General features: G+C 72.3%; 103 protein-coding genes and 1 riboswitch (2 of these 104 cut by a window edge). Of the genes, 49 read left to right on the forward strand and 54 right to left on the reverse strand.

Annotation, left to right across the window (positions count from 1 at the left end):
- Both Mam01_RS23345 and Mam01_RS23350 read left to right on the forward strand, forming a co-directional pair.
- On the forward strand, positions 1-572 hold the 3' portion of the coding sequence (locus Mam01_RS23345) for a lysophospholipid acyltransferase family protein (protein WP_150934510.1). The gene continues 52 nt to the left of window position 1, outside the view; the window shows 572 of its 624 coding nt (coding positions 53-624); its start codon lies off the left edge, out of view; its stop codon occupies positions 570-572.
- Positions 573-638: 66 nt separating this feature from the next.
- A complete protein-coding gene (locus Mam01_RS23350) occupies positions 639-2,258 on the forward strand; it encodes a penicillin-binding transpeptidase domain-containing protein (protein ID WP_204287353.1) in 1,620 nt (539 codons plus the stop codon).
- A 26-nt stretch (positions 2,259-2,284) separates the two neighbouring features.
- Here Mam01_RS23350 and Mam01_RS23355 read toward each other — a convergent pair whose 3' ends face one another.
- Entirely contained in the window at positions 2,285-2,566 is a 282-nt protein-coding gene (locus Mam01_RS23355) for a DUF3040 domain-containing protein (RefSeq protein ID WP_204287354.1), read from the reverse strand.
- 162 nt (positions 2,567-2,728) lie between these two features.
- Between Mam01_RS23355 and Mam01_RS23360 the strand changes: the two genes are divergently transcribed.
- The 7 genes from Mam01_RS23360 (at position 2,729) to Mam01_RS23390 (ending at position 9,354) form a co-directional block, all read left to right on the forward strand.
- Positions 2,729-3,457: a class I SAM-dependent methyltransferase gene (locus Mam01_RS23360; protein WP_204287355.1), complete on the forward strand. Its 729-nt coding sequence runs from the start codon at positions 2,729-2,731 to the stop codon at positions 3,455-3,457.
- 120 nt (positions 3,458-3,577) lie between these two features.
- Complete coding sequence (locus tag Mam01_RS23365) at positions 3,578-4,921, forward strand: glycosyltransferase family 4 protein (RefSeq protein WP_239101540.1); 1,344 nt, start codon at positions 3,578-3,580, stop codon at positions 4,919-4,921.
- A gap of 236 nt (positions 4,922-5,157) precedes the next feature.
- Positions 5,158-6,156 (forward strand): ABC transporter ATP-binding protein, encoded by a 999-nt coding sequence (locus Mam01_RS23370; protein WP_239101541.1) that lies wholly within the window; start codon positions 5,158-5,160, stop codon positions 6,154-6,156.
- Positions 6,156-6,881, forward strand: coding sequence for an ABC transporter permease (locus tag Mam01_RS23375; protein ID WP_204287356.1), 726 nt, complete (start codon positions 6,156-6,158; stop codon positions 6,879-6,881). Before Mam01_RS23370 ends, Mam01_RS23375 begins: the two co-directional genes overlap by 1 nt.
- Before the next feature lie 23 nt (positions 6,882-6,904).
- Positions 6,905-8,080, forward strand: a complete 1,176-nt coding sequence (locus Mam01_RS23380) for a sensor histidine kinase (RefSeq protein ID WP_204287357.1) — start codon at positions 6,905-6,907, stop codon at positions 8,078-8,080.
- Positions 8,077-8,682, forward strand: a complete 606-nt coding sequence (locus Mam01_RS23385; RefSeq protein ID WP_150934218.1) for a response regulator transcription factor — start codon at positions 8,077-8,079, stop codon at positions 8,680-8,682. Before Mam01_RS23380 ends, Mam01_RS23385 begins: the two co-directional genes overlap by 4 nt.
- Positions 8,683-8,712: 30 nt before the next feature.
- Positions 8,713-9,354 (forward strand): CGNR zinc finger domain-containing protein, encoded by a 642-nt coding sequence (locus Mam01_RS23390; RefSeq protein WP_239101542.1) that lies wholly within the window; start codon positions 8,713-8,715, stop codon positions 9,352-9,354.
- An 11-nt stretch (positions 9,355-9,365) separates the two neighbouring features.
- On the opposite strand, the gene Mam01_RS23395 is transcribed toward Mam01_RS23390, so the two are convergent.
- A complete protein-coding gene (locus tag Mam01_RS23395) occupies positions 9,366-10,181 on the reverse strand; it encodes a GDSL-type esterase/lipase family protein (protein ID WP_204287358.1) in 816 nt (271 codons plus the stop codon).
- 165 nt (positions 10,182-10,346) lie between these two features.
- Between Mam01_RS23395 and Mam01_RS23400 the strand changes: the two genes are divergently transcribed.
- Entirely contained in the window at positions 10,347-11,576 is a 1,230-nt protein-coding gene (locus Mam01_RS23400; protein WP_239101552.1) for an isochorismate synthase, read from the forward strand.
- A 34-nt stretch (positions 11,577-11,610) separates the two neighbouring features.
- Here the strand turns inward: Mam01_RS23400 and Mam01_RS23405 are convergent, their stop codons facing one another.
- The 8 genes from Mam01_RS23405 to menB form a co-directional block, all read right to left on the reverse strand.
- The gene (locus Mam01_RS23405) at positions 11,611-12,258 is read right to left on the reverse strand and encodes an IMPACT family protein (RefSeq protein ID WP_204287359.1); all 648 of its coding nucleotides are present in this window, start codon (positions 12,256-12,258) and stop codon (positions 11,611-11,613) included.
- 115 nt (positions 12,259-12,373) lie between these two features.
- Positions 12,374-12,574, reverse strand: coding sequence for a hypothetical protein (locus tag Mam01_RS23410; RefSeq protein WP_204287360.1), 201 nt, complete (start codon positions 12,572-12,574; stop codon positions 12,374-12,376).
- Positions 12,571-14,604, reverse strand: a complete 2,034-nt coding sequence (locus Mam01_RS23415) for an HNH endonuclease signature motif containing protein (protein ID WP_204287361.1) — start codon at positions 14,602-14,604, stop codon at positions 12,571-12,573. Before Mam01_RS23415 ends, Mam01_RS23410 begins: the two co-directional genes overlap by 4 nt.
- Positions 14,605-15,498: 894 nt before the next feature.
- Positions 15,499-15,831: a YnfA family protein gene (locus Mam01_RS23420; RefSeq protein ID WP_204287362.1), complete on the reverse strand. Its 333-nt coding sequence runs from the start codon at positions 15,829-15,831 to the stop codon at positions 15,499-15,501.
- Between the two features lie 122 nt (positions 15,832-15,953).
- Positions 15,954-17,120, reverse strand: coding sequence for an SGNH/GDSL hydrolase family protein (locus Mam01_RS23425; RefSeq protein ID WP_204287363.1), 1,167 nt, complete (start codon positions 17,118-17,120; stop codon positions 15,954-15,956).
- 439 nt (positions 17,121-17,559) lie between these two features.
- The gene (locus tag Mam01_RS23430) at positions 17,560-18,201 is read right to left on the reverse strand and encodes a DedA family protein (protein ID WP_150934226.1); all 642 of its coding nucleotides are present in this window, start codon (positions 18,199-18,201) and stop codon (positions 17,560-17,562) included.
- A 128-nt stretch (positions 18,202-18,329) separates the two neighbouring features.
- On the reverse strand, positions 18,330-19,979 hold the full coding sequence (gene menD, locus Mam01_RS23435; protein ID WP_204287364.1) for a 2-succinyl-5-enolpyruvyl-6-hydroxy-3-cyclohexene-1-carboxylic-acid synthase: 1,650 nt from the start codon (positions 19,977-19,979) through the stop codon (positions 18,330-18,332).
- A gap of 115 nt (positions 19,980-20,094) precedes the next feature.
- Positions 20,095-20,925 (reverse strand): 1,4-dihydroxy-2-naphthoyl-CoA synthase, encoded by an 831-nt coding sequence (gene menB / locus Mam01_RS23440; protein ID WP_150934228.1) that lies wholly within the window; start codon positions 20,923-20,925, stop codon positions 20,095-20,097.
- Between the two features lie 111 nt (positions 20,926-21,036).
- Here menB and Mam01_RS23445 point away from each other — a divergent pair, with 111 nt between their 5' ends.
- From Mam01_RS23445 to Mam01_RS23455, 3 genes are all read left to right on the forward strand, one after another.
- On the forward strand, positions 21,037-22,221 hold the full coding sequence (locus Mam01_RS23445; RefSeq protein WP_204287365.1) for an AMP-binding protein: 1,185 nt from the start codon (positions 21,037-21,039) through the stop codon (positions 22,219-22,221).
- A gap of 72 nt (positions 22,222-22,293) precedes the next feature.
- Positions 22,294-22,614 carry a hypothetical protein gene (locus tag Mam01_RS23450; protein WP_204287366.1) on the forward strand — a complete coding sequence of 107 codons (321 nt, stop codon included), beginning with the start codon at positions 22,294-22,296 and terminating at the stop codon, positions 22,612-22,614.
- A gap of 180 nt (positions 22,615-22,794) precedes the next feature.
- A complete protein-coding gene (locus tag Mam01_RS23455) occupies positions 22,795-24,207 on the forward strand; it encodes an RNA polymerase sigma factor (RefSeq protein WP_204287367.1) in 1,413 nt (470 codons plus the stop codon).
- Between the two features lie 89 nt (positions 24,208-24,296).
- Here the strand turns inward: Mam01_RS23455 and Mam01_RS23460 are convergent, their stop codons facing one another.
- The gene (locus tag Mam01_RS23460) at positions 24,297-24,749 is read right to left on the reverse strand and encodes a hypothetical protein (RefSeq protein WP_204287368.1); all 453 of its coding nucleotides are present in this window, start codon (positions 24,747-24,749) and stop codon (positions 24,297-24,299) included.
- Positions 24,750-24,873: 124 nt separating this feature from the next.
- Here Mam01_RS23460 and Mam01_RS23465 point away from each other — a divergent pair, with 124 nt between their 5' ends.
- Both Mam01_RS23465 and Mam01_RS23470 read left to right on the forward strand, forming a co-directional pair.
- The gene (locus Mam01_RS23465) at positions 24,874-25,473 is read left to right on the forward strand and encodes a TetR/AcrR family transcriptional regulator C-terminal domain-containing protein (RefSeq protein WP_307820106.1); all 600 of its coding nucleotides are present in this window, start codon (positions 24,874-24,876) and stop codon (positions 25,471-25,473) included.
- A 297-nt stretch (positions 25,474-25,770) separates the two neighbouring features.
- Positions 25,771-25,971, forward strand: a complete 201-nt coding sequence (locus tag Mam01_RS23470; protein ID WP_111698608.1) for a DUF5999 family protein — start codon at positions 25,771-25,773, stop codon at positions 25,969-25,971.
- Here the strand turns inward: Mam01_RS23470 and Mam01_RS23475 are convergent.
- Entirely contained in the window at positions 25,958-26,596 is a 639-nt protein-coding gene (locus Mam01_RS23475; RefSeq protein WP_150934233.1) for an alpha/beta hydrolase family protein, read from the reverse strand. The two genes, Mam01_RS23470 and Mam01_RS23475, sit on opposite strands and share 14 nt — an antisense overlap.
- Positions 26,597-26,688: 92 nt before the next feature.
- On the opposite strand from Mam01_RS23475, the gene Mam01_RS23480 reads away from it, so the two are divergent.
- The gene (locus Mam01_RS23480; protein ID WP_204287369.1) at positions 26,689-27,096 is read left to right on the forward strand and encodes a hypothetical protein; all 408 of its coding nucleotides are present in this window, start codon (positions 26,689-26,691) and stop codon (positions 27,094-27,096) included.
- An 18-nt stretch (positions 27,097-27,114) separates the two neighbouring features.
- On the opposite strand, the gene Mam01_RS23485 is transcribed toward Mam01_RS23480, so the two are convergent.
- The 15 genes from Mam01_RS23485 to Mam01_RS23555 form a co-directional block, all read right to left on the reverse strand.
- On the reverse strand, positions 27,115-27,651 hold the full coding sequence (locus Mam01_RS23485) for a hypothetical protein (RefSeq protein ID WP_204287370.1): 537 nt from the start codon (positions 27,649-27,651) through the stop codon (positions 27,115-27,117).
- A 92-nt stretch (positions 27,652-27,743) separates the two neighbouring features.
- Positions 27,744-30,569 (reverse strand): aminomethyl-transferring glycine dehydrogenase, encoded by a 2,826-nt coding sequence (gene gcvP / locus Mam01_RS23490; RefSeq protein WP_204287371.1) that lies wholly within the window; start codon positions 30,567-30,569, stop codon positions 27,744-27,746.
- Positions 30,570-30,749: 180 nt separating this feature from the next.
- A riboswitch (glycine riboswitch) is annotated at positions 30,750-30,842 on the reverse strand.
- A 45-nt stretch (positions 30,843-30,887) separates the two neighbouring features.
- Entirely contained in the window at positions 30,888-31,505 is a 618-nt protein-coding gene (locus Mam01_RS23495; RefSeq protein ID WP_150934237.1) for a MerR family transcriptional regulator, read from the reverse strand.
- 155 nt (positions 31,506-31,660) lie between these two features.
- Positions 31,661-32,131: a bifunctional nuclease family protein gene (locus tag Mam01_RS23500; RefSeq protein ID WP_111698626.1), complete on the reverse strand. Its 471-nt coding sequence runs from the start codon at positions 32,129-32,131 to the stop codon at positions 31,661-31,663.
- Positions 32,132-32,229: 98 nt separating this feature from the next.
- Positions 32,230-32,886: a transcriptional regulator FtsR gene (ftsR, locus tag Mam01_RS23505; RefSeq protein ID WP_204287373.1), complete on the reverse strand. Its 657-nt coding sequence runs from the start codon at positions 32,884-32,886 to the stop codon at positions 32,230-32,232.
- A gap of 19 nt (positions 32,887-32,905) precedes the next feature.
- Complete coding sequence (locus tag Mam01_RS23510) at positions 32,906-33,409, reverse strand: FHA domain-containing protein (RefSeq protein ID WP_111698632.1); 504 nt, start codon at positions 33,407-33,409, stop codon at positions 32,906-32,908.
- A 240-nt stretch (positions 33,410-33,649) separates the two neighbouring features.
- Positions 33,650-36,154 (reverse strand): mannose-1-phosphate guanyltransferase, encoded by a 2,505-nt coding sequence (locus Mam01_RS23515; RefSeq protein WP_204287374.1) that lies wholly within the window; start codon positions 36,152-36,154, stop codon positions 33,650-33,652.
- A 3-nt stretch (positions 36,155-36,157) separates the two neighbouring features.
- Positions 36,158-36,724, reverse strand: a complete 567-nt coding sequence (gene clsA / locus Mam01_RS23520) for a cardiolipin synthase ClsA (RefSeq protein ID WP_204287375.1) — start codon at positions 36,722-36,724, stop codon at positions 36,158-36,160.
- A 10-nt stretch (positions 36,725-36,734) separates the two neighbouring features.
- Complete coding sequence (locus tag Mam01_RS23525; RefSeq protein ID WP_204287376.1) at positions 36,735-38,909, reverse strand: peptidase domain-containing ABC transporter; 2,175 nt, start codon at positions 38,907-38,909, stop codon at positions 36,735-36,737.
- Positions 38,906-39,082 (reverse strand): hypothetical protein, encoded by a 177-nt coding sequence (locus Mam01_RS23530; protein WP_204287377.1) that lies wholly within the window; start codon positions 39,080-39,082, stop codon positions 38,906-38,908. Before Mam01_RS23530 ends, Mam01_RS23525 begins: the two co-directional genes overlap by 4 nt.
- Positions 39,079-40,050 carry a TIGR04500 family putative peptide maturation system protein gene (locus tag Mam01_RS23535; RefSeq protein WP_204287378.1) on the reverse strand — a complete coding sequence of 324 codons (972 nt, stop codon included), beginning with the start codon at positions 40,048-40,050 and terminating at the stop codon, positions 39,079-39,081. Before Mam01_RS23535 ends, Mam01_RS23530 begins: the two co-directional genes overlap by 4 nt.
- On the reverse strand, positions 40,031-41,047 hold the full coding sequence (locus Mam01_RS23540; protein WP_204287379.1) for an MvdC/MvdD family ATP grasp protein: 1,017 nt from the start codon (positions 41,045-41,047) through the stop codon (positions 40,031-40,033). The genes Mam01_RS23535 and Mam01_RS23540 overlap by 20 nt, the downstream gene beginning before the upstream one ends.
- A gap of 96 nt (positions 41,048-41,143) precedes the next feature.
- Positions 41,144-41,296 carry a hypothetical protein gene (locus tag Mam01_RS23545; protein ID WP_204287380.1) on the reverse strand — a complete coding sequence of 51 codons (153 nt, stop codon included), beginning with the start codon at positions 41,294-41,296 and terminating at the stop codon, positions 41,144-41,146.
- A 150-nt stretch (positions 41,297-41,446) separates the two neighbouring features.
- Positions 41,447-42,136, reverse strand: a complete 690-nt coding sequence (locus Mam01_RS23550) for a response regulator (protein ID WP_204287381.1) — start codon at positions 42,134-42,136, stop codon at positions 41,447-41,449.
- Positions 42,133-43,788, reverse strand: coding sequence for a sensor histidine kinase (locus tag Mam01_RS23555; protein WP_204287382.1), 1,656 nt, complete (start codon positions 43,786-43,788; stop codon positions 42,133-42,135). The genes Mam01_RS23550 and Mam01_RS23555 overlap by 4 nt, the downstream gene beginning before the upstream one ends.
- Positions 43,789-43,940: 152 nt before the next feature.
- Here Mam01_RS23555 and Mam01_RS23560 point away from each other — a divergent pair, with 152 nt between their 5' ends.
- Together Mam01_RS23560 and Mam01_RS23565 are read left to right on the forward strand one after the other, a co-directional pair.
- Positions 43,941-44,546 carry a class I SAM-dependent methyltransferase gene (locus Mam01_RS23560; RefSeq protein WP_204287383.1) on the forward strand — a complete coding sequence of 202 codons (606 nt, stop codon included), beginning with the start codon at positions 43,941-43,943 and terminating at the stop codon, positions 44,544-44,546.
- 18 nt (positions 44,547-44,564) lie between these two features.
- Positions 44,565-45,746, forward strand: coding sequence for an acyl-CoA dehydrogenase family protein (locus Mam01_RS23565; RefSeq protein ID WP_204287384.1), 1,182 nt, complete (start codon positions 44,565-44,567; stop codon positions 45,744-45,746).
- Positions 45,747-45,761: 15 nt separating this feature from the next.
- Here Mam01_RS23565 and Mam01_RS23570 read toward each other — a convergent pair whose 3' ends face one another.
- Positions 45,762-46,682, reverse strand: a complete 921-nt coding sequence (locus Mam01_RS23570) for an alpha/beta hydrolase (RefSeq protein WP_204287385.1) — start codon at positions 46,680-46,682, stop codon at positions 45,762-45,764.
- A 13-nt stretch (positions 46,683-46,695) separates the two neighbouring features.
- Positions 46,696-47,397, reverse strand: a complete 702-nt coding sequence (locus Mam01_RS23575; protein WP_204287386.1) for a gamma-glutamyl-gamma-aminobutyrate hydrolase family protein — start codon at positions 47,395-47,397, stop codon at positions 46,696-46,698.
- Between the two features lie 338 nt (positions 47,398-47,735).
- On the opposite strand from Mam01_RS23575, the gene Mam01_RS23580 reads away from it, so the two are divergent.
- Together Mam01_RS23580 and Mam01_RS23585 are read left to right on the forward strand one after the other, a co-directional pair.
- Positions 47,736-48,932 carry an FAD-binding oxidoreductase gene (locus Mam01_RS23580; RefSeq protein ID WP_204287387.1) on the forward strand — a complete coding sequence of 399 codons (1,197 nt, stop codon included), beginning with the start codon at positions 47,736-47,738 and terminating at the stop codon, positions 48,930-48,932.
- 24 nt (positions 48,933-48,956) lie between these two features.
- On the forward strand, positions 48,957-50,033 hold the full coding sequence (locus Mam01_RS23585) for a WD40/YVTN/BNR-like repeat-containing protein (protein WP_204287388.1): 1,077 nt from the start codon (positions 48,957-48,959) through the stop codon (positions 50,031-50,033).
- 30 nt (positions 50,034-50,063) lie between these two features.
- Here Mam01_RS23585 and thyX read toward each other — a convergent pair whose 3' ends face one another.
- Positions 50,064-50,846, reverse strand: coding sequence for an FAD-dependent thymidylate synthase (gene thyX / locus Mam01_RS23590; RefSeq protein ID WP_204287389.1), 783 nt, complete (start codon positions 50,844-50,846; stop codon positions 50,064-50,066).
- A 905-nt stretch (positions 50,847-51,751) separates the two neighbouring features.
- Here thyX and Mam01_RS23595 point away from each other — a divergent pair.
- Entirely contained in the window at positions 51,752-53,815 is a 2,064-nt protein-coding gene (locus tag Mam01_RS23595; RefSeq protein ID WP_204287390.1) for a cellulose binding domain-containing protein, read from the forward strand.
- 314 nt (positions 53,816-54,129) lie between these two features.
- Here the strand turns inward: Mam01_RS23595 and Mam01_RS23600 are convergent, their stop codons facing one another.
- Both Mam01_RS23600 and Mam01_RS23605 read right to left on the reverse strand, forming a co-directional pair.
- The gene (locus tag Mam01_RS23600) at positions 54,130-55,302 is read right to left on the reverse strand and encodes an amidohydrolase family protein (protein ID WP_239101543.1); all 1,173 of its coding nucleotides are present in this window, start codon (positions 55,300-55,302) and stop codon (positions 54,130-54,132) included.
- Positions 55,303-55,367: 65 nt separating this feature from the next.
- On the reverse strand, positions 55,368-57,536 hold the full coding sequence (locus Mam01_RS23605) for an anthranilate synthase component I (RefSeq protein WP_204287391.1): 2,169 nt from the start codon (positions 57,534-57,536) through the stop codon (positions 55,368-55,370).
- Positions 57,537-57,766: 230 nt separating this feature from the next.
- Here Mam01_RS23605 and Mam01_RS23610 point away from each other — a divergent pair, with 230 nt between their 5' ends.
- The 4 genes from Mam01_RS23610 (at position 57,767) to Mam01_RS23625 (ending at position 62,925) form a co-directional block, all read left to right on the forward strand.
- Positions 57,767-59,449: a CocE/NonD family hydrolase gene (locus Mam01_RS23610; protein ID WP_204287392.1), complete on the forward strand. Its 1,683-nt coding sequence runs from the start codon at positions 57,767-57,769 to the stop codon at positions 59,447-59,449.
- A 221-nt stretch (positions 59,450-59,670) separates the two neighbouring features.
- The gene (locus Mam01_RS23615; RefSeq protein WP_191910144.1) at positions 59,671-59,904 is read left to right on the forward strand and encodes a DUF3311 domain-containing protein; all 234 of its coding nucleotides are present in this window, start codon (positions 59,671-59,673) and stop codon (positions 59,902-59,904) included.
- Positions 59,901-61,493 (forward strand): monocarboxylate uptake permease MctP, encoded by a 1,593-nt coding sequence (mctP, locus tag Mam01_RS23620; protein WP_204287393.1) that lies wholly within the window; start codon positions 59,901-59,903, stop codon positions 61,491-61,493. Before Mam01_RS23615 ends, mctP begins: the two co-directional genes overlap by 4 nt.
- A gap of 127 nt (positions 61,494-61,620) precedes the next feature.
- Positions 61,621-62,925 (forward strand): amidohydrolase family protein, encoded by a 1,305-nt coding sequence (locus Mam01_RS23625; RefSeq protein ID WP_204287394.1) that lies wholly within the window; start codon positions 61,621-61,623, stop codon positions 62,923-62,925.
- 104 nt (positions 62,926-63,029) lie between these two features.
- Here the strand turns inward: Mam01_RS23625 and Mam01_RS23630 are convergent, their stop codons facing one another.
- Positions 63,030-63,932: a hypothetical protein gene (locus Mam01_RS23630; RefSeq protein ID WP_204287395.1), complete on the reverse strand. Its 903-nt coding sequence runs from the start codon at positions 63,930-63,932 to the stop codon at positions 63,030-63,032.
- Positions 63,933-64,692: 760 nt separating this feature from the next.
- Here Mam01_RS23630 and Mam01_RS23635 point away from each other — a divergent pair.
- The 6 genes from Mam01_RS23635 to Mam01_RS23660 all read left to right on the forward strand — a co-directional run bounded on the left by Mam01_RS23635 (position 64,693) and on the right by Mam01_RS23660 (position 75,781).
- Positions 64,693-67,026, forward strand: coding sequence for a beta-L-arabinofuranosidase domain-containing protein (locus Mam01_RS23635; protein WP_204287396.1), 2,334 nt, complete (start codon positions 64,693-64,695; stop codon positions 67,024-67,026).
- Positions 67,027-67,166: 140 nt separating this feature from the next.
- The gene (locus tag Mam01_RS23640; RefSeq protein ID WP_204287397.1) at positions 67,167-70,493 is read left to right on the forward strand and encodes an ATP-binding protein; all 3,327 of its coding nucleotides are present in this window, start codon (positions 67,167-67,169) and stop codon (positions 70,491-70,493) included.
- A gap of 66 nt (positions 70,494-70,559) precedes the next feature.
- Positions 70,560-71,216: a hemerythrin domain-containing protein gene (locus tag Mam01_RS23645; protein WP_204287398.1), complete on the forward strand. Its 657-nt coding sequence runs from the start codon at positions 70,560-70,562 to the stop codon at positions 71,214-71,216.
- Positions 71,217-71,261: 45 nt separating this feature from the next.
- Positions 71,262-74,588, forward strand: coding sequence for an ATP-binding protein (locus Mam01_RS23650; protein ID WP_204287399.1), 3,327 nt, complete (start codon positions 71,262-71,264; stop codon positions 74,586-74,588).
- Between the two features lie 93 nt (positions 74,589-74,681).
- Positions 74,682-75,311 (forward strand): hemerythrin domain-containing protein, encoded by a 630-nt coding sequence (locus Mam01_RS23655; protein WP_239101545.1) that lies wholly within the window; start codon positions 74,682-74,684, stop codon positions 75,309-75,311.
- 5 nt (positions 75,312-75,316) lie between these two features.
- Complete coding sequence (locus tag Mam01_RS23660; protein WP_204287400.1) at positions 75,317-75,781, forward strand: nitroreductase/quinone reductase family protein; 465 nt, start codon at positions 75,317-75,319, stop codon at positions 75,779-75,781.
- A 67-nt stretch (positions 75,782-75,848) separates the two neighbouring features.
- Here the strand turns inward: Mam01_RS23660 and Mam01_RS23665 are convergent, their stop codons facing one another.
- Positions 75,849-77,687, reverse strand: a complete 1,839-nt coding sequence (locus Mam01_RS23665) for an MFS transporter (protein ID WP_239101546.1) — start codon at positions 77,685-77,687, stop codon at positions 75,849-75,851.
- A gap of 143 nt (positions 77,688-77,830) precedes the next feature.
- On the reverse strand, positions 77,831-78,418 hold the full coding sequence (locus Mam01_RS23670) for a TetR family transcriptional regulator (RefSeq protein ID WP_204287401.1): 588 nt from the start codon (positions 78,416-78,418) through the stop codon (positions 77,831-77,833).
- A gap of 154 nt (positions 78,419-78,572) precedes the next feature.
- On the opposite strand from Mam01_RS23670, the gene Mam01_RS23675 reads away from it, so the two are divergent.
- Positions 78,573-80,084, forward strand: a complete 1,512-nt coding sequence (locus Mam01_RS23675) for a serine/threonine-protein kinase (protein WP_204287402.1) — start codon at positions 78,573-78,575, stop codon at positions 80,082-80,084.
- A gap of 199 nt (positions 80,085-80,283) precedes the next feature.
- Here Mam01_RS23675 and Mam01_RS23680 read toward each other — a convergent pair whose 3' ends face one another.
- The 7 genes from Mam01_RS23680 to Mam01_RS23710 all read right to left on the reverse strand — a co-directional run bounded on the left by Mam01_RS23680 (position 80,284) and on the right by Mam01_RS23710 (position 85,292).
- Entirely contained in the window at positions 80,284-81,870 is a 1,587-nt protein-coding gene (locus Mam01_RS23680) for a WS/DGAT/MGAT family O-acyltransferase (RefSeq protein WP_204287403.1), read from the reverse strand.
- A 129-nt stretch (positions 81,871-81,999) separates the two neighbouring features.
- On the reverse strand, positions 82,000-82,185 hold the full coding sequence (locus Mam01_RS23685) for a hypothetical protein (protein WP_204287404.1): 186 nt from the start codon (positions 82,183-82,185) through the stop codon (positions 82,000-82,002).
- Between the two features lie 29 nt (positions 82,186-82,214).
- Positions 82,215-82,706, reverse strand: coding sequence for a mercuric ion transporter MerT (gene merT, locus Mam01_RS23690; RefSeq protein WP_204287405.1), 492 nt, complete (start codon positions 82,704-82,706; stop codon positions 82,215-82,217).
- A gap of 3 nt (positions 82,707-82,709) precedes the next feature.
- A complete protein-coding gene (locus Mam01_RS23695; protein ID WP_239101547.1) occupies positions 82,710-83,171 on the reverse strand; it encodes a MerR family transcriptional regulator in 462 nt (153 codons plus the stop codon).
- Positions 83,168-83,545: a hypothetical protein gene (locus Mam01_RS23700; RefSeq protein ID WP_204287406.1), complete on the reverse strand. Its 378-nt coding sequence runs from the start codon at positions 83,543-83,545 to the stop codon at positions 83,168-83,170. Before Mam01_RS23700 ends, Mam01_RS23695 begins: the two co-directional genes overlap by 4 nt.
- Positions 83,546-83,758: 213 nt before the next feature.
- The gene (locus Mam01_RS23705; RefSeq protein WP_204287407.1) at positions 83,759-84,034 is read right to left on the reverse strand and encodes a hypothetical protein; all 276 of its coding nucleotides are present in this window, start codon (positions 84,032-84,034) and stop codon (positions 83,759-83,761) included.
- Between the two features lie 109 nt (positions 84,035-84,143).
- Positions 84,144-85,292: a hypothetical protein gene (locus Mam01_RS23710; protein ID WP_204287408.1), complete on the reverse strand. Its 1,149-nt coding sequence runs from the start codon at positions 85,290-85,292 to the stop codon at positions 84,144-84,146.
- Between the two features lie 509 nt (positions 85,293-85,801).
- Between Mam01_RS23710 and Mam01_RS23715 the strand changes: the two genes are divergently transcribed.
- A complete protein-coding gene (locus Mam01_RS23715; protein ID WP_275409068.1) occupies positions 85,802-88,060 on the forward strand; it encodes a glycoside hydrolase family 3 N-terminal domain-containing protein in 2,259 nt (752 codons plus the stop codon).
- A gap of 123 nt (positions 88,061-88,183) precedes the next feature.
- Here the strand turns inward: Mam01_RS23715 and Mam01_RS23720 are convergent, their stop codons facing one another.
- The 4 genes from Mam01_RS23720 to Mam01_RS23735 all read right to left on the reverse strand — a co-directional run bounded on the left by Mam01_RS23720 (position 88,184) and on the right by Mam01_RS23735 (position 90,442).
- Entirely contained in the window at positions 88,184-88,600 is a 417-nt protein-coding gene (locus tag Mam01_RS23720; RefSeq protein ID WP_191910145.1) for a DUF3592 domain-containing protein, read from the reverse strand.
- A 91-nt stretch (positions 88,601-88,691) separates the two neighbouring features.
- Positions 88,692-89,105, reverse strand: a complete 414-nt coding sequence (locus Mam01_RS23725) for a PH domain-containing protein (protein ID WP_204287409.1) — start codon at positions 89,103-89,105, stop codon at positions 88,692-88,694.
- Between the two features lie 231 nt (positions 89,106-89,336).
- Positions 89,337-89,900 carry a DUF5709 domain-containing protein gene (locus tag Mam01_RS23730; RefSeq protein ID WP_204287410.1) on the reverse strand — a complete coding sequence of 188 codons (564 nt, stop codon included), beginning with the start codon at positions 89,898-89,900 and terminating at the stop codon, positions 89,337-89,339.
- Positions 89,901-89,950: 50 nt separating this feature from the next.
- Positions 89,951-90,442: a metallophosphoesterase family protein gene (locus tag Mam01_RS23735; protein ID WP_204287411.1), complete on the reverse strand. Its 492-nt coding sequence runs from the start codon at positions 90,440-90,442 to the stop codon at positions 89,951-89,953.
- Positions 90,443-90,570: 128 nt separating this feature from the next.
- On the opposite strand from Mam01_RS23735, the gene Mam01_RS23740 reads away from it, so the two are divergent.
- Positions 90,571-90,711: a hypothetical protein gene (locus Mam01_RS23740; RefSeq protein ID WP_204287412.1), complete on the forward strand. Its 141-nt coding sequence runs from the start codon at positions 90,571-90,573 to the stop codon at positions 90,709-90,711.
- A 150-nt stretch (positions 90,712-90,861) separates the two neighbouring features.
- On the opposite strand, the gene Mam01_RS23745 is transcribed toward Mam01_RS23740, so the two are convergent.
- Both Mam01_RS23745 and Mam01_RS23750 read right to left on the reverse strand, forming a co-directional pair.
- Entirely contained in the window at positions 90,862-91,281 is a 420-nt protein-coding gene (locus Mam01_RS23745) for a hypothetical protein (RefSeq protein WP_204287413.1), read from the reverse strand.
- 128 nt (positions 91,282-91,409) lie between these two features.
- Positions 91,410-92,363, reverse strand: coding sequence for a Ppx/GppA family phosphatase (locus Mam01_RS23750; protein WP_204287414.1), 954 nt, complete (start codon positions 92,361-92,363; stop codon positions 91,410-91,412).
- Between the two features lie 141 nt (positions 92,364-92,504).
- Here Mam01_RS23750 and Mam01_RS23755 point away from each other — a divergent pair, with 141 nt between their 5' ends.
- The 3 genes from Mam01_RS23755 to Mam01_RS23765 all read left to right on the forward strand — a co-directional run bounded on the left by Mam01_RS23755 (position 92,505) and on the right by Mam01_RS23765 (position 97,232).
- Entirely contained in the window at positions 92,505-94,253 is a 1,749-nt protein-coding gene (locus Mam01_RS23755) for a RecQ family ATP-dependent DNA helicase (protein WP_204287415.1), read from the forward strand.
- A gap of 146 nt (positions 94,254-94,399) precedes the next feature.
- Positions 94,400-94,672 (forward strand): hypothetical protein, encoded by a 273-nt coding sequence (locus tag Mam01_RS23760; RefSeq protein ID WP_204287416.1) that lies wholly within the window; start codon positions 94,400-94,402, stop codon positions 94,670-94,672.
- Between the two features lie 124 nt (positions 94,673-94,796).
- The gene (locus Mam01_RS23765) at positions 94,797-97,232 is read left to right on the forward strand and encodes a Tex family protein (RefSeq protein ID WP_204287417.1); all 2,436 of its coding nucleotides are present in this window, start codon (positions 94,797-94,799) and stop codon (positions 97,230-97,232) included.
- Between the two features lie 466 nt (positions 97,233-97,698).
- On the opposite strand, the gene Mam01_RS23770 is transcribed toward Mam01_RS23765, so the two are convergent.
- Positions 97,699-98,880 carry an allantoate amidohydrolase gene (locus Mam01_RS23770; protein ID WP_204287455.1) on the reverse strand — a complete coding sequence of 394 codons (1,182 nt, stop codon included), beginning with the start codon at positions 98,878-98,880 and terminating at the stop codon, positions 97,699-97,701.
- 70 nt (positions 98,881-98,950) lie between these two features.
- The gene (hutU, locus tag Mam01_RS23775; RefSeq protein ID WP_275409069.1) at positions 98,951-100,777 is read right to left on the reverse strand and encodes a urocanate hydratase; all 1,827 of its coding nucleotides are present in this window, start codon (positions 100,775-100,777) and stop codon (positions 98,951-98,953) included.
- A 198-nt stretch (positions 100,778-100,975) separates the two neighbouring features.
- Between hutU and Mam01_RS23780 the strand changes: the two genes are divergently transcribed.
- Positions 100,976-102,100 carry an MBL fold metallo-hydrolase gene (locus tag Mam01_RS23780; protein ID WP_204287418.1) on the forward strand — a complete coding sequence of 375 codons (1,125 nt, stop codon included), beginning with the start codon at positions 100,976-100,978 and terminating at the stop codon, positions 102,098-102,100.
- 102 nt (positions 102,101-102,202) lie between these two features.
- Here Mam01_RS23780 and Mam01_RS23785 read toward each other — a convergent pair whose 3' ends face one another.
- Positions 102,203-102,577: an STAS domain-containing protein gene (locus tag Mam01_RS23785; protein ID WP_204287419.1), complete on the reverse strand. Its 375-nt coding sequence runs from the start codon at positions 102,575-102,577 to the stop codon at positions 102,203-102,205.
- A gap of 141 nt (positions 102,578-102,718) precedes the next feature.
- On the opposite strand from Mam01_RS23785, the gene Mam01_RS23790 reads away from it, so the two are divergent.
- The 3 genes from Mam01_RS23790 (at position 102,719) to Mam01_RS23800 (ending at position 105,168) form a co-directional block, all read left to right on the forward strand.
- Positions 102,719-103,090, forward strand: coding sequence for a hypothetical protein (locus tag Mam01_RS23790; protein WP_204287420.1), 372 nt, complete (start codon positions 102,719-102,721; stop codon positions 103,088-103,090).
- A 93-nt stretch (positions 103,091-103,183) separates the two neighbouring features.
- Positions 103,184-103,858 (forward strand): DUF6766 family protein, encoded by a 675-nt coding sequence (locus Mam01_RS23795; RefSeq protein WP_204287421.1) that lies wholly within the window; start codon positions 103,184-103,186, stop codon positions 103,856-103,858.
- A gap of 110 nt (positions 103,859-103,968) precedes the next feature.
- Positions 103,969-105,168, forward strand: coding sequence for a hypothetical protein (locus tag Mam01_RS23800; protein WP_204287422.1), 1,200 nt, complete (start codon positions 103,969-103,971; stop codon positions 105,166-105,168).
- A gap of 52 nt (positions 105,169-105,220) precedes the next feature.
- Here Mam01_RS23800 and Mam01_RS23805 read toward each other — a convergent pair whose 3' ends face one another.
- Positions 105,221-105,805: a hemerythrin domain-containing protein gene (locus tag Mam01_RS23805; RefSeq protein ID WP_239101548.1), complete on the reverse strand. Its 585-nt coding sequence runs from the start codon at positions 105,803-105,805 to the stop codon at positions 105,221-105,223.
- A gap of 154 nt (positions 105,806-105,959) precedes the next feature.
- The gene (locus tag Mam01_RS37400) at positions 105,960-107,300 is read right to left on the reverse strand and encodes a cellulose-binding domain-containing protein (protein ID WP_204287423.1); all 1,341 of its coding nucleotides are present in this window, start codon (positions 107,298-107,300) and stop codon (positions 105,960-105,962) included.
- Positions 107,301-107,828: 528 nt separating this feature from the next.
- On the opposite strand from Mam01_RS37400, the gene Mam01_RS23815 reads away from it, so the two are divergent.
- The 3 genes from Mam01_RS23815 (at position 107,829) to Mam01_RS37405 (ending at position 110,077) form a co-directional block, all read left to right on the forward strand.
- Positions 107,829-108,857: an ROK family protein gene (locus Mam01_RS23815; RefSeq protein ID WP_150934285.1), complete on the forward strand. Its 1,029-nt coding sequence runs from the start codon at positions 107,829-107,831 to the stop codon at positions 108,855-108,857.
- 224 nt (positions 108,858-109,081) lie between these two features.
- The gene (locus Mam01_RS23820; protein ID WP_204287424.1) at positions 109,082-109,732 is read left to right on the forward strand and encodes a hypothetical protein; all 651 of its coding nucleotides are present in this window, start codon (positions 109,082-109,084) and stop codon (positions 109,730-109,732) included.
- 219 nt (positions 109,733-109,951) lie between these two features.
- Complete coding sequence (locus Mam01_RS37405; protein ID WP_263641835.1) at positions 109,952-110,077, forward strand: hypothetical protein; 126 nt, start codon at positions 109,952-109,954, stop codon at positions 110,075-110,077.
- 416 nt (positions 110,078-110,493) lie between these two features.
- Here Mam01_RS37405 and Mam01_RS23825 read toward each other — a convergent pair whose 3' ends face one another.
- Positions 110,494-110,688 (reverse strand): CsbD family protein, encoded by a 195-nt coding sequence (locus Mam01_RS23825; RefSeq protein WP_150934287.1) that lies wholly within the window; start codon positions 110,686-110,688, stop codon positions 110,494-110,496.
- 169 nt (positions 110,689-110,857) lie between these two features.
- On the opposite strand from Mam01_RS23825, the gene Mam01_RS23830 reads away from it, so the two are divergent.
- From Mam01_RS23830 to Mam01_RS23850, 5 genes are all read left to right on the forward strand, one after another.
- Positions 110,858-111,313, forward strand: a complete 456-nt coding sequence (locus tag Mam01_RS23830) for an SPW repeat protein (RefSeq protein WP_204287425.1) — start codon at positions 110,858-110,860, stop codon at positions 111,311-111,313.
- 185 nt (positions 111,314-111,498) lie between these two features.
- A complete protein-coding gene (locus Mam01_RS23835) occupies positions 111,499-112,491 on the forward strand; it encodes a glutathione S-transferase family protein (protein WP_204287426.1) in 993 nt (330 codons plus the stop codon).
- Positions 112,492-112,731: 240 nt separating this feature from the next.
- The gene (locus Mam01_RS23840; RefSeq protein ID WP_204287427.1) at positions 112,732-113,646 is read left to right on the forward strand and encodes a TerC family protein; all 915 of its coding nucleotides are present in this window, start codon (positions 112,732-112,734) and stop codon (positions 113,644-113,646) included.
- 77 nt (positions 113,647-113,723) lie between these two features.
- Positions 113,724-114,551, forward strand: coding sequence for a metallophosphoesterase family protein (locus Mam01_RS23845; protein WP_204287428.1), 828 nt, complete (start codon positions 113,724-113,726; stop codon positions 114,549-114,551).
- Positions 114,548-114,907, forward strand: the 5' portion of a protein-coding gene (locus Mam01_RS23850) for a 4'-phosphopantetheinyl transferase family protein (protein WP_204287429.1). 288 nt of this gene lie beyond the right edge of the window; only the first 360 of its 648 coding nucleotides appear in the window; the start codon lies at positions 114,548-114,550; its stop codon lies off the right edge, out of view. The genes Mam01_RS23845 and Mam01_RS23850 overlap by 4 nt, the downstream gene beginning before the upstream one ends.

The raw sequence follows: 114,907 nt of genomic DNA on the forward strand, positions 1-114,907 counted from the left end.
ACGGGCCCGCCATCCTGGCCTCCAACCACCTTTCCGTGCTCGACTCGTTCTTCATGCCGGCGCTGGTGCCCCGCATGGTGCGCTTCGTGGCCAAGAAGGAGTACTTCACCGGCAACCGCCTCGCGGCCGAGTGGATGCGGGCGATGGGGGCCGTGGAGATCGACCGTGAGAACGTCACCGCCGCCCAGGACATGCTCGACGCCGCCGTGGAGGTCCTCAAGGCCGGCGAGCTGTTCGGCATCTACCCCGAGGGCACCCGCTCCCCCGACGGCCGCCTCTATCGCGGCAAGATCGGCGTCGCCTGGCTCTCGCTGACCACCGGCGCGCCGATCGTGCCCGTGGCCATGCTGGGCACCGACAAGGTCCTGCCGCCCGGCGCGTCGGTGCCGCGCCTGCGCCGCATCGGCGTGCGGTTCGGTGAGCCGATGACCTTCACCGGCGACCCCGGCAGCGCCCGGGACCGGCGGCGGGTGACCGACGAGGTCATGGCCGCGATCCAGCGCCTGTCCGGCCAGGAGTACGTGCCCCGGTACGGCGCGAGCGTCAAGGGCGCCGGCGAAACGGGGGTGTGAACAACTGATCAGGCCCCGCTAGGCTCTGGTCCCGACCAAGGGACACGGGCGTGACTGGGGGTACCTGTGCCGCGAGGACGAACTGTCGCGATCTCGGCCGCCGCGGCCGTCGTGGTGGCGGGGGGCGCCGCCGGAGGGGCCTACTACGTGCTGCACACGCGCGGCACGCCGCAGGAGACGGCGACGCGCTTCGCCTCGGCCTGGTCCCGGGGCGACCTCACGGCCATGAAGGCCGAGCTCGCCTCCCCCGCGCCCGGCTTCGACGCGGCGTACGCGGAGCTGACCAAGAACCTGGGGGCCGTCAAGGTCGCCGTACGGGACGTGCGGGCGGGCCAGGCGAAGGACGACCGGGCCACCGCGTCGTTCACCGCCACCGCGAGCCTCAAGGACGTCGGCGACTGGACCTACCAGGGCTCGCTGAGGCTCGTCGTGAAGGACCACTACTGGAAGGTCGACTGGTCGCCCGCCGCGGTCCATCCCTCCCTCGACGGGAACACGCACCTGGCGTTGAAGACGTCATGGCCGCAGCGGGCGTCGATCACCGACGCCAACGGCGACCGCATCGACGGCGGCGACGTGGGCGGCTCGGTGCAGCAGCTCGTCGGCTACCTCGACAAGGCCGGCGACGACGACCTCGGCAAGCTGGGCAGCGCGTACAAGAAGAACGACCCCGTGGGGCGCGCCGGCCTGCAGGAGACCTTCCAGAAGCAGCTCGCCGGCACCCCCACCACCGAGATCCAGGCGGTGGGACCGAGCCGGAAGACCCTGCACTCGATCAAGGGCTCCCCCGGCCGCGACCTGACGACCAGCCTCGACCTCAAGGTGCAGCACGCCGCCGCCGACGCGGTGCGCGACCTGCCGAAGCCCGCCTCACTCGTCGCCGTACGACCCTCGACGGGCGAGATCCTCGCGGTCGTCAACAACAAGGGCGGGTTCAACCGCGCGCTGGACGGCAAGTACGCCCCCGGCTCGACCTTCAAGACGATCACGGCGGCCGGGCTGCTGGCCGAGGGGCTGACCCCGTCGAGCCGGGTGACCTGCCCCAAAGAGGCCGTGGTCGGCGGCATGAAGATCCGCAACTCCGACCACGAGGCCTTCGGGTCGCTGTCGTTCCTGGACTCCTACGCCCACTCGTGCAACACCACCTTCGCCCCGCTCGCCGCCGAGAAGCTGGGGGCCGAGAAGCTGTACGACCTGGCCACCGAACTGGGGTTCAACCAGCCGCTGCGCATCGGCGTCCCGGCCACGCCCGGCAGCATGCCGAAGGCCACCAGCGACGCCGAACTGGCCGCCGAGTCGTTCGGCCAGGGCAGGATCACCGCGAGCCCGCTGGTCATGGCGACCGTGGCCGCGGCGGTCGCGGACGGCTCCTGGCGGCCGCCCACGCTGGTGCCCTCCCGCAAGCAGACCGAGGCTCCCCGGGAACTGCCCGGCGGGGTGGTGAAGGGCCTGCGCTCGATGATGCGGGCGGTGGTCAGCAAGGGCACCGCCCGCAAGGCGGGGCTGCCCTCGGGCACGGCGGGCAAGACCGGGACCGCCGAGTTCGGCACCGGGCCCACGCTCGAATCGCACGCCTGGTTCATGGGCTACCGCGGCGACCTGGCCTTCGCCGTCGTCGTGGAGGCCGGCGGCATGGGCGGCGACGTGGCCGCCCCGGTCGCCGCGCACTTCCTCAAGGCCCTGTAGTCGGTAAGGCCCTGTAGCCGGTTTCGTCACACGGGGAACGCGGCGGCGTCGTGCCGCAGGGCCATGACCAGCAGGGTCGCGATCAGCGTGGCGATGAGCAGCCAGCTCACGGCGATGATCAGCGTGGAGCGGCCCGGCCGGCGGCGGGCGGCGCCCCGCCCCTCCCGGCCCCGCCCCGCGCGGTGGCCGGCACGCTGACTGGCACGGTGGTTGAACGACTCGAGCCTCGCCGCCAGCTTCGGGTCCTCGTCCGTGAGGTGCCGCTCGATCATCGCCAGCATCCGCTCTTCGTCCTGCGACCAGGCCATCGCGCAACACTCCCAGAACGCAAGGTATGTGCCGACGTTGTCCCCAACGATGAAGATCGTTAGCCGTTTCCAGGACCGCGATTTACGATGAGTTGCCAATAGGGGTTCGGCGTACGGGCGGCCCCGCGGCGTTTCGTCCGGGTGACGCTACGATCGCCCGGCATGGGGCACGACCTGCACGCTCTCAACGACTTGAACGACGCGAACGACTTGAACGACCTGGACGCCGAGGCGTTCGTCCGCGCGCACACCAGGCCGGCGGCCGTGCCGTACGTGCCGGAGATCCGGCTGCGCCTGGCCGTCGACGACGGCACTCACGGCACTCACGGCGCTCACGGCGCTCACGGCGAGGAGCACGCCGAGCTGTACGAGATCTGGGAACGGGCCGGGGGGCTGCCCTTCTGGGCGTACCCCTGGGCCGGCGGGCAGGCGCTCGCGCGCCACGTGCTCGATCACCCGGAGACCGTGCACGGCCGGACCGTGCTCGACCTCGCCACCGGGTCGGGGCTGGTCGCCGTGGCCGCCGCGCTGGCCGGCGCCGCCCTGGTCGTGGCCAACGACGTCGACCCGTACGCGCTGGCGGCCGTGCGGCTCAACGCCGCCGCCAACGGCGTCGCCGTACGGGTCCTCGGCGGCGACCTGCTCGACGGCGCGCCGGACGAGGAGGTCGTGCTCGCCGGAGACGTCTTCTACGAAAGGCCCCTGGCCCTGCGGGTCGCCCCCTTCCTGTCCAGGGCATCGGGGGTGGTCCTCACCGGGGTGCCCGACCGGGCCTGCTCCTACCTGCCGGACGGCGTGTTCGAGCCGGTGGGCGTGCACGAGCTGCTCACCCTCCTGGAGGATGCACCCCGGAAGCGGACGACGATATATCGGCTTTCCGGCCGACATTGAAGTAAGTGACCCACATCACAGCAACAGATGAACTGCCGATGACGTCATAGGGAAGGGGATCTTCACCGACACGGACGGGGCGTGATTGTGGTTTCTCTACGCAGAATCGGGGCCAGGGTGGTGGTCAGGGCTCTGGAGGCCCGTGACCGGCGTCGTGCGAGGTCGGCGCCGCCGCCCGACGGTCGCGAGATCCGCATCCTGCTGCTGCACGCCAACGGCATGGGCGGCACGGTCCGGACGGTCTTCAACCTGGCCGGGCACCTGGCCCGCACGCATGACGTCGAGATCGTCAGCGTCGTGCGGGAGCGTGAGGAGCCCTCCTTCCCCGTCCCGCCCGGGGTGCGCGTCCGCTATCTCGACGACCGCCTGCCGCGCCGTAAGGGCCTGCTGTCCCGCTTCCCCAGCAGGCTCGTGCCGAAGGACGAGGCGGCCTACCACTGGTTCACCCTGCGCACCGACCTCAAACTGGTCCGCTACATCCGGTCCCGCCGTCGCGGCATCGTCATCGGCACCCGGCCGGGCCTGAACCTGATCGCCGCGCGCTTCGCGCCCCCGGAGATCATCACCGTCGCCCAGGAGCACGGGAACCTGTCCTCGCACCAGCCGCTGGTGCGCAGCCAGATCGTCCGCCGGTACGGCAGGCACGACGCGGTGGTCACTCTGACGCAGGCCGATCTGCGTACCTACGAGCGGTCCTTCGACAAGGCCCGCAGGGAGCGCCCGGCCGTGCTGGCCCAGGTGCCCAACGCGACGCCCCGCCTCGGGGGCGGCGTCTCGCCGCTCACCGCCAAGACCGTGGTCACCGTGGGCCGCCTGACCTGGGGTAAGGGCTACGACCTGCTCATTCGCGCGTGGGCGCACGTCGCCGAGAGGCACCCGGACTGGACGCTGCGGATCTACGGCGGCGGTCCCCGGATGGAGAAGCTCCAGGCGGCGATCGACAAGCGCGGCCTGACGGAGCGGGTGTTCCTCGAAGGCCCGGCCGACGACGTCGGCGCGGTCCTCGCGGACGCCTCGATGTTCGTGCTGAGCTCCCGCCACGAGGGCATGCCGATGGTCATCCTGGAGGCGATGAGCAAGGGTGTGCCGGTCGTCAGCTACGACTGCCCCACCGGCCCGAAGGAGATGATCAGCCACGGCCGCGACGGGCTGCTGGTGAAGCCGCAGAAGATCCACGCGATGGCCGACGCCATCAGCACCCTCATCGAGGACGAGGACCTGCGCCGCGAGATGGGCGCCAACGCCCTGACCACCGCCGCCCGCTACGACCTCGACGTCATCGGCGCCCGGTGGGAGAACCTGCTCTCCGGTCTCGTCGAACGCAGGCGTGCCCTCGGGGGGCCATCCCAGGATCCGTCCGAGGAGCTGTCCGAGGAGCTGTCCGAGGAGCTGTCTGACGATCCGTCCGACGAGGCGGAGCCGGATCTCCCGGCGTCGTCGGTCATGTCACGGCCGGGCCCGTAACCGTGGCCGCAACGGCGCCGAGGATATCTGGCTGGCCATGACATGACCGGGTTCCCGGGCGAAGCCGCCGGCGAGTGAGGCGGGACCGAACAGGTCGAGCTGCGGCTGTGCCGGTTGGCGGTTTTGGCATTCGAGCCGCGCCCTTTACAACGTAGATTTCCGTAGGACTTTTGTCCTGCCCGAGGCCGGATCGATCGCTCTGTTCGCGGGGGCGCCGTGCTTCTACCGTTTTCGACGTGGACACCGACATCCCCGACCCCACTGGCTCCCCCGCAGTGTCCCTGACCACTACGACGAAGAGCTTCGGCCCCGTACGGGCCGTCGACGGGCTCACGCTCACCGTGCCCCGCGGCCAGACCCTGGCTCTCCTCGGCCCCAACGGCGCCGGCAAGTCGACGGCCATCGCGCTCCTGCTCGGGCTGATACCTCCCGACTCCGGGCAGGCCGCGCTGTTCGGCCTGGCCCCCGAGCGGGCCGTACGGCGGGGGCGTGTTGGCGCGATGACGCAGGAGGGCGGCCTGGTCCAGCGGGTCACGGTCCGCGAACTGCTGTCCTTCGTGTCCGGCACCTACCCCGCTCCCCTCCCCCTCGACGAGGTGGTCGCGCTCGCGCGGATCGGCGACCTGCTCGGCCGCCGGGTCGACCGGCTGTCCGGCGGCCAGGCCCAGCGCGTGCGGTTCGCGATGGCGGTGTGCGGCGATCCGGACCTCGTCGTCCTCGACGAGCCCACCGCCGCCCTCGACGTGGAGGCCCGGCGGGAGTTCTGGACCGGCCTGCGCGGGCTCGCCGACCAGGGCAAGACCATCCTGTTCTCCACGCACTATCTGGAGGAGGCCGACGAGCAGGCCGACCGGATCGTGGTGCTCGGCCACGGCCGCGTGATCGCCGACGGCACCAGCGCGGAGATCAAGCGCGCGGCGGCGCTGACCACGGTCCGCGTGACCGTCGACGGCGACGCCTCCTGGCTCGCCACCCTGCCCGGCGTGCGCCACATGGAGATCCGGGCCGGCCGGGCCCACCTGCGCAGCGGCGACTCCGACGCCACCGTCATGGCCCTCGCCCGCGCGGGAGCCGTACGCGACCTGGAGGTCGTCCCGGCCGACCTGGAGGACGCCTTCGTCGCCCTGACGAGCACAGTTCCAGCCACAGTTCCAGCCACAGTTCCAGCCACAGTTCCAGCCACAGTTCCAGCCACAGCCCCGACTACCGCCCCGACCGGCAAGGAGAACGCGTGATGTGGGGATATGTCCGGCTCGAACTGACCAGGACCCTCCGCGACGGCGGCTATGTCATATTCGCTGTTGTGATGCCGGTCGTCATGTACGTCATCTTCACCAACCTCGGCCTGGCCCCCGGCGACCGGCACGACGCCGCGATCTACGTGATGGTCAGCATGGCGGCGTACGGCGCGCTCGGCGGCGCGTTCAACAACGGCAGCGGCATCGCCGAGGACCGCGCGACCGGATGGCTGCGTCAGTTACGGCTCACGCCGCTGACCCCCGTGCAGGTCGTCACGGGGAAGGTGCTGACCGGGGTCGTCGGCGTCGTGCCGAGCATCGCGGCCGTGCTGCTGGCCGGCGTGCTGGTCAACCACGTCACGCTCCCGCCGCAGCGGTGGCTGGCGATCATCGTGCTGCTGTGGGCCGGGACCGTGCCGTTCTCCCTGCTCGGCCTCGGTAACGGCTACCGCCTGTCCGGCCAGACGGCGGCGGTGGCCAACGTCGCGACCATGCTGACCCTGTCCATCGTCGGCGGCCTGTGGATACCGGCGGAGACGTTCCCCTCCTGGCTGCGCGCGATCGCCGACTGGACGCCGTCGAACAGCTACGCGGGCCTGTCCTGGCGGGTCGCGTTCGGCGACGCCCCCACCCTCCGGCAGGCCGCGATCCTTGTGGCGTGGCTGCTCGTCTTCGCCGCCTACGCGATGTACGGCTACCGCCGCGCCGGGCGCCGGGCCTGACCCCCTGTACCCTGGCGATCTCCATGACAACCGAACGCCCCATGACGACCGAACGCGACATCTGGCTCGACCCGCTGCGGGAGGGCGAGCGCGGCCCCGACGCCAAGGGGCTGTTCATCTGGGTGCTCCTGACGGCGGGACCCGTGTGGGACATCGCGCACGGCCGGTCTCACCCGCTCTGGCTGGCGTGGCCGGCGGCGGTGGCCGCGGCCGGGCTGTACCTCCTCACCGCCCACCACGCCTTCGCCGACCGGCGGCGGGCCCTGCCGTCGCTGGGGCTGCTGGCGGCCGTCGTCCTCGCGGCGACCGCCGGGTTCGGCGACAACTGGCTGTACCTGGTCGTCATGCTCGCCACCGCCACCGGGATCGCCGTGCAGGGCCGGGTCCTGCCGCTGCTGCTGCTCGCGGAGTGCGCCGCCGCCCTGCTGCTGGCCGTACGCGGCGGAGCCGGCCTCACCGACGCGGCCCCGCTGGTCTGGGGCACGTTCACCGCCGGCCTCATCCCGGCGATAATCATCAGGCTCTGGGCGGCCATCCACGAGCTCAAGGCCACCCGGGAGGAGCTGGCCCGGACCGCCGTGACCGAGGAGCGGCTGCGTTTCTCCCGCGACCTGCACGACCTGCTCGGCCACACCCTCTCAGTGATGGTCGTCAAGGCCGAAGCCGTACGCCGGCTGACGCGGGTCGACGCGGAGGCGGCCACCGCGCAGGCCGCCGACATCGAGCGGATCGGGCGGGAGGCGCTGGCGGAGGTGCGGGCGGCCGTCACCGGCTACCGCGGCAGGGGCCTTTCGGCCGAGCTCGACGCCGCCCGGGCCGTCCTCGCCGACGCCGGCATCGGCGCCGTGGTCCGCACCTGCCCGGTGCGGGCGGCTCCGGAGATCGACGCACTGCTCGGCTGGGCCGTACGCGAGGGCGTCACCAACGTCGTACGGCACAGCGGCGCGGCGGCCTGCGACATCGACCTGGCCGAGGGCGGCGGCCGTCTGCTGCTGGAGATCCGCGACGACGGCCCGGCGCGGGAGAAGACCCCTGGGCACGGCAACGAGCACGGCAACGGGCTGACGGGGCTGCGCGAGCGGGTGCGGGCCGTGGGCGGCAGCCTGGAGATCGCCGCGCCGCCGGGCGGAGGCTTCCTGCTCCGGGTGGCGGTGCCGTACGACAAGCTCGTGCCGTACGACAAGGAGGAGCAGGCGTGATCAGGGTGCTGCTGGCCGAGGACCAGGGCATGATGCGCGGCGCGCTGGCCCTGCTCCTCGGCCTGGAGGACGACATCGAGGTCGTCGCCCAGGTGGGCCGCGGCGACGAGGTGGTGGACGCCGCCCTCCGCGCCCGGCCCGACGTCGCCCTGCTCGACATCGAGATGCCGGGCCGCGGCGGCCTGGAGACCGCCGCCGACCTGCGCGAACGCCTGCCCGGCTGCGCCGTGCTCATCCTCACCACCTTCGGGCGGCCCGGATACCTGCGCCGGGCGATGGAAGCCGGGGCGCGGGGGTTCCTGGTCAAGGACGGGCCGGTCGAGGAACTCGCCGACGCCGTCCGCCGGGTCCTGCGGGGCGATCTGGTCATCGACCCCGCCCTCGCGGCCGCCGCGCTCAGCACCGGCCCGAGCCCGCTGACCGACCGCGAGCGCGACGTCCTCGCCGCGGCGGCGGACGGCTCGACCATCGCCGACATCGCCGCGCGGCTCCACCTGTCGGAGAGCACCGTACGCAACTATCTCTCGTCGTCGATCGGCAAGACCGGCACCAGGAACCGGATCGAGGCGGCCCGCCTGGCCCGCCACAACGGCTGGCTGTAGCCCGTAGCGGTAACCAGTGATAATGGTTACGTGAGCCTGACGCTACACGCCCGTGACGGGACCACCTTCCGGTTCGATCCGGGCGCGCTCTGCCTGGAGTTCCTCATGAGCGGAGGCGTGGGGGTCTACGCCTGCTACGAGTCGCTTCACGAGCCGGCCGACCTCGCCCGCTGGACCGCTTTGTCCCGGCTCGGCCTGGACCAGGTGGACACGACCATGGACGACCTGGCCCGGGCGAAGGCCCTGCGCACCGCCCTGTGGGGGCTCGCCGCCGACCGGGCGCACGGCCGTACGCCACGGCAGGCCGACGTCGACGCGGTGAACGAGGCGGCCGCGGCGGCCCCGCTGGTGCCCGTCATGACCGTGCCCGTCATGACCGTGCCCGTCATGACCGGGGACGCCATGACCGGGGACGCCATGACCATGGACGGGCGGAAATCCTGGGCTCCCGCGGCCACCGGCCGTCAGGTGGTGGCGACCGTCGCGCGGGACGCGATCGACCTGTTCACCGGGCCCTTCGCCGCGCGGGTGCGCGAGTGCGCCGCGGACGGCTGCCCCCTCGTCTTCGTCGACACCTCCCGCCCCGGCAGCCGGCGCTGGTGCTCGATGGAGCGGTGCGGCAACCGGCACAAGGTGCGCGCGCACCGCTCCCGCGACGTCCCAGCGGGGTGATGACATGACTGTCAGGCGTCGGTGTCGCGGAAGAAGCCGGCATCGTAGGTGACCTTCGCGAGGGCCCGCTGCCCGTCGGCGTTGGGATGGAAGTAGTCCCAGCCGCTGACCTGCTTGAGTGTGAACGGGTAGGAGAAGACCGCTCCCCCGTCGTAGCGGCAGGCCGGACCGTACAGGGCACACACCTCCCTGAGCTGCTCGTTGTAGTCCATCACCCGCTCGCGCACCCGGTCGCGCCTGGCCACGTCCTTCTTCGCCGTCGACCGGGGATTGGCCAGCATCGCCTGGCAGATGTGGCCGACCGCCCAGAAGGTCCGCGCCCACCCGTTGCCCTTGCCGATGCGCCACAGGCGCTCGATGTCGGGGATGCTGGCCACGAAGACCCGCGCGCCGGTCGGCCGGAGCACGGCGAAGGCCTCTTCGATGTGCTGCCGGAACACCGGCACCGGCGTCATCTCCTTCTCCGAGCCGACGCAGGCGTCCTGCGCGCCGATGAGGACGGTGACGTAGTCGGCCTTCTCCCGCACGGCCTGCCGGGCCTGCCCGGCGAGGGCGGCGCTGGTCGAGCCGGGGACCGCGAAGTTGAGGTTGTGCCCCTTGATGGCGTGTTCCGAGGCGAGCAGGCGAAGGTAGTGGCTGTCCACCTTGGGGTTGTCGCCCGACGACCAGGAGCGTGACCTGCAGGCGACGTACCAGCCGCAGGCGTTGAACCCCGCGCTGATCGAGTCGCCGAGCGCGGCCATCACGGTGGGCGACGTGCCTGCGTGGGCGGCGGCAGGCACGAGCAGGACGGACGCGGCCAGGACAGGCGCGATCTTCTTGAGCATGTACACCTCCGGAAGATCAACGGTAGGGATTTCTTGGAGGTGCGCTCTATCGCTTTCAGGGAAGGCGGGCCTTCCGTGACCGATTTCCTATCGCGGCTTGACAGAGTGGGCTCAAGCGGCATGCGGGGGCCTCTTGTCGAACATGTTCAGATCGTGCGTAGAGTGATTCGGGTGAGTGTCGCCCTTATCCAGCCCCTGGTGGTTCGCACGGTCGCGGTGAGCGACCCCGACGATCTCCTGGCGCGCCTGCCCGGCGCCGCGCCGTACGCGTGGATCAGGAACGGCGAGGGACTCGTGGGCTGGGGGGAGGCGGCGCGTGCGATGGTGCCTCCCGGCCCCGGACGGTTCGACTGGGCCCGCGGCTGGCTCTCCTCGCTGTTCACCGGCGCGCTCATCCGGGACGAGGTCGGCATGCCGGGCTCGGGCCCGGTGGCCTTCGGCTCCTTCACGTTCGACGCCGACGCCCCGGGGACCGTCCTGGTCGTCCCCCGCGTGGTGCTCGCCCGGCGGGACGGCCGCGCCTGGCTCACCACGATCGGCGACAACGCGTTCGACCTGGCCCGCCCTCCGGTGGAGCCCGGCCGCATCCGGTACGGCGACGGCACGCTGACGGCGCCCCAGTGGGAGCACCGGGTCGCGCGAGCGGTACGCCGCATCAGGGACGGCGGCCTCGACAAGGTGGTGCTCGCCCGTGACCTGACGGCCGTCGCCGACCGGGAGATCGACATCCGCGTGCTGCTCGGGCGGCTCGCCCAAAGCTACCCCGAGTGCTACACGTTCTCCGTGGACGGCCTGGTCGGCGCGACCCCCGAACTGCTGGTCCGGCACACCGGCCAGGCGGTGGAGTCACTGGTCCTGGCCGGCACCACGCCGCGCGGGTCGGGCCCGGCCGACGACGCCGCCCGCGCCGCCGCCCTGTACGCGTCGAAGAAGGACCGGCACGAGCACGCCTGCGCGGTCGCCTCGGTCCGTGAGGCCCTGGCCCCCCTGTGCTCGGCGTTGCACGTGCCCGAGGAGCCGGAACTGCTCGTGCTGCCCAACGTGCAGCACCTGGCGAGCCGGGTCACCGGGCGGCTGTCCGACGGCGCGTCGGTGCTCGACGTGGTCGCCGCCATGCACCCCACGGCCGCCGTCGGCGGGACGCCCACCGGCACCGCCCTCGGTCTGATCCGCGAACTGGAGGGCATGGACCGCGGGGGCTACTCCGGCCCGGTCGGCTGGATCGACGCCCACGGCGACGGCGAGTGGGGCATCGCCCTGCGCTGCGCGTACATCTCCGGCAGGCACGCGCGGCTGTTCGCCGGCTGCGGCATCATGGCCGGATCCGACCCGGCCACCGAACTCGCCGAGGCGCAGGCCAAGCTCCGCGTCATGCAGTACGCCCTGGAGGGGTGAGAGCCGCAGGGCCTCAGTTCGGCTCAGTGCGGCCTCAGCGGGCCAGGTGGACGGTCTCTCCGAGGGCCGTCTCGGCCCGCCCGGCGGTGACCGCCGCGACCCACTCCCCGAAGGCGGACAGCCGGTCCTCGGCGACCGCCACCTCGAAGGCCACCCGCGCGCCGTGGCCGTCCCCGTCGTCGACGCTGTAGTCGACACCGCGCACCGCGTACGGCGAGGAGCGCAGATCGCTCTCCAGCCGCCCGGCCTGGGCGTGACCGACCGACACGGTCACAACCGCCGCGGGGACCATCTCGACGACCTCCGCCCTGTCAAGAGTCTCCCCCACGGCCCCGCCGTACGCGCGGGCGAGACCGCCGGCGCCCAGCAGCACCCCGCCGAAGTAGCGGGTGACGACCGCCACCACATCCGCGAATCCGCGCCGGGTGAGCATCTCCAGCATCGGCGTACCCGCCGTGCCGCCCGGCTCACCGTCGTCGTCCGCCCGGCGTACCCCTCCGCCGCCGATCACGTACGCCGTGCAGTTGTGGCTGGCGTCGGCGTACAGCCTCCTACGCCCCGCGACGAACTCGCGTGCCGCCTCCTCCGTGGCCACCGGAGCCAAGGCGCAGATGAAGCGCGAGCGGCGGATCTCGGTTTCATGCTCGACGACGTTTCCGATCGTCCGGTACGGCGCTGTCACGATGTCAGTCTATTGAGCACCCTCCTTTACGAAGTAAGGCAATACCGTTTCACGCTTCCACGACCACGAGGGAGTGGATGTAGGTCCACCCCGGCGGCAACAGGGCATCCCTCCATCAGCAGACCGGGCCCACCGCCACCCAGGTCAGCACCCAGGTCAGCACCCAGATCGGCACCCAGATCGGCACCGGCAGGCCCGTCTGCCGCTTCACGGTTCGCTGTAGCCGGAGGTGTTCGCGGCACTCCCCTCCCACCGCGCCGACCATCGGCCCAAATCGGCTGGCCTCCCGCAGTCCCTGGCCCTTCTGATGGCTCATCCGCGTCTCCGGGTGGTGCGGGGGTTGCGGTAGATGAAGGCCCAGCGGTCGTCGCCGATGTTGCGGCGGGTGTAGCGGGTGGGGTGGCGGTAGCGGTCACGGTTGTGGAACTGGCACGCCGGTCCCAGCAGCTTCAAGTCGGTCAGTCCGCCGCTGCACCAGTCGTCGGCGTGGTCGATCTGGCACATCGTCGCGGGCAGGGGGCAGCCGTCCACCCAGCAGGTGGCGTACCGGGCGAAGATCGCCCGGCGCTGGGCGGGCGTGGCCAGGCGGACCTTACGGCCCATGTCCAGCACCTGCCCTGCGGCGTTCATGACGATCCTCACCAGAGTGCTGGTGCGAGCCAGCCGGTGCACGCTGGAGACGGGCAGCAGATGCCCGGTCGCCAGGATCAGCCCCGGCAACCCCCGCAACCACACCCCCGGCGGACCATTCACCCCCACCCCCGGCGAACTGTTCCCCGGCGGCGCATCCGCTCCAACCCCCGCCCAGGCCCCACCACCAAGCCAGGGCTCACCCCCCGGCCAGGCGTCGTCGCCGTATTCCGCACCCGGCGGCGCATCGGCTCCCACACCCGCCCAGGCGTCACCTCCCGACCAGGCATCGTCTCCCGGCCAGGCACCACCGCCACATTCCGTGCCCGGCGGCGAATCGGCTCCCACACCCGCCCAGGCGTCACCTCCCGGCCAGGCACCACCGCCCGCCCAGGGGTTGTCGCCGCCGTGTTCCGCACCCGGCGGAGCCTCGTGCTCCGGTGGAGGATCAGGGGCATGCGCCTGCTGCCGGGGTGCCTGCTGCGACCGCCCCGCTCGGTGTCTGTGGTGCCCTCGCTCGATCCACTTTGCTTGAGTGCCGGGGTCGGCGTCGGCGTCGGCGTCGGCGTCGCCGGAGTCGCCGGCGTGGCCCTGCTGGATGTCATCGCCGTCGCGCAGGTCGCCGCGCTCGTGGCTCTCGGTCGGGTCGACGTGCGGCCAGGCGGCAGCCGGACCGTTCGTGGGTGAGCTACCGGCGGCTGCGCGGCCGGTGGCGGGCTCCTGTCCGTCAGCGCCCGCACCTGCGGCGGCAGAGGAGGCGCCAGGGAAGGCGGCAGGGGACGCGTCGTCTCCTGCAAAAGGCGCAACGGCCGAGCCACCGTCCTCGCCGGCAGAGCGATCACCGCCCGCCGGGGGCACTGTGACTGTGTGCTCGGGGCTGACGGTCGATGGCCGGGTGCCAGGCTCCGCACCCGTTGACTCTTCGCCGACGAACTCCTCAGCGGTGGGCTCTCTGTCGTCCGAGGGCGTGCCGCTCGGGGGGTCGTCGGGGAGGGACTCGGCGTTGACCAGCACCAGAAGCTCGGTCGCGATCTTGTTCTCGAGGAACGCGATCAACGCATCGGCGTTCCGCACACTCAGCGTGCGGTCATCCCCCTCCGCCTTCGGCTTCGCGTAGACAGCCAGCAGCTGCTGCAACCGCGCGGCGGCCTCCACCGGCAGGTAGAACTCCCCCTCCACACCGCCGCTCCTGCGCCGACGAACCCGGAAGAACCGGCGGTCGAAGTCCGCCTGCTCATCCTTCTCATGCCCGTCGGGGTCCAGCACCGCCCGCAGATACCGCCCCGCCTTGGCCACCTCCGCCGCACCCGCCGACCCCGCCAACTCCAGCAAGATCCCCTCAGCCGTCTTCGCCTGGTCGTCAGTCAACCCGGAAGTGGCCGTGCAGATCACCTCCACGATCCCCTCAGGCAAGCTGCCCTCCGCGAACAGGCGGCGCACCTCGTGCAGGCGGACCAGCTCCACGCTCATCGTCAGCAACCGGCCCGCTCCCGCAGGGGTCATCCCCCCGGCGCTACGCAACCACAACTTGGTGGAGGCATGCCCATGGCTCTTCGCCTCCCCGGCCCGATGCACCCGGCCCACCCGGGCGGCCAACGCGCTGGTGATCCGGTCGCGGGCCGACAACAACTCCTCGGCCTCCGCAAGGCACACCTCCGCCGCCTCGGGAACTGGAACGAGCGCCACCGCCCGTGCCGCCTCGACAACCGCTGCCACCGCCACCCACGACGACGATCCCGCGCCGGAAGCACCACCGAAGGCATCAGCAGAGGCAGCCCCAGAAGGAGCACCTGCGGCATCACCGGGAACATCGCTGGAAGCACCCTTGGGAGCACTACCAGGAGCACGCCGAGCGCAGCCGGGAGTGCCACCAGGGGCGCTCTGGGCCGCGCTTCTCCGGGGTCCGGCGTCGCGGTGCTCGGCGGCGGCATCGTCGGCGTCGGCCGCATCCTGAGCGTCGGCCGCATCCTGAGCGTCGGCCGCATCCTGAGCGTGGGCGGCACCGTGGGCGTGGGCGGCACCATGGGCGCCATCGGCTGGGTTCGCCGGGAACTCGTCGGCAGCTCTCGCGGTCGAAGTACCGCTATTCGCGGCAATGGGGTTTGCACTCGCGCCGGCCTGGAGGCGAGCGCCGGCCTGGAGGCGAGCGCCGGCCTGGGAGCGATCGTGATCAACAGGGTGATCCGGCACGCCGGCAGGTGTCGCGGTGGAAGTGCCGCCACTCGCGGCTATTGGGTTCGCGCTCGCGCCGTCCTGGAAGCGAGCGTGGTCCGGCACGCCAGCAGGCTGAGGACAGAAGGATTCGGCAGGGCTGGGATTCGGGGCAAGCGAGCCATCCGAGGACCAGAGGGGCGGGCCGTCGATGATTCTGGCCCACCAGGGATCAGCCGGAGGACGAGGCGATGGCACGTCGAACGCCGGAGACTCCATCTGCCCCTCCTCCCACAGCACCTACACTTCGAACACTTGACCTAATCCTTTCATCGCCACCTACATAGCGCAAGGCAGCCAAGTGATTACCTGGCGTCACAGGAAGTAAAGGGGCGGGCGCCTTCGAGGGAGGCTTCGTTTCCGGCATCACGGCCGCGAGGCTGAAGGAGAGACGCTCGCTCAGCCGCGCGGGGCGTACATGATGACCGCCACTCCGACCAGGCAGATGGCCGCACCGGCGAGGTCCCACCGGTCGGGGCGGAAGCCGTCCATCACCACGCCCCACAGGAGCGAGCCGGCGACGAACACCCCGCCGTACGCGGCGAGGATGCGGCCGAAGTGCGCGTCCGGCTGGAACGTGGCGGCGAACCCGTAGGCGGCCAGCGCGAGGATCCCGGCGGCGATCCAGGCGGCCCCCCGATGCTCCCGCCAGCCCTGCCACACCAGCCACGCTCCGCCGATCTCGAATACGGCCGCGAGGACGAACAACACCAGAGAACGGACGATCGTCATGACCGGTAGTGCAGCACATCTGCGGCACACCCGACGCCGCGCCCCTGTCGAGGACCCGGAAGGGCGCCGCCAAGCCGGGTGGCGGGCGGCGGACGCCTCCGCCACCCGGCTTGGCGGGAGTGTCACCAGCGCAGCGGGAGGGTGGCGATGAAGTCGCCGAGCCGCTGCGAGATGATCTTGTGGTCGTGGGCCGAGGGGTGCCAGTCGCAGCCGCCGTAGTCGAGGTCCGTGTTGTCGTAGTACCAGTAGCGGACCCGGTCGTCGCCCCTCTTGTTGCGGTCCTGGACGATCTGCCGCGCCGCGTCGGCGAACGCCGTCGTGTTGGACATGTACGTGGCGCTGACCACGATCACCGCCTTCTTACCGTACCGGGACCGGAGCTTGTCGATGAAGCCGTGGTAGGCGCTCTTGTACGCGGCGACCAGGGTCTCCGGCGTCCACGGCTCGCCCGGGTTGATGGCGGTGGAGAAGTCGTTGATGCCGAGGCCGATCACGATCAGCTGCGGGTGCCAGGTGCCCGGGTTCTTCCAGACGTCGCCCGGCACGCCGATCAGGGCCCGGTCGTAGTAGGTGCGGTAGTCGGTGCCCGGCTCGATCCCGTTGTAGTTGCGCACCACGCCGCGCCCGGAGAAGGCGTTGATCTGGTAGTCGGCGCCGAGCCCGCGCGCGGTGAGGGCGCCGAAGCTGACGTCGGCGTTGGTGGTTCGGTCGATCTGGCCCGGGGCCGGGCAGTCGCGGGTGTCGGACATGTTGCCGTAGCCCGCCGTGTAGGAGTCGCCGATGAACTCGATCTGACGACGACGGTCGGCGGGTTTGGGCAGGATCGCGCCGCCGGGGGCGGCGACGAACCCGCCGAACTCGCCCACCGCCCACTGACCCTCGCTGCGCTTGACGAGCCGTACACCGTGCGCGCCGTTGCGGAGGTTCTTGACCCAATAGGTGGTGCGGCCGGGGGTGACCAGGGTGGCGACGGTGGCACCGTCGATCTGGACGTCGTAGTCGTTGGCGGCGTCGTTGAGCACGATCCCCACGCCGGTGCCGCGGAAGCGGCCCTCGAAGTAGACGCCCGGCCAGCTGTACCGCACGGAGCGTCCGGCGGCCTCGACCCGGCCGGCGGTGTGCGCCGTCGCCAGAGCGGCCGGAACGGCCTCCCCCGGACGCCCCGCCAGAGCCGGATCGGCCGCGGGCGGCGAGGTCGCCGCGGATGTGGCCGCATGGGCCGCCGCGGGCAGCAAGGTCGCGGTCACCGCCAGCGCGGCCAGTGCCGCGTGTACCTGAGTGCGTCGCACGGTCTTCCCTTCTCCCTGCCGGCGCGAAGGCGCCCGGGCCCGTCCGTCGGGGCCCCCGGGCGCCGGGGGGCCGGCGCTGAACGTTTCACGGACGCGGGTACGACGGCGGCGAAGGCGGCGCACGCGGCCTGGTCGCACGCGGAGGTGCCGGGGCGCGGGTGACCACGGATGACCTGGGGGGCAAGGCTCACCCTCTGCCTCGGAGCGGACGGCAGGCGGCGGGACCCGGAGACGCTCCGGGGCCGGCGCCGGGTGCAGAGTGTCCGCTCCCCCGCCGGAAGGTCAAGACCGCGGAAGGGCCCAGACTTCCGGGAAGGTCGAGAACGCGGAACGGCCGGGCCCGGTGAAAGAGCCAGGGCCGGTGAAAGAGCCAGGGCCGGTGAAAGAGCCAGGGCCGGTGAAAGAGCCAGGGCTGATGGAAGAGCCGGGGCGGCTGCCCTCAGGCGGCGGTGGCGGTCTCCGGGACGGGCTCCTCCTCGCGCGCCGCCTTGGCGGCCCTGCGCTTCAGCCACATCGTGCTGCCCAGCCCGAACAGCAGGGCGATCACCAGCCCCACCCAGGAGAAGCCCTTCAGCCACTTGTCGGCCACGACGCCGAGGTAGTAGACGGCGGCCGTGGTGCCGCCCGCCCACGCGATGCCGCCGAGGACGTTGGCGACGAGGAAGCGCCAGTAGGGCATGTGCAGGGCGCCGGCCAGGGGCCCCGCGAGGATGCGCAGCAGCGCGACGAACCGGCCGAAGAACACGGCCCACATGCCGTGGCGGTTGAAGACCTGCTCGGCCTTGGCGATGTGCGCCGGGCCGAAGTGCTTGGGGAAGCGCCGGCCCAGCCGGTCGAACAGCGGCCGCCCGCCCTTACGGCCGATCAGGTAACCGATCGAGTCGCCCACGATGGCCCCGCCACTCGCGCACAACCCGAGGACCATTGGGTCGACGACCCCTCGGGACGACAGCAGCGCGGCGCTGACCAGGACGATCTCGCCGGGCAGCGGAATGCCCAGGCTCTCCAGCCCGATGATGGCGCCCACGAGCACATAGACCCAGACGGACGGGATGGTCTGCAGCCACTCGTCGACGTGCATGTCACTCCTCAGTGCGGAAAGCTTCCCCCATTCTGCCGCCGCCCTGCCGATGCGGCATCCGCCGTGAGGACCAGAAGAGACCGTGCCGTGTGCGACCGGAGGATGATCAGGGGGCGATCGAGGGGTGATCAGTCGCGCATCGCCGCGCGTACGGCCTCGCGCATCGCGACGTGGACGGCGGCGTTGCGCGCCCGGTCCGTCCGCGCCTCCACCAGGCGCAGGCCGTCCCCCTTGAGGGCCTTGGAGAGCTCCTCCGTCTCCTGCACCACCGTGTACGGCAGGCCGCTCGCGGCGGCCAGGTAGCCGAGGTCCACGCCGTGCGGCGTGCCGAAGACCCGTTCGAACGGATCCTCCAGCGCGGCCTGCGGCAGCAGCGAGAAGATCCCGCCGCCGTCGTTGTTCACCACCACCAGGCACAGGTCGGGCCGGGGCTCGCGCGGGCCGAGGATCAGGCCGTTCTGGTCGTGCAGCAGTGTGAGGTCGCCGATCAGCGCGTACGACGGGCCGTTGTGGGCCAGTGCGGCCCCGACGGCGGTGGAGACGAGGCCGTCGATGCCCGAGGCACCCCGGTTGGCCATCAGACGGAGTCCCCTGCGGGGCCGCATGGCCTGGTCGAGGTCCCTGATCGGCATGGACGACCCGCAGAACAGCAGCGACCCGTTGGGCAGCACCTCGGCGAGGTCCCTGGCCAGCCGCGGCTCGGTCAGCCCGGAGGAGTCGAGCACCGCGTCGATCGCCTCGCGGGCCACGTGGTCGGCGTGCCGCCAGGCGCGCAGCCAGGCGTCGCCGCCCGCGGCGATCGGGATCTCCACGGCCTGCGCGACCTGGGTGGCCGACCGGGTCGGGTCGGGCCACCGGGTGAGGTCGGGGGCCACCACGATGTGCTCCTCGGCCCGGCGCAGCCACGACAGCAGCGGGCGCGACAGGCCCGGGCGGCCGAGGGTGACCACCACGTCCGGCCGGTGGGCGTCGGCGAACTCCTGGTCGCCCAGCAGGAAGTGATAGGCCGAGACGGCGTGGTCGCCGTACCGGCCGCCGCCGTTGGGCTCCGACAGCACCGGCCAGCCCGCCATGCCCGCGGCGGCGACGTAGCGGCGCACGTTGGCGGCGCCGTCGCCGACCACCAGCACGCCGCGCCGGGTCGGCGGGATGTGCAGGGCCGCCGACGGCGGCGCGACCCGCGCCCGGAACCACGAGCCGGAGGCGTCCCCGTCGAGCGACTCGCACCACGACGCGTCGCCGTCGGGGATCAGCGGTTCGCGGAAGGCCACGTTGAGGTGGACCGGCCCGGGATCCGGCGGCCCGGAGGCCCGCTGGCAGGCCCGGCAGACCAGCGACCGCCAGTAGGCGACCTGGCCGGGGCGGTCCTCGGGCACGCCGACCTCGGCGAACCAGCGCACGGCCGATCCGTACAGCTTGATCTGGTCGATCGTCTGGTTCGCGCCGGTACCGCGCAGTTCGGGCGGGCGGTCGGCGGTCAGCACGAGCAGCGGCACGCCCGACTCGGACGCCTCGATCACAGCGGGATGGAAGTTCGCCGCCGCCGTCCCCGAGGTGCAGACCAGCGCCACCGGCCGCTCGGACCGCTTGGCCAGGCCGAGCGCGACGAAGGAGGCCGAGCGCTCGTCGACGCGCACGTGCAGGCGCACCCGCGAGTCGGCGTGCGCGGCGAGCGCCAGCGGCGCGGACCGGGAGCCGGGGGCGAGCACCACGTCGGTGACCCCGCAGCGCACCAGTTCGTCGATCAGTACGGTCGCGAGCGCGGTCGCCGGGTTCACCGCCGCGCCTCCCGAACGCCCCGGTAGGCCCGGTTTGTGTCCAACCGCCCGTCTCCTCCCGTTCCCGAAGCCGTCAGCGTACGGCACACCGGGGCAAACCCCGTCACACCACGCCCTATGGGCGGCGGGGGAACTTCCCGAAGTCGGGCCTGCGCTTCTCCTTGAACGCGTCGCGGCCCTCCTGGGCCTCCTCGCTCATGTAGTAGAGGAGCGTGGCGTCGCCGGCGAACTGCTGCATGCCGGCCGCGCCGTCGGTCACCGCGTTGAGCGCGCCCTTCAGCATGCGCAGGGCGAGGGGAGACTTCTCCAGCAGCTCGCGGGCCCACTGGACGGTCTCCTCCTCCAGCCGCTCCAGGGGCACGACGGCGTTGACCAGGCCCCACTGGAGGGCGGTCTCGGCGTCGTACTGACGGCACAGGTACCAGATCTCGCGGGCCCGCTTCAGGCCCACGGTCTCGGCCAGCAGCCAGGAGCCGTACCCGCCGTCGAACGAGCCGACCTTCGGGCCGGTCTGGCCGAACCTCGCGTTGTCGGCGGCGATCGTCAGGTCGCAGCACACGTGCAGGACGTGGCCGCCGCCGATGGCGTAGCCCGCCACCATCGCGATGACCGGCTTGGGACAGCGCCGGATCTGCACCTGCAGGTCCAGGACGTTGAGCCGGCCGACGCCGTGGGTCTTGTCGTCCACGTAGCCGTCGTCGCCGCGGATCTTCTGGTCGCCGCCCGAGCAGAACGCCCTGTCGCCCGCGCCGGTGAAGATGATCACGCCGACCTCGGTGTCCTCCTGCGCCCGGTTGAAGGCGTCCCGGAGCTCGAACAGAGTCGTCGGGCGGAAGGCGTTGTGCCGCTCGGGGCGGTTGATCGTGATCTTCGCCATCCCCTCCGCGGTCTCGTAGAAGATGTCCTCGTACTCGCCCGACCGCTTCCAGTCGACCCCGCTCGTCACGCTCACTCCTTCACCGTCAGAGTTCACCAGTCGCCGGCACGCCGTCACCAGTACGCCGTCACCGGCCGGGCGGTCGCCTCCCGCCACCGCGCCGGGACTAACCTTACGACCGTGCTCAGCCGTCCAGGACACCGCCCGCGAACGCACCCGGGAGAGCGGCCGGTCCACGCCCTGGTCCTGCCGGCCGGTCCCGCCCTGTACGACGCGGTGCGGCGGGCCCTGACGGGCGACGGACCGGCCGTGCTGCCGCTCTCCCCCGACCTGCCGCGGCCCGCGCTGGAGGCCGCGCTCGCCGCGCTGCGCCCCACACACGTGGTGACCCCCGACGGCGTACGGCGTGAGCCGGGCGGCGTTCCGTCCGGCGCGGCGCTGATCATCGCGACGTCCGGCTCGACGGGCGCGCCCAAGGGCGTCGAGCTGACGGCGGAGGCGCTGCTCGCGTCGGCCCGCGCCTCGCTGGCCCGCCTCGGGGCCGGGGAGGGCGACCGCTGGCTGTGCTGCCTGCCGCCCTCGCACATCTCCGGGGCGCAGGTGCTCGTCCGGTCGCTGCTGTGCGGCGCCGAGCCGATCGTCCACCCGCGCTTCTCCCCCGCCGCGGTCGCCGCGAGCGGCGCGGACCACGTCTCCCTCGTCCCCACGCAGCTGCGGCGGATGCTCGACTCCGGGGCCGGCGTCGCGGCCTTCCGCACGATCCTGCTCGGCGGGGCCGCCGCCCCCGCCGGACTGCTGGCCGAGGCGCGCGCCGCCGGCGCCCGGATCGTCACGACGTACGGCATGAGCGAGACGAGCGGCGGATGCGTGTACGACGGCGTGCCGCTCGACGGCGTGGACGTCGCGATCGGCGGCGACGGGCGGGTGCGGATCGCGGGCCCGGTGCTGCTGTCCGGTTACCGCCTCCGCGACGAGCCGCATCTCGACGACGGCTGGTTCGTCACCTCAGACCTCGGATCCGTCGAGGACGGGCGGCTCACGGTGCTGGGCCGGGCCGACGACGTGATCAACACGGGCGGCCGGAAGGTCGTGGCCGGCGCGGTCGCCGAGGTCCTCTCCGGGCATCCGGCCGTACGGGACGTGGTCGTGGTGGGCAGGTCCGACCCGGAGTGGGGCGAGATCGTGGTGGCGGTCGTCGCCGGGAAGACCGGGGCGAAGGTCGGGCTGGACGACCTGCGGGCCTTCGCCAAGGAGCGGCTGCCCGCCTACGCGGCGCCGCGCGCGGTCGAGCTGGTGCCCCGGATTCCGCTCCTGCCGAACGGCAAACCGGATATGGTCGCACTCAGGAACCGGAACCGCGGATGACCTTCCTGCGTCATAGAAGCAGGGACGTCTACTGAGAGCGCTCGACCGGGAGCAGGGGAAGGGGGACGCCGCATGCGACCGATCCGGCTCACGCCGGCCCACAAGATGATGGCCTCCGCCGTGCTCGTGAGCCTCGTCATCCTGGGCGGTGCCTCGGTCACCGCCGCCGCGTTCGCCGCCCGGCTGGACAAGGTCGTGCAGAACGCCCCCGCCGTCAAGCTCGGCCCCGCCCCCACCGAGGATCCCGGCACCGGGGACTCCTCCGTGGTGTCCAAGGACCTCACCGACGACCCCGAGCAGGTCGGCGGCTACTGGACGCCGGAGCGTCTGGAGGACGCGAGCCCGATGCCGGTGCCCGAGCTCAGCATCGACATCGTCACGCCCAACGACTGAGGAAACGGCTCAAACGGCCCGCACGGCCGAACCGGAAGATCTGCCCTGCCGAGTCTGGGAACAAACCGGGCACGAGAGCGTTATTGATACTGGTGCGCTGAGCCGCCGGACGCCGCGCCCCGATCACAAGCATTTGAAACCCCGAATCGATCATGAACTCCGCAAGGAGGAGGTGTCTTCATGCCCCGGACCGCCGTGGCGAACTCGCACGAGCGCGAGGTGACCCCGACGACGCTCGACCGGCTCCTGGAGCGCGGCCGTACGCAGGGTCGCCTTTCCCTGTCGGAGCTGCGCGAGGCCTTCGCAGAGGCCGGCGTCAGCCCCGTCGAGGGTCGCTCCATCCTCCGCGAGCTCACCGAGGCGGGCGTGAACCTGGCCGCCGAGAACGAGCCGGGCCTCACCGCCGGCGCGCGGACGCCCGCGCAGAAGTCGACGCAGAAGTCCACGCAGACCTCCGGAGAGGCGCCCGCCAGGAAGTCGCGCCGGGCCGCCCAGGCCGCGGCCCAGGCCGCCGGGGACGCGCCCGCCCGCGGCGGCGCCGCGAAGAGGCGGACGACCAAGGCGAACGCCGACGCCACCGCCGAGGAGCCGTACGACGAGGACGTCGCCGGCGCCGAGGCGGAGGCCGAGGCGGCGGACAACGAGCCGCTCGACCTCGACGACACCTCCTCGGTCATGGGCGACTCGGTGCACACCTACCTGAAGTCGATCGGCCGCCGCACGCTGCTCACCGCCGCCCAGGAGGTGGAGCTGGCCAAGCGCATCGAGGCCGGGTTGTACGCCGAGTACAAGCTGGAGACGGCCCTGGAGAGCGGCGGCCACCTGCCCGCGCACGTCCGCGAGGACCTGGAGTGGGCCATCGAGGACGGCCGCAGGGCCAAGGACCACATGCTGGAGGCCAACCTCCGGCTGGTCGTCTCGGTGGCCAAGAAGTACACCGACCGGGGCATGGCCCTGCTCGACGTGGTGCAGGAGGGCAACCTCGGCCTGATCCGGGCGGTCGAGAAGTTCGACTACACCAAGGGCTACAAGTTCTCCACGTACGCCATGTGGTGGATCCGGCAGGCCATCCAGCGCGGCTTCGCCGACTCGGCCCGCACCATCCGGCTGCCCGTCCACGTGCTGGAGATGCTGTCGAAGCTGTCCCGCGTGGAGCGTGACATGCACCAGCGGCTGGGCCGGGAGCCCACCCCGGAGGAGCTCGCCGCCGAGCTGGACAAGACGCCCGACCAGATCGAGGAGCTGCTGCGCACCAGCCGGCAGCCGATCAGCCTCGACTCGACCATCGGCGAGGACGGCGAGACCCGCATCGGCGACCTCATCGAGGATGTCGACTCGCCCGAGGCGTCCGAGGTCGTCGACCGGCAGCTGCTGGCCGAGCAGCTCAAGGGCGTGCTCGGCAACCTGTCGCCGCGCGAGGCCAAGATCATGAGCCTGCGGTTCGGCCTGGCCGACGGCAAGCCCCACACGCTGGACGAGATCGGCAAGCACCTGGGCCTGACCCGGGAGCGGATCCGCCAGCTGGAGAAGGAGTCGCTCTCCAAGCTGCGCCACCCGAGCAACACCCGGCCCCTGCTCGACTGGGCCAGCTGAGATCCGGCCCGGCCGAGATACAGCCTGAACGACGTACGGCCCGCGCCCCTCGGGGGTGCGGGCCGTACGGCTGTCTCAGGAGCGGGCGGTCAGCCGCGGGCGGAGGCGAGGCCTCCGCGCACGTCGCGCGGGGTCAGCCGGGCGGGCTCGCCCGTACGGCCGGCGCGGGGCACCCGCGGGATGCCGCTGAGCCGGTGCGCCTCGCGCATCGTGCGCAGGCGGTTCACCTCGTCGGTCCACAGGGCGCCGTCGGGCGTCGCCCGTCCCTTGCGCCGGGCGATCCTGCTGTCGTAGGACTTCACCCCGAAGGTCGCGCGCTGTCCCGCCTCGGCGGCGCGCAGCGCCTCGGTCAGCGCGGTGTCCAGGCCCAGGGCCGCCTCGCGGAGCACGGGCAGCGGCGCCCCGGCCGCCTTCGCCTCCTGGAACCGCCGCTGCGCCACCCGGACCTTCTCCAGCACGTCGCCGAAGTTCCGCCGGATCTCCAGATCCGCGTGGTAGCGGACCTCCGCCTCCCGGCTCACCCGCGGACGGAAAAACGCCATCGTCAGCCCCTTAGGTATCCACCCTGTGCAGTCACGTCGTGCACTCGGTAGCGTACGCGGTCCACGCGAGGCCTCGCACCGCAGGGTGCGCCGCCCTTTACGAAGTAAGGAAAGCTGTGGCAGCATGATCGCCATGCCTGCCAAGCGACCACCCGTGCCGCTGTCCCGGGAACGGATCATCGACGCCGCCCTGCACATCGCCGACGGCCAGGGCCTGCGCCGGCTGACCATGCGCCGGCTGGGCGACGCCCTCCAGGTGGAGGCGATGGCGATCTACCATCACCTGCCCCGGGGCAAGGAGGCGCTGATGGACGCGCTCGCCGAGCACGTGACGACCGTACGCGTCGACCCCGCCGAGGCGCCGGGCTGGCAGGACAGGGCCCGCGCCTGGGCCAGGGCGAGCCGCGCCGCGCTGCTCGAACACCCCGGCGTGCTGTCGCTGGCCCTCACCAAGCCGCCGAAGGGCTCGGCCCTGATCGCGATCAGGGAGCAGACCGAGCAACTGGGCGAGGCCGGCGCGCGCGACCCGGAGGCGGCCGTACGGGCGCTGCGGGCGTACGTCTTCGGCAGCGTCGCGGTGGAGGTCCAGCGGTCGGGGTGGGCCGACCCGGACGCGACCGTGCGCGACGCGCGGACCGCCGAGGGCGAGCGCGACTTCGAGCACGGCCTCGACGCGCTGATCAGCGGACTAGGCGGACAACACGGCGGACGACACGGCGGCTGACACCGGAGCTGTGGCCTCCTGGTTACCGGATGGTCGGCGTGTCGAGGTTGGAGCGTTATCTCGAATGGGGCATTCTTGTGTACTAGGTCACATCAGTGTGTGTGAGGCCGCTCGGGGGGTGTGGTCGGGTCCCCAGCCCGACCGGCGGAAATGCCCCGAACGGACTATGTCATGCGGATGGGGCCGAACCGCAGACTGGAGTAGTCCGATGTGTCGTACGTCATACACGGCGCGGCGGACACCCGGCGGAACACACGAACGTAAGACGAACGATAAAGAACACGGGGAGCCCCGGCGATGTGCCCTCATGAACCGGCCTGTCCCACTGCGGACGCGAAGGACCGAGAAGCCGCCCGAACGGTAGCCTGCCACCCCGAGCAGGGCTGGAGCCTGCTCTGCAACGGCGTGGTGCTGTTCGAGGACACCGGGGAGCTGTTGCCGGACGGCGGCGTCATCGCTCCGCACCGCCCCACCGACATGGCGATCAGCGCGGCCTAGCGGAGTAGCAGGTCTCCTGCTCCAGCAGCCACGGGAGCAGCCACCGCGCCACCTCCTCGCCCACCCGGGCGGGGTTCTTCCGGAACTCGTGCCCCTCCCCCGGGAGGACCACGAGACGGGCGGCGTCCTTCTCGTCCGGCACGCCGAACGGATCCCGATCCCCGCTGACGACGAGCACAGGGGTCCCCGCCTGCCGAAGCTCCTCCGCCCGCGACCGCTCAGGTCTCCCCGGCGGGTGCAGCGGGAAGGCGAGCGCCACCACCGCCCCGGCCCCCGCCGCACGTGCCGTGCGGCAGGCGACCCGCGCGCCGTTGCTCCGCCCGCCCTGGACGAGCGGCAGGCCCGGGTGACGGGCCCGCAGCGCGGCGACGACGGCCAGCCACGCCTCGTCCTGTTTCACGGCCGATCCCGGCGCCCGGGCGCCGCGCAGCCGGAACGGCTGGACCACCCGCGCGACCGTCACCCCCGCCGGCAGCACGGCCTCCCGTACGGCGAGCAGGTCGGGGGCGTCCACCCCGCCGCCGGACCCGTGCGTCAGCACCAGCAGCAGCCGGGCGCCCGGGGCCTCGTCCACCTCCGCCAGCGCCGGACCGTGCGGAGTCTCGATCTCCACCGCGGTTCCCATGCGGCGACCGTATCGGCTCCGCCCCGGGCAGGAGGTGCGGACCCTCCGTGGGGAGGATGGCAGGCCCCGCGAATGTGGGCCAGAATGTCAGGGTGCCGGAGATCGCATCGCAACCGCCCGCCGCCGGGCAGGGCCACAGGCCGCCGCAGCAGGCGGGAACGCCGTCGACCCGGGAGGACCTGCGCGCCGTCATGGCGGCCCGCCGGGACCTCGGCCCGGAGTACGAGGACGCGCTGGTCGACTCGTTTCTCGACAAGCTCGACGTGGAGATCGCCGCGCGGGTCCGCAACGAGGTCGCCGCGCAGATCGGCCACCAGCCGATGCCCGGGAGGCGCCCGAAGGACAGCTCGGTGGGCGTGGCCCTGGGCTCGCTCGGCATCGGCATCCCGCTGACCGCGATCGCCGCGGGCGCCGCGAACGGGCCGGGGCTCCTGCTCGCCTGGGGCGGGATCGTCGCCGTCAACCTGGCGTACGCGCTGAGCCGCCGCACACACCGCTGACAGACAGGCCCCGGCCTGTCAGGCCTCGACGCTCTCCATGACCGGGCCGACGTCCCGGCCGAGGCGCAGCCGCACCTGCTCGGCGAGCGCCCGGTCGGGGTGGTCGAGGCCGTAGCGCCACACGGTCCCGGCATCCGCGTCGCGCCCCCGCAGGGGCAGCGTGCGGGCCAGCAGTTCGATCGCCAGCGCGCCGGTCTCGGCGTCCGGGCCCTCCCCGCGGCCCTCCTCCACCGCGCCGGCGAACTGGGCGCAGGCCATCTCCAGGTGCGCGATGCCGAGCAGCACGCGCAGACGCGCCCGGTCGGCCACCGCGGGCACCGACAGCGCCTCCAGCAGCACGTCGGCGGCCCGCTCCGGCTCCCCCTCGGCGAGCAGCCGCTCCGCCATCTCCTCCACGACGGCCGACAGGCCCGCCGCCGCCTCGGCGCGGTCGGGCGCCTGTTCGTCCGCGGCGAGCTCCGCGAAGATCGCCGCCGCCGCGTCGAGGTCGCCCGTCTCGGAGAGCCGGTGCGCCTGGTCGAGCCGGCCGGGCCGCCCGGGGTCGATGGCCGTCATGAGGTGGCCTCGCAGAGGTCGCAGGGACAGGAACCGTGCATCCGCGATCTTAACGAGCCCGGCCTCCGGGCGGGGCCGACATGCGCAACCGGTCAGTCCTCGTACGCCTCCAGGGGCGGGCAGGAGCAGACGAGGTTGCGGTCGCCGTACGCCTGGTCGATGCGGCGCACCGGCGGCCAGTACTTGTCGTCGCGCAGGCCGGGCACCGGGTAGGCCGCGACGGCCCGCGAGTAGGGGTGGGCCCAGTCGCCGGCGGTGAGGCACTCGGCCGTGTGCGGCGCGTTGCGCAGCGGGTTGTCGGCCTTGTCGTACTCGCCCGACGCCACCTTGGCGATCTCGCCCCGGATCGCGATCATCGCGTCGGCGAAGCGGTCGAGCTCGGCCAGGTCCTCGCTCTCGGTCGGCTCGATCATGAGCGTCCCGGCGACGGGGAACGACATCGTGGGCGCGTGGAAGCCGTAGTCGATCAGCCGCTTGGCCACGTCGTCGACGGTGACGCCGGTCTCCTTGGTGATCTGGCGCAGGTCGACGATGCACTCGTGCGCGACCAGGCCGTCCCGGCCGGTGTAGAGGACCGGGTAGTGCGGCGCGAGGCGCCGGGCCAGGTAGTTGGCCGACAGGATCGCCTGCTCGGTGGCCTGGCGGAGGCCGTCGCCGCCCATCATCCGGACGTACGCCCAGGAGATCGGCAGGATGCCCGCCGAGCCGTACGGCGCGGCCGACACGTGCGCGGGCAGGTGCTCCGCGAGGTGGGCCTTGACCGCGACCGGGCCGACGCCGGGCCCGCCGCCGCCGTGCGGGATGCAGAAGGTCTTGTGCAGGTTCAGGTGGGAGACGTCCGCCCCGAACTCGCCCAGCCGGGCCAGGCCGACCAGCGCGTTGAGGTTGGCCCCGTCCACGTAGACCTGTCCGCCGGCCTCGTGGACCCGCTCGCAGATCTCGACGATCGTCTCCTCGTACACGCCATGGGTGGACGGATACGTCACCATGATCGCGGCGAGCGAGTCGCGGTGCTTGCCGATCTTCGCGGCGAGGTCGGCGAGGTCGACGTTGCCGCTCTCGTCGCAGGCCACCACGACGACCCGCATGCCCGCCATGACGGCGCTGGCGGCGTTGGTGCCGTGGGCGGACGACGGGATGAGGCAGACGTCGCGGCCGTCCTCGCCCCGGGAGCGGTGGTAGGACCTGATCGCCAGCAGCCCGGCGAACTCGCCCTGCGAGCCGGCGTTCGGCTGGATCGACACCCGGTCGTAACCCGTGACCTCGGCCAGCCAGCCCTCCAGGGTCGCGATCAGCTCGGCGTACCCCTCGGCCTGCTCCGCCGGCGCGAACGGGTGGATCGCGGCGAACTCCGGCCAGGTGACCGGCTCCATCTCGGTGGTCGCGTTGAGCTTCATCGTGCAGGAGCCCAGCGGGATCATCGAGCGGTCGAGCGCGACGTCCCTGTCCTGCAGCCGCCGCAGGTAGCGCAGCATGGCCGTCTCGGAGCGGTGGGAGTGGAAGACCGGGTGGGCGAGGAAGCCGGAGGTCCGCTGCAGGCCCGCGGGGATCGCGTCGGAGGTCGCCCGGTCGAGGTCCTCGACCACGGTCCCCGGCACGCCGAACGCCTCCCAGACGGCCCGCAGGTGGGCGACGACGGTCTTCTCGTCGCAGGCCACCCCGACGTGGTCGGCGTCCGCCAGGCGGAGGTTGACGCCCCGCTCGGCGGCGGCGGCCACGACCCGCTCCGCCCGGCCCGGCACGCGGGCGAGCACGGTGTCGAAGAACTCGTCGTGGACGATCTCCACGCCCCCCTCGCGCAGCCCGGCGGCGAGGACGGCCGCGTGCCGGTGCGCCCGCTGGGCGATCCTCCGGAGGCCGTCGGGGCCGTGGTAGACGGCGTACATCGAGGCCATGACGGCGAGCAGGACCTGCGCGGTGCAGATGTTGCTGGTGGCCCTCTCCCGCCGGATGTGCTGCTCGCGGGTCTGCAGGGCCAGCCGGTAGGCCGTACGGCCGTCGGCGTCCACCGAGACGCCGACCAGGCGGCCCGGCATCTGCCGCTGCAGGCCCTCGCGGACCGCCATGTAGGCCGCGTGGGGGCCGCCGTAGCCCAGCGGGACGCCGAAGCGCTGGGAGGAGCCGACGGCGATGTCGGCGCCCTGCTCGCCCGGGGGCTCCAGCAGGGTCAGCGCCAGCAGGTCGGCCGACGCGACGAGCAGCGCGCCGGCGGCGTGCGCCCGCTCGGCCAGCGCCCGGAACGACGCCACGCGGCCGCTCGCGCCCGGATACTGGACGAGGACCCCGAAGCACTCGGGCAGGTCGCCCGCGAGGTCCGACTCCACCAGCGTGATGCCGAGCGGCTCCGCGCGGGTCGCCAGCACGGCCTTGGTCTGCGGCAGCGCGTCGGCGTCGACCACGAAGACGTCCGCCTTGACCTTGCTCGCGCGCCGCGCCAGCGTCATGGCCTCGGCCGCGGCGGTCGCCTCGTCCAGCAGGGACGCGCCCGCGACGTCGAGGCCGGTGAGGTCCGACACGACCGTCTGGAAGTTCAGCAGGGCCTCCAGCCGCCCCTGCGAGATCTCCGGCTGGTACGGCGTGTACGCGGTGTACCAGCCCGGGTTCTCCAGCACGTTGCGGAGGACGACCCCCGGAGTGATCGTGTCGTGGTACCCCAGGCCGATCATGGGGGTCAGCACCCGGTTGCGGGCGGCGATCGCGCGCAGATCGGCCAGCGCCTCGGCCTCCCCCGCCGCCTCGGGCAGGTTCAGCGGGGTCCGCGTGCGGATCGCCTCGGGCACGGCCACGGCGAGCAGGTCGGCCGTCGACTCGTAGCCGACGACCTCCAGCATCCGGGCGCGGTCGTCGTCGGAAGGACCGATGTGACGGGTCGCGAAAGGCGGGGCGGAAAGATCCTCAAGCGTCGAGCGGTCGGTCATGACAGGGGCCTCCTGGGCGGGTCGAGACCTGCGGCGACCGCCTCGCGCCCGTGGGCGCGACCGGCCGTGATGCGGTCTCCCCCTCTGTCATCGGACCTGAGAGCTTCACCGGGCCGCCGGGCCCGGCTTTCCCCTTCGGTGAGGCGCCGCCTGGCCGGCGGGCCTGCTTTTCAGAGTCGCCTCGTCCGTGCGGTACGGATGCCTGAGAGTTTCCGGGGAGGTTTGCTCCTTCGGCGCCCCTGCAACTTCAGGGGTCTCTCCCGCACGAGGTCGTCGGCCGTGTCCACTCTACCCGGTTACTTCCGTTGTACCCGTTTCTCAGCCGGTCTTGCGGGCCTTCCTGCGACGGGCCAGCTCGTCGGCGGGATGGTCCCCCTCCGCATCCGGGGAGGATTCCGCGCGCTCACCCGGCAGCTCGGCCAGGGAGCCCTCCACCTCCCGCCAGACCCGCCCGAGCGCGATGCCGAACACGCCCTGGCCGCCCTGCAGCAGGTCGATCACCTCGTCGGCGCTGGTGCACTCGTAGACGCTCACGCCGTCGCTCATCAGGGTGATCTGGGCCAGGTCGTTGACGCCGCGGTCGCGCAGGTGCCGTACGGCGGTGCGGATCTGCTGGAGGGAGACCCCCGTGTCGAGGAGACGTTTGACGACCTTCAGGACGAGGATGTCGCGGAAGCTGTAGAGTCGCTGCGAACCGGACCCCTGAGCTGCTCTTATGGTCGGGAGCACCAGTTCGGTCCGGGCCCAGTAGTCGAGCTGCCGGTAGGTGATCCCGGCCGCCGCGCACGCCGTCGGCCCGCGGTAACCGATGTTCTCGGGCAGCGCCGTCGGCTGCTCGTCGAACAGCAGACCCTGTTCACCGGCGCGCTCGCGTGCCGCCCGCCGAACCGGGTCGTGCTGGCCGGCCGACCTACCCTCGCCGCTGCTGACCGCCACTGCGGACCTCCGGCTTTCTCTCATCCCACGGTCTGATCTGGGGGTTCGCGAATTACAACCGTGGTTTCCCTTGCACCGTAGGACCGGGGCCACCGTCAGTCAACGACCCCGTCCGGCGCGTCGTGAAGCGTAATTTCCCGAAATCGTGCGGCACGTCAGCCCGCTCGCCCGAAGTCTTCCGGTGTGATTTTGTCCAGGAACTCGCGGAACTTCTCCACTTCGTCTTCCTGGTCGTCGGGCATGCTCACACCCGCCTCCTGGATGACGTCCTCACTCGCGTAGATCGTCGCCCCCGTACGCAACGCCAGTGCGATCGAGTCCGAAGGGCGGGCGCTCACCTCGACCCCGTTCGAGAACACCAGGTCGGCGAAGAAGATCCCGTCGCGGAGCGCGACGATGTTGACGGTGCGCAACCGCACCCCCAACGCCTCAAGCACATCGCGGAACAAGTCGTGGGTCAGCGGCCTCGGCGGGGGCTCCTCCGCCTGGGCCAGCGCGATGGCGGTCGCCTCGGTCATGCCAATCCAGATCGGCAGGTACCGATCACCGCTCGCCTCCTTCAGGAGAACGATCGGCTGGTTTGTGGGCATCTCAACGCGAACCCCCACGACCTCCATCTGCAACACGGGCGGCTCCGTCTCAAGCGTCGCGGCATATCACCAGGCATTCAACGTAACACCCGCCAGGGAGCGGATGTGCCGGTCACCGCCCCATCAGCCCACCTCTACTGGCCCAGAACGCCACGAACGCTGCTACGCAACAACGCATTGTGCAGTTCCTGGAGAAGACCGGACATCTCGCGGGCGGTCTCGTCGGCCTCCGCGATCGCTCCCGTCGCCTTCCGGCGCAGCACGGGCGCCACCGCCTGCTCGATCAGGCCGGCCTCCCGCTCCACCAGAGCCCGCACCGCCCGGAGGTGCCGCGCGCGCAGGCCGAACCGCGCCAGCGCCCCCACGCTGCGCGCGATCTCCAGCGCCTCGCCGTCGTAGCGGCGGGCGACCGGCGCGACCAGGCCGAAGCTCTCCATCTCGGCCAGGGTCTCCTCGTCGATGCCCGCGGCCTCGATGAGCTCGTCCCTGCTGAGACGCACCGCCGGCGGGCCGTCGGAGACGCTCTGCGGGCGTGCCACCTGCCCGTCCAGCTGATCCTTGATCACCCGGAGGGGCAGGTACTGGTCACGCTGCGCCCGCAGGATGTACCGCAGGCGCTCCACGTCGTTGTAGGTGAACTTGCGGTAGCCCGAAGGGCTCCGCTGGGGCTCGATGAGCCCTTCACCCTCCAGGAACCGGATCTTGGAGACGGTCACGTCGGGGAACTCGGCCTGCAGCTGGCCGAGCACCTCCCCGATACTCATGAACGCCCGTACGGCCTGTGCGCTCATGACTTCTCCTCCTCACCGATCACAGCCCTCCAGGACCACGCGTGAGGAACACCAGCCGGAACTTGCCGATCTGCACCTCGTCGCCGCCCTGCAACGGGGACTCCTCGATGCGTTCCCGGTTGACGTAGGTGCCGTTCAGGCTGCCCACGTCGCGGACCGTGAACTGGCCGCCGCGGCGGTAGAACTCGACATGCCTCCTGGACACGGTTACATCGTCCAGGAAAATGTCGCTTTCCGGGTGGCGACCCGCCGTAGTGAGATCGCTGTCGAGCAGAAAACGGCTGCCCGCGTTCGGGCCGCGCATGACCACAAGGAGAGCCGTGCCGGGCGGCATCTGCTCGATCGCGGACCGGTCCGGAAGCAGCGTCTGGCCCGTCTCCGCCTCCAGCGCCTCCAGGGAGATCGTCGAGGTGGTGTCGGCTGCGACGGGCGCCGGAGCGCTCAGCGGCGAACCGCACCGTGAACAGAAACGGGCATCCTCGGGGTTGGCATGACCGCACTGCGTGCAGTAGACGCTGGGCATCGAACGGCTCGGCCTCTCTCACGACTCTCACGACTTGCTCGGGACTGGCTCAAACTGCGAATGCCGCAACTTACGCTGATCAGGCACAAAGGTCAAGAAGCCGCGGCTGGGCGTGGACTGACCAACGCTACAGCCCACAGAGGTTCAAGGTCCATCCCGACACATGCATCCCCCGCATCCCATCCTGATCACGAAAGAGGGAGCAGGGGTTCGGCAGGGGTCAGCAGGGGCCGGCACGGCTCAGCAGGAGCCGGCGGCCTGCTCGACCACGTGGGCCCAGCGTTCCAGGAGTGCCTGGGCGCCGTCCACGTCGTGGCCCTCGGCCCACAGGTGGGTGACGGCCTCGGCGGGGTCGGGCAGCACGAGCGCCCAGCTTCCGTCCTCCTCGACGACCCGGACGCCGTCGGTGGTGTCCAGGCGGTGGCCCTCGGCGGCCTCGACGACCGAGCGCATCACGGCCCCCTTGTGCGCCCACGGCGTCGGGACGGTCCGCTTCAGCAACCTGGCCTCCGGGATGCGGGCGTCGATCTGGCTGAGCGACAGCCGGGTGCGCGCGACCAGGCCGAGCAGGCGCAGGAACACGGCCAGGCCGTCCAGGGTCGGCCCGAACTCCGGGACGATGAAGCCGCCCCGCCCGTCGCCCGCGAAGATCGTGTCGGGGTGCCGGGCCGCCCGGGTCAGCGTGTCGAGGCTGGTGGCCGTCCAGTCGACCTGCACGCCGTGGAAGCGGCACACCATCTCCGCCACCCTGGTCGTGGTGACCGGCAGCGCCACCCGGCCGCCGCGCCGCTCGGCCGCGACCAGGTCGAGCACGACGAGCAGCGCCCGCTCCTCGCTGATGAGCTGGCCCATCTCGTCGACCAGGGACACCCGCTCCCCCACCGGGTCGAACCGTACGCCGAAGGCGGCCCGGGCGGAGGCGACCAGGTCCGCCAGGCGCTGCAGGTCGCGGCGCCGCTCGGCGAGGGTCTCGGTGGGCGAGGCGTCGTCGAGGCGGTTGTTCACGGTCAGCACGTCGACCCCGGCCCGGCCGAGCAGGCTGGGCAGCACCAGCGAGGACGTGCCCCCGGCGCAGTCGACCACGACCTTCATCTCGGCGTCCTTCACGCCGTACATGTCGACGCAGGCCAGCAGTTCCCTGGCGTAGGTGTCGACGGCCCTGGCGGGGAACGTCAGCTCGGCGATCTCGCCGGGGAAGGCCCGGCGGTACTCCTGCCGGGTGAAGACCCGCTCCAGCTTGCGCTGCGCCGCCTGCGACAGGTCCGAGCCGGTCTCGTCCATGAACACGATGTCCACGCTCTGCGGGTCGCCCGCGGTCGTGCGCAGGAAGATGCCGCCCCTGACGTTCTCGCGGGAGGTGTTGAACCGGGCCACCGGCAGGGCGGCGGCCTCCAGGTCGACGACGTTGATCGCGCTGGAGTTCAGCGCGCTGATCACCGCGCGCTTCAGCGCCCGCGCCGCACGTGAGGCGTCGCGGGCGGTGACCACCGTGTCGCCCTTCTTCAGGGTCGTGGCGTACGCGCTGGCGAGCCGTACGCACAGCTCGGGGGTGATCTCCACGTTGACCAGCCCGGAGACGCCCCGGGGGCCGAAGAGGCTGCGCTGGCCGCGCGACTCCCAGATCACGCTGGTGTTGACGACGGTGCCTGCCTCGATCGTCTTGAACGGGTAGATCTTGACCCCGGAGGAGACGTACGCCTCGGCCTCGATGACGCACTCGTCGCCGACGACGGCGTTCTCCTCGATCCGGGCGCCGGTCATGACGTCGGTGTTCTTGCCGATCACGCATCCGCGCAGGTGCGCGGCGGGGCCGACGTACACGTTGTCGCTGACCACCGCGCGGTGCAGGAAGGCGCCCTCCTTGACCACCGCGTTGCTGCCGAGCACGGTGTACTCCCGCAGCTCGGCTCCGGCCTCGACCTTGGCGTAGTCGCCGATGTAAAGGGGCCCCTTGAGCACCGCCTCGGGGTCGACGGAGGCGCCCTCGGCGGCCCACACGCCCGGAGCCAGCTCGAAGGCGTCGAAGTCGACCTTGACCTTGCCCTCCAGCACGTCGGCCTGCGCCTTGAGGTAGCTCTCGTGCGTGCCGACGTCCTCCCAGTAGCCCTCGGCGACGTAGCCGAACAGCCGGCAGCCCCGCTCCAGCAGGCGGGGGAAGATGTCGGACGACCAGTCGACCGGCTGGCCGGGGGCGATCTCGTCGAGGACCGACGGCTCCATGATGTACACGCCGGTGTTGACCGTGTCGGAGAACACCTGCCCCCAGGTCGGCTTCTCCAGGAAGCGCTGGATGCGGCCGTTCTCGTCGACGATGATGATCCCGAACTCCAGCGGGTTGGGCACGCGCTTGAGCCCGATCGTGACCAGCGCCCGGTTCTCCCGGTGGAAGCGGAGCATGTCGGTCAGGTCGATGTCGGTGAGCGCGTCACCGGAGATGACCAGGAACCGGTCCTCGCGGAGCTTGTCGGCGGCGTTCTTCACGCTGCCCGCCGTGCCGAGGGGGACGTCCTCCGTGGCGTAGTGGAGGGTCATGCCGAGCTCGTCGCCGTCGCCGAAGTAGTTGCGGATGAGCGCGGCGAGGAACTGCACGGTCACCACGACCTCGGTGTAGCCGTGCCGTCTGAGCAGCCGCAGCACGTGCTCCATGATCGGCCGGTTGATGATGGGCAGCAGGGGCTTGGGCTGGTTGGCGGTCATCGGCCGCAGCCGTGTCCCCTCCCCGCCCGCCATGACGACGGCCTTCACGGGTCACCCCTTCGTTAGCTGGCGCACCTGTACGACATACAACACCCCCGCCCACCAATACAGACCAGTTCCCCAGATGGCGAAGGCCCATCCGAAGATCGCGGCAATCTCGGCGTACCAGCCGTCATGGGAGGCGAGGAACAGCAGCGGGAACGCGTACATGAGGGCGGCGGTGCCCGCCTTGCCGAGGAAGTGGACGGGCAGGGCGGGGCCGTATCCGTGCCGCCGCAGGACCGGCGGCATCCACAGCAGCAGGATGTCGCGCAGCGGCACCGCGAGCGCCAGCCACCAGGGGATGACGCCCCGCAGGACCAGGCCGACAAGCGTGGCGAGGATGTAGAGCCGGTCGGCGAGCGGGTCGATGAGGCGGCCGAGCCTGCTGGTCTGGTTCCACGCGCGGGCGAGCTTGCCGTCGAGCCAGTCGCTGAAGCCCGCGAGCATCAGCAGCGCGACGGCCCATCCGTCGGCCCGGGGGCCCAGCACGAGCCAGAGGAAGACGGGGACGCCGAGCAGCCGCAGGGCGCTCAGCAGGTTGGGAACCGTCCAGATCCGGTCCTCGGCAGCGTTCACGCCCCAGACCCTACATGCCGGTATCCCGGCCGTTCCGCGGAGCGGCGGCCCCGGCGGGGGCCGTCTGCGCGGCGACGAGCCGGGTGTAGCGCCCGCCCAGGGCCAGCAGCTCCTCGTGGGTGCCCCGCTCCACCACCGTGCCCCGCTCGACGACCAGGATCAGGTCGGCGTCCCGCACCGTGCTCAGCCGGTGCGCGATCACGATGCGGGTCTGCGTCAGGCGGGACAGCCGCGCCTCGATGCCGGCCTCGGTCGCGCTGTCCAGGTTGCTGGTCGCCTCGTCGAGCAGCAGCACCGTGGGGCGGGGCAGCAGCGCGCGGGCCAGGGCGAGGCGCTGGCGCTGCCCGCCCGACAGGCCGCCGCCCTCGACCAGGATCGTCTCGTAGCCCATCGGCATCGCCATGATCTCGTCGTGCAGGCCCGCGATCCGGGCCGCCTCGGCGATCCGGTCCAGGCCGGCCTCGGGGAGATTGAGCGCGATGTTCTCCCGGATCGTCCCGGTGAACAGCGACGGCTCCTGGGTGACCACACCGAACTGGCGGCGCAGCGACCGCGGGTTGAGCTCGGCCGCGGGAACGCCGTCGTACCGGATCTCCCCGGCCGTCGGCCGGTACAGGGCGAGCAGGAGGCGGGCGAGCGTGCTCTTGCCCGACCCCGAGGGACCGACCAGCGCGACCTTCTGCCCCGGCCGCACGACCAGTGAGACGTCGCGCAGCGTCCACGCGCCGCGCGGGTCGTGGCGGAAACCCACCCCGCGCAGCTCGATGCCGCCGCGCAGCCGCAGCACCTCGATCCCCGTGGACGGCTCGGGCTCGGCGGCGAGGATGTCCGACAGCCGGTCGAAGTGCGCCCCGGCCTGCTGAAGGCTGCGCAGGCTGGTCATCAGCGAGCCGATCGGGGTGAGCGCGGCGGTGGCCAGGGCGTTCAGCGCGAGCAGCGTCCCGAGGCTCAGCGACCCGTCGAGCACCCGCCACGCGCCGACCCACAGGAGCCCCAGCGGCGCGAGATGGCGCACCGCCCCGAGCGCCGCCTCGATGAGCCCCCGGACGAGCCCTCCCCGCACGTCGGCGTCGAGTTGCCGGGCGAACAGGTCCGACCAGCGCCGCATCGCCCGCGGCTCGGCCCCGGACGCCTTGAGCGTCTCGATGCCGCCGACGGCCTCCATCAGGCGGCCCTGCGTGTCGGCGAGAGCGGCCAGCTCGCGCCTGGTCAGCTCGCCCACCCGGCGGGCGGTGCCGAGCAGGAGGGCGGCCTGCCCCGCGGCGAGCAGCGCGAGGAAGGCGCCGAAGACCGGGTCCCAGGCGAAGACGAGCAGCAGGTAGACGAGGGCGAGCGGCCCGTCGAGCAACGACGAGAGGATCTGCCCGGTCAGCGTCTCGCGCAGGGCCATGACGCTGTTCGATCGGTTCACCAGGTCCGCCTTGCCGCGCACCGCGAAGTACCGGTACGGCAGTGCGACGAGGTGCGACACCAGATTCCGCGTCACCTCGCCGTCGGTGCGCGAACGGAGCGCGACGAGCAGCACCGAACGCAGGTAGCCCACCGCGAACTGGGTGACCACGGCGACCAGCACGGCCACGCCGAGGAGCGCGAGGAGCCCGGAGTCCCCGCGTGGGAGGATCCGGTCGACGACGACCTGGAACGCCGTCGCGAGCCCCAGGCCGAGCACCTGGAGCAGCACCGACGCCGCGAGCACCTGGGCGAGCAGGCCCTTCCTGCGGAGCACCAGGGCGCGCAGGAAGTCGCGCCGCCACGCCCGCGCGGCGCCGGACCGCACGCGGCGGAACCCCGGCTCCGGCTCGAACGCCAGCAGCACGCCGGTGAACCCGGCGTCGAACTCAGCGGGCGTGAGCCGCCTGCGTCCCTGGCCGGGGTCCATGATGTCCACGTGATCGGGGGTCCACCGCTCCACCACCACGAAGTGCTGGAACTCCCAGTGGACGATCGCGGGCATGGGCACCCGCCCGAGGTCGGCCGGCTCCAGCGAGAACGCCCTGGCCTTCAGGCCGAACTCCCGCGCGGCGCGGACGACGGCCAGCGCGCTCAGGCCGTCCCTGCCTACCTGGAGGTGGTCGGTGACCTCTTGGATGGTGGTGCGGTGGCCGTGGAAGGACAGGATCACGGCCAGGCAGGCCGCGCCGCACTCGGTCGCCGAGTTCTGCAGCAGGACCGGGACCCGTCTCACCCGCCACCCCTCAGGACCAGAGCGGTGAGAACGGCCAGCCCCGAGGCGAGCACCGCGACCGCGCACCAGAGCAGGACGAGCGCACGGTCGCCGACCTCTTTCACAGCGGCCGGGGCGGACGGCGGGGCGGCATGGCGGCGCAGCGCCTCGGCGCGGAAGATCTGCCCGTTCACCGCGTGCCGGTCCGCGCCGTGGTTCCCCAGAACCATTCGATCTTCGCGGCCCGGCGGCGTTCGTCGATCCACAGGTCGAAGACCCGCCGTTCGACGCGGCGGCGCGTGTCCGCGTCGAGCTCGGCGCCGGCCACGGAGATCACCTCGAGCAGGACGTCCGGGGCGGGCGAGACGACGTCGCCGGGGCGGGCGGTGCCGATCTCGGCCGCGGGCACGTCCTCGACGACCAGCCGGGCGCCGCGCGTTCGCTCCGCCAGTGCGAAGAAGCCTGCTCCGGCGTCGATCTCGGCCGCCGCCCGCCGGGCCGCCTCGGAGCCGGGGAAGGTGAGCCGGGCGACCCGGGCCGTGCCGAACTCCTCCCGGTGCTCCTCGAAGTACGGCTCGACCCGTCCGGCCGTCACCCGCTCGCGGACGCGGGCGACGGCCACCTCCCCCGCGACCAGCTCCCGGAGATCCACCGGGGTGAGGGAGCGGCGGTCCATCCACTCGCGCGTCCGTTCCACGGTGAGCAGCCCCCGGGCGCGCCGGAACGCGTCCACCGCCTCCTGGATCTCGTGGTCGGAGAGCTCGACCGGCGCCTCCTCCAGCTCCGCCTGGACGAGGGCGGCGGCGACGATCCGGTCCACCAGCCGGGCCTCGTCCCACAGGAAGTCGAGCCGGGCGACCGCGTCGACCACCTTGACCCCGACTCCGTCGATCCGCAGCAGCAGCGTCTCGCCGGCTCGCTGCACGCCCCGCAGGGGCCAGGGCAGTGCGCGGTCGGGGCACCAGGACAGCGACACGGTCCCCTCCCCCGGCCGTCTGATCAGAAGGTCGTAGTGGAGCGAGTCGTCGTAGTCCTCCCGCTGCCACAGCAGCCGGAAGCGCACGCCGGGATGGCGCTCCCGCAACTCCCGCAGGCGCTCCCGGGCCTCGGACGGCTCGGCGCCGTCCAGGCCGCGGAGGGTTTCAAGGGCGTCGGGCAGCATGTGCGGTCTCCTCTCGGACCGTGCCGTACATCAACAGGTCACACAACGCCGCGCCGATCGGCAGGCCGGTGGCCTTCTCGATCCAGAGCCACTGGCCACTGGGGTTGACTTCGAGGAAGACGTAGCGCCCGTCGGGGGTGAGGATGAGATCGATCGCTCCGTAGCGCAGGCCGAGCCGCCGCACGATCCGCACGCAGCGCCCGGCCACCTCCGGCGGCAGCTCGTGCACCTCATGGCGGGTGCCGCCCGGGTCGTAACGGCGCCAGTCGAGCCTCGTGTGGTTGCTCTCCTGGGAGTGGATCTCCGCCGCGAAGACGGCCCGCCCCACGACGGTCACCCGGAGTTCGACCCGCTTGGGCACGTATTCCTGGGTGACGACCGGGCCGAACCTGATCGCGTCCGCGTACGTCACGTCCCGGGTGGACACCGGTTCCGACATCCGGGCCACGCCCTCCCCGTCCGCGCGGGACGTCGCGGGAACGCCCACGGGCTTGGTGATGACGCGGCCCCGGTGCCGGTTGTAGAAGTCCAGGAACTCGTCGGGGTCGTTGGTGATCAGCGTGTCCGGCAGCTCGAATCCGAGACGACCGGCCAGGACCAGCTGTGACGACTTGCGCTGGGCCAGCCTCACCCGTTCCCTGGGCGCGGGGACCATGCGGCAGTCGAGCTGCTCCCACAGGTCCCCGGCGAACACCGCGCACTCCTGCTCGATGTACGCGCGTGCCACCGGGTCGGCGATCTCGGGATGCGCGACGGGAGCCTGGGGACGGCGGAACCACAACGCCGTCAGATGATCGAGATCGACGTCCGCCGTCTCCGTGCGCAGCCGCCGCCGCACCCGCCCGTCACGGTGGTAGACCGCGTCGAGCACCGCGCGGACCGGATAGCCGGCCGGGTCGAAGACGACCGGTTCCGCCCCCCGCGCGGCCAGCAGACGGGCCACGTGCTCCGCATGGGAGTCTCCGTCGATCGTGAGGATGAGTATTTCACCGGACATCTCTCGCCCTTTCTGGGGCTGTCTTCCTGATCGGGCTTCCCGATCGGGCGCGGGGCGCCGGAAGGGCGCCCCGCGCGCTCACTCGGAAGCGGTCGCTCAGAAGTCGAGGTCCTTGGCGTCGACGGTGCCGTCCGGGGTCATGACCTGGCTCGACCACTCGAACTTCCGGCCGCCGTTGACGAGGCGGAGGTCTCCCTCGTCGAGCTCCGGCCCGGCCGCCGCGATGTCGTCGATTCTGATCCTGTCCATGATGATCCCTCCCGCCGTCCGGGGACGGCGCGTTCTCCGGTGTGACGGCGCCCGATCGGGCGCCGGACACGAACGCTAGGAGGGCCTTCTCGACACCCGCTTCTCACGGCCTTGGGAGCGGCTAAACAACCGCTTGGGGCCGGGCCCTTCCTACACGCCGGCGTCCCGGCCGTTCCGTGGAGGCGTCACAGGGGTGAAGGCGGCGTCCACCAACCCGAAGCGGTGCGCCATCACCGCCGCCTGCGTGCGGTTGCGCAGGTCCAGCTTCTCGATCAGCGCTGCGACGTGGCTCTTCACGGTCGTGACGCCCACGTGCAGCCGCCCGGCGATCTCCGCGTTGGACAGGCCCACGCCGATCAGCGTCAGCACCTGCGCCTCGCGCTCGGTCAGGGCCGCGGGCGGCGGCAGCGTCTGCCGTTCGGCGGCCAGGGCCCGCTCGACGACCCGCCGCAGCACCGACGGGGCGAGCGGGGGCTCTCCCGCCGCGGCCCGCCGCACGGCCTCGACCATGTGGGCGGGCGGGTCGTCCTTGACCAGGAACCCGAGCGCGCCCGCGCCCAGCGCGGCGTAGAGGTTCTCGTCCTCGGCGAACGTGGTGAGCACGACGATCCGGGCGGACGGCCGGGCGGCGAGGATCCTGCGGGTGGCCTCCAGCCCGTCCACGCGCGGCATGCGCAGGTCCATCAGCACGACGTCGGGACGGTGCCGCTCGTCCAGCCGTACGGCCTCGGCGCCGTCGGCGGCCTCGCCGCACACCTCCATGTCCCCGGCCGCCTCCAGCATCATGCGGACGCCGGCCCGTACGAGGGCCTGGTCGTCGGCGACGACGACGCGGATCACGCGAGTCTCCCCCTCATGTGGCAGTCGGGCGGGCTCTCGCACGCGCCCTCGGGCGGGATGGGCAGCGAGGCGGTCAGCCGCCACCCGCCGTCCCCGGCCGGGCCGGCGGTGACGCGCCCCCCGAAGGCGCGGGCCCGTTCCCGCATGCCGGCGATGCCCTGGCCGTGGGACGGCAGCGCCTCCGGCGGGCGGGCCGGGCCCGGGCCGTTGCGCACCTCCACCACCAGCGCGCCCTCGCGCGTCCGCACGCCGACCTCGGCGCGGGCGCCGGGCCCCGCGTGTTTCAGCACGTTGGTGAGCCCCTCCTGGACGATCCTGGCCGCCGCCGCGCGCAGCACCAGCGGGGCCAGGCCCGCCTCGGGCGACTGCCGCAGGTCCACGTGCAGGCCCGCCGCCGACATCCGCGCCACCGCGTCCCGCAGCACGTCGCCGGGGTCGGCGAGCATGTCCGCGAGCGGGAGGTCGTCGCGCAGCGCCTCGGCGGGATCGCGCAGCACGGTGAGCAGGCCGCGCAGGTCCTCCAGGACGCGGTGCCCGGTCTCCCGGATGTCGGCCAGCGCCTCGGCGGCCGGGCCGTCCGCCCCGGCGTACTGGGCCGCGCTCGCCCGCAGGACCATCGCCCCGACGTGGTGGGCCACGATGTCGTGGACCTCGCGGGCGATCCGCTCCCGCTCGGCCAGCCGCCCGGCCCTGGCCCGCTCGGCGGCCAGTTCGGCCGCGTGCCGGGCCTGCGCCTGCCGCGCGCCGACGTACCGGCCGATCGCCACCGGTGCGGTCACCATCGTCATCAGCGCCACGACCCGGAACGGGGTGACGTCGGCGGGGTCGTCCACGGTCACGAGGGCGGAGACCGAGCAGGTCAGCGCGTACGCCGCGGCGAGCCACGGCCAGGCGGCGCGGGTCGCGAACACGCCGAGGGCCACGAGAGCGAGCAGTTGCAGGCTGTTGCCGGTCCTCGGGACGTACTGGTCGGCGGTGACCAGCGTCAGGCTCTCCAGCAGCAGGACCGCGCCGGGCAGGTGCCGCACGACGCCCAGCGCGAGCCCCGCGAGCATCACCCCGAGCGCGACCGCCCACACCGGGGGCACCCCGCTGTGCCAGTAGGGCCAGGTGGTGAGCACCGCCAGTGCCACCCCGCCGCCGGCGAGGAGGAGGTCGAGCAGCGGGGCCGGGTCCTCCCGGCGCCGCCCCGCCTGCGTGCGGAGATAGCCGCCGATCAGCACCGGGGCGGCGATCAGGCCGGCCGAGTAGAACCAGGTGTTCGCGGTGAGCGCGATGCCGGGGTCGGCGAGGTTCACGGCCGTCGCGGCGACGGCGAGCACGGCCACCGGCGCCGTCCAGCGCCAGGAGTGCCCCCGGGCCAGCACGCCGACGGCGATGGGCAGCAGGATCTGGACGGTGTTGACGGTGAACGCGCCGACCTGGTCGCAGGCCACCAGCAGCGCGGCCAGGTAGACGGCCACCGGGCCGGGCCATCGGCGCACCAGCCCCATCGGCAGCCCGGCCAGCAGCGCGAGCCCCAGCCCCACCCACACCGGGGCCGGGCCGTTGCCGCCCGTCCAGGATCCCGCGCTGACCAGCACGTCGAGGCCGGTCCCGCTCACCGCGAGGAAGACGTCGAGAACCGGGCCACGTGAGAAGGGCCGCCGCATGGGGGAACGCTACCGAACTCCCGGGGTGGCGGCCCTCCTCCGGCCGGAGGACCACGCCTCCTCCTTCTGGCCGCTCTCCATGCGCCGACCGGCCGCCAGGTCGGCCCGTATCGCGGGCGGATCGGGCCGTGACCCGGCCTAGCGTGACCGGCATGAACAGTGAGTCAGCGGTTCTCCTCGGCCAGTTCCTGCGCTCCCCGGCCGCCACAGGAGCGGTCGCGCCCAGCTCGCGGCGGCTGTCGCGGGCGGTGTGCGCACCGGTGCCCGAGGGGGGCGCGCCCGTCGTGGTGGAGCTGGGACCGGGCACCGGGCCCTTCACCGCCGAGATCCAGCGGCGGCTCGCGGGACGGGGACGCCATCTGGCCGTCGAGATCAACCCCCTCCTGGCGGGACGGCTCTCGACCCGCCACCCGGGGGTCGACCTGGTCGTCGGCAGCGCCGCGGACCTGCCCGCCCTGCTCGCCGAGCGGGGGCTGGCCGCGGCCGACGTGATCGTCAGCGGGCTGCCCTGGGCGGCGTTCTCCCCCGGCCACCAGGCCGCGCTGCTGCGCGCGGCGGTCGGCGCGCTCGCCCCGGGCGGCGCGTTCACGACCTTCTCCTACGTCCACGCCCGCGCGCTGCCCGCGGCCCTGCGCTTCCGCCGCGCGCTGACCGCCTCCTTCGAGGAGGTGGTGGCGGGCCGCACCGTGTGGCGCAACCTGCCGCCCGCGTTCGTCTACCACGCCCGCCGCCCGCGGGCGGACGCCGTCCTCCGGTGACGGATCTACAGTGTCGGCATGGACTTCACCCTGCCGGAGAGCGCGCAGGCGGTACGGCGCGGCGTCGCGGACGTCTGCGCGCGGTACGACATGGACTACTGGCAGCGCTGCGAGACGGAGAAGCGCTGGCCGGAGGAGGTGTGGGCGGATCTCGCCAAGGGCGGCTGGCTCGGCCTGGCCGTCCCGGAGGAGTACGGCGGGGCGGGCCAGGGCCTGCTCGAACTCGCGGTGGCCACCGAGACCCTGTCGGCCTCGGGCTCGGCCGGGGGCTCGGCCTTCATGTACGTGCTGACGCCTGGGTTCGGGGCGCTCACGCTGGCCAGGCACGGCTCGGCCGAGCAGAAGGAGGCCCTGTTGCCGAAGCTGGCGACGGGCGAAATGGAGACGTGCTTCGCGCTGACCGAGCCCGACGCCGGGTCCAACTCCCTGGCGATCTCGACCTTCGCCCGCCGCGACGGCTCGGACTTCGTGGTCAACGGCCAGAAGGTCTGGATCACCGGGGTGCAGCGGGCCGCCCGGATGCTGCTGGTCACCCGGACGATCCCGGCGGAGCGGGCCCGGCCCCGCACCGACGGGCTGACGGTCTTCCTGGTCGACGTGCCCGAGGCGGTGCGGGCGGGCGGCCTGACCTACCGGCCCATTCCCAAGATGGGCGCGAACACCACGCCGTCCAACATGGTTTTCGTCGACGACCTGCGGCTGCCCGCGTCCAGCGTGCTCGGCGAGGTGGACCGGGGCGTCGCCGTGCTGTGGGACGTGCTGAACCCCGAGCGGATCCTGCTGGCCGCGAGCGCGCTCGGCGCGGCCGAGGTGGCGTTGCGGGTGGGGGTGGACTACGCGAAGCAGCGGGAGGTCTTCGGCCGCCCGATCGGCGCCAACCAGGCGGTCGCGTTCCCGCTGGCGCGGGTCAAGGCCGAGATCGAGCTGGCCAGGCTGATGCTGTACAAGGCGGCCTGGTCCTTCGACAACGGGCTGCCCTGCGGCACCGAGGCCAACATCGCCAAGCTGGCCGCCTCGCGGGCCGCGTGGGAGGCGGCGGACGCCGCGTTCCAGACCCACGGCGGCATGGCCTACTCACTGGAGTATCCCGTGGCCCGGCTGCTCGCCGACGCGAGGATCGGCAGGATCGCCCCGGTCACCGAGGAACTGCTGCTGAACCACCTGGCCACCCAGGTCCTCGGCCTGCCGAGAAGCTTCTGAGCTCCTCGGCGCGGGTCACGCGAACGCCTCCTTGAGCCGCGTGGTGAGGAGGTCGCGGCCCTCGACCGCCTGGTCGAAGAACCCGGGCAGGCCGAGGAAGCCGTGCAGCGCGCCCTCGAAGCACCGGTACTCCACCGGCACACCGGCCTCCGCGAGCGCCCGGGCGTAGGCGGCCCCCTCGTCGCACAACGGGTCGTACTCGGCCGTGATCACCGTCGCGGGCGCGAGACCCGACTTGTCCGGCAGGTGGAGCGGCGCCAGACGGGGGTCGCGCGGATCGGCGCCGCCCGCGTACTGCTCGACGAACCACCTCATCTCCGCCGCCTCCAGCCCGTACCCCTTGCCGTTCGCCTGGAAGCTGGGCGTGTCGCCGGCGACGTCGGCGACCGGGTAGATCAGCGCCTGGTGGGCGAGACGGAGGCCCGCGTCCCTGGCGAGCCACGCGGCCACGGCCGCGAGGTTGCCGCCGGCGCTGTCGCCGACGACCGCGACCCGGCCGGCGTCGCCGCCGTAGAAGCCGGGCCTGTCGTATACGTCGCGGACCACCGCGAAGGCGTCGTCCGCCGCCGCCGGGAACGGATGCTCGGGCGCGAGACGGTAGTCCACCGAGACCACCACGGCGCCGGTGCGCGCGGCGAGATCCCGCGCGAGGGGGTCGTTGCGCTCGACGCTGCCGAAGACCCAGCCGCCACCGTGGTAGTAGACGAGCACCGGCAGCGGGTGCTCGCCGGGCTCCGGGCGGTAGATCCGGACCGGGACCCCGGCCACCGTCTCGTCCCTGACCACCGGCAGGTCGATCCTCGGCCCGCGCTGCTCGGCCAGCCCGTCCATCGTCCGCATTTCGGCGATCTGCTCGCGGGAGAGGGAGGCGAGGTCGGCGCCGAGGTCGGAGGGGAACAGCGCGAGGTAGGCCGCGGCCTGGGGATGCAACGCCATCCCTGAACAGTAATCAAGGACGGGCGGCGTCCACCAGAGCCTCGATGAGGCGGTTGTCCGCGCCGCGTTCGGGGTGCCACTGGACGCCGACGGCGAAACGGTGGCCCTGGAGTTCGACGCCTTCGACGATCTGGTCGTCCGCCCAGGCCACGGCGAGCAGGCCGGTGCCGAGACGCCGTACGGCCCGGCCGTGCGCGCCGGTCACCTCGGCGCGGTCGCCGACCGCCTTGCCCAGCCGGCTCGTCACGCTGATGGTCACGACGTGCCTCGCGGTCTCGTGCCGGTCGTGGCCCACGGCCGCGGGCAGGGAGGTGATCAGCGTGCCGCCCTGCGCCACGTTGAGCACGTGCATGCCGCGCGAGATCCCGAGCAGCGGCACGTCGACCTCCACCGCCGCCTGGGCGAGCGCCACCTCGAACCGGTCGCGGTGCGGCTGCGGCGCGGCGAGCGCGTCGCCGTCGTCCGCCTCGGCGGCGGGCGCCTCGCCGTACAGCGCGGGGTCGACGTCGACGCCGCCGGCGAGGATGAGGGCATCGAGGCGGCGCGCGTGGTCGCCGGCGGACACCGGGCTCAGCGGCGGCAGCAGGACGGGCGCGCCGCCCGCCTTCTCGACCGCACGCGCGTACGCGTGCGGCGACACCGCGGCCTCACGGACCCACGTCCCCCAGCGCGCGGCCTCAAGGTAGGTGGTGATGCCGACGATCGGACGCGCCATGGCGACTCCTGTGGTTCATGGGCGGCTTGGGTTCACGGGCGGCGGTTCATGGGCGGAGCAGGGCCCATCATGGCGCAGCTTCTTTCCTTTTTGTCGACTTTTGGATCAGTAACCACACCAGTCACACCAGTCACAAGGCAAGGATCACGAAAAATAACGAAGCGTTCACAGCTGGTCGCCTTGCCCGCGGATCGGTTGTGACGCACCGGAGTGGGTGGAACACTCCGGGGTGAGCGACCGGTCGGGCCGGGGCCTCCGTCGCTCGTCACCCGGAGCCGTCAGGGAGGTGGATCGACAGACCGGAGCACGCTTCCGGTCCCTAGGGTGGGACACAACCGATGTCGCCGAACACGCGCCTGATCAAGGAAAGCTTCGCGCTCGTCGAACCCGTCGCGGGGCGGGCCGCCGCGTACTTCTACGGATTGCTGTTCGCGCACTGCCCCAGCCTGCGCGGGATGTTCCCGCCGGACATGGCGGCGCCGCGCGGCCTGCTCCTCGACGTCCTCAGGAGGATCGTCCGGGAGCTCGACAGCCCCGAGAGGCTGACGTCCTATCTCGCCGGGCTGGGCCGCGACCAGCGCAGGTACGGCTTCTCCCCCGAGCACCACGCGGCCGCCGGCGCCGCCCTGCTCGCGACCATGAGGCGCTTCGCCGCGCGGACCTGGACCGAGGAGACCGAGGCCGCCTGGACCGAGGCGTACGCCATGGCCTCGCGGATCATGACGGACGCGGCCGCGGCGGAGACCACTCCCCCGTGGTGGCTGGCGGAGGTGATCGGCCACGAGCCGCGCTGCCGCGACCTCGCGGTCCTCACGCTGCGGCCGTCGCAGCCGATGGACTTCGTCCCCGGGCAGCACGTCACGGTGCAGACGGCCAGGTGGCCGCGGGTGTGGCGGCGCTTCTCCATCGCCAACGCCCCCCGCCCGGACGGCACGCTGCGCCTGCACGTGCGGGCCGTGCCCGGCGGCTGGGTGAGCTCGGCCCTGGTCCGCCACACGCGTCCCGGCGACCAGCTGCTGCTCGGCCCGCCCGCCGGCACCATGGCGCCGCCCGAGTCGGACCGCGACATCCTGTGCGTCGCCGGCGGCACCGGGCTCGCACCCCTGAAGGCCGTCATGGAGCACGTCATCGCCTCCGGCCGCCGCCCCAACATCCACCTGCTGTTCGGGGTACGGCACGCGGGCGACCTGTACGACATGCCCGACCTGGCGCGGATGGCGGCGGGCTTCCCCTGGCTGCGGGTGCTGCCGGTGGTCTCCGGCGACCCCGCCTACCGGGGGCTGCGCGGCCGGCTTCCCGACGTCGTGGACGCGTTCCCGTCCTGGGCGGATCACGAGGTGTACGTCTGCGGCCCGCCCCCCATGGTGGACGAGACCGTACGGCGCCTGCGGCTCTCGGGGGTGCCGCTCGCGCGGATCCACCGCGACACCGATCACCACGACGCCGATCGGGAGCGGGACCGCGACCGGAGGGACCCGACCGAAACGGTGAGCGCGCCGGACCGATTCCTGGCAGGATTCGAATCGAAAACGTGATCGAAATCCGGACAGGGAGGGCGCATGCCCGCACTACTCGCGATCGGCACCCGAAAAGGATTGTTCCTGGCACACTCCTCGAACGGCGGGCCGTTCGAGGTCGACCCCGTGCGCTTCTCGACCATCGGCGTCCCCTCCGTCGCCGTCGACACGCGCGGGCCGGTGCCGCGGATCCTGGCCGGGATCGAGTACGGCCATTTCGGGCCGTCCGTCCTGTGGTCGGACGACCTCGGCGAGACGTGGCAGGAGGCGGCCACCCCGCCGGTCGCCTTCCCCGAGCGCACCGGGGCCGCGCTGGCCCGGGTGTGGCAGCTCCAGCCGTCGCCGGCCGAGCCGGGAGTGGTGTGGGCGGGCGCCGAGCCGGCCGCGCTGTTCCGCTCGGAGGACGGCGGGGCCACCTACACGCTGGTCGAGGGCCTGTGGGACCACCCCACCCGGCCGCGGTGGCAGCCGGGCGGCGGCGGGCTGTGCCTGCACACGGTGATCCCGCACCCCACCGACCCCGGCCGGCTCGGCGTCGCCGCCTCCGCCGTCGGCTTCTTCCGCAGCGACGACGCCGGGGCCACCTGGCGGCCGTCCAACAGCGACATCCGCGCGCCCTTCCTGCCGGAGGGAGCGCAGTATCCCGAGTTCGGGCAGTGCGTGCACAAGGTGGCGCAGCATCCCGCGCGGCCCGAGCGGCTCTATCTCCAGCACCACTTCGGCGTCTACCGGTCCGACGACTTTGGCGGTTCCTGGACGGAGATCGGTTCCGGGCTGCCCTCCGACTTCGGGTTCCCGATCGCGGTCAGTCCGGACGATCCCGACCGGGTGTACGTCTTCCCACTGCACGGCGACGTCGACCGCACCCCCGTCGGCCACCGGTGCCGGGTGTTCCGCAGCGACGACGCCGGAGTCACCTGGCAGGGCTTCTCGGAGGGCCTGCCCGAGGGCCCGGCGCACGCCGCCGTGCTCCGGGACGCCATGACCGCCGGGCCCGCCGGGGTGTTCTTCGGCACCCGGGACGGCGAGGTGTACGGCTCCGCCGACGCGGGCGAGTCGTGGACGCTGATCGCCCGCCACCTGCCCGACGTCCTGTGCGTGCGGGCCGCCGTGGTCTGAGTGCCGTGCTGTGACTGCCCCGCCCGGCGCTCAGACCTTGCGGTGGCCGGGGATCCAGGCGCCGTCCTCGACCGTGTAGTCGCCGAACAACGCCGGGGCCTCCGCCCGCATGATCTCCCCGATGCGGTTGAACACGAGGCGGATCTCCTCCTCCGCCCCGGCGGCCGTACGGGACTCGATCGTGTGGCGCAGCGTGCGCATGTTGGCCGTCCAGACCAGGCCCGTCGCGACGCCCTCGGGGGCGAAGCGCCGCATGAACGAGGTGCGGTGCTTCTTCTCCGAGAACGGCACGCCGTCGGCGTCCAGCCCGAAGTGGGCGGACATCCAGTTCTGGAACTCCTCCATCCGGTCGAGCATCTCGGTCGCCCGCTTCATCAGCTCGGCGTCCTCGCGCGCCCACTCGGGGAACCAGAACGGCAGGTCGTTCAGCCGGACGAAGCGCAGCGACTCCTGCGAGATCGCCACCCCGGGCCGGTGCCGCACCAGCTCGTGGGTCATCACCCGCGAGACGTTGTGCAGCACGAAGCTGAAGCTGGCGTGCTCCAGGACGCTGCCGTGCGCGCTGGCGAGGATGTTGCGCAGGTACGCCTCCTGGTCGGCGCGGACCCGCACCACGTTGGGGTTGAGCCCCGGCTCGAACGAGCGGTAGCACAGCCGCCCGGCGAACTCGGCGAGGTCCTGCGCGTCGAACTCGCCGCGCTCCAGCCGCTCCAGCCAGCTCTCCCCGCCGACCTCCCGCAGGTAGCGGGCCAGCTCGTCGTAGTCGACGGACGGCTTGGCGACGAGGAAGACCTCGGGCTCGACGCTGCGCATTCAGATCCCCGTTGAGTCGGTGCCGGTTGTGACGGGTCCAAGCAAACCAGCTCAGGCCCCACGATCGCGACTCGGGGTGAGGCGCCCACCGCGCCCTGACGCGCGGTGCGCGCGATCAGCGGGAGCGAGTCTGGCCGTCGCCGTATGCCGAATCCGCTCTGAAAGATTCAGGAAAGTTTGCCTGGAAAATTTCTCTACTTACGGGCGTCCAGTTCGGCGTCGATGACAAAGGCGATGGTCATAGGGGCAGCGGACCAGTCGGTGAGAGGGCGGAGCCGCCCGCGTAGGGCGACAGTACCGAGGGCGGGTGGACTGAGACGGGCCTCATCTCTAGTTTATGTTTCGTTATGATCATCTAGAAAGTTTCTGTTCTGAGATGGTTCGGCGGGTTGGGCGGATCGCTCCTCATCAACGGAGAGTCCATGGTGCGCACGAGGCCCACTACGCGCCGATCGTCTCCATATACCTGTCCACATACCTGGTCGTCCGATGCCGGTTGCGCAAGGAAGTACTGATCGGCGCCGTCAAGGCCGACATCGAGGGAGAGTCCCGTTCGTAGTCTTCGACCCCACCACCGAACTGCCGGACGACGTCCCGTATGTCGGCGCCACCAACTGGGCGGGCGGCCGGTCGGCCCTGGGAGTCGCGGGCCTTCGGGTGGCCACCGACCTCGTCGTACACGCCGAGCCGACCAGACATGACGGACGAATGGCCGCGCTCCGCCTGCTGCGCGGCCCGGAACGACCCACGGCGATCTTCGAAGCCTCCGGCCTGACGGACAGGGAGACGCACGTGTTCACACCGCTGATCCGCTGGGATCAGCCCTTTTCGAGAGGAGGTGATCGACTACCGGATGTGATGCGAGTCGCTCAGCACTCCGTGCCCTCCCACAACAAGGAATCCCCGTGAAGACCAAACCTCTGGCGAAGTTACTAATCAGCACACTGCTTGCCGTTTTCGTCGGCGTCGGGACGACCGCTCTGGTGGCGCCGGAGTACGGCGCGATCGCGGCGACCGGCCCGGCCGGCGACGACTCGGCCGGCCTGGCAGCCGGCGGCTGCGTCGCCGATCCCACGCTGCCGGGCGCCACGAAGAGTTCCCTCTACACCGTCACGGCGGACGGCTCCCCGCTGTTCGTCGAGAAGATGACCAAGTTCGCTCCCGAGATGCAGGTGCACTACGCGCACTGCTCGATGGCGGCAGCGGGCACCGCCAGGTTCTCCGTCACCGTGGCCCAAAGCTTCAACTCGTACACCGTCAGCCCCAAGAGCCGGAAGCTGGCGGTCACCAGAAGCGGCAACACCATCACCTTCGACAGCGGCCCGAACTACTTGATCGTCCAGTTCGACTCCGCGGAGCTGCTGTTCATCCTCATTGACGCACCCGAGTCCGATGCGCCGCACCTGGGGGACGCCAACGTCAAGAGCCTGGCCGACTACGGGGTCGACAACACCGGGGGGACACTCGTCACGGCCAAGATCCAAAGTGCCATCAACGCCGCTTCGGGAGCGACCCGCAATATCCTTTACGTGCCGGCCGGCAAGTACCTGGTCGGCGAGCTCTGGCTGAAAAGCAACATGACGTTGTATCTGGCCGCCGGTGCGGTCCTCTACGGCTCGAACAACAAGGCGGACTTCAACACCGGCAGCGGCGGGGTGAACATCGAGGGCATGCAGCACGCCTCCCTGCGGGTGTACCAGGTCAGCAACGCGAAGCTGCTGGGCCGCGGTGTCATCGACGGAAACGGGAAGTCGCTGCGGGCGCAGGGCCTGAACCTGGCGTTGCTGAAGATCGAGCAGAGTTCGAACATCCAGGTCGACGGCCCGATCGTCCGTGACTCCAGCTACTGGAACACGCTCGTCTACCGCAGCGACAAGGTCACCATCAAGCACTACAAGCTGATCAACTGTCGGCCCACGACGGGTTACAACAACACCGACGGTGTGGATTTCGACGAGTCGACCAACGGCCTGTTGTCCAATGCCTTCCTCTACACCGGTGACGACAACATGGCGACCAAGAACGAGGACACCACCGCCGGTGCGATCGACACCAAGAACGTCGTCCACGAGCATGTCGTCTGCTACAGCAATTCCGGCTGCGCGAAGATCGGCACCAAGACGGAAGGGCGGTCGATGGACGGGGTCGCGTTCCGTGACATCGACGTGGTGAAGGCGGGACGCTCGATGGTGATCGACGCGGTCGACACGGCCGTTGTCTCGAACACCCGGTGGGAGAACATCAGGGTGGAGAACACCGACAGCCTGATCGACCTGCAGGAGGACCGGCCGCCTTCCTGGCGAACCGTGAAGAACACCGCGACGATCCGCGACGCCTACTTCACCAACGTCTCCTCCGACGTGAAGAAGGTCGTCAACCTGCACGGTCGTTCGTCGAGCGTGAACATCAACGGCGTACATTTCACCAACTTCACCGTCCAGGGCAAACCCGTCACCAGTTCAACCGACGCGGACGCGAGCTGGAACATCAACTCCTACGTCTCCAACATCACCTTCTCCACGGCCCCGACCTCCACGCCCTCGCCGAGCCCGACACCCTCGCCGAGCCCCACGCCCTCGCCGAGCCCCACGCCCTCGCTGAGCCCCTCGCCCTCGCTGAGCCCCTCGCCCTCGCCCTCGCCGAGCCAGTCCGGCGTCTGCGAGGTGGGCTACACGATGAACTCCTGGAACGACGGGTTCACCGCCAGCATCCACATCACCAACCGTGGCACATCAACGATCGACGGTTGGACCTTGGCGTTCACACTTCCTGGCGGGCAGACCATCACCAACGGCTGGAACGCCACCTACACCGGCTCCAGCGGTCAGATCTCCGCGCGCAACGTCTCGTACAACGGGACGCTGGCAGCAGGCGGATCCACCGACATCGGCTTCCAGGCCACCCATACCGGCAATACCGGCAAGCCTGACCAGTTTGCCCTCAACGGCGTCAGCTGCGCCATTTCCTGACAGGAACGCCGTATGTGTGCTGCTTCTGCCGGTTGATCTCGCGCAAGGGTGTCGAGGCCAACCGGTCGGCGGCCACCTGGTCGCGCCTGATCGGGGCGGCGACGTGAAGGCCCGGATCCCTGACGAGGGTCCGGGCCTTTGCGTACTTCGCCCACGGCTGCGACTGCCCCTGCTGCGCTGCGTGACCGGCAGAGCGGCGCGGGTTCCGGTCACCTTCGATCACCTCGTTGTGCCTGCCTGACCTGCGGAAAGGGCGTGCCGTTCCAGCCCCTTCCGGCGGAACAAAGGCATTGCCTTTACGTTGTAGATTCGGTTCAGAGGCGGTAGACGCGCCGGGCGTTGGCCGAGCCGATCATGTGGGCGATCCGGGCCGCGTCGGAGACGCTCCACTCTCCCTCGGCGATCCGGCCGGCCAGCAGCCGGGCCAGGCCGCGGCGGTGATAGAGGGCGGCCAGATAACACAGCTCGGCGGCGCCGCGGCAGCCGGAGCCGTACATCTGCTTGTGGAACGGCGCGAGCTCCAGCAGCTCGCGCAGGATGTGGGCCGAGCCCGCCCCGGTGAGCGCCACGGCGAGCCCGGCGTCCACGTAGACGTGCGGGAAGACGCTCGCGAGGTACGCCGCCTCGCGGTGGCAGGGATAGCAGTGCACCAGCACGACCGGCACCCCGAGCGGGGCGAGGGCGCGGACGAACCCCGTGAGCCCCGCCGGGTCGGCCGTGTGGATCTGGATCGGCAGGCTCCGCTCCCTCGCCACGTCGGCGGCGGCCCACAGCAGGTGCCGTACGAGGACCGGGTCGGCGAGGCGGGCCTTGGGATCGGCGAGCCTGCGGCCGGCCGCGGCGATCACGCTGCCGCGGGAGGGCCGGGACGGGTCGGCGCCGGGCCGGCGGCGGTGCGCGGCGACCGTCTTCAGCCCGGCGGCGCGGGCCGCGCGGGCGGTGAGCTCGTCCCGCAGCGCGCCCGCGTAGTCGACGGCGGGCAGGCCCGCCTCGGCGACGTCCCGCTCGACCTGCTCCAGCCGGACGATCTCGTCGGCGACGGCGCCACCGAGCCGCCCCATCTCGGCCGGGCCGAGCAGGTCGGGGGCCTCCGGGCCGGTGTCCACCAGGAAGGCCGAGACGCCGGCGCCGCGCAGCAGCCGCCGGTTGACCTCGGCGGCGCCGAGCTCGGTGCGGCGGGACAGGTACACCGCGGCCGACGCGTGCGGCTCCAGGCCGAGGACCGGCGCGCACCAGCGCCGGATGGCCGCGCCCGCCGGGGTGTCGAAGTGGGTGGTCCCGGGCGGCGCGGGCGCGCCGCCCTCGGCGACCAGCTGCTCGAACCCCGAACGCGGCGGGTCGTCGCGCCGCACCCCGTGGCAGTGCTGGTCGACCATCGGCGCGAGCAGGGCCGCCCGCACCGTGTCGGGGACGGGCACGGGCAGCGGGTCCGCCGAAAGCAACGGGTCCGCGGGAAGCGGCGGGGCATGAAGTCGCGTCTCCGGCACGGCAGAGGACTCTACGGCTCCCCCGCCGCGCCGGCGCCGTCCGAGGACGGCTCTTTACCCGCCGTCTACCGGGCGCAGAGACGCAGCACGTTGGCGATGATCCTCGCCCCCGCGCGGCCCTCGGTCGTCAGGATCGACTCGGGGTGGAACTGGACGCCGAAGCGCAGGTTCTCGGTGTCCTCCACGGCCATCGCCGCGCCGTCCGGCGTGAACGCCGTGACCCGGAAGCCGGTGACCCCCGGCTCCTTGGCGTGCAGGGAGTGGTAGCGGGCCGCGACGAACTCGCCGGGCAGCCCGTCGAGCAGCGCGCTGTCGCCCTCGCGCCGGACGCGCCCGCGCTTGCCGTGCTCGGGGTACGGCAGCAGTTCCAGCGTGCCGCCCGCCTGCTCGACCATCGCCTGCAGGCCGAGGCACACCCCGAAGACCGGCAGCCTCCGGGCGTACAACGCCTCCAGCAGGGCGGCGCAGCCGAAGTCGGACGGCCAGCCGGGGCCGGGCGACAGCACCACGAGCGTGGGCGCGATCTCGTCGAGCTTCTCCATCGGGAAGCCGTGCCGCAGCGTGACCACCGACGCGCCCTGCTGCCGGAAGTAGTCGGCGAGGGTGTTGACGAAGGAGTCCTCGTGGTCGACGAGCAGCACCCGGTGGCCCTCCCCCGGCAGGTCGGCGGGGGGTGCCGCCGGGGCGTCCTCCCGCGGGCGGGTGGCCGCGGCGAGCGCGCCGAGCAGGGCGCTGGCCTTGAGCTCGGTCTCCCGCTCCTCGGCCTCGGGGTCGGAGTCGTAGAGCAGCGTGGCCCCGGCGCGCACGGTGGCCACGCCGTCGCGGATCTGCGCGGTGCGCAGGGTAAGGCCGGTGTTCATCGAGCCGTCGAAGCCGATGAAGCCGACGGCGCCGCCGTACCAGCGCCGGGTGGTCTCCTCGTGGTCCTCGATGAACTGCATGGCCCACGTCTTGGGGGCGCCGGTGACCGTGACCGCCCACATGTGGGTGAGGAACGCGTCGAGCGCGTCGAACTCGGGGCGCAGGCGGCCCTCGATGTGGTCGACGGTGTGGATCAGCCGGGAGTACATCTCGATCTGCCGGCGGCCGATCACCCGGACGCTGCCGGGGACGCAGATGCGCGACTTGTCGTTGCGGTCCACGTCCGTGCACATGGTCAGCTCCGACTCCTCCTTCACGCTGGACAGGAGGGTGCGGATCGCCTCGGCGTCCTCGACCGGGTCGGCCCCGCGGGCGATGGTGCCGGAGATCGGGCAGGTCTCGATCCGGTCGCCCGTCACCCGCACGTACATCTCGGGCGAGGCGCCGACGAGGTGCTCTCCGTCGCCGAGGTTCAGCAGGAACTCGTACGGCGCGGGGTTGGCGGTGCGCAGGGACCGGTAGAAGGCGGCGGGATCGGTGCAGACCGAGTGGAAGACCTGGCCGGGGACGACCTCGAACAGGTCGCCGCGCTGGAACTTCTCCTTGGCCTCGGCGACGACGCGGGAGTAGGTGCCCCGGACCGGGTCGGGCGGGACCGCGCCGGGCGTGACGAGGGGCGTCGTCTCGCCGGAGCGCTCCATGCCCTGGGTGGAGGCGCCGTCCACGGTGAACTCGTAGCGGAACTCCGTGGTGGTCTCACGGACCCGGTCGATCACGACGAGCCGGTCCGGAAGATGGAGCACCAGGTCGCGCTGGTCGCCGGGGCGGGTGAGGCGGTAGCGGATCGGCTCGAACTGGAAGGCGAGGTCGTAGCCGAAGGCGCCGTACAGGCCGAGGTGCGGGTCGTCGCCGCGGAAGGCGGCGATGACCTCGCGGATGGCGGTGAAGACGGTGGGCCGGCGGCTGCGCATCTCCTCCGGGAGCAGGTCCTCCGACTCGGGGACGTGCACCTCGACGAAGCCGGGCGTCGGCTCCGACACCGGCTTGCCCGCCGCCAGCAGGCAGGAGGCGACGACGGGCAGCACAACCTGGCCGCGCTCGTTGAGCGCCCGCGCGGAGATCCGGCGCCCCCGCGCGACGATCTCCAGGCAGGGGTCCACGTAGCCGAAGGCCCATCGGCTGTAGCGCCCGGGGTAGTCCATGCCGGAGGAGAAGGCTCCGCCGCGCCGCTCGGCGAGCGACGTGATGATCTCCTCCAGCGCCTCCTCGGGCACCTCGCGCACGGCCCGCTCGACCGCGATGCCGCCCGCGGTGGTATATCCGCTGATCTCCACTGTCCACGCCCCTTTTTTCGTATGCCCCGGGGCGGACATACAGAAGGCCGCCACTCACGGGGCGGCCGGTCTCCTCGATGCGAAGAATGCGAAAACGCCGCCAGCTAGCGGCGCCACCACTGGGAGGGTGCAGAAGTTCGCATGGGAAAAGCGTAGCGGCGCGGACCGCGATCATGCAACGCGACGTGGCTGGAAGCACGACTTCCGGATAGATATTCTGTTACTGAGCAGGAAACCCGCTCTCGGCTCGGCCGGGGAGGGAGGTCGGCATGGTCCGGGTGCCGGTCAGAGTGCCGGTCCGCGTCCCGGTGCGGACGCCGGTGGGCCGCCGCGCTCCCGGAGGCCCGTACGGCTCGCCCGGCCTGCGGGTCCGGGTCCGCCGCGACGTGCCCGTGCCGATGCCGGACGGCGTGACCCTGCTGGCCGACCACTACGCCCCGGTGGGCTCCGGCCGGCCGCCGACGATCCTGATCCGCACACCGTACGGGCGGGCCGGGGTGGTCGGCTGGATGTACGGCTGGACCTTCGCCCGGCACGGCTTCCAGGTCCTGCTGCAGAGCTGCCGGGGCGGCTTCGGCTCCGGCGGCGTGCTCGACCCCCTCGTCCACGAGCAGGCGGACGGGCTGGCGACGGTCGAGTGGATGCGGGCGCAGTCGTGGTACGGCGGCTCGTTCGCCATGCACGGGCCCTCCTACCTCGGGTACACGCAGTGGGCCATCGCCGCCGAGGCGCCGGACCTGCGGGCGATGGCCGTCCAGGTCACCGCCTCGTGCTTCCGCGACGCGGCGTACGTCGGGGGGTCGTTCGCCCTGGAGTCCACCCTGATCTGGACGACCCTCACCGCCCACCTGGAGGGCAGGCTGGGCGGCGCGGCCGCGTTCATCGCGCCCCGGCGCACGCGGCGGGCCGTGCTGTCGGGCCTGGCGGGCCACCCGCTGCCGGAGCTCGATCTGCTGTCGGCGGGCCGCCCGCTGCCGTTCTTCCGCGAGCTGCTGGCCCATCACGGCGAGGCCCTCTGCACTTACTGGGACAAGAGGGACTTCTCGGCGTCGGTGGGCCAGGTCGGCGCGGAGATCACGATGACCGGCGGCTGGTACGACGTGTTCCTGCCCTGGCAGCTCAAGGACTACGCGGCGCTGCGGGCGGCCGGGCGGCGGCCGCACCTGACGATCGGGCCGTGGTACCACGCCGACATCCGGCACGGCCGGGCGGCCAACGCCGACGCCCTCGCCTGGTTCCGCGCCCACCTGCTCGGCGACCCATCAGGGCTGCGCCCCTCCCCCGTCCGGCTGTACGTCACCGGCGCCGGCGAGTGGCGGGACGAGCCGGACTGGCCGCCGCCGGGCATGCGGCCCGAGCGCTGGCACCTGCAGCCGGGCTTCGCCCTGTCCACCGCGAACCCGGCGGGCGGCGAGCCGGACCGTTACCGCTACGACCCGGCGCACCCCACGCCGGTGATCGGCGGCCCGGTGCTGATCGGCAACTCCGAGCCCCGGGACAACCGGCGGCTGGAGGCCCGGCGGGACGTGCTCGTCTACACCTCCGGCCCGCTCGGCCGGGACACCGAGATGATCGGCCCGGTGACCGCCGAACTGTTCGTCCGCACCGGCAGGGAGCACACGGACTTCGTCGTACGGGTGTGCGACGTCCATCCCGACGGCGCGTCGATGAACGTCTGCGAGGGCGTGCGGCGCCTGACCCCCGCCGACCGCGGCGACGAGGCCGGCGTGCGGCGGGTGGAGGTCGACCTGTGGCCGATGGGCCACCGGTTCCGCCGGGGGCACCGGATCCGGGTGCAGGTGGCGAGCGGGGCCTATCCGCGCATCGCCCGCAATCCCGGCACCGGGGCACCGCTCACGGCCGGCAGCACCATGGTCGCCTCCGACCAGGAGGTGCTGCACGACCCCGCCCACCCCTCGGCGGTGATCCTCCCCGCCGTCACCCCCTCCTGACCACTCCCTCCTGGCCCTCTCCTGACGACCGCGCCTGACCGGCTGTCGCTGGGCGCGCCAACACGACCGTTCGCCGATCGGTGATCCTCCTGTTACCCGCGCGTCCCTAATCTGCCGCAGAGTGACCGTCCCGCTGATCCCCGTGACCGTCCGTCGCGCGGATCTGCCGGGCACGCCTGGTCCGTGCCCGATTGGAGAACGTCGTCCGATAGGAGAACGTGTTGGCGACTCCCGATCGCCGCGATGGCCGCAGCGGCGCCCCCACCGGCGACCGCAGCCCGCTGAACTGGCTGCTGCTGCTCCCCATCGCGATCCCGCTCCTCCCGCCCCTGTTCAACGCCGTGGAACCGCGGCTGTTCGGCATACCGCTGTTCTACTGGCTGCAACTCGCCTTCATCGTGCTCGGTGTCACCACGACCACCCTCGTCTACCGCGCGACGAGGAGGAACCGGTGAAGACCACCGAGATCGTCATCTTCACGCTCCTGTTCCTGCTCGTCAGCGGCCTGGGCTTCGTGGCCGCCCGCTGGCGCCGCCCCGACGACCTCGCGAACCTGAACGAGTGGGGCCTCGGCGGGCGCGGCTTCGGAGGCTGGATCACCTGGTTCCTGGTCGGCGGCGACCTCTACACGGCCTACACGTTCGTGGCCGTGCCCGCCCTGATCTTCGGCGCCGGCGCCATGGGGTTCTACGCCGTGCCGTACACCGTGGTCGTGTATCCCATGGTGATGCTCGTGCTGGTGCGGCTGTGGTCGGTCTCGCACGTGCACAACCTCGTCACCCCGGCCGACTTCGTCCGGGTCCGCTTCGGCTCCCCCACGCTGGCCCTGCTGGTCGCGATCACCGGCATCGTCGCGACGATGCCGTACATCGCGCTGCAGCTCATCGGCATCGAGGCGGTGCTGAAGACGATGGGCGTGACCGGCGACCTGCCGCTGATCATCGCGTTCGCGATCCTCGCGGCCTACACCTACCAGTCCGGGCTGCGGGCTCCCGCGCTGATCGCGTTCGTCAAGGACTCGCTGATCTACCTGGTGATCCTGGTGGCGATCGTCTACATCCCGGCGAAGCTGGGCGGCTGGGCGTCGATCTTCGACGCCGCCAAGGCGAAGTTCGACGCGACCCCCGCGCCCGGCGACGGCATCACGCTCAACGCCAACAACCAGCTTCAGTACGTCACGCTGGCCCTCGGCTCGGCGCTGGCGCTGTTCCTCTATCCCCACAGCGTCACCGGGATCCTCGCCTCCCGCGACCGGAACGTGATCAAGCGGAACATGTCGGCCCTGCCGGCCTACAGCCTGCTGCTCGGCCTGATCGCGCTGCTCGGCTACATGGCGATCGCGGCCGGGGTCGCGCCGATCGGCAAGGACAACAACACGATCACGCCGCAGCTGTTCGACAAACTGTTCCCCGACTGGTTCGCGGGGGTCGCGTTCGCGGCCATCGGCATCGGCGCGCTCGTGCCCGCCGCCATCATGTCGATCGCGGCGGCCAACCTGTTCGCCCGCAACATCTACCGCGAGTACCTCAACCGGGACGCCACCCCGGCGCAGGAGGCCAGGGTCAGCAAGATCGCGTCGCTGGTCGTGAAGGTCGGCGCGGTGCTGGTCATCCTGGGCATCGACCCGCAGTTCTCGATCGACCTCCAGCTGATCGGCGGCGTGATCATCCTGCAGACCCTGCCGTCGGTGGGTCTCGGCCTCTACACCCGCTGGTTCCACCGCGGCGGCCTGATCGCCGGCTGGGCCGCGGGCATGGCGGCCGGGATGCTGCTGCTCTACAACATCGCCAACCCCGCCACCAAGCACGAGCACTTCGGCGGCTCGGCCTTCCCCCTGGAGAAGCTCGGGTTCGACACCAAGATCACGATCTACGCCGGGTTCCTCGCGCTGATCGTCAACCTGGTCGTCGCCGTGCTCGGGACCTTCGTGGCCCGCGCGCTGAGGAGCGCCGACGGCCCCGACGGGACCCGGCCGGAGGACTACTTCGCCGACAAGGGCGACCCGCGCGTCCACGAGCTGGAGACCACCGCGCCCGCGTCCTGACCGGTCGCGTCGGACCTGCCGCCGGCGACTTGTGGCCGGCTTGACGCGGCGGCCCGCCCGCGTGAAGCCGGCCACAAGCATGCGGTGGGACAAAGAGGCATCACCGCGAACAAGCAAGGAGACGAGGATGCCTCTCAACACCGACCTGGTGGTCACCGGCGGGCACGTGCTCAGCATGGACCCGGCCGTGCCGGACGGGCCCGCCGACGTCGTCGTCCGGGACGGCGTGATCGTCTCGGTCGGGCCCGCCGTGGAGATCCCGCCGGGGGCCCGTGTCGTGGACGCCGCCGGCTGCGTCGTGCTGCCGGGGCTGGTCGACACCCACCGTCACACCTGGCAGTCGGCGCTGCGCCACATCGGCCTGGACTGGAGCCTGACGGACTACTTAGGCGCCGCGTTCCTCGGGCTCGGCCCGAACTTCCGGCCCGAGGACGTCTACGCGGGCACCCTGGTGGGCGCGCTCGGCGCACTGGAGTGCGGCATCACCACCCTGGTCGACTGGTCCCACATCCAGAACACCCCCGCGCACGGCGACGCCGCCGTCGCCGCACTGCGCGACAGCGGGATCCGCGGCGTGTTCGCGTACGGCTGGCCGCAGACGGACGCGCTGAGCTGGGTGGGCGAGCACAGCGACGCGGAGCTGCCCGCCGACGTCCGCCGGATCAGGGACGTGCTCCACGACGACGGCGCGCGCGTGACCATGGCCCTCGCGGCGCGCGGCCCCGAGATGTCGGCCCCCTCCGCCACCCGGCGCGACCTGCTGCTCGCGCGGGAGCTCGGCCTGCGGGTCACCATGCACGTCGGCAGGGCGGGCAGCGTCGACCGGCTGCACGGGGAGGGCCTGCTCGACGAGACGGTCACGCTGGTCCACGCGAGCGCCGTCGGCGACGACGAGCTGAAGCTCGCCGCCGACGCGGGCACGACCGCGAGCGTCGCGCCGTTCATCGAGATGACCATGCCCGGGCTCGGCTCGCCCGCCACCGGCCGCCTCCTGCGGGCGGGCGTCGTCACCGGGCTCGGCGCCGACACCGAGATCGCCACCTCGGGGGACATGTTCACGCAGATGCGGGCCGCGCTCGCCCACCACCGCTTCACCGGGGACGGCGCGCCGCTGACCGCTGGCCGCCTGCTGCGGATGACCACCGCCGACGGCGCGGCGGTGGCCGGGCTCGGGGCGGTCACCGGCAGCCTCACCCCCGGCAAGCGCGCCGACCTCGTCGTGGTCGACGCCGGAACCCCCGCGACGGCGCCGGTGCTCGACCACCTCGCCTCCGTCGTGCTCGCCGCCCATCCCGGACTGGTCCGTACGGTGGTGTGCGACGGCGTGCTCGTCAAGCACGACGGGGTGCTCACGGGGCCGGTCGCACGGGCCGGGGAGGTCGCGGCCGAGAGCCTCGCCCACCTGCGCCACACCATGCCCGGCCTGCTGTGAGCACCGGAGTCCCTCCGCCGGGGCGTGCGGAGGGGCTCCGGGCACAGCGATCAGCAGGCCGGATCGGCAGCCCGGATCAGCAACCGCCGATCAACACGCGCGGATCAGCCGGGCGGGAGGTTGCCGTTCTTGGCGACCGGCAGGGCCACCTGGTCGGCGCCGAGCAGGGTGGCCTGCTCGGCCGGGAGACCGGCGAGCACGGGGTCGATGTGCCGCAGGCCCAGCGAGACCGAGGTGGGCAGCGCCTGGGTGATCGCGTCGAACTTCTCCAGGTCGATCCACCGCACGATGTCGAGCACCGCGCTCGGGATGGTGTCCCCGGCCTTCTGCACCGGGACGCACAGCTGACGGGCGTACAGGATGTCCGCTTTGTGGGTGGGAATCTGGGAGGTGAGGACGGGATTGAGCTGACGCAGGGACACCGTCTGGTTCAGCGCGGTGTTGGGGGTGATCCCGTAGCACTTGAGATCGATGTAACGGACGAGCTGCAGCACGTCGGCGGGCGGGACCGCGTTGTTCTTCACGACCGGCACGCACAACTGCTGCGGCGTGTTCATGGAGATCTTCGTGCGCGGCAGGTTCTGGAACAGCGGATTGAGATGGCTGAGCACGAGATCCGTGTTCACCGTGGCGCCGGAGATCTTGTAGCAGGACAGGTCGACGTACTTGATGAAATCGATCGCGGGTGACGGCGGCTCCTGCGAGTTCTTGGCGACCGGGACGCACAGCTGCTCACGCTGGCCCAGGGTGACGGTCTCGACCGGCAGGTTGCCGAGCACGGGATTGAGGTGCCGCACCGTGATCTGGACGGCCGGCGGCTGGTAGGCGCTGGTCCGGTAGCACTCGAGGTCGAGGTAGGCGGTCAGGCTCTTCGGCGTCGGCAGCGTGACGGCGCCGACGGGCGGCACGCTGAGGAGCACCACGGCGAGCGCCGCGAGCACGGCCGACGCGAAACGCCGGAACGTCGTTCTTCCACGGGCGGGAATTCGGATTACGGCTCGGTCCACTGCGGCTCCAGAGAATGGGAGAGGAATCGTTGCCAGGAGTGTGTGCCGCCGTGACCGGCCAGACAATATCGCCGAGGTCGCGCCGGGAGTCCGCCCCCATGAGCCGGGAACACGAAATCCTCCGGTAATACGCCGTTCAGCCCCCCGGAAAACGGTTTGCGGCCCGATCGGACCGGGACCCCGGCCTTTCCGCGGCGTTTCGCCCCCGGCCGGAAATTCCGCAGGCATCCGGCCGGACGCCGGAAATCACGCCGCCGAAATATCCATGAAAAGCACCCGGGGGAATACCGGCCGCGGTTCGTTTCGGCCGCCACAATCGGCGGCCCGGCCGGCCGGGCCGCGCCCGGATCGGAAAAGGATTGCCCCCTGGCGGCCGCCTGTGAAACTTTCAGCGCCACCAGGCGGTGGCGAGACCGGGCGCCCGGCAGGACGCGCCACGGATGGGCCACGTCCGGCCCGGAAAAGGATTGCCTGGCGGGCGGCCACCCGGTGGAACGTTCAGCGCCACCCTGCGGGACGAAGCGAGACACCCGGCAGGACCCCCACGCCCGTCCGCGCCCGGCCCCGGGATTGACAGATCCTCACGGCGTCATGTTTGCTCCCACCCACCACCACCCAGACCCGACAAAAGGGGTCGCCCGGACCCACGTGTTAGCGCTAACACCTTCCTCCGCAGGCCCTTGTCGCTGGCTCGCGGCGGCGGATGTCAGCGCTGACCGGGAATGCCCGGCAGCCCCTGTCGTGACCTCCAGGAGGCCTCATGCCGTCCCCGTCGCTCAGCCGCCGTCAGCTGCTGCAGGCGGCCGGTGTCGCCGTCGTCGCGTCCACCACCGGCGGGGTCGCCGGCGCCTCGGCGGCGGCCGCCGCCGTCGCGCCGTCCCGGCCCGACATCGGCGTCTCGGCGTACCCGTTCGAGCTGGGCCAGGTGCGGCTGACGACCAGCCGCTGGCTGGACAACCAGAACCGCACGCTCTCCTATCTCCAGTTCGTCGACGTCAACCGGATGCTGTACAACTTCCGGGCCAACCACCGGCTGTCCACCAACGGCGCCGCCACGAACGGCGGGTGGGACGCCCCCTCGTTCCCGTTCCGCACCCACATGCAGGGCCACCTCCTGACCGCGTGGGCCCAGGCGTACGCCGTGCTCGGCGACACCACCTGCCGGGACAAGGCCACCACCATGGTCGCCGAGCTGGCCAAGTGCCAGGCGAACAACGGCGCCGCCGGGTTCAACACCGGATACCTGTCCGGCTTTCCCGAGTCGGACTTCACCGCCCTCGAAGCCCGCACGCTGAGCAACGGCAACGTCCCGTACTACTGCATCCACAAGACGCTGACCGGCCTGCTCGACGTGTGGCGCCTCATCGGCAGCACCCAGGCGCGCGACGTGCTGCTGGCGCTCGCCGGCTGGGTCGACTGGCGGACGAGCAGGCTGAGCAGCAGCCAGATGCAGAACATGCTGGGCACCGAGTTCGGCGGGATGAACGCGGTGCTGACCGACATCTACCAGCAGACGGGCGACGGGCGCTGGCTCACCGTCGCGCAGCGGTTCGACCACGCCGCCGTGTTCAACCCCCTGGCGTCGAACCAGGACCAGCTGAACGGCCTGCACGCCAACACCCAGGTGCCCAAGTGGATCGGCGCGGCCCGGGAGTACAAGGCCACCGGCACGACCCGCTACCGGGACATCGCCGTCAACGCCTGGAACATCACCACCGGCGCGCACACCTACGCGATCGGCGGCAACAGCCAGGCCGAGCACTTCCGGGCGCCCAACGCGATCGCCGGGTATCTCACCAACGACACCTGCGAGCACTGCAACACCGTCAACATGCTCAACCTGACCCGCGAGCTGTGGACGCTCAACCCCGACCGGGTCGCGTACGTGGACTTCTACGAGCAGGCGCTGCTCAACCACGTCATCGGCGCGCAGAACCCGTCCGACGGCCACGGGCACGTCACCTACTTCACCCCGCTCAAGCCGGGCGGCCGGCGCGGCGTGGGCCCGGCGTGGGGCGGCGGCACCTGGAGCACCGACTACAACTCGTTCTGGTGCTGCCAGGGGACGGGGGTGGAGGTCAACACGAGGCTGATGGACTCCATCTACTTCTACAACGGCACCACGCTGACGGTGAACCTGTTTATGCCGTCGACGCTGAACTGGACCCAGCGCGGCATCACGGTCACGCAGACGACGTCCTATCCGGCGAGCGACACCACGACGCTGCAGGTCACCGGCAACGTGAGCGGCTCGTGGTCCATGCGCGTCCGCATCCCGTCGTGGGCCTCCGGCGCCACGATCAGCGTGAACGGCGCCCAGCAGGACGTGGCCGCCACTCCCGGCACCTACGCCGTCCTCACCCGGTCGTGGACCTCCGGCGACACCGTCACCGTGCGGCTGCCCATGCGGGTGGTCGTGAAGGCCTCCAACGACAACGCCAACGTCGCGGCGGTCACCTACGGGCCGGTCGTGCTGTCGGGCAACTACGGCAACACCTCGCTGTCGGCGCCGCCCTCCCTGAACACCGGGTCGATCACCCGCACCAGCACCACGGCGCTCGCCTTCACGGCCACGGCCAACGGCTCGACCGTCAACCTCGGCCCGTTCTACGACGCGCACGGCTACAACTACACCGTCTACTGGAACACCAGCGGGCAGGGCAACGGCGGAACGGGAAGCTACCGGCTGGTCAACGCGGCCAGCGGCCTGGTCCTCGGCATCCAGAACATGTCCACCGCGGACGGCGGTCTCGCGCTGCAGTGGACCGACAACGGCACCGCCGACCACAACTGGGTGATGGTGACCGACGGCAACGCCGTGCGGTTCCGCAACGTCAACAGCGGCAAGGTGCTGGGCGTGGAGAACATGTCCGCCAACGACGGCGCCCGCGTCCTGCAGTGGTCCGACAACGGCACCGCCGACCACCGGTGGACTCTGGTCGACAACGGCGACGGAACCTACAAGATCCGCAACGTGAACAGCGGCAAGCTGCTCGCCATCCAGAACAACTCCACCGCCAACGGCGCCCAGGCCGTCCAGGACTCCGACAACGGGACCGCCGACAACCGGTGGCGGCTGGTGGCCAACAACTAGAACCCGACCGGCAGGCCGTCGGCGCGGCGTGCCGGTCGGTGGGCCGGCGACGGCGCGCGACCGGCACCGGCGGTTCGCGGACGCCCCGGGGACGGCCGGGATGCCACGATCAGAGCGCGATGATCTGGCACAATCCCGGCATGGCAGTCATGTTCCGGGTGCTCGGCCCGGTCGAGGCGTACGTCGACGGCGTCCCCGTCGACCTCGGCGGGCCGAGGCCGCGGCTGCTGATGGCGCGCCTGCTGATCGCCGGGGGCGCAACGGTGTCGGTGGACGCGATCCTCGACGACCTGTACGACGGCGCCCCTCCGCCCCGCGCGCTGAGCACCCTGCACAGCTACGTCTCCGTCCTGCGCCGGGTGTTAGAGCCGGGGCGCGCGCCCCGCACCCCGTCGTCGGTCCTGATCAGCCGCCCGCCCGGGTACGCCCTCGGCCCGCACGAGGTGGACGCCGAGGAGTTCCTGCGGCTGGCCAGGGCCGGCGAGCCCGAACGCGCGCTCACCCTGTGGCGTGGCGCGCCATACGAGGAGTTCGGCGACGTTCCCTGGCTCCGGCCGGAGATCGAGCGGCTGGCCGAGGCCCGCCTGGTGACCCGGGAGCGGCTGCTGCAGGGGCGGGTCGGCGACCCGCACGTGGTGGGTGAGCTGGAGGCCCTGGTTGCCGAGCACCCCCTCCGGGAAGGGCTGTGGGAGCTGCTCGCCCGCACGCTCTACGCACTCGGACGGCAGGCGGACGCGCTGGAGGCGCTGCGTACGGCCCGCGCCCGGCTGGCCGGTGAGCTCGGCCTGGACCCCGGCCCCGCGCTGCGGCGGCTGGAGGAGGCGATCCTCACCCAGGACCCGGCTCTGGACCGTGCCCCGGCTCTTGTTCCGGACCCGCCTCCCGTACGGATCGGCGTAGGAATCGGTGCGGTCCCCGGCGGCGGGCACGCGGAGGGGACGTCGCCGGAACGGCGGGCCGTCGGCCGGGAGAGCCAGCTCGACCGGCTGGCCGGACTGGCGCACGACGTGGCCCGGGGGGCGACCCGGGGGCCGGGACTCGCGGTGATCTCGGGCGAGCCGGGGATCGGCAAGACGTGGCTCGCGGAGGCGTTCGCGGAGCGGCTGACCGCCGACGGCTGGCAGGTCGCGTGGGGCCGGTGCCACGAGACGTCGGGCGCCCCCGCCCTGTGGCCCTGGCAGCAGGTCGCCCGGGACCTCGGCGAGCGCGTGCCCCCACCGGCCGCGTGGGCCGCCTCCCTGCGGGTGCTGCTCGGCGGCTCCCCCGGCGTCCCCCTCAGCAACTCCCCCGCCGAGGCGGGCGAGGCCCGGTTCCTGCTGCACCAGGCCACGGCGGCGTACCTGCAGACGGTCGCCGCCGGCCGCCCGCTCCTCGTGGTGATCGAGGACCTCCAGTGGGCCGACGCGGCCTCACTGGGCCTGCTGTCGGACCTCGCGCCGCTGCTGCGCGGCGCGATCGCGATCGTGGTCACCGTGCGCTCCGGCGAGGGCTCCCCCGCCGTGTACGACGCGCTCGGCCTCCTCGGACGGCACGACGCCCTCCGCCTCCCACTGGCCGGGCTCGACCCCGCCTCGGTGGCGGAGCTGTCGGGCCTGCGCGACCCGGTGAGCGTCGCGGCGCTCGCCGAGCGCACCAGGGGCAACCCGCTGTTCGTCCGCGAGACCCTCCGCCTGGCCGAGGACCAGGGCCTCGAACGGGCGCTCACGGGGGTGCCCGAGGGGCTGGCCGACGTGCTACGCCGCCGCCTGCTGAACCTCCCCGCCCCGTTCCGTCCCGCCGTCGACGCCGCGGCGGTGCTCGGCGCGGGCGCGGACCGGTCGCTGCTCGCCGAGGTCGCCGGGACGGCCGCCAAGACGGGCACCGGGACCGCGGCCGTGATGGATGTGGACGAGGCGCTCGACGCCGCGATCGCCATGCGGATCCTCGGCGAGGACCTGCGGTTCACCCACGACCTGGCCAGGGAGACGGTCTACGCCGACATCCCGCTCCGTGGGCGCGCCGCTCTGCACCTGGCCGCGCTGCGGGCGCTGGAACGGCGGCCGGGGTCGGATCTCGCGCTGCTGGCCCGGCACGCGCTGGCGGCGGGGCCGGAGGCCGCGGCGGACGCGGTGCGCTGGGCGTCGGCCACGGCGCGGCAGGCGGCCGGCCGGTACGCCCACGAGGACGCCGCGCAGTGGTGGCGCCGGGCGGTCGAGGCACACGGGACGCTTCCCGGCGCCGACCCGCGCGATCACGTCGAACTGCTGCTGGAGCTGGTCCGGGCGCAGCTCGCCGCCGGTGACGGCTTCACGGCCCGGCAGACCCGCGCGGAGGCGGTGCTCGCCGCCGACCGGTCGGGCGGCCCGCTGCTCGCCGCGCGGGCGCTGACCAGCCTGGACGCCCCCGGACTGTGGAAGTTCTACACCTACGGCGACGTCGAGCTGCACACCGTGCGGCGGATCGAGGAGGCTCTCGCCGAGCTGCCGGAGGAGGACTCCGAGCTGCGCTGCCGCCTGCTCGGCTGCCTGGGGATGGAACGTTACGACGGCTCCGCCGACCCCCGGTGCGACAGCGCCACGGCCGAGGCGCTGGCGATGGCCCGCCGTCTGACCGCCTCGGGGAAGGCCGGCCCGGAACTGCTGGCCATCACCCTGAACGCCCGGTATCTGGGCGTCCAGCTCCCCGAGCACATGCCGGAGCTCGACGCGATCGGCGAGGAGCTCACCCGGCTCGGGCTGCCCGGATTCGAGCTGCTCGGCCACATGATCAGGGAGCGGACCCGGCTGGAGCTGTTCGACGTGGCGGGCGCCGACCGGGCCGCCGAGCGGGCGGGCGTGCTGGTGGAGCGGCTCGACCTCCCCTGGCCCCGGTTCCAGCACCTCATCTGGACCGGCACCCGGCGTCTGCTCGACGGCGACTTCGAGGGCGCCGCCAACGCGTACGCCGCGGCGGCCGAGGCCGGTGAACGGCTCAACCTGTGGCACACCGCCACCGCGCTCTCCACGGCGCTGTTGACCCGGCACCTCATGATGCGGGACCTCGACGGTGCCGAGGAACTGCTGGAACGGCACTCTCCCTTCCCCGCGCACCGGCAGATCGCCGGCGTGCTCATCGGCGACTGGCGGGGCGACCCCGGGCCGGCCCTGGCGGCCCGCGAGCAGGGCTGGCGCCCGCTGCCGCGCGACTTCGGCGAACTGCCGAGCCTGTGCCTGCTGGGCGAGGCCCAGATCGTGGCGGGCGACCACGACGCGTGCGCGTACACCTACCGCAGGCTCCTGCCGTACGAGGACCGGATCGCCCTCGGGGCGGGGACGTTCTGCGCCGGGCCGGTCGGCTACTTCCTGGGGCGGCTCGCCCACCTGGGCGGGGCGGCCGGCCCGGAGACGGCGCGGGCGCATCTGGAGACCGCCGCGGAGCGATGCGCGGCGGCCGGGCTGAGCTGGTGGGCCGCCACGATCACCCGCGAGCGCGACGCCGTGCCCGGGTGACCGCGGGAAAGCGGGCCACAAGTGGGCGTTGAGTCGCGATGAAGACGCCTCGCGCATGGTGGGGTCATGACAACACCGAAAACACCGACGCAGACCAGGCGCCGCCCGGGTGAGCCCGCCCCCGACCTCGTCGCCTTCCTCCTCTTCCACAACGGGCTACGGCGCGAGTTCGCCAGGCTGGCCGACGCCCTCGACCGCTGTGATCCCCGCGACGAGCGGCGCCGCGCGGTCGCCGACGAGCACCTCGCGCTGCTGCTGCGCGTCCTGCACCACCACCACACCGAGGAGGACGAGGCGATCTGGCCGCTCCTGCGGGGCCTGGTCCCGGAGGCCGCGCCCGTGCTCGACCGGCTGGAGGCCGACCACCAGGAGATGGACGCCGTGATCGGACGCCTGTCGGCCGGCGGACGGCCGGCCCGCGAGGTCACCACCGACCTGCGTGCACTGGACCGGCTCCTGAACACCCACCTCGACCTGGAGGAGTCCGAGGCTGTCCCACTGATCAGGGAGCACGTCAGCGCGGCCTGGTGGGAGGCGTCCGCCAAGAAGGTCATCAAGAGCCACGGCCGCGACCTGCCGATGCTCGCCGCCTGGCTCCTCGACACTGCGACGCCCGCCGATCGCGACCACATCCTCGCCACGGGCCCGGTCGTCATGCGGGTCCTCTACCGCCTCTCCTGGCGCCGTGCCTACGAGCGCCGGATTTCCCAGGTGTACGGCTGACGGAGGCTGGGCCGGGCAGGGGAACGGTCCTATGCTCTCCTGACGATGGTGCGCTTATGGGTGCTCGGCCGGTTCCGGGCCGAGGTCGAAGGACGTCCGGTCGATCTGGGGCCGCCGCTCCAGCGAGCGGTGATCGCGAGGCTGGTCTGCGCCGGCGGGCACGTGGTGTCGACGGACCGGTTCATCGAGGACCTGTGGCAGGGCCAGCCCCCGCCGAAGGCCCTGGGGGCGTTGCAGGTCTACGTCTCCAACCTCCGCCGCCTCCTCGAACCGGGCCGGGCGCCCCGCACCCCGGCGGGCGTCCTGGTGACCGCCCCGCCCGGATACCTGCTGCAGCTCGGCGCCGACGCCGTCGACGCGTGGCGGTTCCCGGCGCTGGTCGACGCGGCTGCGGACCTGCTCGGCCGGGGCGAGCCGGGCGGGGCGCTGCGCGCGGTCGACGAGGCCCTGTCGCTGTGGAAGGGGCCCGCCTTCGCCGAGTTCGCCGACCAGGACTGGGCGGTCCCCGAGGCGTCGCGGCTGGAGGAGCTGCGGATCACGGCCGTGGAGTACCGCGCGGAGGCGGGGCTGGCGCTCGGCAGGCACGCGGAGATCGCGCCCGAGCTGGAGCGCCACGTCGTCGCCCACCCGTTGCGGGAGAACGCGGTGCGGCTGCTCGCCCTGGCCTACTACCGGTCGGGGCGGCAGGCCGACGCGCTGGCGGCGCTGCGCCGCACCCGGAACCTGCTCGCCGAGGAGCTCGGCGTCGACCCGGGCCCGGCCCTGAAGACGCTCGAAGCGGACATCCTCGCGCACAGTGACAGCCTCGGCGCGTCAGGGACCGCCGCCGCGGTCGTCGTTCCCGCCCGCGCGCCTGCCACCACCCCGCCAGCGCCGGCCACCGCGCCGGCCACCGCGCCGCCCGCCCGGATGATCGGCCGTACGGCGGAGCTCGCCCGGCTGGTCTCCGCCGCCGGACAGGCGGCGCGCGGGTTCCGCGTGGCCTGGATCGGCGGCGATCCCGGCGCGGGCAAGAGCACGCTGGCCGACGCCCTGCTCCGCCACGCGGGCGGCGAGGGCCTGCGCACCGCGGTCGGCCGGTGCCCCGAGACGCTCGGCGGCGTGCCGCCCGCGTGGGCCTGGAGCGAGATCCTGCGCGGCCTGTTCGCCGCGCATCCCCCGGCCCCCGGCGTGGAGGCGCGGCTCGCTCCCCTGCTGCGGGAGGGCTCCTCCGGTCCCGGCCAGTTCTGGCTGGCCCAGGCCGTGGGCGACTATCTGGAGAGCGTGCCGGGGCCGCTGCTGCTCGTGCTGGAGGATGTGCATCGCGCCGACGACGCGACGCTGGAGATCCTGCGGCACCTGGCGGCCAGGCTGGCGCGGACCCCGATCCTGGTGGTCCTGACGCTCCGCCCGGCCGAGGCGGGCGACGACCTGGTCGCGGCCCGAGCCGCCCTGGCCGTGCGGACGGCCGAGAACGTGACCCTCCAGGGCCTCGGCGAGGACGACGTCCACCGGCTGCTGGCGGACCGCTCGAGGGTGGAGGTGGACGCGGCCGTCGCCCGCACGGTCGCCGAGCGGACCGGCGGCAACCCGCTGTTCGTGGCCGAGACCGCCCGGCTGCTCGCGACCGAGGGGGCGTCGGCGGCCCGGTCGCTGCCGCCCGGGGTGCGCGACCTCATCCGCAGGCGGGTCGCCCGCCTCCCCGCGACGGCCCGGACGGCCCTGCGCAACGCCGCCCTCATGGGCCGCGACGCCGACGTCGACGTTCTGGTCGCCGTCCAGGACGCCGACGAGGAGACCGTGCTCGACGGCCTCGAGGCGGGGGTGCTCGCCGGGCTGCTCACCGAACCGGGTCCCGGCACGGTCCGCTTCACGCACGTCCTCGTCCGCGAGACGCTGTACGAGGACATCCCCCGGCTGCGCCGTACGCGGCTGCACGCGAGGGTCCTCGCCGCGCTGGAGCGGGTGCGCCCCGGCGACGTCGGCGCGCTCGGCTACCACGCGCTGGCCGCCGCCACGGCGGCCACCGCCCCCGAGGCCGCGCGGTACGCGCGCCGGGCGGCCGAGCGGGCGTCCGCCGTCTACGCCCACAGGGAGGCCGCCACCCTGCTGGAGGGCGCCCTCGACGCCCTGGACCTCGCCCGGAGTGGGACGGCCGAGCCGGGGGCGGACGACGACGTCCGGCTCGATCTGCTCTGCCGCCTGGTCTCCGCCCAGGCGAGCGCGGGCGACGTCATCCGGGCGACGGCCACCCGGGGACGCGCCCTGGCGGTGGCGAGGCGGCTCGGCGACCCCGCGGCCCTCGCCCGCGCGGCGACCGCGCACGACGCTCCCATGCTCTGGCAGAACGACCCGGTGCTCGACGTCGAGGTCGTGGAGGTGATCCGCGCCTGTCTGCCCACCGCGACGGGCGAGCTGCGGTGCCGGCTGCTCGCGGCCCTGGCGCAGGAGCTGGGCGGCCACGACGAGGAGGCGGTCGACAAGGCGAGCGCCGAGGCCGTGGAGATCGCCCGCGGCATCGGCGACCCCCGCCTGCTGTGCCTGGCGCTCGGCGCGCGCTACTGGTCGGCCTTCGTGCCGGGCCGCCGTGACGAGCTGGAGCCGCTCGGGCACGAACTGCTGGAGGTCTCCGCCCGCGCCGGGCTGCTCGGTTACCAGACGGTCGGCCACCACGCGTTGTGCATGGTCGCGCTCGGGCGCAACGACTGGGCCACGGCCGAGCGGCACGCCCGGCGGGCGGTGGAATACTCCACCAGCGGCCAGCTGGGCCTGGTCCTCGCCATCATCGCGTTCCTCGACGCCCTCCGCCTGCTGGTGAAGGGCGAGTTCGAGCGGGCCGAGTCGGCCTACACCGTCCTGTCCGACCGGATGGGCGAGGCCGGCGGAGCCAACGCCGCCGTCTTCGGCAGCCTGGCCCGCTTCACCGTACGCCTCGCCTGCGGCCGGGCGCACGAGTCGGTGGACGAGCTCGCCGCCGCGCGCGACCAGATCCCCGGGGAGGTCGACGAGTTCTACGTCAGCGCGCTGCTGGCCGCCGGGCGCCTGGAGGAGGCGCGGTCCGCCTGGCCGGTGGACCGCCTGCCCACCCGCTGGGTCTATCACACGATCAACATGGCGCTACGCGCCGGCACCGCGATGGCCCTCGGCGCCCGGGAGGTGGCCGAGGAGTGCCACCGCCTGCTCCTCCCGTTCCGGGAGGAGATGATCGGCCTGCACACCGTGGCGATCACGCTCGGCCCCGGCGGGCTCGTGCTCGGGCGGCTGGCGGAGTTCCTGGGCGACCCCGCCGAGGCGGCGGAGCACTACGCCACGGCCGCGAGAGTCGCGGAGCGGCTGGGCTCGCCGCACTGGCGGGAGGAGGCGCTGCGGGCGCTCGGCACGCCGGGGTCGTGAGCGCGGGCCCGCCAAGTGGCCGCCAAACGACCGTTTAGCGGGCCGGGCCACCGTGGTTCCGAGACACACACTCGGACATCACGGAGGCTCACCTTGGACACCCCCGATCTCACCGGCATCCGCATCGTCCACCGCGCCATGCGCGGCGACCTGCACCGGCTCCGTACGGCGGCAGAGGACCTCGACGCGGGACGCCGGCGGGCGGACGGAGCCCGCGCCGCCGCCATCGCCCGCTACGCGGAGGACGTCTGCGCGGCGATCCACCATCACCACAGCAGGGAGGACGAGATCGTCTGGCCGGTCATCGAACGGTCGGCGGGCGCCGCCGTGGACCTCGCCGACCTGTCCGACGACCACTCCGAGCTCGACCCCCTGCTCGACAGGGTCCGCGTGACGGCGCGGGCGTTCGCCGCGGGCGGGGGCGCGGGCGAGCTGGCGGCCGCGCTGCGGACGCTCTCCGACCTCATCGACGAGCACATCGAGGAGGAGGAGCGGAGGATCTTCCCGGTCATCGAGAAGTACGTCCCGGCGGCCGACTGGAAGGCGATGGAGAAGTCGCTCAGAGGCGGCGACCCGCGTTTCGAGCTCAGCTGGGCCGACCGGTACGCGACCCCGGACGAGATGGCGCACATCCGCCGGCTGGCCGGGCCGGTCCTCAGCCTGCTGCTGATCCTGATCCGCCCCGGCCAGCGGCGCCGTCAGCGGCTCGTCTTCGGGGGCTGAGCGCGATGGCCAGGCGATCCCGCCTGTTCAACACGGCCATCCGGCACATCTGCGACTGGCAGGTGCGCACCTACCGCCGGAGCGGCGGGCGCCGGCCCGCCACCATGCGCGGCATCCCCGTCCTGCTCCTCACGACCCGGGGCCGCAGAACCGGCCTGCTCCGCACCCGGCCGGTCGGGTACGGCAGGGACGGCCGCCGGTTCGTCGTGATCGCCTCGAACGGCGGCGACGACGCGACTCCCGCGTGGTGGCTCAACCTCCGCGACGACCCCGTGGCCGAGCTGGAGGTGGGCGGCCCCGGCGGGCTCGACGTGGTCAAGGTGCGCGCGAGCGAGGCCGAGGGTGAGGAGCGTGACCGCCTGTGGCGGATGATGAGCCGGCGGTACCCCGTCTACCTGAAGTACACGGAGATGACCTCGCGCCGCATCCCGGTCGTGGTGCTCGAACCCTTCGACGCCCCGCCACCGTGATCGCCGTACCCGGGTGCGGCGGGCCGGGCGCGGGGGCCCGGCCCCCGCGCGTCGCCGCACGCGCGCGTCAGGGCCGGGGCTCCCGCGCGTCCGGGGCGGCCGCCCGGCGGGTGTCGAACTCCTCGTCCGGGACCACCAGCTCGTTGCCGGCCAGGCCCGCCTCGCCGGAGACCGCGGCCAGCTCCGAGCCGAGCGTCTCGTGCGCGGCGGCGCGGTGGCCGCGGCCGAGGCGGCCGGTCATCAGTGACGACAGAGCGGCCACCAGGCACGCGGCCACGGCGAACCAGAAGGCGATGACCAGGCCCTGGTGGAAGGGACCCGCGATGAGATGCGGGAAGAACTCCTTGCCGGTCAGGTGGGTGCCGCCGTCGGGCAGCCGGTCGAGCACGCCGCCGAGGAGCTCGCGGAACGGGTTGTAGCCGAGGAACGCCGCGAACAGCACGGCGATCGGCGGCAGCTGCGCGATGCCCTCGGCCTGCGCCGCGGGCACCCCCTGGGCGACGAGCTCGTCGTGCATGGTGTGCGGCAGCGACTGCGCCAGACCGGCGATCATCAGGCTGAAGAAGACGCCGATCGACAGCACCATCGAGGAGTTCTGGAAGGTCGCGGTCATGCCCGCGCCGACGCCGCGCGACTCCGCCGGGACCGCGTTCATGATCTCCGCTCGGTTGGGCGAGGAGAACAGGCCGGAGCCCACCCCGTTGATCAGGATCAGCAGCGCGAACACCCCGTAGCCGAAGTCGGTCGGCAGGGTCATCAGCGCGTAGAAGCTGGCCGCCGTGACCAGCGCGCCGCCCACGGTGAACATGCGCGGGCCGAACCGGTCCGACAGCCAGCCGGAGACCGGCGCCGACAGCAGGAAGCCCACGGTCAGCGGGATCATGTAGATGCCCGCCCACAGGGGCGTCTCCTCGAAGCTGTAGCCGTGCAGCGGCAGCCAGATGCCCTGCAGCCAGATGATCAGCATGAACTGCAGGCCGCCGCGTCCGAGCGCCGTCAGAAGGCTGGCGATGTTGCCCGCGAGGAACGCGCGCTGCCGGAACAGCGTGAGCCGGAACAGCGGCTCGGCCACCCTGGTCTCGATCCAGGCGAACAGCGCGAGCAGCAGCACGCCTCCGGCGAGCGCGGCGATCACCCAGGGGTTGCCCCAGCCCATCACGCCGGTCCCGTACGGCTGGATGCCGTAGGTGATGCCGACCAGCAGCGAGATCAGGCCGACGGCGAAGGTCGCGTTGCCCCACCAGTCCATCCGGGCCCGGCGCCGGACGCCGTTGTCACGCAGTTTCAGGTACGCCCAGATCGTGCCGAACACCCCGAACGGCACAGAGACCAGGAAGATCGCCTTCCAGTTGACGGGCGCGAGGACGCCCCCGACGACCAGGCCGAGGAAGGAGCCCGCGATGGCGGCGATGGAGTTGATGCCGAGCGCGGTGCCGCGCTGGCGGACAGGGAAGGCGTCGGTCAGGATCGCCGTCGAGTTGGCGAACAGCAGCGCGCCGCCGACGCCCTGCACGATGCGCCAGCCGATCAGCCACATGGCCCCGGCGTCGCCGTCCATCCAGGTCAGCGACAGCATGATCGAGCACAGGCTGAAGACCGCGAAGCCCAGGTTGTACATGCGTACCCGGCCGAACATGTCGCCCAGGCGGCCGAACATCACGACCAGGACGGCCGTGACGACCATGAAGCCCATCATCATCCACAGCAGGTAACCCGTGTTGCCGGGGTCGAGCGGGTTGAGGTGGATGCCCCGGAAGACGTCCGGGAGGGCGATCAGGACGATGGACTGGTTGATCGTCACCATCAGAACGCCGAGGGTGGTGTTGGACAGCGCGATCCACCTGTACCGCGAGGACGACGCCGGCTGCGGCGACGCCCCCGCCCGGGACTGGTTCGCTACGGCCACGGAGTGGTTCCCCTCCTCGTGTTCCCGCGCGCGCACGGCGGAAGAACAGTTAGTTAGAGGAACTAAGTTACCCCCACCGGATGTACTTGATGTTTCCCGGCATGGGCGACATGTGTAACCGGGGTGCGACCCCTACTGTGAGATCAGGCCTTGAGCGCCCCGGCGATGACGTCGACGAGGCCGTCCACGACCGTGTCGCGGTCGAGCCCGGGGTCCTCCAGCCACCAGTCGCCGATCGCCTGGACCATGCCGACGAACGCGTGCCCGAGCACCCGCGCCCGCGCCGGGCCGGCCACCCCCGCCTCGGCGAGCACCGCGCCCAGTTCCTCGCCGACGCCGCGCACGATGGCGGCCATCCGCGAGTGGGTGCGGCTGTCCTCCGCGCTCGCCCGGTGGAAGAGGAACCGGTAGAGGTTGGGGTTGGCCGAGATGGTCTCCAGGTACGCGTCGACCGTGGCCCTGGCCCGCTCGCGGGGATCGGCCACCGCCGAGGCGAACTCCGGGCGCAGCAGGTCGATCACGATGCGGGTGTGGCGTTCCGCGAGCGCCTGGTAAAGGCCGCTCTTGTCGCCGAAGTGACGGTAGAGGATCGGCTTGGTGATGCCCGCCTCCGCCGCGATCGCGGCCATCGACGCCTGCGGGCCCTCCCGGCGGATCACCCGGTCGGCCGCGTCGAGCAGGTCCCTGCGCCGCTCCGGACTCCGGCCGCGCTCCCCTGTACCGCCCGTCATGGGAACCAGGATAGGACGGCCGGTCACGCTCGGGCCGCTTCCTGATCACGAGGCGGACCGGCGGGCGATCACTCCGGTAGTCTGCCGCACGCGGGCTCTCGGGCACTTCCCGGCTTTCAGCCGGGTCTGGAGACGCCGGGTCTGGAGGTGTCGGGTGGGCGAGGCGGGCGGGCCGCTGGTGCCGGGCTACGAGACGCTCGGCGTCCTGGGCCAGGGCGGCTTCGGCGTCGTGTACCGGGCCAGGCAGCTCGCGGTGGGCCGGGAGGTCGCGCTCAAGGTCGACAACCGGGTGCTCGTCTCCGACCGCGACCGGCGCCGGTTCATGCGGGAGGTCACCTCCGCCGGGGCGCTGTCGGGCCATCCGCACGTGGCCGACGTGTACGACGCCGGGGTGCTCGGCGACGGCAGGCCGTACATGGTGCTGGAGCTGTGCCCGAACGGGTCGCTCGCCGACCGGCTGCGCGACGGCGGGCCGCTGGGCCCCTGCGAGGTGCGCGACATCGGCGTCCGGATCGCCGACGCGCTGGCCGCCGCCCACGCCCTGGGCGTGCTGCACCGCGACGTCAAGCCCGCCAACATCCTGGTCAACTCCTACGGCATGGTCGCGCTCTCGGACTTCGGGCTGGCCACCATGCCGGGGGCGGGCGGGGCCGTCCCGGGCGAGGTGTCGGTGACCCGCGAGTCGCTCACCCCGGCGTACGCCCCTCCGGAGGCGTTCGACCTGACCGAGCCGACGGCCGCGGGAGACGTGTACTCCCTCGCCGCCACGCTGTATGCCCTGCTGAGCGGGAGGCCGCCGCGGTTCCCCGAGCACGGCGTGGTGAACATCGCGGTCGTCATGGCCCTGCACCGGCTGCCGATCCCCGACATTCCCGGCGTGCCGGCCGCGCTCACCGCCGTCCTGCGCCACGGCATGGCGAGCGATCCGGCCCAGCGGATCAGGACCGCCGCAGGACTGCGCGACGCGCTGTCGGCCCTCGCCCCCGACGGCTCCGCCGGAAACCCCCACCCCGGGAACATTCACCCCTCGAACGTCCACCCGGGGAACGACCCCATCGGGAGCAGCCACCCCGGAAGCGCGCAGACCGGGAACAGCGGGCCCGGGGATGCGCTCACCGGGAACAGCGGGCCCGGGAACAGCCACATCGGGAGCGGCCGCCCTGTAAGCGCCCACCCAGGCAACGCGCCGACGGGGTACGGCCACATCGAAAGCGGCCGCCCTGCGGATGTCCACCCAGGGAACGCCCACCCAGGCAACGCGCCGACGGGGTACGGCCAGATCGGCAGCGGCCGCCCTGTGAATGTTCACCCGGGGAACGCGCAGACGGGGAACGACCGCTTGGCGTACGGCGGGCCGGGCCACGTCGCGCCTCCGCACGCGCTCGCCCGCACGCCCACCCAGGCACCCGGCGCCCGGCCGGGGGCCGTGCCGGGGCCCGGGGCACGCGGCCTCCACCAGGCTCCCACGCTGCCGCCGCGCCCGGCGGCGGGAGTGTCGCGGCAGTCGATGGTGTTCGGCGTGGTCGCCGCCGTCTTCGCCCTGCTGCTGGCGGCCGGGCTCGTGGCCCTGCTGCTGGAGGGCGGCCAGGACCGGGGAACCTCCCTGCGCCCCGGCAGCGCCTCCGTCCGGAGCGTCCAGGGCGGCACGGCGGGAGGCACCGGCTGACAGCGGCGGGCGACGCGGCCGAGTGGCGTGCCCGGATGGCGTGCCCGGTTGACATGGCCGGGCCGCGGCTGTGACCCCCCGGCGGGAGACCGGGAGACTCCGGGCGGCGGGGCGATATGGCCGGGTGACGAGGCCGGGTGACGAGGCCGGGCCATGGCCGTGACGTCCCCGGCAGCAGGTCGGGAATCCGTGCGGCGGGTCAGCCGGCCGGTTTCCTGGTCTTGGCGCTCCTGCCTGCCTTCGGGGGCCTCTCGGTCTTCTCCGTTCCCTTCCCGATGGCCTTCTCCGCGTCCTTCTTTCCCCGCCGGCGTGGTTGGGCGGCGGGCGGTTCGGCGGGGCCGGCCATCGCGCCGTACTCGGCGAGCGAGTCCCGAAGGTAGTCGATGAGGTTCCAGACGTCGGGCACCATCTCGCGGTCGGCGACGATGCCGAAGTCGAGCCGGCCGTCGTAGGAGAACACGGTGATGTTCACGCCGCCGCTCACATCCGTGATCACCGACATCGGATGGAGCGCGACGACGCGGGCCCCGCACACGTACAGCGGTGACTGCGGCCCCGGCACGTTGGAGATCATCAGGTTCATCGCGGGAGCCCGGCGCGAGGCGATCCGGAAGGCCGACCTGGCGGCCAGCGCGCTCAGCGCGGCCGGCATCGCCTGGCTGAACTCCAGGAGCCAGGCCGCTGGAGCGGCGGCGAGCCGTTCCTTGACCAGTCGCATCGAGCGGTTCACCGACCGCAGCCGGTCACCCGGGTCGGCCACGTCGGTGGGGAGGGTGGTCATGGTCAGCATGACCTCGTTGGCGGCCGAACCGTTGACCGGCTGACCACGGGTGGAGACCGGGATCCCGGCCACCAGGGGCTGGCGGGGCAGCTCGTCCCGGCTTGCCAGCCAGCGCCGCAACGCCGTCGCGCACATCGCCATGACGACGTCGTTCACGGTCACGCCGAAGGCGTTCTTGATCCGCTTGACCTCGTCGAGCGGCAACTCGCCGAAGGCGAAGCGCCGGTGCTCGGAGATCGGCCCGGAGAACGGCGTGCGCGGCACCACCATCCGGGGCAGCTCCGGCAGGTTCACGTCGGCGTCGGAGCCGATGCCCCGGACGAACCGCGAGACCCGCCCCACCCCTGGAAGCTGGGCGACGAACGGCACCTCGTCCAGCCGGGGCACCGCCTCGGCGACGAAACGCAGCAGGGCCAGCGGGTTGTCCAGCACCCGTGCGACGCCCCTGACAACCATCTCCACCACGTCGGGGGCCCGCTGCGGCTCGGCCTCCTCCTCGGGGAGAGGCGTGTCGGACACCTGCGGCCCGAAGTCCATCAGCGCCGCCAGCACCTCCGCTCCGGTGACCCCGTCGACGGCGGCGTGATGGACCTTCGTGTAGACCGCCATCCGGCCCTCGGCGAGGCCGTGGATCAGGTAGAGCTCCCACAGCGGCCGCCCCCGGTCGAGCCGCCTCCCGTGCAACCGGGCGACCTGCTCGGCCAGCTTGTGATCGTCGCCCGGAGGGGGCAGCGCCAGCTCCCGCACGTGGTAGTCGAAGTCGACCTCCCGGTCTTCCGCCCAGTACGGATGATCGAGCCCGAAGGGCACCTCGACCAGCCGCCTGCGCAGCGGTGGCGCGAGGTGGAGCCTCCGCCGGAGCAGCGCGATCAGCTCCTCACGGGTCGGCGCGCCACCCGGCCGGTCCGACGGGTCCAGAATCGTGAGCGCCGCGATGTGCGCGAGATTCGTTGGCGTCTCGAAGTTGAGGAACTGCGCGTCGAAGGCGCTGACTTGCTGTGCCATGTCTACTCACCTGCCCCGAAACGTCCAGGTCCGACCACCGCGCGACCGGGCGGTGCGCTGCGCGGTGCCTATTCCGGCGCCCCGTCAGTGCTCGATCCGAACCCGGTCGCGATGCCCCCCTCCTGGAGATTAGTCGGCAGGCAGGCCGGTGCGGGCGCGGCCCGTCGGCGCGGCCGTCGCGCCGAGTGCGGCCAGGGCGAGCGCGGCCAGTGCGATGGGCCAGGGCCCCAGCCGGTCCACCCATGCGGCGAGGGTGTTCTGGAGGGCCGCGGCAGTGTCGATGATCGGGTCGCCCCCACTCCGTGCGGACGCCACACGCGGCTCGTACAGGCCGTGCCCCAGGGTCAGCAGCCGCCGCAGGCGCAGCCGGACGCGCCGCGCCCTGTTTCACCCCACCCTGTTTCGCCGCGCCCTGTTTCGCCGCGCCCTGTTTCGCCGCGCCCTGTTTCGCCGCGCCCTGTTTCGCCGCGCGCTGTTTCGCCGGCCCGCGCGGCGGCCGTGGTCCTGCGCCGGTGCAGCCACCACATGCCCCCGGCGGCGGCCAGCATCAGCCCGGCCACGGCGAGGAGGGTCTGCTCGGCCAGCGCCGCGCCCGCGCCGGTCAGCAGCCCGGCGCCGATCAGCACCGGCAGCGCGCAGCAGGCCGCGCACGCGAGCACGGCCAGCGCGGCGGCGACCTTGCTGCGCAGCGGCGGCTCGCCCTCGTCGGCGGTGCGGTCCTTCGACGCGTGAGCGGCGGTGAGCGACACCGCGACCGGCGTCGCCGGACCCCTGGCCGGAAGCGTGGAGGGGCCGGGCGCCGGAACCGGGATGCGATGGTCGTCGTGGGTGCTCACGGGTCAGCTCTCCTTGGGAGGGCGGCCCTCGGCCAGGCCGGCGAAGGGCAGCGGGCAGTCGGGGCAGGTGCAGTGGGTCAGGCTGTCGCATCCGGCGCTGACCACCTGGGCCAGCGCGTGGCGGATGGTGGTCAGATCGGCGATCTTCGCGTCCACTTCGAGGATCTTGGCTTGGGCGCGGGCCCGCAGATCGGGGGTGGGGTGGCCACGCCGGCCGGTGTCGAGCAGCTCGGCCACCTCCTCCAGCGTGAAGCCGAGCCGCTGCGCGGCTTTGATCACCGTCAGCAGGGCGACGGTCTCGGGCGGGTAGGAGCGGTGCCCGCCGGGGCTGCGCGCCGGTTCGGCGATCAGGCCGCGCCGCTTGTAGTAGCGCAGCGTCTGGACGTTGACCCCGGCCTGCTCGGCCACCTGCCCGGTGCGCAGGTAGGGCTCACCCGGCCCCCGCAGCTCGACGTCCTGCTTCACGCCGGCCGCCCCGCCTCGGCCGACGCAGTGGATCGGCCGGCCGCGCCGGCGCGGGCCTGCAGGGCGTCCAGCACGTCGGCATGCTCGGGCGGGACCGCCACGTCCAGCGTCAGGCCGCAACCGGCGATGGTGAGCGTGAAGGTGAAGAAGGAGCAGCAGCCGTTCTCCCGCGCCGTCAGCTCGGCTGCCCGCGCGGCGTACTCCGGGCTGAAGCGAAGCTCCAGCCGCAGGCGCTCACGCTCCTCGCGCCGTACGGCCCGGACCGTCTCGGCGAACAACGCGTCGAACTCGGCCACCCGCAGTGGCTGTTCGGCGGTGGGCAGCGTGCACGCCGGAGGTGCCCACCCCTGATCGAGGACGATGTCTTGGGTCATGCCTCGACGGTAAGCCTGTACCCAGGTACCGGATGCAACCCCCAATCTTCCACGCCACCGGATCGAGCCGCTTCAGGCGGCCGGACCGCCGGGGCGGAAGTACCGCAGCGGTGCGGCGTCTCGTGACCCGGTCAGTGGCGGTGACCGGCGTCGGGCTGCGCCGCGCCGCCTCGATCCGCTGGACCACCAGCGTCCAGGGACCGCCGGGGCCGGCTACCGGCCCGGCCGTCTCCCCCTCGCGGGCGGCGAAGACGGCGTCCTCCAGCGGCCCGCCGCCGCGACCCCGCCGGTCCGCAGCACGCCCGCCAGGGTGAGCGCCGCCCGGGCGGCCTCCTCCGCCACCAGAGGCGGCACCGGACGACCCGGACACGCCGGGGACGCTGAGGGCCCGGTGGGCTGGGCGGGGGTGGTGAACTCGGAGGGCTGGGGCGGCAGGCCGAGCCGGGCCGCCTCCTGCTCGGCGAGGATCTCGGCCACTATGACCTGCACCAGCCAGCGGCGCAGGTTGCGGCCGGACCAGCCGCTCGTCCCGGACGCCGGCGGCCGGGGCGGCCGCCCATGGTCGCCCCGGCCGTCCTTCTAGGGTGTGAGCTCAGGTCTAGTCGCAGTGTCCAGGGCCGATGATTCCGTTGTTGTAGTTGTCGAGCGTGGTGGCCAGGAGGTTGACATCGTTCCGCTCGGCCTTGCTCAGCGAGTTCCAGCTGCTGGGAGCGTGGGTGGCGAGGAAGGCGTCCGCGTCGGCGATGCTGCCCGACACCGCGGAGCCGTCCGCGCCGCCGGCGATGCCGAGCTTCGCGGCGAGCAACTGTCCTCGCAGCTTGTTGATGCCGTTGCTGGCCGCGCCGTTGAAGTTCAGGATGGCGACGGCCTCGTTCGTGGTGGTCACCTTCTGGCTGGACTGCCCGCTCGGCGTGCCGAGCCAGATCGGCAGCTTCGGCGCCATGGCCTGGGTGTGGTTCTTCCAGTAGCCGATGGTGAGCGTGCATCCCGCCGGCGGCGGAGTAGTGCAGTTGACCGTCACCGTCGCGGTCGCGGAGGGTCCCGCCGTGTTGTCGTCGGTGTGGGTCAGGGTCGCCGTGTTCGTCTGTACGCCGGCGTCGTCACAGGTGAACGTACGCGTGTAGGTCGTCTCGGCGCTTCCGGAGAACGTTCCTAGGTTCCCCTGCATGCTGTCGTCGACCGACACCTTGTCGTGGACGGGGGTGATACTCGACGGCCAGCTGAAGCTGTCGGACGTGTTCGGGCCGAAGGGGGTCCCCAGGTGTCCCGAGTGGTTGGTGATCGAGGTGTCGGCCGTCACCTTGTACGCCTTGCCGGTGTCCGGCGGCGACGGGACTGCTACTTCGTACCCGTAGCAGCGGGACTCGCCCGGCGCCAGGACCGGATGGCCGGAGGTGTCGAGCGGCTTCGAGGCCACGACCGCGGTGCTCGGCGGCTTCGTGACGTTGATGATCGAGGTCAGGCTCTCGGTGGCCACGGCGCCGCCGTTGGTGATACAGACCTCTCCCGCGATGTATGCGGCTTCCGTGCCATTGTCCCTGGTCAGTCCCACCGTATAGGTGACGTCGCCGGATTGACCGGGCGTCAGGTCCAGGCTGGTCGGGTCAGCCGACTTTGTAACGTTCCACGCGTAGGTCTTGGTCCAGTGCGGCGTAGCCGACACCGTCTGAGACAGCGTCGTGCCGGCCTGCGACTCAGCAAGCGCCGGCGTGACCGACATTCCGGAGGCGGCGACAAGCGCGGCCACAGGCACCCAAGCGAGGCGTCGTGTCCAAAGTTGCATATTTCTTCCCTTGCTGTCCTGCCACCACCATGACCGTTCGTTCGGTGGTCTTAACAGGTCGCTACTGATGCAATGTCCGAGCCTAGGCACTTTGCCCAAGTATGGCCATACATGCGGTAATTCCTGAGCGGTTGTAAAGATGCCTGTCCAGGGCGTCGGGATGGGCCTTACTTCCGGTGCCGGTTCGCCCCGCTCCGCCGTACGCTGATCGGTGATCAGGGACTCGGTCCTCCTGCCAAAGAGGAGACCGGACGGTGTCGGTGTGCGTGGCGATCTCGCAGGCCAAACCCGTACACGCTCGTCGCTGAGCCGCGGACCGAGTTCGCCGAGAAGCCGGCCGGATTCAGCCGGTGAGCAGGCCGCGGGCGTGAAAGTTTCCTGACGTACGGCTGGTGACGCGTGTCCGCAAGTAGCGTCGTTTGACCCGAAAATCCCTTGATTCCTACGGTCAGCAGGAATATGAGGGAGGACCCATGACATCCCGGCTGAGACCCCCGTGGATCATCGCGCTCGTGACGCTGCTCGCCGCGGCACTGGGCGTCGTCCCCGCCGCCGGCCGCGGCGTCGCACGGGCGGCGGACGCTCCCTACAAGGATCCGAGCCTGCCCGTGGCCACCCGGGTGGACGACCTGCTGTCCCGGATGTCCCTCGACGACAAGGCCGGCCAGATGACCCAGGCCGACCGGGGCGCCCTGACGACGGTCTCCGACGTGGCGGCGTACCGGCTGGGCTCGATCCTCTCCGGCGGCGGCTCCGCGCCTTCCTCCAACACTCCGTCGTCCTGGGCCGACATGTACGACAACTTCCAGCGGCAGGCCTTGTCCACCCCGCTCGCCATCCCGATGATCTACGGGATCGACGCCGTGCACGGGCACAACAACGTCGTCGGCGCGACGATCTTCCCGCACAACATCGGGCTGGGCGCGACCCGCGACCCCGACCTGGTGGAGCGGGTCGGCCGGGCGACCGCCGAGGAGGTCTCCGGCACCGGCATCGACTGGACCTTCGCCCCCTGCCTGTGCGTGGCCCGCAACGACCGCTGGGGCCGCACGTACGAGTCGTTCAGCGAGGACCCCCAGCTCGTCACGCAGATGACCACGATCGTGGACGGCTTCCAGAAGGCCGGGAACGCCTCCATCCTCGCCACCGCCAAGCACTACGTGGGCGACGGCGGCACCACGGGAGGCAGGGACCAGGGGAACACCGAGCTGAGCGAGGCCGACCTGCGGGCCATCCACCTCGCGCCGTTCAAGGCGGCCGTACAGCGCGGCGTGGGCAGCGTGATGGTCAGCTACAGCAGCTGGAACGGCGCCCGGATGCACGGCAACAAGTACCTGATCACCGACGTGCTGAAGGGCGAGCTGGGCTTCAAGGGCTTCGTGGTGACCGACTGGGCGGGCATCGACCAGCTCGACGGCCAGACCGGGTTCACCGCGAACGAGATCACCACCGCGATCAACGCGGGAGTCGACATGGTGATGGTGCCGAACGACTACAAGAAGTTCATCTCGCTCCTGAAGCAGGAGGTGCAGGCGGGCCGCATCCCGACCTCCCGGATCGACGACGCTAACCGGCGCATCCTGACCAAGAAGTTCGAGCTCGGGCTGTTCGAGAAGCCGCTGACCGACCGCTCCTACACCTCCACCGTCGGCAGCGCCGCGCACCGGGCCGTGGCCCGCGAGGCCGTGCGCAAGTCGCTGGTCCTGCTGAAGAACGCGGGGAACGTGCTCCCGCTGGCGAAGACCGGCGGCAAGATCTTCGTGGCCGGCAAGAGCGCCGACGACATCGGCAACCAGAGCGGCGGCTGGACGATCAGCTGGCAGGGCTCGTCCGGGAACATCACCACCGGCACCACGATCCTGCAGGGCATCCGCGACCTCGTCGGCTCCGGCGCCCAGGTCACCTACAACCGCGACGGCAGCGGCATCGACTCCTCCTACCGCGCGGCGGTCGCCGTCGTCGGCGAGACGCCGTACGCCGAGGGCCAGGGCGACCGGACGGGGTCGATGGGCCTCGACTCCACCGACCTCGCGACGCTGCAGCGGCTCAAGGCGTCGGGCGTGCCGCTGGTCGTGGTGCTCGTCTCCGGCCGCCCGCTGGACATCGCGGGCCAGCTCGACCAGTGGAACGCCCTGGTGGCGGCCTGGCTGCCGGGCACCGAGGGACGCGGCGTGGCCGACATGCTGTTCGGCGACTCCGCCCCCAGCGGACGGCTGCCGATGACCTGGCCGCGCAGCGCCGACCAGGAGCCGATCAACGACGGGGACGGCAAGGACGCCCTGTTCAAGTACGGCTACGGGCTCGACTACACGGTGCCGCCGCCCCAGTCCCCTCCCGCGTCCCCCAGCCCCTCGCCGAGCCCGTCGCCGTCGCCCAGCCCGTCGTCCTCGCCGAGCGCCAGCCCGCCGGCCGGCGGATGCCTGGTGACCTACCGGACGAACGACTGGGGCGGCGGATACACCGCGGACATCACGATCACCAACAGGTCGTCCAGCGCCGTGAACGGCTGGCGGCTCCAGTGGACGTACGCGGGGAACCAGAAGATCACCGGTTACTGGAACGCGGTCGTCACCCAGTCGGGCCAGCAGGTCACGGCCTCGAACGCCTCCTACAACGGGACGATCGGCGCGAACGGCGGCACGGCGAGCTTCGGCTTCCAGGGCACCTACAGCGGTGCCAACGCCACCCCCGCGGCGTTCACACTGAACGGCGCGGCCTGCGCCGTCGGGTGACGGATGACCGGGTGACCGGTCCCGCCGCGCCGTAGTCCGACGCCTCGCTCGGGGCCCAGGTGGATGACTTCCCCTGGGTCCCGAGGAGCGGGGCACGACCGTGAGGCCCGGCCTCCGGCGGGTTCAGAACGTCTGCGCGAGGGCGATGCCCGCTCCCACGGTGAACAGGACGACCCCCACCGCGAGGAAGATCCCGCCGAGCAGCGTGCCACTCCCCGCCACGCTGTCGATGCGGATCCGCGTGGGCCTCGCCGGGTCGTACAGCACCGGCACCTCCTGCCCGGGCCTGGCCGGCGGCGGGTTGCTCCCGTAGCTGCTCTCGGCCTCGACCTGCTGGCCGTACAGGGTGACGAAGCGAATGGTCGGGTAGTAGACGGTGCCGTCGTCGGAACGGCTCGCCCGCAGCCGCACGACCAGGCCGCTGGCGCGGTGCGCCCGGCGGCGGAACTCCCGGGCGTTGACGATGACTCCTCCGCCGATGAGGCCGAAGACGAGCCCGAGGCCGGACAGGATCAAAGTGATGAGAGCGGTTTGTGACACGCACCGGACTCTAGGACGCCGAGCTTGACATCGGCTTGCACCTCTTTTGCCGGCTTTCCGGCGCCGCGGCCCCGATCCGCCGGTCACCCGGTCAGGGGCGCAGCCGCATGAGCGCCTCGGCCACGGCGACCACGGGCTCGCCGAGGTCGAACCGGCTGAAGAGGTGGATCTGCTCCCCCGCGTCGATCTCCAGCAGTTCGGTGGTCAGGCCGTACCTGCGGTTGGTGTTGACCCGGATGCGGTCCACGTCGTTCCAGGAGATCCGCTCCCTGCCGCCGAGCCCGCTGACGACGAGGCCGTCCTCCCCCGCCGCGAGCCGTACGGGTGCCACCAGGTCGCGTCCGGCCAGCACGGCGAAGCCCAGGGCGGCCACGCCGGCGAGGAAGAGCAGCCAGCCGTCGCCGGTGATCGCCAGCGCCGCGCACAGCACGGCGCCGGCGGCCTTCAGCGCGACGATCCCCCGGGGCACCCGCCACTGGTGCCGCGTCTCCTGAACATCCGCCATCGGGGCAGCGTAACGAATCAGGGTCCTGCACGCCGCCCGCACCGGCCACGACCCCGGGTGTGACCCCAGGCCTGATCCCGGGCCTGATCCCGGGCGCGGCCCGCGAGACGGTGGCCCCGCGCGCCCCACGTCCACGCGCCCCACGTCCACGCGCCCCACGTCCGCGCGTCCCGGTTCCGCGCCGGGGCCACAGCTCCTCCCCCTTGGCCGCTCATGGCCGCATCGGGCCGTTCAGGGGCCCTCGTCCTCCAGGTGCATCGCCTGCTCCTCGGCGGTGTATCCGCCGAAGTCAGGCCCCACGTCCTCGGCGATCATGTCCTTCTCGGTGTCCACGCCCATGCCGCCGTCGGGGTCGACGAGCCGCCCGGCCCGGCCCGGCTCGCCGGTGCCGTACCTGCCCGCCTGGGCCGGGTTCACGGTGGCGTAGCCGTCGGGGTCCTCCGAGCCGTACCCGCCGGCCTCGTCCCCGGTCAGCGCCTCATATTCGTCGTACGGCCGCTCGCCGCCCTCGCCGAGCACGTCGCCCTCGGCACCGGTATCAGCATCGGCATCGGTGCCGAACCGCACATCGGTGTCGGGGACCTCGCGGGACAGGCGGAGGTCGAGCGACTCCCCCTCGCGCATCTCGTTCGGGGTGGTGCCGTACTCGTCAAGGCCCAGCGGCCGGTCGCCGGGCAGCGGCATCTCCTGTGGGTCGGACGCCCACTGCTGCTCGGGTGTGCCCTCCTGCAGGTCTGGAATGCCCTCGTCCTCGAACCGCGAGCGCGGATCGGGCTGTGGTCTGTTCTCTCTCATACCGGCCCCATGCCCCGCCGTACGGCCCTTAGGCAGGTCCGCCCGGTCTGTCAGGTGACGGGCACGATCTCGGCCCGCCGAAGCTCGCCCCCGGCGACGTCGAGCAGGCCGATCGTGCCGTGCGGCTGGCGGCGGCGGTCGGTGGGCGAGCCGGGGTTGAAGACCCGCACCCCGTCACCGGTCACGTCCATCGGAATGTGGGAGTGGCCGTAGACGACGAGATCGGCGCCGGGGAAGCGGCGCCGCATCCGGGCGGTCCGCCCGGTGGTCTGGCCGCTGTCGTGGATCATTCCCACCCGGAGCCCGCCGAGGTCGAGTTCGAGTGTCTCGGGGGCGCCCCAGGCCGCCACGTCCGGGCCGTCGTTGTTGCCGAGCACCGCGCGCACCGGCGCGTAGGCCGACAGCTCCACCAGCACCTCCGCCGTGCAGACGTCGCCGGCGTGCAGGATCAGGTCCGCCCTCCGCAGGTGCCCGGCGACGGCGGGCGGGCACGCCTTCCAGCGCCGGGGGGCATGGGTGTCCGCCAGCACGACGACCTTCACTCCTCCATCTTCACCCGCGAGAAGAGGTGCCAAGCGACGTATTCCGGGAATAGAAAGGCAGGTCCCCGACAACCCTCGGCCCGCACCCCCAATGCCGGTTCCCCTATCGGCGCCGTTCGGGAGGACATATGAGCAGGCAGATCGCCGACGGCTTCCAGGCCCCCACGCTGGTCGAACTGGAGGCACGCGTGCGCGGGCTGGAAAGCCAGGTCGCCCACCTCACCAAGCTGGTCAAGGAGCTGTCCGGGCAGAGCGGCGACACCCGCTGAACGGACGGGAGGCCGCGTGGAACCCCCGCGCGGAAGACCCGCGCGAAGCTCCCCGGAAGACCCGCGAAACGGAAGGCCCGGGAAACGAGGCGTCCCCGCCAGGCGGGGCCTGACGGGGACGCCGGGGTGAGTCGTACCCTGCGCGCGGTGTCACGCACCGCGTACCGAGGCGGCACGGGCGGCGGCACTCGCACGGACGCGGTGCTCGCGCACCGCCGCGCCGCCCTTCGCGCCACGCACGGCGCCGCTCGCAGCGCCACGTGCGGCACCGTTCGCAGCGCCACGTGCGGCACCGTTCGCAGCGCCACGTGCGGCACTGTTCGCGGCACCGTTCGCGGTGCCCTTGGCGGCGCCGTCCGCCGCGCCGTCCCGCGAGACCGCGCCGCGTGCCGGCTCGCCCGAGCCCTCACGGGCCGGGACGGGCGGCACCCGGCCGTAGGACTCGCGCCCGGTGCTCGCCGCCAGCGCGGCCAGCGCGACGAGGGTCACGACCGCGACCGTCACCAGTGCCCCGAGCGCGAGCACCGCCACCGCCGCCAGGGAGACCACGGCTCCCAGCAGCTCCACCATTCCGATTCCTCCAGAGGTCGACCCCGATACGGCACTCCAGTGACCGGCGGTCCAATCACCGGCCATGCGGTAGGAGCGGAAAATTGCCGAGTATTGGTGCCTTGCCCCGTTTGGCGGGCGCTCATACCTTACTGATCGGCCACCCGGGAGCGCCCCATGGGCAGGTTGTCGAGCCTGCGCAGGATCACTCCCTCCCGCAGCGCCCACGGGCAGATCTCCAGGACCGGCAGCTCGAACAGGTCCATCGCGGCGTCCGCGACGATCGCCCCGGCGAGCAGCTGCCCGGCCCGCCCCACCGACACGCCGGGCAGCTCCGCACGCCGGGCCGCCGGCATCCCGGCCAGCCGGGCCGTCCACTCCACCAGGTGCTCGTGCGTCAGCGTCCGCCTGACGTACGGCCCCTCGGTGGAGGAGGCCGCCCCGGCGATCCTGGCGAGCTGGCGGAACGTCTTGGACGTCGCGACCGCGTGGTCCGGCCTGCCGTACTTGGTCACCGTTCCGACGGTCCGGGCGATCTCGGTGCGGACGTGCCGCCGCAGCGCCCGTACCTCCTCGGGGCCGGGCGGGTCGCTGGTGAACCAGTCGCGGGTGAGGCGTCCCGCGCCGAGCGGGAGCGACACGGCGACGTCCGGCTCCTCGTCGATGCCGGAGGCGATCTCCAGCGAGCCGCCCCCGATGTCGGTGACCAGCAGCCGTCCCGAGGACCAGCCGAACCAGCGGCGCACGGCCAGGAAGGTCAGCCGCGCCTCGTCGTCTCCCGACAGCACCTGGATGTCCACTCTGGACTCGGCCTTGATGCGGGCCAGCACGTCGACGCCGTTCACCGCGTCGCGCACCGCGGAGGTGGCGAAGGCCACGAGGTCCTCCACGCCCTTGTCCTCCGCGATCCGGGCGGCCTCCCGCACGAAGGCCCGCAGCCGCGCGGCCCCTTCCTCGCCGAGCCTGTTGCCGTCGACGAGGTGCTCGGCCAGGCGCAGCTCCTCCTTGTGCGAGAAGGCGGGCAGGGGCCTTGCTCCCTGGTGCGCGTCCATGACCAGCAGGTGCACCGTGTTGGAACCGACGTCCAGGACTCCGAGTCGCATGCCCTGACCGTACAGCCTGCTCCCGGCCCCGCTCCGTACGGCCGATCACTCCGCGGCGGCGTACTCCGGGTTCGACCCATGTCCGGCGGGTAGTGGCAGCCCGATCGGGCGACGGAGCCCGATCGGCGAGGGAGCGGCGGCATGAGCGTCAGGCAGCGGTACGGCGGCCTGTCCGGCGGCAGGCCCGGTGACCGGCTCGGCGGGACGTCGGGCGGCTGGTCGAGGGACTGGTCGGGCGGCTGGTCCAGGGGGTGGGCGGGCGGCCGGTTCGGCCGCCGTTTCGGGCGCAGGGGCAGGCGGCTGCGCGCCACGGCGAGAGAGGCGTTCGGCTGGGAGCAGCTGCGCCCGGGGCAGCAGGAGGCGATGGAGCACCTGCTCGCCGGGCGGGACGTGCTGCTGGTGATGCCGACCGGCGGCGGCAAGTCCGCCGTCTACCAGGTGCCCGGCCTGCTGCTCGACGGCCCGACGATCGTCGTCTCGCCGCTCATCGCCCTGCAGCGCGACCAGGTCATGAGCCTGCTCAAGGCGGGTGCGGCGGGCGCGGTGGCGGTCAACTCGGCCGGCTCCGTGGAGGCGGGCCTCGACCAGGTCACCGCCGGGAACGCCGAGTACGTGTTCCTGTCGCCCGAGCAGCTCGCCAAGCCCGAGGTGGTCGAGCGCCTGGCCGCGGCCCGGCCCTCGCTGATCGCGGTGGACGAGGCGCACTGCGTCTCCTCCTGGGGGCACGACTTCCGGCCGGAGTACCTGCGCCTGGCCAAGGTCATCGAGCGCCTGGGCCATCCTCCGGTCATCGCGATGACGGCCACCGCCGCGCCCACGGTCCGCGAGGAGATCGTCGAGTCACTGGGCCTGACCGGGGCGCAGCAGATCGTCCGGGGTTTCGACCGCCCGAATCTCCACCTGGAGGTGCGGCGGTTCGTCGGCGAGGACGACAAGCGCACGGCCCTGGCCGACCACGCCGCCGGGCTGGAGGGGGTCGGGCTGGTCTACGTGGCGACGCGACGGCAGGCCGAGGAGTACGCCGATCTGCTGAAGGAGCGGGGCCGCCGGGCCGAGGCCTACCACGCGGGGATGAAGACCACCGACCGCCGCAGCATCCACGAGCGGTTCCAGGACGACGACCTGGACACCGTCGTGGCGACGTCGGCGTTCGGGATGGGGATCGACAAGCCCGACGTGCGTTACGTGCTGCACGCGGCGCCGCCCGAGTCGATCGACTCCTACTACCAGGAGATCGGCCGGGCGGGCCGGGACGGCAACCCGGCCGACGTCGTGCTGTTCTACCGGCCCGAGGACCTCGGGCTGCGCAAGTTCTTCACGGGCGGCCGGGCGGACGGCGACCTGATACTGCGCGTCGCGACGCTGGTGCGCGAGCACGGCGGCGAGGTGGACGCCGCGGAGCTGCGCGAGCTGCTCGACGTGGGAGCGGCCAAGCTCACCTCGCAGGTCAACCTGCTGGAGCGGGCCGGCGCGGTCGAGGTCGCCCACGGCGGCGCGCTGCGGTACGCCCGCGGCGGCCCGCCGCCGGACGAGGCCGCCGCCCGCGCGGTGGAGCTCGACGACCTCAGGCACCGGATGGAGGACTCCCGGCTGGAGATGATGCGCGGCTACGCCGAGACGACCGGATGCCGCCGCCGTTTCCTGCTGGAGTACTTCGGCGAGCCGTACGAACGGGCGTGCGGCGACTGCGACACCTGCCGGTCCGGGACGGCTGCCGCGCCGGCGGCCGGCGACGGCCCGTTCCCGATGCACGCGAACGTCCGGCACGCGGAGTGGGGGCACGGCATCGTGATGAGCCGGGAGCAGGACCGGATCACGGTCCTGTTCGACTCGGTGGGCTACAAGACGCTGGCGCTCGGGGTCGTCGACGAGCTGCTCGAAGTGGTCTGATCCGCCTCCGGCCCGGCGTCGCACGGGGTCGCACGGGTCGCACGGGTCGCACGGCGCAAACATTACTTCCCGTGTCCGCACCGGCACTTGCGGTGGTTTCGCCGTCTGCCGAAACTCGGAGACGGAGGCAGTGGGGGGTGGTTCCGGTGCGGGAGACGATCGGCTCCGGCGAGACGTGGCCGTTCAGGTGCCTGCGCTGCCTGCTGGTCTGGGAGGTGGAGTACGTCGTCCGCCGCACGGTCCGCGGGCACGGCGACGAGCACGGCGACGGGCATGACGGGCACGGCGGCGAGGGTGGCGACGTCGCGGTGTGGACCCGCGAGGGCGTCGCGGTCCAGCCTCCATGGTCCGAGGCGACCTGCCCCGGATGCGGGTGCGGCACCGTGACCACCTTCCCCACCGGCTACCTGACCCGCTGAGAGCGCCGTACAGGACGTCGCGGGCCGTCGTGGGCCGCTTGTCCACAGGCGGACCGAGAGTGTCGGCCGGATCCGGCAGAATGAGCCCGCAGAGGGCCGACCCGGAAGAAGGCGGAGCAGGATCGTGACGACGTCCATTCAGCGGCGGATCGCCGAAGAGCTCGGTGTGCGCGAGAGCCAGGTGGCCTCGGCGGTCGACCTGCTCGACGGCGGGGCCACCGTGCCGTTCATCGCCCGCTACCGCAAGGAGGCGACAGGCGCGCTGGACGACGCCCAGTTGCGCGCGCTGGAGGAGCGCCTGCGCTATCTCCGTGAGCTGGAGGAGCGGCGCGCGGCCATCCTCGAGTCGATCCGGTCCCAGGGCAAGCTCGACGACGCCCTTGAAGCGCGGATCATGGAGGCCGACTCGAAGGCCCGGCTGGAGGACATCTACCTGCCCTTCAAGCCCAAGCGCCGCACCAAGGCCCAGATCGCCAGGGAGCTCGGGCTGGAGCCGCTGGCCGACGCGCTGCTGGCCGATCCCTCGCTCGACCCCCAGGCGACCGCCGAGGCGTACGTGCGCGAGGGCGTGGCCGACGCCGGCGCGGCGCTGGAGGGGGCCAGGGCGATCCTGGTCGAGCGCTTCGCCGAGGACGCCGACCTGATCGGCGACCTGCGCGAGCGCATGTGGAGCCGGGGCCGGCTGGTCTCCCAGGTGCGGGAGGACAAGCAGGAGGTCGGAGCCAAGTTCTCCGACTACTTCGACTTCTCCGAGCCGTTCACGCGGCTGCCCTCGCACCGGATCCTCGCGATGTTCCGTGGGGAGAAGGAGGAGGTCCTCACCCTCACCCTCGACCCGGAGGCCGAGGAGCCGAACGACTACGAGGCGCGGATCGCGCGCCGGTTCGGCGTCGCCGACCTGGGCCGCCCCGCCGACAGGTGGTTGCTCGACACCGTCCGCTGGGCCTGGCGGACGCGGGTCCTCGTGCATCTCGGCATCGACCTGCGCACCCGCCTGTGGCAGGCCGCCGAGGAGGAGGCCGTGCGCGTGTTCGCGGCCAACCTGCGCGACCTGCTGCTGGCCGCCCCCGCCGGGGCCCGGGCCACGATGGGCCTCGACCCGGGGCTGCGCACCGGCGTGAAGGTCGCGGTGGTCGACGGCACCGGCAAGGTCGTGGCGACCGAGACGATCTACCCGCACGAGCCCAGGCGGCAGTGGGACCAGTCGCTCGCCGTGCTCGCCCGGCTCGCCACCGAGCACAACGTGGAACTGGTCGCGATCGGCAACGGCACGGCCTCGCGGGAGACCGACAAGCTCGCCGGAGAGCTCGTCAGGCACCTGCCGCAGCTCACCAAGATCGTGGTCTCGGAGGCCGGGGCCTCGGTGTACTCCGCCTCGGCCTACGCCTCGCAGGAACTGCCCGGTCTCGACGTCTCGCTGCGCGGCGCGGTCTCGATCGCGCGGCGGCTGCAGGACCCGCTGGCCGAACTGGTCAAGATCGACCCCAAGTCGATCGGCGTCGGGCAGTACCAGCACGACGTGTCCGAGGTGAAGCTGTCCCGCTCGCTCGACGCGGTCGTGGAAGACTGCGTGAACGCGGTGGGGGTGGACGTCAACACCGCCTCCGCCCCCCTGCTGATCCGGGTCTCCGGCATCGGCGCCGGGCTCGCGGAGAACATCGTCGCCCATCGGGACGCCAACGGCCCGTTCCGCTCCCGGACGGGGTTGAAGGGGGTGCCCCGGCTCGGCCCGAAGGCGTTCGAGCAGTGCGCGGGCTTCCTCCGCATCCCCGGCGGGGACGACCCGCTCGACGCCTCCAGCGTGCACCCCGAGGCGTACCCCGTGGTGCGCCGCATCCTCGACTTCTCGAAGAGCGACCTGCGCTCGCTGATCGGCAACACCTCGGCGCTCCGCACGCTGAAGCCGTCGGACTTCGTCGACGACACCTTCGGGCTGCCCACCGTCACCGACATCCTCAGGGAACTGGAGAAGCCCGGCCGCGACCCCCGGCCCGCGTTCAAGACCGCCACGTTCAAGGAGGGCGTCGAGAAGCCGTCCGACCTGTCTCCCGGGATGATCCTGGAGGGCGTCGTCACCAACGTCGCCGCGTTCGGGGCGTTCGTGGACGTCGGCGTGCACCAGGACGGCCTCGTCCACGTGTCGGCCATGTCCACCTCGTTCGTGAAGGACCCGCGCGAGGTGGTCAAGCCCGGCGACATCGTGCGGGTCAAGGTGCTCGACGTGGATCTCCAGCGCAAGCGCATCTCCCTGACGCTGCGTCTGGACGACGAGGCGGCCGGCAACGGCCGCAGGGGCGGCCCCGGCGGCGAGTCCCGCGACGGCTCGCGCGACGACCGGTCGAACGGCCGGCGCGGGCAGGGCGGTGGGCAGGGCGGGCAGAACCAGGCCCGCCAGGCCCGCCAGGGCCAGGGCGGCGGCGGCCAGGGTGGCGGCGGCCGGGGCGGCTCGGGCCAGGGTGGCGGCCGGGGTTCGGGCGGGGCGCCGGCCGGCGGATCCATGGCCGAGGCACTTCGCCGGGCCGGTCTCGGCGACTCCGGCGGCGACCGCCGCTCCCGCTGACAACCGCCGCTCCCGCGCGGCACTCCCGCTGACGGACGGCACTCCCGCCCACGAGCGCCTCTTTCACCGGCAAGTGCCGCTCTCACGGACGACGGGTCTCCCGCGCACGAGCGCCGCTCCTACTGACGAACGCCGTTCGCGCTCAGGGCAGCGCGCCGCTCTTCCCGGGGCGGCGCGCTGCCGACGAGCGGCCGCCCCCGTACCGTCCGGCCTCCTGATGTCCGCTGCCCGCCTCCGCACTCGCCGTCCTCCCCTCCCCGCGCGCCGCCTCTGACAGTCGCGGGAGTGGCCCGCTCCCTCCGTCCTCCTGCCCGCCGCCCGCGGTGGTGGGAGAGGTGGAGGGGCCGGCACCAGGCGGGCGGGCGTCGGCGGCGGTTCGGGCCGTCGGCTGGGCTTCCGGCGGCCGGCGCGGGAGACGCCGGCGCGACGGCGAAATCGGCCGGGTCAGCGGGACCGGCGCGGCCGGTTACATCGGCGGGGTCGGCGGGGTTGTGAGCAGGTCCGTGAGCACGGCGGCGAGGGCCGCGACACCGGCGAGGCAGTCGGACTCCTCCGCGTGCTCCCGCGGCGAGTGGGAGACGCCGGTGGGGTTGCGGACGAACAGCAGGGCGGCCGGGACCTCGGCCGAGAGGATGCCCGAGTCGTGTCCCGCGCCCGTGGGCAGCGTGGGCGCGCCGCCGAGAACGCGTACGGCACGCTCTCGCAACGACGCGTCGAACGTCACGACCGGGGTGTAGGACTCCCGGGTCACCTCGGCCCCCGCCGCCGCCCGCGTCGTCTCCTCGACGAGCCTGTCCAGGACACCGGGGTCGGCCGCCCGGCCGTCGAGCCAGGCGGTCACCCGCGAGGGGATGGCGTTGGTTCCGTTGGGCTCCACCCGGACCCGGCCGAAGGTGGCCAGGGCTCCCAGACGCTCGGCCTCGGCGCGGGCCGCGAGCACGGCCGCCGCGTAGGACGGCATGGGATCACGCCGGTCCTCCATCCTGGTGGTCCCCGCGTGGTTGGCCTCGCCGCGGAAGTCGAAGCGCCAGCGGCCATGCGGCCAGATGGCGGAGGCGACGCCCACCCGGTGCGGGGTGCCGGCGAGGTGACGGCCCTGCTCCACGTGCAGCTCCACGAACACGCCGACGCGGGCGAGGCGCTCGTCGTCACGCCCCGCGGCCTCCGGATCGCGCCCGGCCCGCTCCATGGCCGCCGCGAGACAGACGCCGTCCGCGTCACGCAGCGCCAGGGCCGCCTCCGGTGCGACGGCCCCGGTCATCAGCCGCGATCCCAGGCAGGCCAGGCCGAACCGGGCGCCCTCCTCCTCGGTGAAGTTCACCAGCGCCAGCGGACGCCGGGGACGAATGCCGCGGGCCCGCAGGGCGTCGAGCGCCGCGAAGGCCCCGACCACCCCGAGCGGGCCGTCGTACGCGCCGCCGTCGGGCACCGAGTCGAGGTGCGACCCGGTGACCACGGCGTCTCCCGACGCCGGGTCGCCCAGCCAGGCCCACTGGTTGCCGTTTCGGTCGATCTCGTACGCCAGCCCCCGCGCCCGGGCCTGCCCGGCGAACCAGGCGCGGCAGTCGGCGTCGGCCGCCGTCCACCCGTGCCGGCGGTAGCCGCCGGTCGCGGCGTCCAACCCGATGGGCAGCAGGTCACGCCACATCGCGCGGAACCCGTCCTCGGCCTCCTCCGCGACCTCGGCCCGCCAGCCGGGATCACCGGCGCCGGGCGGGTCAGGCGCGGGCATCGGGGTGCTCCGTCCCGGCCATCGGGACCCGTACGCCGCGTTCACGCGCGACCTCGGCGGCCCGGTCGTACCCGGCGTCCACGTGCCGGATCACCCCCATGCCGGGGTCGTTGGTCAGCACCCGCCGGATCTTCTCCCCGGCCAGCGGTGTGCCGTCGGCGACGGTCACCTGTCCGGCGTGGATGGAACGGCCGATGCCGACCCCGCCGCCGTGGTGGATCGACACCCAGGACGCGCCCGAGGCCACGTTGACCATGGCGTTCAGCAGCGGCCAGTCGGCGATCGCGTCGGAGCCGTCCAGCATCCCCTCCGTCTCGCGGTACGGCGAGGCGACCGACCCGCAGTCGAGGTGGTCACGGCCGATGACGAGGGGAGCCGAGACCTCCCCCGAGGCGACGAGGTCGTTGAACCGCTCCCCCGCGCGGTCGCGCTCGCCGTACCCCAGCCAGCAGATGCGCGCGGGCAAGCCCTGGTAGCGCACCCGCTCCCCCGCCATCCTGATCCACCGGGCCAGTGGTTCGTTGTCCGGGAACAGGTCGAGCACCGCGCGGTCGGTCACCGCGATGTCGGCCGGGTCTCCGGACAGCGCCGCCCACCGGAACGGGCCCTTGCCCTCGCAGAACAACGGCCGGATATAGGCGGGCACGAACCCGGGGAAGTCGAACGCCCGCGCGTACCCGGCGAGGCTTGCCTCTCCCCTGATCGAGTTGCCGTAGTCGAACACCTCCGCGCCACCGTCCTGGAAGCCGACCATCGCCTCGACGTGCCGGGCCATCGACTCCCGCGCCCGCCGGGTGAAGCCCTCGGGGTCCTTGCGCGCGAGCGCGGCCATGTCCTCGAACGCGACGCCCAGCGGCAGGTACGCCAGGGGGTCGTGGGCGCTGGTCTGGTCGGTGACGACGTCGATCTCCGCGCCGCGCGCCAGCAGGGCGGGCACGGCCTCGGCCGCGTTGGCCACCACGCCGATCGACAGCGGGCGCCGCGCGTCCCTGGCCTCGTACGCCAGGCGCAGCGCCTCGTCCAGGTCGTCGGCGCGCACGTCCAGGTAGCCATGGGCGATCCGGCGCTCGACGCCGCGCGGGTCGCAGTCGACGCAGACGGCCACGCCGCCGTTCATGGTGACGGCCAGCGGCTGCGCGCCGCCCATGCCGCCGAGCCCGGCGGTCAGGGTGATCGTCCCCGCGAGGCTGCCGCCGAACCTCTTGGCCGCGACCGCGGCGAACGTCTCGTACGTGCCCTGCAGGATCCCCTGGGTGCCGATGTAGATCCACGAACCGGCGGTCATCTGGCCGTACATCGTGAGCCCGAGCTGTTCCAGCCGCCGGAACTCGGGCCACGTCGCCCAGTCGCCGACCAGGTTGGAGTTGGCGATGAGCACCCGGGGAGCCCACTCGTGGGTGGTCATCACCCCGACGGGCCGGCCCGACTGCACGAGCAGCGTCTCGTCGGCGCGCAGGGTGGTGAGCTCCCGCACGATCGCGTCGAAGGAGGGCCAGTCACGGGCGGCTCTGCCGCTGCCGCCGTAGACGACGAGCCGCTCGGGATGCTCGGCGACCTCGGGGTCGAGGTTGTTCATCAGCATGCGCAGGGCCGCCTCCTGCGGCCAGCCGCGCGTGTTCAGCGTGGCGCCGCGCGGGGCCCGTACGGGGCCACGGCCCGCGCCGGGAACGGCGCCGGAACCGTCACCATGGGCGGAAGCCGGCTCCGTAGCCGGTGCGGAGGCCCGGCCGGAGATCGCGCCCGACGCCTCGTCGGGTGTCCGAGCGGACCCCTGGGCGGACCTCGGGGTGGAGGTGCTGTCATCGTCGGCCACGAGTGCTCCTTCCGCCTGCGCGCCGGACTCGCCTGTCCTGTCCGGCGTGTCCGGTCCCGCGCTCTCGGTCCTACCCTCCTCCCTTCCCCTGGTCGCGCGGTGAGCGGGGCGGGGCGAAACACGACCGGGAGGCGCGGTGCGCGCGCGGGCGCCGCCATTGCCTAGTCTGATCGGCAGAACCCAGCAAGGAGATTGCCGTTGAAGACCGGTGGACAGAAGAACGGTGCGTGGGGCCGTCGTGTGGGCCTGCTCGCGGGAGCGGCGGCCCTGGCGGCCGTCGGATGGACGTTGCGGGAGGTCCCCGCCGCACTGGGGGCGCGGCCGTCGGGCGAGCGGGCGAATCGGGTGCGCCGCTCCAAGCAGTTCCGCGACGGCGCGTTCCGCAACACGGCGCCCTCGTCGATCCTCCCGCCCGGAACGTCCCGGCGGGTCGTCCGTGAGCTGCTGTTCGGCAAGGCCCCGCGCAAGCCCCGGCTGCCGGTGCCGCTGATGACTCCGGGCGCGTCCGCCGGAGGCGACCTCGACGCGATCTGGTACGGCCACTCATCGGCCCTGATCGAGATCGAGGGCCGGCGGGTGCTGCTCGACCCGGTGTGGAGCGAGCGCTGCTCACCGGCGTCGTTCACCGGGCCCCGCCGGCTGCATCCCCCGCCGGTGCCGGTGTACGAGCTGCCCGAGCTCGACGCGATCGTCATCTCGCACGACCACTACGACCATCTCGACATGGCCACGGTTCGCCTGCTGACCCGGACGCAGACCGCTCCGTTCCTCGTGCCGCTGGGGGTGGGCGCCCACCTGGAGCGGTGGAAGGTGCCGGCGTCGCGGATCGTGGAGCTGGACTGGGACGAGGAGACCACGGTCTCCGGCATCCGGTTCGTCGCGACCGCCGGACGCCATTTCTCGGGCCGCGCATTCCGCCGCGACCAGACGCTCTGGGCGTCGTGGGTCATCGCGGGCAAGCGCAGGAAGGTCTTCTACACCGGCGACTCCGGCTACTTCGACGGGTACGCCGCGATCGGCGCGGCGCACGGGCCCTTCGATCTCTCGGTGGTCCAGATCGGCGCCTACAGCAGGGGCTGGCCGGACATCCACATGACGCCCGAGGAAGCGATCCTCACCCACCTGGACGTGCGCGCCGGGGTGCTGTTGCCGGTGCACTGGGGCACCTTCTCCCTCGCCCCGCACGCGTGGAGCGAACCGATCGACCAGTTGTGGCGTGAGGCGAAGGAGCGCGACGTGCGGCTGGTGGTCCCGCGGCCGGGCGAGCGGGTCGCCGTCGACGACCCGCCGGCGGTCGACGGGTGGTGGCAGACGATCGTGTGAGGGCCGCGCCCCAGAGCCATGCCCGGCGGCCCGCCCGCCGTCCGCTCCTGCCCGGCGGCTCGGCCGGCCGGGCGCGGGCGCGCGGCGGTGTGAAGGCGCCGGTCAGAGAAGCGGAGCGGCGTGGCGCCTGATGTCCAAGGGGCGGTGCAGGGCGTCGGCGAGGGTCGGATAGGCGGTGAACCGCTCGGTGAGACCGAGCATGCCGAACAGGTGCCGCATGTGCCCGCTGAGACCGCACACGGCGCCGTCGCCGCCCTCCGGAGGCGTCCGCACGCAGGCGTCGATGAGCACCCGAATGCCCGCGCTGTCGATGAAGCGCAGCCTGGCGAGGTCGAACAGGATGCGCGTGCCCGGCCGGGCCAGCAGAGGAGCCACCTGATCCCGCAGCCTCGACACGGTGAGCACGTCGAGCTCACCGCTGAGCGTGACCACCGTGAACGGCGGCGACTGCGTCACCAAAACCTGGAAATCGTGCAAGGGTCCCACCTCCGTTGGAGTGACGACCCTCAGGAAGACCTTCGGGACTCGCTCATATTACGTTTTGTAGGCGATAAATCCCATATGACCGTTCCGATCGCGGCCTTCGTTTCACACCTGCCCCCAGGGTAGTCCCCATCCATGGCTGCACGAGCAATGGCGGTCGTCTGCCTCGCCCTGATCGCCGCGAGCTGCGCGTCCGCCGAGAAGGACCCGGTCGTCTCGGCGGCCGAGCGGTTCCTGTCCGCCGCCGGCCAGGGCCAGGGAGGGCCGGCGTGCCGGCTCCTGGCGCCGAAGGCCGCCCGGTCCCTGGACGACTGTGAGAAGCAGATCGTGTCCGTCGGCCTGCGGCCCGCCGCCGTACGCGGGGTCGACGTCTGGGGCGACGAGGCACGGGTACGGCTGGACGGCGACACCCTCTTCCTGCACCGGTTCTCCGAAGGCTGGCGGATCCGGGCCGCGGGCTGCGCCCCCCGGCCGGGCGAGCCGTACGAATGCGAGGTGGAGGCGTGAACGGCACCCGCACGCTCTATTGGGCGCTTCTGGCGATGATCGCGCTTGGTCTCGGATACGTGATCTTCATCGGACTGGCGGGGAGGTAGCGGGGTGAGGCGCCTGGTCCGCGACAACGCCCTCGCGATGTGCTTCCTGCTGCTGTTCCTGCTCAGCCTGGCCGGGCAGTCGGTCGCGGGCACGGCGGCCTACAACGAGGACCAGGTGGCGGAGGGCGGGGCTCCCGTCACGTGGCTCCAGTACGTCACCTCCTCGACCTTCGCCGTGGACGTGGCCGAGAACTGGCAGTCGGAGTATCTGCAGTTCTTCCTCTACATCCTCATCACGGTGTGGCTGATCCAGCGCGGCTCGCCGGAGTCGAAGGAGAGCGGCGAGGAGGGCCTGGAGTCCGACGCCGAACAGAAGATCGGCCCCTTCGCCGGCTCACGGTCCCCCGCGTGGGCGGTGGCAGGCGGCTGGCGCCGGACGCTCTTCAGTCACTCCCTCGGCATCGCGATGGGCCTGATCTTCCTGCTGTCCTGGCTGGCCCAGTCGGTCGCCGGGCTCGCCGCGTACGACGAGGAGCGACTGGCCCGGCTGGAGGACCCGGTGGGCTGGCTCGGGTACGTCACGTCGGCCGAGTTCTGGAACCGCACCCTGCAGAACTGGCAGTCGGAGTTCCTGGCCGTCGCATCGATGGTCCTGCTGGCGATCTTCCTGCGGGAGCGCGGCTCCCCGCAGTCGAAGAAGGTCGGCGACCCGCACTCCGCGACGGCGTCCTCCGGCTGATCCCCGCACGCCACCGGATGCCAATCTCGGTCAAAAGCTCCAAATAGCGACGTTTGTCGCATTCCATGGCCTGGGTACGCCCAGCGCGAATCGTGGGGAGGAGCACCGAGATGACGTTCAATCCACTGCGTGAGCGCGGAATCCCGCTGGACCGGCAGGTGCGGAACTGGCGTGAGCTGGACGTCACGCCGATCGACCCCGACCACGCCGACCCCTACACGCGGTGCCGGATCATCACGATGAACGGCATCGAGATCGAATCGATCATGTTCAGCCACCACTTCGCCCGCCGCTGCCCCGATCTCGGCGTCCGGCAGCGCCTCGCGGAGGTGCGCTACGTCGAGCAGCAGCAGCAGAAGGCGGTGAACTGGCTGCTGCCGGGGCTCGCCTCCGTGCTGGAGACGACGATCGCGTACGAGCAGGTGGCGGTGGACCTGACGGCGTGGGTGGCGCGGATGGAGCCCGACCCCTACCTCAGGAAGGCCTACGAGTTCGGCGTGCTGGAGGACTTCGACCACCTCTACCGGTACGCCAACCTCTACGAGATGATCGAGCACCGGAAGGCCGAGAAGATCGTCGACCAGCTGACCGAGGTCATGCCGGGCCGGCCGACGAAGATGCACCACCGCCACCCCGTCGACAACGTGCGGGAGCACTACGACCGGGAGAAGGCCAAGCCGGTCTCGAAGCTGCACGCGCTGACGATCATGTCGGCCGAGCAGCAGACGATGAACTTCTACATGAACGTGGGCCCGACCTACATGGAGCCGATCGCGCGGCAGCTCTACCAGGAGATCGGGCTCATCGAGGAGGAGCACGTCACCCACTACGAGTCGCTGCTCGACCCGCGGGAGACGTGGTGGGAGCAGTGGCTGAACCACGAGTACAACGAGTGCTATCTGTACCACTCGTTCATGGAGACCGAGTCGGACCCGAAGGTGAAGGCGATCTGGGAGCTGCACCTGAACATGGAGCTGGAACACCTGCGGATCGCCGCGGACCTGTTCCGGGAACACGACGGCCGGGACCCGGAGCAGCTGCTGGCCCCCACGCTGCCGACGCCGGTCACCTTCGAGCCGAACACGGGTTACCTGCGCGAGCTCATCTCCACCCAGATCGACCACACCACGCTGGGCACCGGCTACGTCCAGGAGGCTCACGAACGGTTCCAGCGCTGGCAGGAGCAGATCCACGACGACGTCGAGCCGGCCAGCGAGCGCGTCATCGACGACAACCGCGCCAGGTCGGGCGAGGAGTACCGCCTGGAGATCGAGGGCGGCCACCCTCTCTACAGCCTGCGCTCCCACTGACGGGGCGCCCGGCCCGGGCCCGCACGGCGCCCGGGCCCGGGCCGGGCCGGGGTCAGCCCTTCCGGCCCAGCGCCTGGCGGATCAGGTCGCGGGCCCGGTCGACGATCGCCGCGGGCGGGCCGAACAGCAGGTTCCGCGTCATCGACTCCACCCCCGGGTGCGGTCGCGTGGGGGCCATCGCCAGCGCCGCCCGCACGCCCAGGGCCATCGCACGCCGCTCGGCCGTCGTCGTCTCGGCGCGGAGCCGGGTGAACTCGTAACGTTCCTCCGCCCGCGCGTGCGCGAGCACGGCCGTACGCAGCCGGTTGAGGCCCGGCATGAACTCCGAGTGGTCGGGGCCCAGGTCGTCCAGCATGGCCAGCATGCGTTTGGCCTCGTGCTCCTCCTTGAGCCGGTCGGCGACGATCTCTCCTCCCCCGTCGACCCGCAGCCGGGTGTAGGGGTGGACGATCTCCTCCTCCGCCGTCTCGTGCACGGCCAGCATCCGCACCAGCCGCCGGAAGGGCTCGTGTCGCTCGCCGGGCGCCGCCCGCTCCACCTCCTCGAACATGTCCCTGATCACGGCGTGCTGGTGGACGAGGAGGTCGATGACGTCGCCCTCCTTCATCAGTTCGGGCACCGGGTGCACGTCGGTCATGTGCCTCTCCCCTCGGATGCGGCGTCCGGCCTCCCGGAGGAGGCCGGACGCCGGGACGATCGGGACCGTCAGCCGTCCCGCGCCACGGCGGGCACTCAGCTACTTACCCTTTTCGGTCACCGTCCGTCACCAAAGGAGTCACCGAGGGATTCGTTCAGCAGCCGACGGGGCTGGAGCCGAGGGCCACGTCGTCGTACCAGATCGTGTCCGAGTCACTGCCGTAGCTCTCCCAGCCGAGGCGCAGCGTCGTGGGCCGCGGCGCGGTGGTGCGCCGCAGCCACTGGGAGTCCACGTTCTGGGTGGGCGTGCCGTCCACCCGGAGGCCGGCGACCTCCTGGTCGTCCAGGTACGTACGCATCGCCTGCTGGGTGGTGTCGATCTGGAAGCGCAGGCAGACCCAGCGGTTGGTGGGCAGCGGAGTGCTCAGCGCGACGCCGGCCGGGCTCTGCTCGGGCAGCGTGGCGTCGTCGGACTCCCGGTTCCACTGGAGCGCGTTGTTCTGGCCGCCGATCCGCAGGTCCTTGCCGCCGTCCCGGGAGTCCGCCATGGTGATCATGCTGACGTGACCGGCCGGGAGCGCGGTCGTGTGCCGCACCCACATGCGGCCGTACACCACGGGCGCGATCGCCGAGACGTTCTTGGTGGTCCCGACGAAGATGTGGTTGCAGTAGTTGCCGCCGCCGTTGACCTTGAGCGACTTGCCACCGCTGTGCGTGGTGGAGGTGTCGATCGTGGCGGTGCCGCTGCCCGAGCAGTTCGGCGTGCTGACCTGCCACTCACCCGACGGCGTGCCCGACTGGTCCTCGAACCCCGAGCAGACCACCAGGCCGCTTCCCGAGCAGCCGGTCGACGGCGTCGACGAGGGCGACGCGGACGGGGAGGCCGACGGAGACGCGGACGGAGACGGAGACGGGGATGGGGAGGCCGACGGCGACGGAGACGGAGACGGAGACGGAGACGGAGACGGTGAGGGCGACGCCGACGGAGACGGGGACGGCGAGGGAGAGGGCGAGGACGTGCCCCCGCACGGCACGCCGTTCAGCACGTAGTCGGACGGCGGCGTGAGGCTGCCCGACCAGGTGCCCTGGAAGCCGAAGTCGGCCGTGCCGCCCGTGGCCAGCGAGCCGTTGTAGGAGGCGTTGACGGCGGTCACCGTCGTGCCCGACTGGCTGACCTGGGCGTTCCAGCCGTTGGTGATCTGCTGGCTGGTGCCCGCCGTCCAGCGCAGCGTCCACGAGCTCACCGCGGAGCCGAGGTTGGTGAGCCGCACCGAGGCGGTGAAGCCGCCCTGCCACTGGTTGACCGTGTAGTCCACCTTGCAGACGGGGGCCGCGGAGGCGACGGTGGGCACCAGCACGACCACGAGCCCGGCCACCAGCGCGGCCAGGGCCGCGACCAGGCGCCCCGCCGGGGAGCCCGGCAGGCCGCGACCGGCGCGCGCACCCCTCCGGATGCCCGCACGCCGGTCACCGGGTGCGGGACGGAACTGCTTCATGCGTACCTCGCTTCCTGCGCATCTGTCGTGTGGCGCTTCGCGCGGCCCGCGTCGGCCCGCCTCGCCCGGATCGGCGGGATCAGCCCGGTTCGGACCGGGCCGGCCGGAGGCGGCGGCAGGACGGGCGCCGCCGCTCGGGCCGCGGTGGACGCCGCGCGTACGCGGGCGACGGGAGCGGCGCCGGCCGGCGTGGCCGGGCGCATGGGTCGCGACGCTGCGGCCCCGGACGCAGATGTTTTCTCCCGGTCGCACGGCAGGTCAACGGACGCCGCCGCGCCCTCGCCGCGGTCTCGCCGGGCCGCGCGTCCGGCGACGGCGTACGGCCCAGCTCACGGGCGCGGCGGCGGCCGGAGGCGGCCGGGCCGGGGAGGTGGCCGAACTGAATCTTTCACCATGCCGTGATGTGACGAAGGCCGCCGTACCCTGCGCCTGTGCGCCGTCCGGCCGGTCGCGGCCGAGCGACTGCCCGCCGGGCGCCGGCTCTCGTAGTCTTCGCTCTGACACGCTCGAACAAAGGACATCCCCCAAATGGCAGATGCAGGGTCCTGGGTCGTCGTCGGGCTCGACAACGGCGGGACAAGCAACAACGCGACCGTCCTCGACGCCTCCGGCCGTTTCCTCGTGGACCGCATGGTCGAGACCCCGAGCCTCGTGCGGGAGGGCCCCGAGGTCGCGGTCGAGCAGCTCCTCCTCGCCCTCGGCAACGTGCTGGAGCTGACCGGGACGCCCCGGTCCACGGTGCGCGCGGTGGGCCTCGACACCCCCGGCCCGGCCAGCGCCCGCGGCGTGATCTCCTCCAAGGGCGCGACGAACTTCGTCGACCCCGGCTGGTTCGGCTTCGACTTCCGCGCCGCCCTGGAGGCCCGGCTGGGGCTGCCGGTCGTCTACAACAACGACGGCAACGCGGCGGCCCTCTACTCCCACCACGTACGCTTCGGCGCGGACGCCTGGCAGCACTCGTCGGTCTCCGCGATCGTCGGCACGGGTCTCGGCGGCGGCGTGATCCAGTCGGGGCACGTCGTGAAGGGCGCGGCCGGGATGGCCGGTGAGCTCGGGCACGTCCACATCCCCCTGCAGGGCCTCCTGGAGGAGGACCAGCCGCTGCCGGAGTGCAACTGCGGCTTCACCGGGGACGCCGAGAGCGTCGCCTCGCTGACCGGCATCGAGAAGAACCTGCTGCCCTACTGGCTGACCCGCTTCCCCGGCCACGAGCTCGCCGGGATCGAGCCCGTCGCGAAGGCGGCCCGGCTGCTGCGCGGCTACGCCGAGAACGGCGACGCGCTCGCGCTCAAGGTCTTCGAACAGCAGGCGATGGCCATCGGCAGGCTGTTCACCGTCGCGGCCAACTTCACCGACCCCGACGCGTACTTCCTGGGCGGCGGGGTGGTCGAGGCGGCCCCGCACTTCCGGGAGTGGTTCCTGGAGAAGGTTCGCGAGCACACCCTGCTGCGGGAGGAGCAGCGGCAGGTGGCGACCGTCACGCTGGTGGAGGACCTCGACATGGCCGGAGCCCGGGGCGCCGCGCTGGCCGCGCTTACCGAGATCGTCGGCCGCTGACGCCGCCCGCTCCGTACGGAGGCGGCTCTCGGCGCGGATCGCGAAACCCACGGCAAGAGTGGGCAAATTGTCGCTATCCACACCAGCAACCCCAGGAGGCTCGATAGAGGATAGAAAGGTCATTTTCGTAGTGACGTTCCCGCGGGGCGTCCGCGACGGGGGACATCTCGTCGCGGAGGATCGCCGGGACGGATCTATGGGGGAAGGATCACGGGGGAGGATCCATGACCACGACCGAGGCGACACCGGGCCCGACGGCCGGAGGCACGACGACCACCCGGGCCCGGACATCCCGTGCCCGCACGACGACGCCCACGCCGCCCGTACCCGCACCGCCCACGCCCGGCCCGTCCATGGGCCCGGGGACCAAGGAGGAGCACCGGCCGCGACTGGACCTGGACCTGCCGTTCATGAGCCTCCAGCTTCGCGCGCCCGAGATGCACCTGCCGCACGTCGGCCTGCCGCACATCAGCGGGCGGGAGGTCGGGCACGCCATGGACGTCGCCCGGACCTTCCTGCCGCCGCCGGAGCGCATCATGTACTACGGCGGTCTCGGCGCGCTGGCGGTCCTCGGCATCCTGGAGTGGCCGGTGGCGGCGGCGATCGGCGCGGGGACCATGATCGCCCAACGGGCCAGGTCACGCGAGCAGCGCTGGTCGCCGCTCGGCGGGCCGCAGCAGAAGGGCGCCCGGGGAGCGGCCGCGCCAGGGATGCCCACACCGGGGGCGACCACGCCGGGAATGCCTGGCGCAGGGGCCATGGAGACGGCCCCGGAAGCCGCCAGGCAGGCGGCCGGGAGGCGGACCGCGGCGAAGGGCGAGCCGAAGACGCCCGCCACCGCCGCCACCCGGCGCGGCCGGGCCGCCGCCAAGTAGGCGCCGCCCCGGAGTCGCCACGGCGGCCCGGTGGCACGGCCGGCAGACCGCACGGGCACGGCCGAAAGGCGCCCGTGCGGCTGCGGCCTGAGCCTGTGATCAGGGACGTATCCGGAACGGTCACCCGCTGTTCACCGAACGGTAACCTTACCTACGCCTGTTTGGGAGGTTTATGCGTCAGTCTTCTATAGAAGCCGATTTGTCCTACTGAGGTGTGAAGTGACTGAGTTCCTCGCCGCCGTACTCTCCCGTGCGGCCCTCATGGTCCTGGAGGCGCTGCTCATGCGTCTCGTCCATGCCCTCGTGACGTCGTCCTTCCGCGTCACGATGCCGCAGGCGGCCTGACCCGGCCCGACCGGCCCGCTCGCGCCGCCGGCGTTCCCGGGTTGAGCCCTCCACCCTCTCCGCCGCCGTCCGCTCCCGCGGCGACGACCGCCGCCGACGCCTGAGCGGCGGCTTCCCGGCCTCCCCATGGCCGAACTCACGCGGGGCGATCACACGGGTTTCTCAGGGGGACGATTCAGGGGGTCCGAACGGATCTCAGGGGATGTCCCGCAGGGTCGTCGCGGATACTCGCAGCGAAACCCCGCGCACGGGGGACGAGAGCGCCGGGACTTCATCCCGGCTCGGCGGTGCCTCCCGGCAGTGTCTCTCGACGGCGTCTCCTGGCGGCGTCTCTCTCGTCCCCGCACCGGTGACGGTCGCGAGTCCCTCCCCCCGGAGGGCCCGGCGCCCCGTCACCTCACGCACGATCGCGCGGGTCAGTCCTTGAAGGCGTCCTTGACCTTGCCGGCGGCGTCCTTCACCTTCTCGCCCGCCTGCTTCATGTGGCTCTTCGACTGGTCGGCCTGGCCCTCGGCCTCGAGACGCTCGTCGTCGGTGACCTTGCCGAGCCCCTCCTTGGCCTTCCCCGCGAACTCCTCCGACTTGTTACGGAACTTGTCCTCCGTACCCATCTGGTTTCCCCTCTCGGTCGCAGAGCTGACGACCCTCCCTCTTTCCGCTGGTGGAGGGGCTAAACGCGGCCCGGCCGACACTCGGCCGCCCAATCGGGAAAAAGGGACGAAACGGGCGTACGCTGGAAATAAGGACTACAGCACACGCCTTTGAAGGGTGGTGTGAGGCATGACACACGGCGCCGACATCGGGACGCATCCCGACATCATGCAGATGCGTGCCCGTTACGAGGCCGCCGCGGCGAATCCCGCCGCACAGCTGGCCGATGGTCTGACGCTCCTGAGCGGGCTGTATCTGGCGCTGTCGCCCTGGATCATCGGATTCAGCGGCACGCGGACTCCGCTCGCGGTGAACAACCTGGTCACCGGTCTCGCCGTGGCGCTCCTGGCGATGGGATACAGCTCGGCGTTCGGGCGCACCTACGGAATCTCCTGGGTCGCCCCACTGCTCGGCATCTGGACCATCATCGCCCCCTGGGTCATCCGGGGAGGCATGGCGACCACCTCGACGATCATCAGCAACGTCGTCGTGGGCGCGCTCATCCTGCTGTTCGGCCTGGCCACGATGCGGTTCGGCATGATGGAGCGCGAGCGGCCCGGCGGCTTCCGCACGCCGGCGCACTGAGCCGGCGAACCGGCACCGCACGGGCAGCAAGCCCAAGGCGGCGAGCCCGAGCAGGTGCTGGACGCGGTGCCGGGCTCGCACCGGGCCGGCCTCGTCGTTCCGCGGCGGGGAGAGGCGGGCTGCCGCGTGGTTGTCACAGGCGCCGGTTAGTCTCGTCCTTGGCTGAACGAGAGGACGATGCGCGCGTGACGACCACGGCTCCCGTCGCGAGTCCGGTGGACTTCGCGACCTACGGTGACTACACGCTGAAGGCGGCCACCCGGCCGGACGGGTCGTTCGCGCGGCCGCTGTACCGGTTCCGCGACCGCGTCACCGCCGACGGCGTCACCGCCGACGGCGTCACCGCCGACGGCGACGGCGGCTTTCCGGCCGAGCCCGGCCGTTACCACTTGTACGTCTCGCTGGCCTGCCCGTGGGCGCACCGCTCGGTGATCGTGCGTGCGCTTCTCGGGTTGGAGGACGTCGTGACGATGTCCGTCGTCGATCCCGTGCGCGACGGGCGCGGCTGGGCGTTCCGCGAGGGCCCGGGGCACGGGCCCGACGAGGTCAACGGGTTCACCCTGCTCCGGGAGGCGTACGAGGCGACCGAGCCCGGCTACGACGGCCACGTGTCGGTCCCCGTGCTGTGGGACCGCCGCACCGGGCGGATCGTCAGCAACAACTTCCCCGACATCAGTCTCGACCTGGGACAGGCGTTCGGCCGGTGGGCCCGGCCGGGTGTCGACCTCTACCCCGAGGACCTGCGGGCCGAGATCGACGCGCTCAACGAGCGTGTCTACGCCGACGTGAACAACGGCGTGTACAAGTGCGGCTTCGCCGAGAGCCAGGAGGCGTACGACGCGGCGGTCACGGCGCTCTTCGCGGCGCTCGGGGAGCTCGACGAGCGCCTGGCCGGCCGCCGTTACCTGTTCGGCGACCGGATCACCGAGGCCGACGTACGCCTCTGGGTCACGCTCGCCCGCTTCGACACGGTCTACGTGACCCACTTCAAGGCGAACATCCGCCGCCTGGCCGACCACCCCAACCTCTGGCGCTACGCCCGCGACCTCTACGCGAACCCCGCCTTCGGCGGCACGACGGACTTCGGCCACATCAAGCGCCACTACTACGGCACCCACCCCAAGATCAATCCGCTGCGCATCGTGCCCGCGGGACCGGTCGTCGACTGGTCCCTGTAGTCCGCCGCCACCCCGCCCACAGCCCGATTCCGGGGCACGCCCGGCGACCGCTTTGACGTACGGACCCGCTTTCCCGAATAATCGGGCGTAGTTCGAGGGGGAGTACCCGGCTTTCCGCAGCGTCGTCATCACGGCCGCCGACCTGAGGCGTCCCGGCGCGGGAGTCACCGCAGCATCCGGTGGCACGGGGAGACCGTCGACCGTCCGATTCCGCCGTGTGGCGGTGATGGGGGTTGACGCATGCCCGTACCTCTGTGGGCCTGGGCCGCCGTTCTGGCGGTCATCCTTGTCATGCTGGCCGTCGACCTCTACGCCCATCGCACCGCCCACGTCGTGCGGTTCCGCGAGGCGCTGGCCTGGTCGGGGGTGTGGATCGTCCTCGGCCTCACCTTCGGGGCCGTCGTCTGGCTGACCTGGGGCCCGGAGGCGGGCGGCGAGTACCTGGCCGGTTACCTGATCGAGAAGTCACTGGCCGTCGACAACGTGTTCGTGTTCGCGCTGCTGTTCTCCTTCTTCGCGGTCCCCCGCGAACTGGAGCACCGCGTGCTGTTCTTCGGCGTGCTCGGCGCGCTGGTCTTCCGCGCGGTGTTCATCGGCGCGGGCGCCGTGCTGCTCGACCGCTTCCACTGGATCCTCTACCTCTTCGGCGCGTTCCTGCTCTACACGGGCGTGAAGATGGCCAGGCACGCCGCGATCGAGGTGCATCCGGAGCGCAACCCCGTGCTGCGCGCCCTGCGGCGGGTGATGCCCGTCACCGACGCCTTCCAGGGGTCGCGGTTCCTCGTCCGGCAGGACGACGGCCGGTGGGCGGCGACGCCGCTGCTGGCCGTGCTGGTCGCCGTCGAGACCACCGACATCGTCTTCGCCGTCGACTCGATCCCCGCGATCTTCGCGGTCACCTCCGAGCCGTTCCTCGTCTTCACCTCCAACGCCTTCGCGATCCTCGGGCTGCGGGCGATGTACTTCCTGCTCGCCGGGGCGATGCACCGGTTCGGCTATCTCAGGTACGGCCTCGCCGCGATCCTCGTGTTCGTCGGGGCGAAGATGCTCCTCGCCGACGTCTACGCGATTCCCGTCTGGCTGTCGCTGGTGGTGATCTTCGCCTGCCTCGCGATCTCCGTCGGGGCGAGCCACTACCGCACGCGTAGGGGTTGATCGATCTTCCCCTCGGCCGCCGCCGATCTGTACCCTCCTGTCCAGGGAGCCGGCGGGCGGTGGGAGGACTCGGCAACGTGACGGGCTTGTACGCGATCAGCGATCTGCACGTCGCCCACGACGAGAACCGCGAGATCGTCGAGAACCTCCGTCCGGAGTCGGACGGCGACTGGCTCGTCGTGGCCGGCGACGTGGCGGAGACCCCGGCCGACATCGAGTGGGCGCTGGGCACGCTGGCGCGGCGGTTCGCGAGGGTCGTCTGGGCTCCCGGCAACCACGAGCTGTGGACCACCGCGAGCGACCCGGTCCAGCTCCGGGGCGTCGCCCGATACGAGCGTCTTGTCCAGATCTGCCGTGACCTCGGGGTGCTCACGCCCGAGGATCCGTACGCGGTATGGGAGAGCGAGGACGGGCCGGTCACGGTGGCCCCGCTGTTCCTCCTCTACGACTACACCTTCCGTCCCGACGGCACCGCGACCAAGGAGACGGCCCTGGCCCGGGCGTACGAGGCCGGCGTCGTGTGCACCGACGAGTATCTCCTGCACCCCGATCCGCACCCGACCCGCGACGCCTGGTGCGAGGCGCGGGTGGCCGAGACCGAGCGCCGCCTCGCCACCGTCGGCGGCCCGGTCGTGCTGGTCAACCACTTCCCGCTGGTCCGGGAGCCGACCCGGATCCTGCGGTATCCCGAGTTCGCGCTGTGGTGCGGCACCGAGCGCACCGCCGACTGGCACGTGCGCTACCAGGCCGCCGCCGTGGTCTACGGCCACCTGCACATCCCCCGGACGACCTGGCACGACGGCGTACGCTTCGAGGAGGTCTCGCTGGGCTATCCGCGCGAGTGGCGCGGGCGTCCGGCCGGGCCCGCGCGCCCGCGTCTGGTGCTCGCCGGGGCGGCCAAGTGATCGCTGACATCCTGCCGTCGTGGGTGGCGTCGGCGGAGGAGTTCGGCGACGTCCCGGAGGAGACCCTCTTCCCGGAGGAGAGGCCGCTCGTCGAGCGGGTCGCCGACCGGCGGCGGCGGGAGTTCGTCACCGGGCGCCACTGCGCCAGGCGCGCGCTCGCCGCGATCGGCGTGGCGCCCGTCGCGATCCCGCGCGGCGAGCGGGGCGCACCGGTCTGGCCGGACGGCGTGGTCGGCAGCATCACGCACTGCTCGGGATACCGTGCGGCGGCGGTGGCCCCGGCGGAGGCGGCCCTGGCGATCGGCGTCGACGCCGAGCCGCACGAACACCTCCCCGAGGGCGTCCTCCCCCGGGTC

The sequence above is a fragment of the Microbispora amethystogenes genome (assembly GCF_016863015.1).
In the GTDB taxonomy this organism is placed as follows: Bacteria; Actinomycetota; Actinomycetes; order Streptosporangiales; family Streptosporangiaceae; genus Microbispora; species Microbispora amethystogenes.

Coding starts and splice junctions, on each gene's coding strand:
- Mam01_RS23355 (WP_204287354.1), bottom strand. CDS start 2,566: ATGGCCTGGTCGCAGGACGAAGAGCGGATGCTGGCGATGATCGAGCGG.
- Mam01_RS23360 (WP_204287355.1), top strand. CDS start 2,729: ATGGGGCACGACCTGCACGCTCTCAACGACTTGAACGACGCGAACGAC.
- Mam01_RS23375 (WP_204287356.1), top strand. CDS start 6,156: ATGTGGGGATATGTCCGGCTCGAACTGACCAGGACCCTCCGCGACGGC.
- Mam01_RS23380 (WP_204287357.1), top strand. CDS start 6,905: ATGACAACCGAACGCCCCATGACGACCGAACGCGACATCTGGCTCGAC.
- Mam01_RS23395 (WP_204287358.1), bottom strand. CDS start 10,181: ATGCTCAAGAAGATCGCGCCTGTCCTGGCCGCGTCCGTCCTGCTCGTG.
- Mam01_RS23410 (WP_204287360.1), bottom strand. CDS start 12,574: ATGAGCCATCAGAAGGGCCAGGGACTGCGGGAGGCCAGCCGATTTGGG.
- Mam01_RS23420 (WP_204287362.1), bottom strand. CDS start 15,831: ATGACGATCGTCCGTTCTCTGGTGTTGTTCGTCCTCGCGGCCGTATTC.
- Mam01_RS23430 (WP_150934226.1), bottom strand. CDS start 18,201: ATGCACGTCGACGAGTGGCTGCAGACCATCCCGTCCGTCTGGGTCTAT.
- Mam01_RS23450 (WP_204287366.1), top strand. CDS start 22,294: ATGCGACCGATCCGGCTCACGCCGGCCCACAAGATGATGGCCTCCGCC.
- Mam01_RS23455 (WP_204287367.1), top strand. CDS start 22,795: ATGCCCCGGACCGCCGTGGCGAACTCGCACGAGCGCGAGGTGACCCCG.
- Mam01_RS23460 (WP_204287368.1), bottom strand. CDS start 24,749: ATGGCGTTTTTCCGTCCGCGGGTGAGCCGGGAGGCGGAGGTCCGCTAC.
- Mam01_RS23465 (WP_307820106.1), top strand. CDS start 24,874: ATGATCGCCATGCCTGCCAAGCGACCACCCGTGCCGCTGTCCCGGGAA.
- Mam01_RS23470 (WP_111698608.1), top strand. CDS start 25,771: ATGTGCCCTCATGAACCGGCCTGTCCCACTGCGGACGCGAAGGACCGA.
- Mam01_RS23475 (WP_150934233.1), bottom strand. CDS start 26,596: ATGGGAACCGCGGTGGAGATCGAGACTCCGCACGGTCCGGCGCTGGCG.
- Mam01_RS23485 (WP_204287370.1), bottom strand. CDS start 27,651: ATGACGGCCATCGACCCCGGGCGGCCCGGCCGGCTCGACCAGGCGCAC.
- gcvP (WP_204287371.1), bottom strand. CDS start 30,569: ATGACCGACCGCTCGACGCTTGAGGATCTTTCCGCCCCGCCTTTCGCG.
- ftsR (WP_204287373.1), bottom strand. CDS start 32,886: ATGAGCGCACAGGCCGTACGGGCGTTCATGAGTATCGGGGAGGTGCTC.
- Mam01_RS23510 (WP_111698632.1), bottom strand. CDS start 33,409: ATGCCCAGCGTCTACTGCACGCAGTGCGGTCATGCCAACCCCGAGGAT.
- Mam01_RS23535 (WP_204287378.1), bottom strand. CDS start 40,050: ATGCTGCCCGACGCCCTTGAAACCCTCCGCGGCCTGGACGGCGCCGAG.
- Mam01_RS23540 (WP_204287379.1), bottom strand. CDS start 41,047: ATGTCCGGTGAAATACTCATCCTCACGATCGACGGAGACTCCCATGCG.
- Mam01_RS23545 (WP_204287380.1), bottom strand. CDS start 41,296: ATGGACAGGATCAGAATCGACGACATCGCGGCGGCCGGGCCGGAGCTC.
- Mam01_RS23555 (WP_204287382.1), bottom strand. CDS start 43,788: ATGCGGCGGCCCTTCTCACGTGGCCCGGTTCTCGACGTCTTCCTCGCG.
- Mam01_RS23560 (WP_204287383.1), top strand. CDS start 43,941: ATGAACAGTGAGTCAGCGGTTCTCCTCGGCCAGTTCCTGCGCTCCCCG.
- Mam01_RS23565 (WP_204287384.1), top strand. CDS start 44,565: ATGGACTTCACCCTGCCGGAGAGCGCGCAGGCGGTACGGCGCGGCGTC.
- Mam01_RS23570 (WP_204287385.1), bottom strand. CDS start 46,682: ATGGCGTTGCATCCCCAGGCCGCGGCCTACCTCGCGCTGTTCCCCTCC.
- Mam01_RS23575 (WP_204287386.1), bottom strand. CDS start 47,397: ATGGCGCGTCCGATCGTCGGCATCACCACCTACCTTGAGGCCGCGCGC.
- Mam01_RS23580 (WP_204287387.1), top strand. CDS start 47,736: ATGTCGCCGAACACGCGCCTGATCAAGGAAAGCTTCGCGCTCGTCGAA.
- Mam01_RS23585 (WP_204287388.1), top strand. CDS start 48,957: ATGCCCGCACTACTCGCGATCGGCACCCGAAAAGGATTGTTCCTGGCA.
- thyX (WP_204287389.1), bottom strand. CDS start 50,846: ATGCGCAGCGTCGAGCCCGAGGTCTTCCTCGTCGCCAAGCCGTCCGTC.
- Mam01_RS23605 (WP_204287391.1), bottom strand. CDS start 57,536: ATGTCCGCCCCGGGGCATACGAAAAAAGGGGCGTGGACAGTGGAGATC.
- Mam01_RS23610 (WP_204287392.1), top strand. CDS start 57,767: ATGGTCCGGGTGCCGGTCAGAGTGCCGGTCCGCGTCCCGGTGCGGACG.
- Mam01_RS23625 (WP_204287394.1), top strand. CDS start 61,621: ATGCCTCTCAACACCGACCTGGTGGTCACCGGCGGGCACGTGCTCAGC.
- Mam01_RS23635 (WP_204287396.1), top strand. CDS start 64,693: ATGCCGTCCCCGTCGCTCAGCCGCCGTCAGCTGCTGCAGGCGGCCGGT.
- Mam01_RS23640 (WP_204287397.1), top strand. CDS start 67,167: ATGGCAGTCATGTTCCGGGTGCTCGGCCCGGTCGAGGCGTACGTCGAC.
- Mam01_RS23645 (WP_204287398.1), top strand. CDS start 70,560: ATGACAACACCGAAAACACCGACGCAGACCAGGCGCCGCCCGGGTGAG.
- Mam01_RS23650 (WP_204287399.1), top strand. CDS start 71,262: ATGGTGCGCTTATGGGTGCTCGGCCGGTTCCGGGCCGAGGTCGAAGGA.
- Mam01_RS23660 (WP_204287400.1), top strand. CDS start 75,317: ATGGCCAGGCGATCCCGCCTGTTCAACACGGCCATCCGGCACATCTGC.
- Mam01_RS23670 (WP_204287401.1), bottom strand. CDS start 78,418: ATGACGGGCGGTACAGGGGAGCGCGGCCGGAGTCCGGAGCGGCGCAGG.
- Mam01_RS23680 (WP_204287403.1), bottom strand. CDS start 81,870: ATGGCACAGCAAGTCAGCGCCTTCGACGCGCAGTTCCTCAACTTCGAG.
- Mam01_RS23700 (WP_204287406.1), bottom strand. CDS start 83,545: ATGACCCAAGACATCGTCCTCGATCAGGGGTGGGCACCTCCGGCGTGC.
- Mam01_RS23715 (WP_275409068.1), top strand. CDS start 85,802: ATGACATCCCGGCTGAGACCCCCGTGGATCATCGCGCTCGTGACGCTG.
- Mam01_RS23725 (WP_204287409.1), bottom strand. CDS start 89,105: ATGGCGGATGTTCAGGAGACGCGGCACCAGTGGCGGGTGCCCCGGGGG.
- Mam01_RS23730 (WP_204287410.1), bottom strand. CDS start 89,900: ATGAGAGAGAACAGACCACAGCCCGATCCGCGCTCGCGGTTCGAGGAC.
- Mam01_RS23740 (WP_204287412.1), top strand. CDS start 90,571: ATGAGCAGGCAGATCGCCGACGGCTTCCAGGCCCCCACGCTGGTCGAA.
- Mam01_RS23745 (WP_204287413.1), bottom strand. CDS start 91,281: ATGGTGGAGCTGCTGGGAGCCGTGGTCTCCCTGGCGGCGGTGGCGGTG.
- Mam01_RS23750 (WP_204287414.1), bottom strand. CDS start 92,363: ATGCGACTCGGAGTCCTGGACGTCGGTTCCAACACGGTGCACCTGCTG.
- Mam01_RS23755 (WP_204287415.1), top strand. CDS start 92,505: ATGAGCGTCAGGCAGCGGTACGGCGGCCTGTCCGGCGGCAGGCCCGGT.
- Mam01_RS23770 (WP_204287455.1), bottom strand. CDS start 98,880: ATGTGGCGTGACCTGCTGCCCATCGGGTTGGACGCCGCGACCGGCGGC.
- Mam01_RS23790 (WP_204287420.1), top strand. CDS start 102,719: ATGGCTGCACGAGCAATGGCGGTCGTCTGCCTCGCCCTGATCGCCGCG.
- Mam01_RS23800 (WP_204287422.1), top strand. CDS start 103,969: ATGACGTTCAATCCACTGCGTGAGCGCGGAATCCCGCTGGACCGGCAG.
- Mam01_RS23805 (WP_239101548.1), bottom strand. CDS start 105,805: ATGACCGACGTGCACCCGGTGCCCGAACTGATGAAGGAGGGCGACGTC.
- Mam01_RS37400 (WP_204287423.1), bottom strand. CDS start 107,300: ATGAAGCAGTTCCGTCCCGCACCCGGTGACCGGCGTGCGGGCATCCGG.
- Mam01_RS23815 (WP_150934285.1), top strand. CDS start 107,829: ATGGCAGATGCAGGGTCCTGGGTCGTCGTCGGGCTCGACAACGGCGGG.
- Mam01_RS23820 (WP_204287424.1), top strand. CDS start 109,082: ATGACCACGACCGAGGCGACACCGGGCCCGACGGCCGGAGGCACGACG.
- Mam01_RS23825 (WP_150934287.1), bottom strand. CDS start 110,688: ATGGGTACGGAGGACAAGTTCCGTAACAAGTCGGAGGAGTTCGCGGGG.
- Mam01_RS23830 (WP_204287425.1), top strand. CDS start 110,858: ATGACACACGGCGCCGACATCGGGACGCATCCCGACATCATGCAGATG.
- Mam01_RS23840 (WP_204287427.1), top strand. CDS start 112,732: ATGCCCGTACCTCTGTGGGCCTGGGCCGCCGTTCTGGCGGTCATCCTT.